This is a genomic window from Mesorhizobium sp. M0854 (genome assembly GCF_040319815.1).
In the GTDB taxonomy this organism is placed as follows: domain Bacteria; phylum Pseudomonadota; class Alphaproteobacteria; order Rhizobiales; family Rhizobiaceae; genus Mesorhizobium.
In genome coordinates, this window is the sequence record NZ_JAMYOL010000004.1 from 1 (window position 1) to 110,663 (window position 110,663).

The 110,663-nt window shown below is 62.8% G+C and carries 111 protein-coding genes, 1 tRNA gene and 3 pseudogenes; 55 read left to right on the forward strand and 60 right to left on the reverse strand.

Features of this window, described 5'->3' with window-relative positions; all coding sequences use genetic code 11:
- Positions 1-294: 294 nt before the first annotated feature.
- From NKH99_RS08465 to NKH99_RS08485, 5 genes are all read right to left on the reverse strand, one after another.
- Entirely contained in the window at positions 295-2,466 is a 2,172-nt protein-coding gene (locus tag NKH99_RS08465) for a malate synthase G (protein ID WP_353013593.1), read from the reverse strand.
- A gap of 129 nt (positions 2,467-2,595) precedes the next feature.
- Entirely contained in the window at positions 2,596-4,623 is a 2,028-nt protein-coding gene (locus NKH99_RS08470; protein WP_353013595.1) for a hydantoinase/oxoprolinase N-terminal domain-containing protein, read from the reverse strand.
- Between the two features lie 484 nt (positions 4,624-5,107).
- Positions 5,108-5,731, reverse strand: a complete 624-nt coding sequence (locus NKH99_RS08475; protein WP_353013597.1) for a CDGSH iron-sulfur domain-containing protein — start codon at positions 5,729-5,731, stop codon at positions 5,108-5,110.
- A gap of 665 nt (positions 5,732-6,396) precedes the next feature.
- Positions 6,397-6,771 (reverse strand): hypothetical protein, encoded by a 375-nt coding sequence (locus NKH99_RS08480; RefSeq protein WP_353013599.1) that lies wholly within the window; start codon positions 6,769-6,771, stop codon positions 6,397-6,399.
- A 522-nt stretch (positions 6,772-7,293) separates the two neighbouring features.
- Entirely contained in the window at positions 7,294-7,476 is a 183-nt protein-coding gene (locus NKH99_RS08485) for a hypothetical protein (protein WP_353013602.1), read from the reverse strand.
- 186 nt (positions 7,477-7,662) lie between these two features.
- On the opposite strand from NKH99_RS08485, the gene NKH99_RS08490 reads away from it, so the two are divergent.
- Positions 7,663-10,599: an NACHT domain-containing protein gene (locus NKH99_RS08490; protein WP_353013604.1), complete on the forward strand. Its 2,937-nt coding sequence runs from the start codon at positions 7,663-7,665 to the stop codon at positions 10,597-10,599.
- Between the two features lie 15 nt (positions 10,600-10,614).
- Here NKH99_RS08490 and lepA read toward each other — a convergent pair whose 3' ends face one another.
- Entirely contained in the window at positions 10,615-12,420 is a 1,806-nt protein-coding gene (lepA, locus tag NKH99_RS08495) for a translation elongation factor 4 (protein ID WP_352457284.1), read from the reverse strand.
- A 191-nt stretch (positions 12,421-12,611) separates the two neighbouring features.
- Between lepA and NKH99_RS08500 the strand changes: the two genes are divergently transcribed.
- The 4 genes from NKH99_RS08500 (at position 12,612) to msrA (ending at position 15,746) form a co-directional block, all read left to right on the forward strand.
- Positions 12,612-13,664, forward strand: coding sequence for a TadE/TadG family type IV pilus assembly protein (locus NKH99_RS08500; protein ID WP_353013606.1), 1,053 nt, complete (start codon positions 12,612-12,614; stop codon positions 13,662-13,664).
- 184 nt (positions 13,665-13,848) lie between these two features.
- Positions 13,849-14,565 (forward strand): DUF1223 domain-containing protein, encoded by a 717-nt coding sequence (locus NKH99_RS08505; RefSeq protein WP_502900012.1) that lies wholly within the window; start codon positions 13,849-13,851, stop codon positions 14,563-14,565.
- A 78-nt stretch (positions 14,566-14,643) separates the two neighbouring features.
- On the forward strand, positions 14,644-14,940 hold the full coding sequence (locus NKH99_RS08510; protein ID WP_353013608.1) for a pentapeptide MXKDX repeat protein: 297 nt from the start codon (positions 14,644-14,646) through the stop codon (positions 14,938-14,940).
- 77 nt (positions 14,941-15,017) lie between these two features.
- On the forward strand, positions 15,018-15,746 hold the full coding sequence (gene msrA / locus NKH99_RS08515; protein ID WP_352771421.1) for a peptide-methionine (S)-S-oxide reductase MsrA: 729 nt from the start codon (positions 15,018-15,020) through the stop codon (positions 15,744-15,746).
- Positions 15,747-16,139: 393 nt separating this feature from the next.
- Here the strand turns inward: msrA and NKH99_RS08520 are convergent, their stop codons facing one another.
- The 3 genes from NKH99_RS08520 to NKH99_RS08530 form a co-directional block, all read right to left on the reverse strand.
- Positions 16,140-18,674, reverse strand: coding sequence for a mechanosensitive ion channel family protein (locus tag NKH99_RS08520; protein ID WP_353013610.1), 2,535 nt, complete (start codon positions 18,672-18,674; stop codon positions 16,140-16,142).
- 102 nt (positions 18,675-18,776) lie between these two features.
- Complete coding sequence (locus NKH99_RS08525; protein ID WP_352457875.1) at positions 18,777-19,781, reverse strand: cytochrome d ubiquinol oxidase subunit II; 1,005 nt, start codon at positions 19,779-19,781, stop codon at positions 18,777-18,779.
- Entirely contained in the window at positions 19,778-21,151 is a 1,374-nt protein-coding gene (locus NKH99_RS08530) for a cytochrome ubiquinol oxidase subunit I (RefSeq protein ID WP_353013612.1), read from the reverse strand. The genes NKH99_RS08525 and NKH99_RS08530 overlap by 4 nt, the downstream gene beginning before the upstream one ends.
- Positions 21,152-21,413: 262 nt before the next feature.
- On the opposite strand from NKH99_RS08530, the gene NKH99_RS08535 reads away from it, so the two are divergent.
- The 4 genes from NKH99_RS08535 (at position 21,414) to NKH99_RS08550 (ending at position 24,451) form a co-directional block, all read left to right on the forward strand.
- On the forward strand, positions 21,414-22,340 hold the full coding sequence (locus tag NKH99_RS08535; protein ID WP_352539812.1) for an ABC transporter ATP-binding protein: 927 nt from the start codon (positions 21,414-21,416) through the stop codon (positions 22,338-22,340).
- Between the two features lie 14 nt (positions 22,341-22,354).
- Positions 22,355-23,116 (forward strand): ABC transporter permease, encoded by a 762-nt coding sequence (locus NKH99_RS08540; RefSeq protein WP_352472853.1) that lies wholly within the window; start codon positions 22,355-22,357, stop codon positions 23,114-23,116.
- 166 nt (positions 23,117-23,282) lie between these two features.
- Positions 23,283-23,774: a MarR family winged helix-turn-helix transcriptional regulator gene (locus NKH99_RS08545; RefSeq protein WP_352903333.1), complete on the forward strand. Its 492-nt coding sequence runs from the start codon at positions 23,283-23,285 to the stop codon at positions 23,772-23,774.
- Positions 23,771-24,451: a GNAT family N-acetyltransferase gene (locus tag NKH99_RS08550; protein ID WP_353013614.1), complete on the forward strand. Its 681-nt coding sequence runs from the start codon at positions 23,771-23,773 to the stop codon at positions 24,449-24,451. The genes NKH99_RS08545 and NKH99_RS08550 overlap by 4 nt, the downstream gene beginning before the upstream one ends.
- Before the next feature lie 100 nt (positions 24,452-24,551).
- Here NKH99_RS08550 and NKH99_RS08555 read toward each other — a convergent pair whose 3' ends face one another.
- Entirely contained in the window at positions 24,552-26,543 is a 1,992-nt protein-coding gene (locus NKH99_RS08555) for a PhoX family protein (RefSeq protein WP_353013616.1), read from the reverse strand.
- A gap of 201 nt (positions 26,544-26,744) precedes the next feature.
- Between NKH99_RS08555 and NKH99_RS08560 the strand changes: the two genes are divergently transcribed.
- Both NKH99_RS08560 and NKH99_RS08565 read left to right on the forward strand, forming a co-directional pair.
- On the forward strand, positions 26,745-27,083 hold the full coding sequence (locus tag NKH99_RS08560) for a hypothetical protein (RefSeq protein ID WP_023679017.1): 339 nt from the start codon (positions 26,745-26,747) through the stop codon (positions 27,081-27,083).
- Between the two features lie 14 nt (positions 27,084-27,097).
- Positions 27,098-27,799 (forward strand): phosphatase PAP2 family protein, encoded by a 702-nt coding sequence (locus tag NKH99_RS08565; protein WP_352451848.1) that lies wholly within the window; start codon positions 27,098-27,100, stop codon positions 27,797-27,799.
- Position 27,800: 1 nt separating this feature from the next.
- On the opposite strand, the gene NKH99_RS08570 is transcribed toward NKH99_RS08565, so the two are convergent.
- Positions 27,801-27,980 carry a hypothetical protein gene (locus NKH99_RS08570; RefSeq protein WP_353013618.1) on the reverse strand — a complete coding sequence of 60 codons (180 nt, stop codon included), beginning with the start codon at positions 27,978-27,980 and terminating at the stop codon, positions 27,801-27,803.
- Between the two features lie 78 nt (positions 27,981-28,058).
- Here NKH99_RS08570 and NKH99_RS08575 point away from each other — a divergent pair.
- Positions 28,059-28,308, forward strand: a pseudogene (locus tag NKH99_RS08575) (sodium-independent anion transporter); the annotation flags it as partial.
- A 15-nt stretch (positions 28,309-28,323) separates the two neighbouring features.
- On the opposite strand, the gene NKH99_RS08580 reads toward NKH99_RS08575, so the two are convergent.
- Positions 28,324-29,184, reverse strand: a complete 861-nt coding sequence (locus NKH99_RS08580) for an SMP-30/gluconolactonase/LRE family protein (protein WP_352770224.1) — start codon at positions 29,182-29,184, stop codon at positions 28,324-28,326.
- A 115-nt stretch (positions 29,185-29,299) separates the two neighbouring features.
- Here NKH99_RS08580 and NKH99_RS08585 point away from each other — a divergent pair, with 115 nt between their 5' ends.
- A complete protein-coding gene (locus NKH99_RS08585; RefSeq protein WP_352451850.1) occupies positions 29,300-30,103 on the forward strand; it encodes a helix-turn-helix domain-containing protein in 804 nt (267 codons plus the stop codon).
- A gap of 126 nt (positions 30,104-30,229) precedes the next feature.
- On the opposite strand, the gene NKH99_RS08590 is transcribed toward NKH99_RS08585, so the two are convergent.
- The 3 genes from NKH99_RS08590 to NKH99_RS08600 are packed head-to-tail and all read right to left on the reverse strand — an operon-like array spanning position 30,230 to position 32,480.
- On the reverse strand, positions 30,230-31,027 hold the full coding sequence (locus NKH99_RS08590) for a C40 family peptidase (RefSeq protein ID WP_353013620.1): 798 nt from the start codon (positions 31,025-31,027) through the stop codon (positions 30,230-30,232).
- Between the two features lie 41 nt (positions 31,028-31,068).
- The gene (locus NKH99_RS08595) at positions 31,069-32,010 is read right to left on the reverse strand and encodes a CHAD domain-containing protein (protein ID WP_353013622.1); all 942 of its coding nucleotides are present in this window, start codon (positions 32,008-32,010) and stop codon (positions 31,069-31,071) included.
- Entirely contained in the window at positions 32,007-32,480 is a 474-nt protein-coding gene (locus tag NKH99_RS08600; protein ID WP_023679010.1) for a CYTH domain-containing protein, read from the reverse strand. The genes NKH99_RS08595 and NKH99_RS08600 overlap by 4 nt, the downstream gene beginning before the upstream one ends.
- Positions 32,481-32,568: 88 nt before the next feature.
- Between NKH99_RS08600 and NKH99_RS08605 the strand changes: the two genes are divergently transcribed.
- The 4 genes from NKH99_RS08605 to NKH99_RS08620 are packed head-to-tail and all read left to right on the forward strand — an operon-like array spanning position 32,569 to position 36,297.
- Complete coding sequence (locus tag NKH99_RS08605; protein WP_352451915.1) at positions 32,569-33,285, forward strand: CerR family C-terminal domain-containing protein; 717 nt, start codon at positions 32,569-32,571, stop codon at positions 33,283-33,285.
- Positions 33,282-34,235, forward strand: coding sequence for an HlyD family secretion protein (locus NKH99_RS08610; RefSeq protein ID WP_352473602.1), 954 nt, complete (start codon positions 33,282-33,284; stop codon positions 34,233-34,235). The genes NKH99_RS08605 and NKH99_RS08610 overlap by 4 nt, the downstream gene beginning before the upstream one ends.
- On the forward strand, positions 34,232-35,152 hold the full coding sequence (locus tag NKH99_RS08615; protein ID WP_023679007.1) for an ABC transporter ATP-binding protein: 921 nt from the start codon (positions 34,232-34,234) through the stop codon (positions 35,150-35,152). Before NKH99_RS08610 ends, NKH99_RS08615 begins: the two co-directional genes overlap by 4 nt.
- A gap of 8 nt (positions 35,153-35,160) precedes the next feature.
- Complete coding sequence (locus tag NKH99_RS08620; RefSeq protein WP_352473617.1) at positions 35,161-36,297, forward strand: ABC transporter permease; 1,137 nt, start codon at positions 35,161-35,163, stop codon at positions 36,295-36,297.
- 36 nt (positions 36,298-36,333) lie between these two features.
- Here the strand turns inward: NKH99_RS08620 and NKH99_RS08625 are convergent, their stop codons facing one another.
- The 3 genes from NKH99_RS08625 to NKH99_RS08635 form a co-directional block, all read right to left on the reverse strand.
- A complete protein-coding gene (locus NKH99_RS08625; protein WP_352473598.1) occupies positions 36,334-36,987 on the reverse strand; it encodes a glutathione S-transferase family protein in 654 nt (217 codons plus the stop codon).
- Between the two features lie 92 nt (positions 36,988-37,079).
- Positions 37,080-38,057: a threonine/serine dehydratase family protein gene (locus NKH99_RS08630; protein ID WP_353013624.1), complete on the reverse strand. Its 978-nt coding sequence runs from the start codon at positions 38,055-38,057 to the stop codon at positions 37,080-37,082.
- A 196-nt stretch (positions 38,058-38,253) separates the two neighbouring features.
- Entirely contained in the window at positions 38,254-38,571 is a 318-nt protein-coding gene (locus NKH99_RS08635; protein ID WP_353013626.1) for a hypothetical protein, read from the reverse strand.
- A 179-nt stretch (positions 38,572-38,750) separates the two neighbouring features.
- Here NKH99_RS08635 and mbfA point away from each other — a divergent pair, with 179 nt between their 5' ends.
- Entirely contained in the window at positions 38,751-39,734 is a 984-nt protein-coding gene (gene mbfA, locus NKH99_RS08640) for an iron exporter MbfA (protein ID WP_352473594.1), read from the forward strand.
- A 6-nt stretch (positions 39,735-39,740) separates the two neighbouring features.
- On the opposite strand, the gene NKH99_RS08645 is transcribed toward mbfA, so the two are convergent.
- From NKH99_RS08645 to NKH99_RS08655, 3 genes are all read right to left on the reverse strand, one after another.
- Positions 39,741-40,085 (reverse strand): antibiotic biosynthesis monooxygenase family protein, encoded by a 345-nt coding sequence (locus tag NKH99_RS08645; RefSeq protein ID WP_352770213.1) that lies wholly within the window; start codon positions 40,083-40,085, stop codon positions 39,741-39,743.
- Positions 40,082-40,414: an NIPSNAP family protein gene (locus tag NKH99_RS08650; protein WP_352684016.1), complete on the reverse strand. Its 333-nt coding sequence runs from the start codon at positions 40,412-40,414 to the stop codon at positions 40,082-40,084. Before NKH99_RS08650 ends, NKH99_RS08645 begins: the two co-directional genes overlap by 4 nt.
- Before the next feature lie 96 nt (positions 40,415-40,510).
- A complete protein-coding gene (locus NKH99_RS08655; protein WP_353013628.1) occupies positions 40,511-40,726 on the reverse strand; it encodes a DUF1127 domain-containing protein in 216 nt (71 codons plus the stop codon).
- 68 nt (positions 40,727-40,794) lie between these two features.
- Between NKH99_RS08655 and NKH99_RS08660 the strand changes: the two genes are divergently transcribed.
- On the forward strand, positions 40,795-41,469 hold the full coding sequence (locus NKH99_RS08660; RefSeq protein ID WP_352539797.1) for an ArsR/SmtB family transcription factor: 675 nt from the start codon (positions 40,795-40,797) through the stop codon (positions 41,467-41,469).
- Between the two features lie 120 nt (positions 41,470-41,589).
- On the opposite strand, the gene ligD is transcribed toward NKH99_RS08660, so the two are convergent.
- The 3 genes from ligD to NKH99_RS08675 form a co-directional block, all read right to left on the reverse strand.
- On the reverse strand, positions 41,590-44,091 hold the full coding sequence (gene ligD, locus NKH99_RS08665; protein WP_353013630.1) for a DNA ligase D: 2,502 nt from the start codon (positions 44,089-44,091) through the stop codon (positions 41,590-41,592).
- A 9-nt stretch (positions 44,092-44,100) separates the two neighbouring features.
- Positions 44,101-44,952, reverse strand: coding sequence for a non-homologous end joining protein Ku (gene ku / locus NKH99_RS08670; RefSeq protein ID WP_352539795.1), 852 nt, complete (start codon positions 44,950-44,952; stop codon positions 44,101-44,103).
- Between the two features lie 119 nt (positions 44,953-45,071).
- Positions 45,072-45,578, reverse strand: a complete 507-nt coding sequence (locus tag NKH99_RS08675) for a YciE/YciF ferroxidase family protein (RefSeq protein WP_352473615.1) — start codon at positions 45,576-45,578, stop codon at positions 45,072-45,074.
- A 406-nt stretch (positions 45,579-45,984) separates the two neighbouring features.
- Here NKH99_RS08675 and NKH99_RS08680 point away from each other — a divergent pair, with 406 nt between their 5' ends.
- The 3 genes from NKH99_RS08680 (at position 45,985) to NKH99_RS08690 (ending at position 48,582) form a co-directional block, all read left to right on the forward strand.
- A complete protein-coding gene (locus NKH99_RS08680; protein ID WP_023718851.1) occupies positions 45,985-46,131 on the forward strand; it encodes a hypothetical protein in 147 nt (48 codons plus the stop codon).
- Positions 46,132-46,388: 257 nt separating this feature from the next.
- Entirely contained in the window at positions 46,389-46,769 is a 381-nt protein-coding gene (locus NKH99_RS08685; RefSeq protein ID WP_353013632.1) for a thiol-disulfide oxidoreductase DCC family protein, read from the forward strand.
- Between the two features lie 61 nt (positions 46,770-46,830).
- Positions 46,831-48,582, forward strand: coding sequence for a saccharopine dehydrogenase family protein (locus NKH99_RS08690; RefSeq protein ID WP_353013634.1), 1,752 nt, complete (start codon positions 46,831-46,833; stop codon positions 48,580-48,582).
- Here NKH99_RS08690 and NKH99_RS08695 read toward each other — a convergent pair.
- From NKH99_RS08695 to NKH99_RS08705, 3 genes are all read right to left on the reverse strand, one after another.
- Positions 48,471-48,854, reverse strand: a complete 384-nt coding sequence (locus NKH99_RS08695) for a DUF1850 domain-containing protein (RefSeq protein WP_353013636.1) — start codon at positions 48,852-48,854, stop codon at positions 48,471-48,473. The two genes, NKH99_RS08690 and NKH99_RS08695, sit on opposite strands and share 112 nt — an antisense overlap.
- Complete coding sequence (locus NKH99_RS08700) at positions 48,851-50,947, reverse strand: TRAP transporter permease (RefSeq protein ID WP_353013638.1); 2,097 nt, start codon at positions 50,945-50,947, stop codon at positions 48,851-48,853. The genes NKH99_RS08695 and NKH99_RS08700 overlap by 4 nt, the downstream gene beginning before the upstream one ends.
- 159 nt (positions 50,948-51,106) lie before the next feature.
- On the reverse strand, positions 51,107-52,066 hold the full coding sequence (locus NKH99_RS08705) for a TAXI family TRAP transporter solute-binding subunit (RefSeq protein WP_352539793.1): 960 nt from the start codon (positions 52,064-52,066) through the stop codon (positions 51,107-51,109).
- A gap of 253 nt (positions 52,067-52,319) precedes the next feature.
- Here NKH99_RS08705 and NKH99_RS08710 point away from each other — a divergent pair, with 253 nt between their 5' ends.
- Positions 52,320-52,673, forward strand: a complete 354-nt coding sequence (locus tag NKH99_RS08710) for a YciI family protein (RefSeq protein WP_023718846.1) — start codon at positions 52,320-52,322, stop codon at positions 52,671-52,673.
- On the forward strand, positions 52,673-53,929 hold the full coding sequence (locus tag NKH99_RS08715; protein WP_352473579.1) for an RNA polymerase sigma factor: 1,257 nt from the start codon (positions 52,673-52,675) through the stop codon (positions 53,927-53,929). Before NKH99_RS08710 ends, NKH99_RS08715 begins: the two co-directional genes overlap by 1 nt.
- A 15-nt stretch (positions 53,930-53,944) precedes the next feature.
- Here NKH99_RS08715 and NKH99_RS08720 read toward each other — a convergent pair whose 3' ends face one another.
- The 6 genes from NKH99_RS08720 to hrcA form a co-directional block, all read right to left on the reverse strand.
- Complete coding sequence (locus tag NKH99_RS08720) at positions 53,945-54,568, reverse strand: glutathione S-transferase family protein (protein ID WP_352921800.1); 624 nt, start codon at positions 54,566-54,568, stop codon at positions 53,945-53,947.
- A gap of 175 nt (positions 54,569-54,743) precedes the next feature.
- A complete protein-coding gene (gene cysK / locus NKH99_RS08725; RefSeq protein WP_023718844.1) occupies positions 54,744-55,724 on the reverse strand; it encodes a cysteine synthase A in 981 nt (326 codons plus the stop codon).
- A 165-nt stretch (positions 55,725-55,889) separates the two neighbouring features.
- Positions 55,890-56,507, reverse strand: coding sequence for a LysE family translocator (locus NKH99_RS08730; protein ID WP_352614746.1), 618 nt, complete (start codon positions 56,505-56,507; stop codon positions 55,890-55,892).
- An 87-nt stretch (positions 56,508-56,594) separates the two neighbouring features.
- Entirely contained in the window at positions 56,595-57,950 is a 1,356-nt protein-coding gene (locus NKH99_RS08735) for a PQQ-dependent sugar dehydrogenase (protein WP_353013641.1), read from the reverse strand.
- Between the two features lie 100 nt (positions 57,951-58,050).
- Positions 58,051-58,248: a hypothetical protein gene (locus tag NKH99_RS08740; RefSeq protein WP_023678983.1), complete on the reverse strand. Its 198-nt coding sequence runs from the start codon at positions 58,246-58,248 to the stop codon at positions 58,051-58,053.
- Between the two features lie 36 nt (positions 58,249-58,284).
- Positions 58,285-59,397: a heat-inducible transcriptional repressor HrcA gene (gene hrcA / locus NKH99_RS08745; protein ID WP_502893799.1), complete on the reverse strand. Its 1,113-nt coding sequence runs from the start codon at positions 59,395-59,397 to the stop codon at positions 58,285-58,287.
- A gap of 145 nt (positions 59,398-59,542) precedes the next feature.
- Here hrcA and rph point away from each other — a divergent pair, with 145 nt between their 5' ends.
- From rph to NKH99_RS08770, 5 genes are read left to right on the forward strand one after another with little or no spacing between them, the layout of a single operon-like run.
- Complete coding sequence (gene rph / locus NKH99_RS08750) at positions 59,543-60,259, forward strand: ribonuclease PH (protein ID WP_352473573.1); 717 nt, start codon at positions 59,543-59,545, stop codon at positions 60,257-60,259.
- A 33-nt stretch (positions 60,260-60,292) separates the two neighbouring features.
- Positions 60,293-60,703 carry a VOC family protein gene (locus NKH99_RS08755; protein ID WP_352473571.1) on the forward strand — a complete coding sequence of 137 codons (411 nt, stop codon included), beginning with the start codon at positions 60,293-60,295 and terminating at the stop codon, positions 60,701-60,703.
- Between the two features lie 14 nt (positions 60,704-60,717).
- Positions 60,718-61,365, forward strand: a complete 648-nt coding sequence (gene rdgB, locus NKH99_RS08760) for an RdgB/HAM1 family non-canonical purine NTP pyrophosphatase (protein WP_352614790.1) — start codon at positions 60,718-60,720, stop codon at positions 61,363-61,365.
- A complete protein-coding gene (gene hemW / locus NKH99_RS08765) occupies positions 61,362-62,525 on the forward strand; it encodes a radical SAM family heme chaperone HemW (RefSeq protein WP_353013643.1) in 1,164 nt (387 codons plus the stop codon). Before rdgB ends, hemW begins: the two co-directional genes overlap by 4 nt.
- Positions 62,526-62,529: 4 nt before the next feature.
- On the forward strand, positions 62,530-62,853 hold the full coding sequence (locus tag NKH99_RS08770; protein ID WP_352473568.1) for a low molecular weight protein tyrosine phosphatase family protein: 324 nt from the start codon (positions 62,530-62,532) through the stop codon (positions 62,851-62,853).
- Positions 62,854-63,118: 265 nt separating this feature from the next.
- On the opposite strand, the gene NKH99_RS08775 is transcribed toward NKH99_RS08770, so the two are convergent.
- Positions 63,119-63,304 carry a hypothetical protein gene (locus tag NKH99_RS08775; RefSeq protein ID WP_352473567.1) on the reverse strand — a complete coding sequence of 62 codons (186 nt, stop codon included), beginning with the start codon at positions 63,302-63,304 and terminating at the stop codon, positions 63,119-63,121.
- 176 nt (positions 63,305-63,480) lie between these two features.
- Here NKH99_RS08775 and rsmI point away from each other — a divergent pair, with 176 nt between their 5' ends.
- The 4 genes from rsmI (at position 63,481) to NKH99_RS08795 (ending at position 66,259) form a co-directional block, all read left to right on the forward strand.
- Entirely contained in the window at positions 63,481-64,407 is a 927-nt protein-coding gene (gene rsmI, locus NKH99_RS08780; protein ID WP_353013646.1) for a 16S rRNA (cytidine(1402)-2'-O)-methyltransferase, read from the forward strand.
- On the forward strand, positions 64,400-64,777 hold the full coding sequence (locus NKH99_RS08785; protein WP_352451879.1) for a YraN family protein: 378 nt from the start codon (positions 64,400-64,402) through the stop codon (positions 64,775-64,777). Before rsmI ends, NKH99_RS08785 begins: the two co-directional genes overlap by 8 nt.
- The gene (locus NKH99_RS08790; protein WP_353013648.1) at positions 64,729-65,940 is read left to right on the forward strand and encodes a complex I NDUFA9 subunit family protein; all 1,212 of its coding nucleotides are present in this window, start codon (positions 64,729-64,731) and stop codon (positions 65,938-65,940) included. The genes NKH99_RS08785 and NKH99_RS08790 overlap by 49 nt, the downstream gene beginning before the upstream one ends.
- 82 nt (positions 65,941-66,022) lie before the next feature.
- Positions 66,023-66,259, forward strand: coding sequence for a metallothionein (locus NKH99_RS08795; RefSeq protein ID WP_352926009.1), 237 nt, complete (start codon positions 66,023-66,025; stop codon positions 66,257-66,259).
- A gap of 322 nt (positions 66,260-66,581) precedes the next feature.
- On the opposite strand, the gene NKH99_RS08800 is transcribed toward NKH99_RS08795, so the two are convergent.
- A complete protein-coding gene (locus NKH99_RS08800) occupies positions 66,582-67,862 on the reverse strand; it encodes a flavin-containing monooxygenase (protein WP_353013650.1) in 1,281 nt (426 codons plus the stop codon).
- A 196-nt stretch (positions 67,863-68,058) separates the two neighbouring features.
- Between NKH99_RS08800 and NKH99_RS08805 the strand changes: the two genes are divergently transcribed.
- The gene (locus tag NKH99_RS08805) at positions 68,059-68,772 is read left to right on the forward strand and encodes a DNA helicase (protein WP_352539782.1); all 714 of its coding nucleotides are present in this window, start codon (positions 68,059-68,061) and stop codon (positions 68,770-68,772) included.
- A gap of 96 nt (positions 68,773-68,868) precedes the next feature.
- Here NKH99_RS08805 and NKH99_RS08810 read toward each other — a convergent pair whose 3' ends face one another.
- A complete protein-coding gene (locus NKH99_RS08810; RefSeq protein ID WP_352473563.1) occupies positions 68,869-69,675 on the reverse strand; it encodes an undecaprenyl-diphosphate phosphatase in 807 nt (268 codons plus the stop codon).
- Positions 69,676-69,837: 162 nt separating this feature from the next.
- Here NKH99_RS08810 and NKH99_RS08815 point away from each other — a divergent pair, with 162 nt between their 5' ends.
- The 9 genes from NKH99_RS08815 (at position 69,838) to NKH99_RS08855 (ending at position 78,523) form a co-directional block, all read left to right on the forward strand.
- Entirely contained in the window at positions 69,838-70,530 is a 693-nt protein-coding gene (locus tag NKH99_RS08815) for a glutathione S-transferase family protein (RefSeq protein WP_352476844.1), read from the forward strand.
- Complete coding sequence (queG, locus tag NKH99_RS08820) at positions 70,511-71,671, forward strand: tRNA epoxyqueuosine(34) reductase QueG (RefSeq protein WP_353013653.1); 1,161 nt, start codon at positions 70,511-70,513, stop codon at positions 71,669-71,671. The genes NKH99_RS08815 and queG overlap by 20 nt, the downstream gene beginning before the upstream one ends.
- Positions 71,668-72,576 (forward strand): SDR family oxidoreductase, encoded by a 909-nt coding sequence (locus NKH99_RS08825; RefSeq protein ID WP_353013655.1) that lies wholly within the window; start codon positions 71,668-71,670, stop codon positions 72,574-72,576. Before queG ends, NKH99_RS08825 begins: the two co-directional genes overlap by 4 nt.
- 56 nt (positions 72,577-72,632) lie before the next feature.
- Positions 72,633-73,730 carry a penicillin-insensitive murein endopeptidase gene (mepA, locus tag NKH99_RS08830; protein ID WP_502900014.1) on the forward strand — a complete coding sequence of 366 codons (1,098 nt, stop codon included), beginning with the start codon at positions 72,633-72,635 and terminating at the stop codon, positions 73,728-73,730.
- 121 nt (positions 73,731-73,851) lie between these two features.
- Positions 73,852-74,877 carry a glucokinase gene (locus NKH99_RS08835; protein WP_352473558.1) on the forward strand — a complete coding sequence of 342 codons (1,026 nt, stop codon included), beginning with the start codon at positions 73,852-73,854 and terminating at the stop codon, positions 74,875-74,877.
- A 118-nt stretch (positions 74,878-74,995) separates the two neighbouring features.
- Complete coding sequence (locus NKH99_RS08840) at positions 74,996-76,855, forward strand: ABC transporter ATP-binding protein (protein WP_353013659.1); 1,860 nt, start codon at positions 74,996-74,998, stop codon at positions 76,853-76,855.
- Positions 76,852-77,685: a 4-hydroxy-tetrahydrodipicolinate reductase gene (gene dapB / locus NKH99_RS08845; protein ID WP_352683980.1), complete on the forward strand. Its 834-nt coding sequence runs from the start codon at positions 76,852-76,854 to the stop codon at positions 77,683-77,685. Before NKH99_RS08840 ends, dapB begins: the two co-directional genes overlap by 4 nt.
- 59 nt (positions 77,686-77,744) lie before the next feature.
- Entirely contained in the window at positions 77,745-78,365 is a 621-nt protein-coding gene (locus NKH99_RS08850) for a 2,3-bisphosphoglycerate-dependent phosphoglycerate mutase (RefSeq protein ID WP_352473555.1), read from the forward strand.
- A gap of 73 nt (positions 78,366-78,438) precedes the next feature.
- Positions 78,439-78,523: transfer RNA gene (locus NKH99_RS08855), tRNA-Leu, on the forward strand.
- Positions 78,524-78,652: 129 nt separating this feature from the next.
- Here NKH99_RS08855 and NKH99_RS08860 read toward each other — a convergent pair.
- The 7 genes and pseudogenes from NKH99_RS08860 to NKH99_RS08890 all read right to left on the reverse strand — a co-directional run bounded on the left by NKH99_RS08860 (position 78,653) and on the right by NKH99_RS08890 (position 84,421).
- Entirely contained in the window at positions 78,653-79,024 is a 372-nt protein-coding gene (locus NKH99_RS08860; protein ID WP_352980342.1) for a DUF4087 domain-containing protein, read from the reverse strand.
- Between the two features lie 78 nt (positions 79,025-79,102).
- Positions 79,103-79,576 (reverse strand): hypothetical protein, encoded by a 474-nt coding sequence (locus tag NKH99_RS08865; protein WP_352980341.1) that lies wholly within the window; start codon positions 79,574-79,576, stop codon positions 79,103-79,105.
- 142 nt (positions 79,577-79,718) lie between these two features.
- Positions 79,719-80,125 (reverse strand): annotated as a pseudogene (locus NKH99_RS08870) (lysozyme inhibitor LprI family protein).
- A gap of 100 nt (positions 80,126-80,225) precedes the next feature.
- Positions 80,226-82,520, reverse strand: coding sequence for a lysozyme inhibitor LprI family protein (locus NKH99_RS08875; RefSeq protein WP_352980340.1), 2,295 nt, complete (start codon positions 82,518-82,520; stop codon positions 80,226-80,228).
- A gap of 39 nt (positions 82,521-82,559) precedes the next feature.
- Positions 82,560-83,414: a PDZ domain-containing protein gene (locus tag NKH99_RS08880; protein WP_353013662.1), complete on the reverse strand. Its 855-nt coding sequence runs from the start codon at positions 83,412-83,414 to the stop codon at positions 82,560-82,562.
- A 178-nt stretch (positions 83,415-83,592) separates the two neighbouring features.
- On the reverse strand, positions 83,593-84,033 hold the full coding sequence (locus NKH99_RS08885; RefSeq protein ID WP_353013664.1) for a hypothetical protein: 441 nt from the start codon (positions 84,031-84,033) through the stop codon (positions 83,593-83,595).
- Between the two features lie 37 nt (positions 84,034-84,070).
- On the reverse strand, positions 84,071-84,421 hold the full coding sequence (locus NKH99_RS08890) for a hypothetical protein (protein WP_502900016.1): 351 nt from the start codon (positions 84,419-84,421) through the stop codon (positions 84,071-84,073).
- Positions 84,422-85,237: 816 nt separating this feature from the next.
- Here NKH99_RS08890 and NKH99_RS08895 point away from each other — a divergent pair.
- Positions 85,238-85,639: a hypothetical protein gene (locus tag NKH99_RS08895; RefSeq protein ID WP_352683973.1), complete on the forward strand. Its 402-nt coding sequence runs from the start codon at positions 85,238-85,240 to the stop codon at positions 85,637-85,639.
- Between the two features lie 139 nt (positions 85,640-85,778).
- Here NKH99_RS08895 and NKH99_RS08900 read toward each other — a convergent pair whose 3' ends face one another.
- The 8 genes from NKH99_RS08900 to NKH99_RS08935 form a co-directional block, all read right to left on the reverse strand.
- On the reverse strand, positions 85,779-87,419 hold the full coding sequence (locus NKH99_RS08900) for an ABC transporter substrate-binding protein (RefSeq protein WP_352770178.1): 1,641 nt from the start codon (positions 87,417-87,419) through the stop codon (positions 85,779-85,781).
- Between the two features lie 273 nt (positions 87,420-87,692).
- Complete coding sequence (locus NKH99_RS08905) at positions 87,693-88,685, reverse strand: alpha/beta hydrolase (protein WP_353013668.1); 993 nt, start codon at positions 88,683-88,685, stop codon at positions 87,693-87,695.
- A 16-nt stretch (positions 88,686-88,701) separates the two neighbouring features.
- Positions 88,702-89,379, reverse strand: a complete 678-nt coding sequence (locus NKH99_RS08910; protein WP_352539770.1) for an isochorismatase family protein — start codon at positions 89,377-89,379, stop codon at positions 88,702-88,704.
- 20 nt (positions 89,380-89,399) lie between these two features.
- Positions 89,400-90,704 carry a M24 family metallopeptidase gene (locus NKH99_RS08915; RefSeq protein WP_353013670.1) on the reverse strand — a complete coding sequence of 435 codons (1,305 nt, stop codon included), beginning with the start codon at positions 90,702-90,704 and terminating at the stop codon, positions 89,400-89,402.
- A 530-nt stretch (positions 90,705-91,234) separates the two neighbouring features.
- Positions 91,235-92,212, reverse strand: coding sequence for a GlxA family transcriptional regulator (locus NKH99_RS08920; protein ID WP_352458590.1), 978 nt, complete (start codon positions 92,210-92,212; stop codon positions 91,235-91,237).
- Between the two features lie 317 nt (positions 92,213-92,529).
- The gene (locus NKH99_RS08925) at positions 92,530-93,711 is read right to left on the reverse strand and encodes a trans-sulfuration enzyme family protein (RefSeq protein ID WP_353013672.1); all 1,182 of its coding nucleotides are present in this window, start codon (positions 93,709-93,711) and stop codon (positions 92,530-92,532) included.
- Entirely contained in the window at positions 93,708-95,132 is a 1,425-nt protein-coding gene (locus tag NKH99_RS08930) for a pyridoxal-phosphate dependent enzyme (protein WP_353013674.1), read from the reverse strand. The genes NKH99_RS08925 and NKH99_RS08930 overlap by 4 nt, the downstream gene beginning before the upstream one ends.
- 187 nt (positions 95,133-95,319) lie before the next feature.
- Positions 95,320-95,718 carry a RidA family protein gene (locus NKH99_RS08935; RefSeq protein ID WP_353013676.1) on the reverse strand — a complete coding sequence of 133 codons (399 nt, stop codon included), beginning with the start codon at positions 95,716-95,718 and terminating at the stop codon, positions 95,320-95,322.
- Between the two features lie 155 nt (positions 95,719-95,873).
- On the opposite strand from NKH99_RS08935, the gene NKH99_RS08940 reads away from it, so the two are divergent.
- Positions 95,874-96,203, forward strand: a complete 330-nt coding sequence (locus NKH99_RS08940) for a hypothetical protein (protein ID WP_352458586.1) — start codon at positions 95,874-95,876, stop codon at positions 96,201-96,203.
- Positions 96,200-96,847 carry a cysteine hydrolase family protein gene (locus NKH99_RS08945; RefSeq protein ID WP_352542813.1) on the forward strand — a complete coding sequence of 216 codons (648 nt, stop codon included), beginning with the start codon at positions 96,200-96,202 and terminating at the stop codon, positions 96,845-96,847. The genes NKH99_RS08940 and NKH99_RS08945 overlap by 4 nt, the downstream gene beginning before the upstream one ends.
- Positions 96,848-97,086: 239 nt before the next feature.
- Here the strand turns inward: NKH99_RS08945 and NKH99_RS08950 are convergent.
- The 4 genes and pseudogenes from NKH99_RS08950 to NKH99_RS08965 all read right to left on the reverse strand — a co-directional run.
- Positions 97,087-97,443: pseudogene (locus tag NKH99_RS08950) on the reverse strand (winged helix-turn-helix transcriptional regulator); the annotation flags it as partial.
- Positions 97,444-97,642: 199 nt separating this feature from the next.
- The gene (locus NKH99_RS08955) at positions 97,643-98,989 is read right to left on the reverse strand and encodes an FAD/NAD(P)-binding protein (protein WP_352473976.1); all 1,347 of its coding nucleotides are present in this window, start codon (positions 98,987-98,989) and stop codon (positions 97,643-97,645) included.
- A 49-nt stretch (positions 98,990-99,038) separates the two neighbouring features.
- Complete coding sequence (locus NKH99_RS08960) at positions 99,039-99,491, reverse strand: RrF2 family transcriptional regulator (RefSeq protein ID WP_023675902.1); 453 nt, start codon at positions 99,489-99,491, stop codon at positions 99,039-99,041.
- Between the two features lie 147 nt (positions 99,492-99,638).
- Positions 99,639-99,830, reverse strand: a complete 192-nt coding sequence (locus tag NKH99_RS08965) for a hypothetical protein (protein WP_352458582.1) — start codon at positions 99,828-99,830, stop codon at positions 99,639-99,641.
- A 338-nt stretch (positions 99,831-100,168) separates the two neighbouring features.
- Here NKH99_RS08965 and tauA point away from each other — a divergent pair, with 338 nt between their 5' ends.
- The 4 genes from tauA (at position 100,169) to NKH99_RS08985 (ending at position 103,132) form a co-directional block, all read left to right on the forward strand.
- Positions 100,169-101,182: a taurine ABC transporter substrate-binding protein gene (gene tauA, locus NKH99_RS08970; RefSeq protein WP_352921755.1), complete on the forward strand. Its 1,014-nt coding sequence runs from the start codon at positions 100,169-100,171 to the stop codon at positions 101,180-101,182.
- 108 nt (positions 101,183-101,290) lie between these two features.
- Complete coding sequence (locus NKH99_RS08975; RefSeq protein WP_352686551.1) at positions 101,291-102,064, forward strand: taurine ABC transporter ATP-binding protein; 774 nt, start codon at positions 101,291-101,293, stop codon at positions 102,062-102,064.
- The gene (locus tag NKH99_RS08980) at positions 102,061-102,924 is read left to right on the forward strand and encodes an ABC transporter permease subunit (protein WP_352473980.1); all 864 of its coding nucleotides are present in this window, start codon (positions 102,061-102,063) and stop codon (positions 102,922-102,924) included. The genes NKH99_RS08975 and NKH99_RS08980 overlap by 4 nt, the downstream gene beginning before the upstream one ends.
- Before the next feature lie 19 nt (positions 102,925-102,943).
- Positions 102,944-103,132 carry a hypothetical protein gene (locus tag NKH99_RS08985; protein ID WP_352473982.1) on the forward strand — a complete coding sequence of 63 codons (189 nt, stop codon included), beginning with the start codon at positions 102,944-102,946 and terminating at the stop codon, positions 103,130-103,132.
- A 44-nt stretch (positions 103,133-103,176) separates the two neighbouring features.
- Here NKH99_RS08985 and NKH99_RS08990 read toward each other — a convergent pair whose 3' ends face one another.
- Positions 103,177-103,362: a hypothetical protein gene (locus tag NKH99_RS08990; RefSeq protein WP_352473983.1), complete on the reverse strand. Its 186-nt coding sequence runs from the start codon at positions 103,360-103,362 to the stop codon at positions 103,177-103,179.
- Between the two features lie 305 nt (positions 103,363-103,667).
- On the opposite strand from NKH99_RS08990, the gene NKH99_RS08995 reads away from it, so the two are divergent.
- From NKH99_RS08995 to NKH99_RS09005, 3 genes are all read left to right on the forward strand, one after another.
- Complete coding sequence (locus tag NKH99_RS08995) at positions 103,668-104,027, forward strand: septal ring lytic transglycosylase RlpA family protein (RefSeq protein WP_353013678.1); 360 nt, start codon at positions 103,668-103,670, stop codon at positions 104,025-104,027.
- A 254-nt stretch (positions 104,028-104,281) separates the two neighbouring features.
- The gene (locus tag NKH99_RS09000; RefSeq protein ID WP_352818057.1) at positions 104,282-105,559 is read left to right on the forward strand and encodes a polyhydroxyalkanoate depolymerase; all 1,278 of its coding nucleotides are present in this window, start codon (positions 104,282-104,284) and stop codon (positions 105,557-105,559) included.
- 212 nt (positions 105,560-105,771) lie between these two features.
- Positions 105,772-106,389 carry a transglutaminase-like cysteine peptidase gene (locus NKH99_RS09005; protein ID WP_353013681.1) on the forward strand — a complete coding sequence of 206 codons (618 nt, stop codon included), beginning with the start codon at positions 105,772-105,774 and terminating at the stop codon, positions 106,387-106,389.
- A 9-nt stretch (positions 106,390-106,398) separates the two neighbouring features.
- Here NKH99_RS09005 and NKH99_RS09010 read toward each other — a convergent pair whose 3' ends face one another.
- From NKH99_RS09010 to NKH99_RS09025, 4 genes are read right to left on the reverse strand one after another with little or no spacing between them, the layout of a single operon-like run.
- Entirely contained in the window at positions 106,399-106,767 is a 369-nt protein-coding gene (locus NKH99_RS09010) for a helix-turn-helix domain-containing protein (RefSeq protein ID WP_352818054.1), read from the reverse strand.
- A gap of 53 nt (positions 106,768-106,820) precedes the next feature.
- Positions 106,821-107,357: a Smr/MutS family protein gene (locus tag NKH99_RS09015; RefSeq protein ID WP_352818052.1), complete on the reverse strand. Its 537-nt coding sequence runs from the start codon at positions 107,355-107,357 to the stop codon at positions 106,821-106,823.
- A complete protein-coding gene (gene mltA, locus NKH99_RS09020) occupies positions 107,354-108,460 on the reverse strand; it encodes a murein transglycosylase A (protein WP_352686545.1) in 1,107 nt (368 codons plus the stop codon). Before mltA ends, NKH99_RS09015 begins: the two co-directional genes overlap by 4 nt.
- Positions 108,461-108,483: 23 nt before the next feature.
- Positions 108,484-109,191 carry a Tim44/TimA family putative adaptor protein gene (locus NKH99_RS09025; protein WP_352906403.1) on the reverse strand — a complete coding sequence of 236 codons (708 nt, stop codon included), beginning with the start codon at positions 109,189-109,191 and terminating at the stop codon, positions 108,484-108,486.
- 199 nt (positions 109,192-109,390) lie between these two features.
- On the opposite strand from NKH99_RS09025, the gene NKH99_RS09030 reads away from it, so the two are divergent.
- Both NKH99_RS09030 and secB read left to right on the forward strand, forming a co-directional pair.
- Positions 109,391-109,882, forward strand: coding sequence for an FxsA family protein (locus NKH99_RS09030; RefSeq protein WP_352491248.1), 492 nt, complete (start codon positions 109,391-109,393; stop codon positions 109,880-109,882).
- A gap of 113 nt (positions 109,883-109,995) precedes the next feature.
- A complete protein-coding gene (gene secB, locus NKH99_RS09035) occupies positions 109,996-110,499 on the forward strand; it encodes a protein-export chaperone SecB (protein WP_352491249.1) in 504 nt (167 codons plus the stop codon).
- The last annotated feature ends 164 nt before the right edge of the window (positions 110,500-110,663 follow it).

Sequence of the window (110,663 nt, forward strand, 5' to 3'; positions counted from 1 at the left end):
AGCAACGCTTTCAACTCGCCTCTGCTCAGTCTAACGTCTCGATTGGTCATGGCACTTCCCCTTCCACGGGAATCGGTGATCGCAACGTCACCACCGTGCCATGGCCGCTCGCCCCTCAGAGCAAGCCCCGTTCTCTCTCCAAAACTTTTTGCAGAACCTTCAGCACACTATCCCGTCAGAATTGGGTTGGCGCACTGCATTGGCGACCCCACCCGGCCCTTCGGCCCACCCTCCCCTCAAGGGGGAGCGGGACGCCGGCGCTTACCCTTGGCCGGCGTGCATCGTGCTTTCGGTTCAGCCGTTATCCCGCGCCTTCAGCTCCAGCCGCCGTGCGTGCAGCACTGGCTCGGTGTAGCCGTTGGGTTGCACGCGCCCCTTGAAGACCAGGTCACAGGCGGCGAGGAAGGCGATGGACTTGTCGAAATCCGGCGCCATCGGCCGGTAGAGCCGATCGCCTTCGTTCTGGCGGTCGACGATCGCCGCCATGCGTTTCATCGTCTCCATGACCTGCTCGGGCGTGCAGACGCCGTGATGCAGCCAGTTGGCGATGTGCTGCGAGGAGATGCGCAGCGTGGCGCGGTCCTCCATCAGACCGACGTCGTTTATGTCTGGCACTTTCGAACAGCCGACGCCCTGGTCGATCCAGCGCACGACATAGCCCAGAATGCCTTGCGCGTTGTTGTCGAGCTCCTTCTGGATGTCTTCTGGCGACCAGTTCGGCCGGACGGCGACGGGCACCGACAGGATGTCGTCGAGTTTTGCCTTGGGCCGGCTCTTCAGCGCAGCTTGCACGGCGTGGACATCGATCTTGTGGTAGTGCGTGGCGTGCAGCGTCGCGGCCGTCGGCGACGGCACCCAGGCGGTGTTGGCGCCGGCCTGGGGATGCACGATTTTCTCGGCCAGCATCGCCGCCATCAGGTCGGGCATCGCCCACATGCCCTTGCCTATCTGGGCGTGGCCGGCCAACCCGCATTCCAGCCCGGTGTCGACGTTCCAGGCTTCGTAGGCGGCAATCCAGGCGGCCTGCTTCATGTCGCCCTTGCGGATCATCGGGCCGGCTTCCATCGAGGTGTGTATCTCGTCGCCGGTGCGATCGAGGAAGCCGGTGTTGATGAAGACGACGCGTTCTTTCGCGGCGCGGATCGCCTCCTTGAGGTTGACGGTGGTGCGCCGCTCCTCGTCCATGATGCCCATCTTGATGGTGTTTTTGGGCACGCCGAGCAGCGCCTCGACGCGGTCGAAAATCTCGACGGCGAAGGCAACTTCGTCGGGCCCGTGCATCTTGGGCTTTACGATGTACATCGAGCCGGCGCGAGAATTGGCGCGGCGCCCGTTCACGCCGATGTCATGCAGCGCGATCAGCGCCGTCAGCGCCGCATCCATGATGCCTTCCGGCACCTCGTTGCCGTCGCGGTCCGATATCGCCGGATTGGTCATAAGGTGGCCGACATTCCTGACCAGCATCAGCGAGCGGCCGGGCAAGGTCAGCGTGCCGCCATCCGGCGCGGTATGGGTGCGGTCGGGGTTGAGCCTGCGGACAAAGCTCTTGCCGGCCTTGGTGATCTCCTCCGCCAAGTCGCCCTTCATCAGGCCGAGCCAGTTGCGGTAGACCAGCACCTTATCCTCGGCATCGACGGCCGCCACCGAATCCTCGCAGTCCTGGATGGTGGTCAGCGCCGATTCCAGCACGACATCGGCAATGCCGGCCGGATCGGTGCGGCCGATCTGGTTGTTGCGGTCGATGACGATTTCAATGTGCAGGCCGTTCTTGGTGAGCAGGACGGCTTCGGGGTCGGCGGCATCGCCGCGATAGCCGGCAAACTGTCTGAGGTCGGCAAGCGTGGTGGCGCCGGCACCCTCGCCGAGCCGCAACATGCCATTGGCGACCGAAAGCCCGTTGACGCCGGCCCATTTGCCTGTGGTGAGCGGCACCGCCTCGTCGAAGAAGCTTTTCACCCAGGCGACGACCTTGGCACCGCGCGCCGGATTGAATTTGTTGCCTCGCTCGGCGCCGGCCGTCTCCGGGATAGCGTCGGTGCCGTAGAGCGCATCGTACAGCGAGCCCCAGCGCGCATTGGCGGCATTCAGCGCATAACGCGCGTTCATCACCGGCACTACCAACTGCGGCCCGGCAACCAAAGCGATTTCCGGGTCGACATTTTCGGTGGTCACGCTGAACGCCGGCCCCTCGGGCTCGAGATAGCCGATCTCGCGCAGGAACGTCTTGTAGGCCTCCATGTCGACGGGCGCGCCATTGTCGCGATACCAGCGGTCAAGCTTGTCCTGCATGGCATCGCGCTTTTCGAGCAGCGCCCGGTTTTTTGGCGAGAGATCATGGACGATCGCCGAAAAACCGCTCCAGAATGCCTCCGCTTCAATGCCGGTGCCCGGCAGCGCCTCGTTCACGACAAAATCATGAAGCTCGCGGGCAATCCGCAATCCGGCGATCTCGACGCGATCGGTCATCAGGGCTTCTCCAGACGAAAGGCTAGGCCGGGCCTTTGGCATGTCACGGTGGCAGGGTCAATTCAGCTCAGGGTGAAGGTAGGGCGTTTTCGCTGCCGATCTCCCCCCTCGAGGTGGGCGATTACGCGCTCACACCGCAATCCTTGGCCGTCCCGACGCCACCGCCACGACATGCGCCTCGATGAACATGCGCTGGCCCTCTACTGTGGAGACGCGGAACTCGCTGGCGATTTCGATCTCGGCGCTGTCGGTGCCGGCGTCCTTAGCCCGCGCGGCGGCAATCGCGCGCACATCTTTCTCCGCTGCGGCGATCGCCGCTGCTTCGTCGTTGAAATCGCGCACGCTTTCACCTGAGGCAACGCGGAACAGCCCTTCCTTGGGCTGGCTGACCCGCGCCTCGGCCGATACCCGGACCTGGCCGACGACGGCGCCGAGCGCGTTGGCGACATCGGTATCCTGCGGCACCACGCATCGATTGCCGACCAGCTCGGCCAGACCGGCATAATGCAGCGGCGCCGAGGCGCCGAGGCCGATCACCGGACGGTCGAGCGCGACGCTCAAGCGGGCGATGCCGGGATGCGCGTCGACGGCGCGCTGGACCAGGGCATGGGCGACGGTCGCAGCGCCATCCAGCCCGTCCTCGGCAAAGGCGGTTTCGAGGATGACTTCGGCCGACAGGCGGGTCAGCGCGGTCAGCACCCGTTCCGAGATCGCCTCCGGCGAGGCGGCGATGAACTGGCCGCGGCCGTCGCGCCTGCGCGCGAACAGCTCGGCACCCAGACGCGCCGCGGCCGCATCCCAATTGGCCTGCCTGCCCAGCACATGCGCGGCGTCCGACGGCGTGAAGCCGGCGACATGCACCAGCCCGCGCGATACCAGCCGGTTCAAGCTGGCGTTCTGGGCGTTCGAGGTCAGCAATCTGTCGAGAGCCTGCGGCACAGCACCGATCAGCTCGTAAAGCTTGGCTTCGGCGCCGGTCAGTCCGGCCGCCAGCCGCTCCGGCACGCCGGTGCGCACCGCCAGCCGACCATCCATGCGGCCGGGATTGGGCGCGCGCAGCTGGCGTTCGAGCTCTGATGTGACGGCCTCGCCATGCATCAAGCCGGCCAGCGCCAGCGGCACCAGGCGGCGCGGGCCGAGCAGGATTCTCGGATTGAGCGCGCCATCCTCCAGCGCCACTTCGGAATCGCCGCCGAGGCCAAAAGTGCGCATGGCGACGGCCTCGACCATGGTGCGGAAACCGCCGACGGTGGCGCCTTCCGGATCGAGCCGCGGCCGGCCCTTGTCGAGCACGGCGACGTCGGTGGTGGTGCCGCCGATATCGGAGACCACCGCATCGTCGAGGCCGGTCATGTGGCGGGCGCCGACAAGGCTGGCGGCCGGGCCGGACAGGATGGTCTCGATCGGCCGCTGGCGGGCAAAGGCAGCCGAGACCAGAGCGCCGTCGCCGCGCACCACCATCAGCGGGGCGGCAATGTTGCGCGCGGCCAAAAAGCCTTCGGTTGCCGCGACCAGCCGGTCGATCATCGAGATCAGCCTGGCGTTGAGCAATGTCGTCAGTGCCCGGCGCGGGCCGCCGAGCTTGGCCGACAGTTCGTGGCTGGCGGTGACCGGCAGGCCGGTCCTGTCGCGGATCAGGTTCCGCGCGCTTAGCTCATGCGCCGGGTTGCGGGTGGCGAAATAGGCGCAGACGGCAAAGCCGGACACCGACTTTTCCAGTTCCGGCAAAGCTGCCTCCAGCCCGGAAAGATCGAGCTTTGCCGCATTGCCATGGACATCGTGGCCGCCGGGGCAGAACACCACCGGGTCGGTGCCGAGCGCCGCCTTCAGCCCGTCGCGGGCAAGGTCGCCCTCGGCAAAGCCGATCATCACCAGCGCCACGCGCCCGCCCTGGCCCTCGACCAGCGCATTGGTGGCTAGCGTCGTCGACATCGACACCAGTTTGATCGCTGCCGGGTCGGTGGCGGCCATTTCGAGCACCGCATCGACCGCGCCGGAGATGCCGACCGCCAGATCATGGCGCGTGGTCAGCGCCTTGGCCTTGGCCAACACCTTCCCGCTTGGCCCGCCGGCCTCCGACCACAGCACGGCGTCGGTATAGGTGCCGCCGGTGTCGATGCCGAGGAACAGGGGTGAGGGTTTGGGCTTGGCGGTCATATTTGGGTCCGGAGAATTCGTCTCCGCCCCTTAGCGGATATGAACGGGCCGATAAAGGCACGAGCGCTGGGCCAAGGCAGCGTAATCTCCCCCTCGAGGGCAGGGCAATCGCATTTGGATTCTTACGAAGATGGACCCCCACCCTAACCCTCCCCACAAGGGGGAGGGAATGCTGCCGCGCGCCCTTACTTCCCCTTTTGGCGCCGAAAGGCAGGCAAATTTGCCGAGGTCAGCGCCAACGGAAGTCTCCCTCCCCCTTGTGGGGAGGGGTTAGGGGTGGGGGTACGTCGTAGAGCGAAAGCCTCGGCGTTCCATCTGCGATAGCCCTGCCCTTGAGGGGGAGATGTCGCTGAAAGCGACAGAGGGGGGTCGCCGCGCGTGGAGCCCCGGCATTCTCTGGCCGCGATGGCGTTGGCGTCAGGACGTACCGACCCCCTCTGTCGCCTTCGGCGAGATCTCCCCCTCGAGGGGGGAGATCGCTAGGCTAGCCGACAAACCCCACGCGCTTGTGCGAGCCATCGCAGAACGGCTTGTTGGCGGAGTGGCCGCAGCGGCAGAGGAAGGTGCGTTGCGTGCGGTCGACCGTGTGGCCGGTGCCGGTGACGATTTCGACATTGCCTTCGAGCTTGAGCGGGCCGTTGGTCGTCGGTGTGACGGTCAGCGGGCCATTCCGCACCTCCAGCGCCGGCGCGTCCTTCAGCGCCGGCTCGCCGGTGGCGGTGAAGCCCGATTTGGTGTGGCTGCCGTCGCAGAACGGCTTGTTTTCCGAGGCGCCGCAGCGGCAGAGCGTGGCGCGGTAAAACGTTTCGCCGCCCAACACGATCTCGGCATGGACGGCAAGCGGACCGTTTTCCCTTATGCGCACAATGTTGACCACCGGCGGCTGTTCCTGCGGCCCGCCATCCTTGCGGACATAGGTGATGGCGCCGGACGGGCAGGCTTCGGCGAGCGCCACGATCTTCTCGACGCTGGCCGCATCCGGATGGATCCACTGACCGGGCGCGTTGGGCACGAAAACATGCGGATCGCCAAGCACGCAGTTGCGCGAATGGATGCAGCGTTTTCCCGAAAAGCCGATGTCGATCTTCTCGCCTTCGACCACTGCCATGGGTGGGTCTCCTGTCGGACTACGCTATGGCGACAGTCAGGACGACGTCAAGGCAGCATTCTCCCCCTCGTGAGGGCCGACCTCGGGCGCGGCGCTAAGGGAATTCCCATTTTTTGCTCGCAGCACCACATTTGTTCTTGCTTTGTGCCGGCAGCTATGCTACTAATTTGTGTATGGTGCCAATTGGCTCCAACGACCCGCCTGCCGAGGCGGGTTTTTTGTTTCAGCTTTGAATTCCGGTGCCGGCCTGCACTCGCGGGACGGCCCTCTCCCCCCTCGAGGGCAGGGCAATCGCATTTGGATTCTTACGAAGATGGACCCCCACCCTAACCCTCCCCACAAGGGGGAGGGAATGCTGCCGCGCGCCCTTACTTCCCCTTTTGGCGCCGAAAGGCAGGCAATTTGCCGAGGTCAGCGCCAACGGAAGTCTCCCTCCCCCTTGTGGGGAGGGGTTAGGGGTGGGGGTACGTCGTAGAGCGAAAGCCTCGGCTTTCCATCTGCAATAGCCCTGCCCATTGTGGGGGGAGATGGCCGCGCAGCGGCCAGAGGGGGTCGGCACGACCGGACTCGGCCTGCTGCTGCAGAACAGGTTGGCGCTCTATGCGCGGCGACCCCCTCTGTCGCCTTTGGCGACATCTCCCCCTCAAGGGGGGAGATCTGCCACGTCACGGAACCAGATCGATTTCCTCGGTCTCGCCGCCACTGCAGGTGTAGCAGCAGTCGTCGCACTTTTCCGTATTGCCGGGGCCGACGCCCCAATAGGTATTCTCGTCGCCATCGACCCAGGCGCCGTAGCAGATCGATTCGCCGTCACTGCAGGACAGCGGGATCGCCTTGGTCTCGCCGTCGTTGAGATAGTAATCCTGATTGTTGCCCGGCCAGACATGATCGCGGTCCTGGCTGTAGAGCTCGACGCGCATGGCGTTCGGATGGCTGTTCTTGATCTCGAAGGTGACATCGCCGGCATGCGCGACGGTCGCAAACAATGCGGCAAGACAGAGCGCGACGGCGATGCGCCGCGCGAAAGCGTAAAATGACATGGATATTCCCCCCGGAATGAGACGGCCTGCCCGGCCGCGGACGAGAGCATGGCATAGAGGGTCGGAGGGGTCAAAGGGGCGTCGGCGATGTTCACTTCGCTAAAGGCATGGCGTTGCTAAGAAAGACCCCTCTCCGGCCGCATCGCGGCCACCTGTCCCCGGTTTCGCCGGGGCGAGGAACCCATGTCTTACGAGGCTTTCGGCGATTGGCGTTTCGTCGCTCCATTCGTGGGGGAGAGGTGGTTTGCGTAGCAAACCGGAGAGGAGGCGGCCAGCAGGTGCGTCGAGGTTGGCAGCAAAGGAGCGCCCTAGATGACTAGGCCGCCCGACACGACGAACAGTACAGCCACCACGGTAAGCCGCCTCCACAGCGCCAAGGATTTCGGCGCGCTGACTATGACCAGCGTCGCCGCCCAGGCGAGATACCGCCGACATAGGAGGGCACGCTGGCTTCAAGCCCGGCCGCATTGCCACCCATCAGCGGGCTCTCGCTGGCGAGAAAGGTCAGAATCCGGCTGCCACCTAGTCATTGCCGTACCGGTGATACTTCATCGTCAACAGCTCGGTCGCCTCCATGAGTGCCACGCCTTCGATCGTCCAGAGCGTTTCGCGAAGGGCGGCGCTCGCCACGAAGGTGCCAGCGAGGCCAAGGGCGCCACCGATCGCGAGGTCGATCTCGGCGACGATATCCAAGGTGGAAAGCATTTGATATCTCTCCGAGCTGAAAGAGGATAGCGCAGGGCCGGCATCGTCCAAATATGACCTACCGACCGCCACCTAGACGAATGAAGTGGCAAATGCGATTGCTTTCTGCTTTCAATGTATTGTAGCTTTAGTGATCGTCTTCTATACTAGGCTTGGCAGCGAGCGCAGCGTGAATGGGGTGGATTGATGACAATTTCTGCTATCGCATCGGTGACCGGTCTAGACGTTTTCACAAAAAAAATAAGTAACTACATCGTATCTCGTCTTTCGCGTCGGTACTTGATACGCCGGTCAGCTGAGCTTAGAACTACTACCGAGACGAGCTTACAAGCAGACTTAATTCAAGCCTTTGGTTCCGCCGGTCTCTTGAATGGTACTACTTATCGTGTATTGACCACCGTTTCTTCCTCACGATTGCTTGACCACCTGCTAGACGCAGCCGCTACTAAAATCGACCCGAAATTCGGGCGCCGATTGATCGATCGCTTGGAGGTGGAATTCTCTACCGACGGAGCCATCTCTAATCCTTCCTTGTCAGATAGGCTGTGGTCAATTTCGTCCAGCTTAGCAGACAGCGAAGGTCTCAATCTTCGCCCTCGACTTCGCTCAATCGAACAGTTGTCCCGAACAGAGGAACGCGTGCGGCGGACCGAAGTATCTATAGCCCAAGCCCTTTCAGACAGAGGGCAGAGTGGCGATCTGCAAGATCTGCCGTTCATTGAGACAGACGATCAACGTCATATTGCCGAGTCACTGGTGAACGAAACAGAGGGCTTTTGCTCTCAAATAGATGTGCATGGTGCCTCCGGCGAAGTGCTCCGCGTCGATCTTGACGAAATGTTCGTTTCAACACCTGTCGAACATCTGGGCAACTATCAAGACGCGATACGATACGGATCGCAGCGACATCAACACTACTATCCGCGACGGGCGGCTACCCAGTGGCACATTCTCCTAGAACAAGTCGATCGAGCTGTGATTCTAGGCGATCCTGGGGGCGGGAAAAGCACACTGTCCAAAAAGCTTTGCCTGGAAGTCGCCCGGGCGTTCCGAAGTGGGGATCCGCAGATTCCATTCTTTTTGCAACTCAGGAGCTATGTCGCAGAATGGGACCAAGATAAAGCGATCACCTTCCTAGGTTATATAGCCGGCCAAATTTCCCAGTCAACACCAGGTATTCCTATCGAACAGATATCAGCGATAGTCCACTACCTGCTTGGAACTGGGCGATTTTTCTTGGTTTTCGACGGTCTTGATGAGGTCCTCAGTCTCGGCAATCGCGAAGAAATCGTCAAGAAGGTTCGCGGCTTTTGCGACCGGTATCCACTGAGTCGTTTTCTGCTAACCTCTAGGATAGTTGGCTATGAGACGACGCCAGTTAGAAATTTTGATCACTACATCGTGCTTGGACTGACACACGATGGTATGGAACAGCTGTTCTATAACGTAAATAAGCATATTGTGGCGAGAGGGCAATCCACATCAGCTGCGCAATTTAATTCATTTATTCAGAACGCGCATAACAAAGCTGTGGAGCTAATTTCTAATCCTCTGCTATTGACGCTGATAGCTATAATACATTCAAAGAAACGGGAAATACCGGACAACCGCTTCGATCTTTACTCATCGTGCGCAGATTTGCTTTTTGACCGGTGGGATAGCTTCCGAAATATCAATCCTAGCTTACCGGAACGCTATCGCCTCTATGATCTACTGATGCATCTTGCTTCGGTCATATTTGAAGACGAGGCCCTCGGCGGTCGACTTAGTAAAGATGCGCTCGAAAACGAAGCCAAACGATTCTTTCGAAATGACTACGTTGATAACAGGGAGGGTCGTGCCTCGGAAGCCGCCGCGAAACTTGTTGAGCATTTGACGGGGCGCGCTTGGATTTTGCACGAGGTCGGTGACGGGGTATTCGAATTCACCCACCGAACATTTCTGGAATTCTTCTACGCTCGATGGCTTGAAGCGAAGTACGAAAAAACCGAGGACCTTGTGCGGTATATCTTACGTCAGACTGAGGGCGGCCAAAGGATCTTATCATCGCACCTGGCCTTGCAGGCGAGAGTTAGAAACAAGCGCAGCGCGGCAACTACAGCTGGACAGCTTCTCGCTAGCGAAGTCGAGAGCAAAGGAAGGGGAAGGCCGGGATTTATAGCTTTTGCGGCCGCCTCAATTGAATACCTACTTCCTGAGGCTGCTACCTTGGCTAAGCTGTCTAAGGTCATCTCTAGCGAAGCTATAGAAAGTACTACCTATGAGCCGCTAGCCACGCTGCTTCGCACGAAGAGTCCTCTGCGATCAGTGATTGTGGCACCAGCTATCCGAAGGCTGAGTGCGGTATCTCGGCTTAAAGATATCAGGGCCACGCAGAAGGTCTACGAGGCACTTTATGGCCATACTAACGATCCCGACATTTGTTCGTTCGTGGACGATGATCTCTTGCCAAGCCTGCGATCCAAGCAAGCTCTGTCGCCCTATATCGTCAAGCTTATTGTAGATCTTGATCGCGAGCCGGATTGGACCTTGGCTCGAAAGTTTGGGCTAAGGCTCTGGCGCCCCAATCGGCATGGCCATAGTGACGTAGATATGCGGGCTACCGACGCCGCGAAGGTGATCGACCTGATTGTAGGCCATCCCACGGATATTTTCTCGGCAAAGGCAACCCCTTTGCTCTACTTGTTTCATCTAGTTTGGGAGACCCTCCAGTCGCAGGTGGGAACATTCAACTTAGAGATTTCAAGTAGATCTATAATTTATTTCGGCAACAGACACCATTTAAGCGACGTTGATATGGGTGCTATTTCGGATGATAATTTTGTTATCTTCGTATTTGCGCACATGATGCTTCATGAGTACTATGAAAGTATAGATGATGACTTCACAACGGCGATTGATCTTGGAGCATTGGAGCGTTCCGCGAGCAACCGGTCAAAATTTCTAAATAGTACTCTGTTTGGAGACTGGATAGACGGAAATGTGAGCCTGTTTTCGCGAGTAGCACCGAAAAAGAATCGGATTGGACAACAAATAGCAATTCGCCAATTTGCTGAAGCTAATACTGTGGTGGCACAGATAGATGACGATGATGATCTCTTAGAATACAGCGTTTCGTCATAATTGGTTCCGCCGTCCTCAATCGCCCATCTTCAGCGCCTGGATAAACGCCTCCTGCGGGATATCCACCTTGCCGAACTGGCGCATCCGCTTCTTGCCCTCTTTCTGCTTGTCGAGCAGCTTGCGCTTGCGCGAGACGTCGCCGCCGTAGCACTTGGCCGTCACATCCTTGCGCAGCGCCGAGATCGTTTCGCGGGCGATGACCTTGCCGCCGATGGCCGCCTGGATCGGGATCTTGAACAGATGGTGCGGGATCAGCTCCTTCAGCTTCTCGCACATCTGGCGGCCGCGCTTTTCCGCCGCCGTGCGGTGGACCAGCATCGACAGCGCATCGACCGGCTCCTCGTTGACCAGGATCGACATCTTGACCAGGTCGCCTTCCTTGTAGTCGGTGAGGTGATAGTCGAAGGAGGCGTAGCCCTTGGAGATCGACTTCAGCCGGTCGTAAAAGTCGAAGACCACCTCGTTGAGCGGCAGATCGTAGATGAGCATGGCGCGCTTGCCGACATAGGAGAGGTCGGCCTGGATGCCGCGCCGGTCCTGGCAGAGTTTCAGGATGCCGCCGAGATAGTCGTCGGGGGTCAAAATGGTGGCGCGGATCCACGGCTCCTCGATGGCCGCGATCTTGACCACGTCGGGCATGTCGGCCGGGTTGTGCAGTTCCTTGACCGTGCCGTCGTTCAACAGCAGGCGGTAGACGACGCTAGGCGCGGTGGCGATAAGGTCGAGATTGAACTCGCGCTCCAGCCGCTCCTGGATGATTTCGAGATGCAGCAGGCCAAGGAAGCCGCAGCGATAGCCGAAGCCGAGTGCTGCACTGGTTTCCATTTCAAAGGAGAAGGAGGCGTCGTTGAGGCGCAGCTTGCCGACGGCGGCGCGCAGATCCTCGAAGTCGGCGGCGTCGACCGGGAACAGGCCGCAGAACACCACCGGCTGCGCCGGCTTGAAGCCGGGCAGCGCTTGTGCCGTCGGGCGCTTGTCCTCGGTGATGGTGTCGCCGACGCGAGTGTCGGCGACTTCTTTGATCGAGCCGGTGAAGAAACCGAACTCGCCGGGGCCGAGCTCGTCGACATTGACGCGGGCGGGCGTGAAGACGCCGGTGCGCTCGACCAGGTACCTGGCGCCGGTGCCCATCATGCGGATGGTCTGGCCCTTCTTCAGCACGCCGTCGATGATGCGGACCAGCACGATGACGCCGAGATAGGCGTCGTACCAGGAGTCGACCAGCATCGCCTTCAGCGGGGCCGTGATGTCGCCCTCGCGCGGCGGCGGCAGATCGTTGACGATGGCTTCCAGCACGTCGGGAATGCCTAGCCCGGTCTTGGCCGAGATCAGCACGGCGTTGGAGGCGTCGATGCCGATCACCTCCTCGACCTGTTCGCGGATGCGCTCGGGCTCGGCGGCGGGCAGGTCGACCTTGTTCAGCACCACGACGATCTCATGGTTGTTGTCGATCGCCTGGTAGACATTGGCCAGCGTCTGCGCCTCGACGCCTTGCGAGGCGTCGACGACCAGCAGCGAACCTTCGCAGGCAGCGAGCGAGCGCGACACTTCATAGGCGAAGTCGACATGGCCGGGCGTGTCGATCAGGTTGAGGATATAATCCTGGCCATTGTTGGCGTGGTACTTCAGCCGCACCGTCTGCGCCTTGATGGTGATGCCGCGCTCGCGCTCGATGTCCATCGAGTCCAGCACCTGCTCCTTCATGTCGCGCAGCTCCAGCCCGCCGGTCGACTGGATCAGCCGGTCGGCAAGCGTGGATTTGCCATGGTCGATATGGGCAACGATGGAGAAGTTGCGGATGTTTTTGATCGGCGTGGTCATGCGGCGCGCTTTAGCAGGGGCACGCTACATCGGCAAGCGGCGGGGCGCGGGTGCGGCGGCGGGGCGGCAAAGTCGTTAAACTTTGATCCATGAGATTAGAGCATAGTTCGCGCCCGGCGTGATAGCCCACCGGTCTATCGCCGTTCGGGGGGATCGGAATGCCGTTGTCAGCACGCAAATTTCTCAAATCGGTGAGCGGCTCGTTCGCGCCATTGCTCGCCATCTTGCTTATCCCGATGGTTGCCGCATTGGGTTTTTCCATCGACTATACCTCTGCGGTTTCAACCAGGGCATCGATGCAGAACGCCCTCGATGCAGCGTCGCTGTCGATCACGACGCTTGCGACGGACACCTCACTGGCGGACCGCCAGGTAAAACTGCAGGAGGCATACCTGGCCAATGGCGGGCAAGGCACGGCCAAGCTCGACAGCTTCGTCGTCGCCACCGACGGCGCCGCCAGCATCAAGGCTTCGGCCGGCTTTGCCATGCCGACGAATTTCATGCAGATCGCCAGGATCAACACGGTGCAGGTCGGCGTTGCGTCGGCAGTGACAAAGCGGCCGGCATTGGTGGAGGCCACGTTCAAGGTCGACAAGATCTCTGGCTGGTGGGACAAGACGGTGACGCTCTACGGCACCAAATTCGGGGACACGGTGGCCAACAAGCTAATGAGGATCTCCTACGCGTACAACAGGTTTGGCGATCCCAAAGGCTACGGGACGTCCTCTGTTTACACGATCAACGGAACGACGGAGACGCTGGTCCAGAAACAAGTATGCACGACCGTCACGGTGACCAGCTTCTATGGCTTGCCCACCGGCACAATCACTCAGATCAGCGGTACCAGGAAATACGCAACCACCTGCGTCAACACGATGTATCCCGCGACCGGCGCCGGTGCGGTGATCGACGTGAAGGACATGGATAACCTGTCTCTGGAGATGAAGATTCCGAATCCCAATCCTGGTCTTGGCGGCGGCTATCTGGCCTCGGGCACGAAAGAAACCCTGAGATCGGACGATCCGGCCACGTCCGACCGATTGTTCATCGACAAGGTCAAGACGCTGGCCAATACGACTGTCGACATCTTTGAGGCCGTGCCGTGCGGCATCACCGGCAGTCAAGCGTGGGAAGATGGCGGATCACTTACCAACAACACCATAGATGATACCGATTTTTCCTATTTTGTGACCGGCAAGTGCGCGTTCAACAAGCGGCCTTCGGAAACCGTGCTCACACAATAGGGGCGACTTGAGTGCCTACCTCCCCCTTGTGGGTCCTCAAGGGGGAGATCGGACATCGCCTCGGCCCTCGCCAATGCTCTAGGAACTCGGACTTCTCCTCAATCACGAAGCGGTGATGCTGTAACGAAGCGTGCGTCGGCGGCGAAGTGTGGACATGACACGATGTCTGCGCAGGAGAAATGCGATGCCCGGATCGACAGCGAAACGCAGCACAGCCCTGATGGGGCTCGCCGCGGCACTGTTTTCCGCGACTGTGCTGTCGGCAACCAGCGCGGCCGCCGGACGGACGCTGACCGTCGTCGAGCTGTTCACCAGCCAGGGCTGCTCGTCCTGCCCGCCGGCCAACGCCAATCTGATCAAGGTCAAGGACCGGCCCGGCGTGCTGGCGCTGTCCTTCAACGTCACCTACTGGGACTATCTCGGCTGGAAGGACACATTCGGCAAAGAAGAATTCACGCAGCGCCAGGTCCGCTATGAACCGTCGCTCGGCCGTTCCGGCCCGTTCACGCCGCAAGTGGTGGTCAACGGCAGGGCCGATGCCGTCGGCGCCAGGCCGGGCGAGATCGAGCAGCTGATTTCGAGCGGCGGCCACGGTGACGGACCTTCGCTGTCGCTCGCCGGCGGAAAGGTCAGCATCGGCGCCGGTCCGGTGCCCGGCGGCAAGGCCGACGTCTGGCTGGTGCGTTACGGCAAGGGCGTCGTCGAGGTGCCGGTGGCGCGCGGCGAAAACACCGGCCGCACGCTGCCGCACGCCAATGTCGTGCATTCGCTGACCAGGCTGGGCAGTTGGACCGGCGACGCCACCGCACTGCCGCTGCCGGCGGTGACGGGCGGCCTCAGCACAGCGGTGCTGGTGCAGGTGCCGGGCGGCGGGCCGATCCTTGCTGCCGCTACGAACTAGAAACCCTGCCGAAATTTTCACAACGCGCAGCGGCGCCGCCGCATGCGATCAACCCTGCCAGAACCCTAGGAGATCATCATGACCAATCGTTTGACCAATCGCCCGACCCTGGCGGCACTCGCCTTCGCACTTTGCTCGACGGCGCTGTTCGCCGGAGGCGCGGCGCGGGCCGAAGATGCGATGAAGCCGGCGATGGCGACAAACGCCATGAAGCCGGCAACGGGCGCCATGGCGGCTGACGCGATGGCCACGACTGCGATGAAGGCGGGCGATCCGATGAAGGCCGACTGCATGAACAAGGCCGCCGCCGAGACGGACGCCATGAAGAAAGCCGAAGCGACCAAGGCCTGCGATGCCATGGCTCCGGCCAAATAGGCGATGCGCACAGCAATGTGAGAGCCCGGCGGACCTATCCGTCGTATAATCCAAACCAGCATCATGGGAGATCAGACATGACCGGAGTCGTGAAACGATCGTCGATTTTCGCAAAAGCAGCACTTGCCACGCTCATCGTCACGGCCGCCGCGGCCGTATTCTGGCAGACGCCGGCAGTTTCGGCCGAAGACGCGGTGGTGATCCCGCCGCCGGCAATGGACGAGAAGGCCACCGCCGGCACCGAAAAGGCGGTCTTCGCCGGCGGCTGCTTCTGGGGTGTGCAAGGCGTGTACCAGCACGTCAAGGGCGTTACCAGCGCCGTTTCCGGCTATGCCGGCGGCGACAAGGACACGGCCGTCTATGAAATGGTCGGCACCAGCCGGACGGGCCATGCCGAATCCGTCGAGATCACCTACGAGCCGTCCAAGGTGACCTACGGCCAGCTGCTGCAGGTGTATTTCTCGGTGGCGCACAACCCGACGCAATTGAACTACCAGGGTCCGGACAGCGGCACCCAGTACCGTTCGACGATCTTTGCCGAAAACGACACGCAGAAAAAGATCGCCGAAAGCTACATCGCCCAGCTCGACAAGGCCAAGGTGTTTCCCAAGCCGATCGTGACGACGCTGGAGACCGGCAAGACCTTCTATCCGGCCGAGGACTATCACCAGGACTTTCTGACGCTCAACCCGACCTACCCCTATATCGTCTACAACGATTTGCCCAAGGTCGAGAACCTGAAGCGGCTGTTCCCCAACCTCTACCGCGAAAAGCCGGTGCTGGTGCTGGCCGCCAACAAGAGCTGAGCTTTTGGGGCCTGCTGATCTCCCCCCTTGAGGGGGAGATAGCCGGCAGGCCAGAGGGGGTCGGTTCGGTTGGCGCGACGCGGTCCGGCATATCGAGGAAGACGAAATTGGCACTCCACGCGCGGCGACCCCCCTCTGTCGCTTTCAGCGACATCTCCCCCTCAAGGGCAGGGCTATCGCAGATGGAACGCCGAGGCTTTCGCTCTACGACGTACCCCCACCCCTAACCCCTCCCCACAAGGGGGAGGGAGACTTCCGTTGGGGAAGTAAGGGCGCGCGGCAGCATTCCCTCCCCCTTGTGGGGAGGGTTAGGGTGGGGGTCCATCTTCGTAAGAATCCAAATGCGATAGCCCTGCCCTCAAGGGGGGAGATCAGCAGGCCCCGCGCTTCGCACTACTCCCCCTTTTTCCAGGGCAGGCTCCAGCGCACCTTCTCCAGCGTCGCCTTTGCCTCGGCCGAGTCCGGGTCGGGTTCTGTCTCGCGATAAAGCGCCGAGCCCTCAGGCGGGTAGGCAAGTGTGTTGTTGAGGGCGAATTTGTCGATCTGGCTGAAGTCGGGGAAAGGCAGGTTTTGCGCCTCGCGCCAAGCGCTGACCCTTTTCTCCGCGGCGATGCGTTTTTCGTCGTCGACCGGAAGGTCGGTGGCTCTGTATTCCAGTGACGAAGGGAAGGCGAACTGCGCGCCGGCATCATCCATGATGTTGATCATGGACAGCAGGATGTCCTCGCGGATGGCTTGGAACTCGGCCACGTCGGCGGTTTTGACGTAGGTGAACACGTCGATGTCGAGCGAATAGGCGCCGAAGCCGGCAAAGCGCACGCGGCACGGCTCATCGATGACGCGCGGATGGGCAATCAGCAGCTTGCGCAGCTCGGCCAGGACGTAACGTAGCTGATCGGGCGTCGTTTCGTAGCGCAGCTGCAGCGTCGTCGCGAACCGGGTGCGGTCGCGATGCGCGTAGTTCTCGATCTGCATGCCGGCGAAATCCGAGTTTGGCACCGAGATGATCGTGCGGTCGAGCGACCGGATGCGCGTCGAGCGCATGCCGATATGCTCGATCGTGCCGGACTGGTCGCCGAACTTGCAGAAGTCGCCGACGCTGACCGGCCGATCGGCATAGAGCGTCAGGCCGGAGAGGAAGTTCTGCAGCGTCGGCTGCGCGGCCAGCGCCACCGCCAGACCGCCGATGCCGAGACCGGCAATGACGCCTTCGTAGGGGATGGCGAGCACTTCGGCCAGCAGCAGGAAGGCGACGACCAGCACGGCGACGCGCGCCACGCCGGTGGACAGCGAAATCAGCGTGTCGTGATAGCCGGGCACCTGCCACAGTCCACGGTAATGGTCGGCGACCTTGCCGATCAGGTGCCAGACCACCGGCACGGCGCCAATCACGACCAGGCTCCAGGCGATTGCCTTGACCGGGGCGGCGACCACTTGCGGCAGACCGAGCGGGCGCAGCGTCAACAGCAGGAAGAAGCCAAGCACGATCGAGCGCACCGCCCATTCGACAATGCGGAAGAAGGCCGGGCTGTCCGTCCTTCGCACAAACAAGGAAATCAGCGCATTGGCGATGAAGCCGAAGACGATGCCGGCCAGTGCGGCAAGGCCGAGCATCGACCATTGCCAGCGCTCCATCGGGCCGGCGCGGGTAAGCAGGCCGGGGCTGATCTCGCGGGCGAGGCCACGGGCGATGAAGAACGGGTCGGTGCTGGCGAAAGCGGCGAATTCCGGCGCCACCGGCACGTCTTCGACATCGGCGTAGAGCGCGCGGATGTGGGCGAGCGTCTCGGGCGTGAACTGCCAGATCTTGCCCTTCTCAGTCTCGACCGGGCCGATGACGATGTTGCCGGCGGGATGCTCGAAATAGACGAAGGGGGTGTTGCTCTTCGGATCGTCGGGGATCTCCTGCCAATAGACGTAGCCGATGCGGTCGATGACCTTTTTGAGATAGCGCTCGAGCAGGAACGCCTCGTCGCCACGCACCGCCTGACTGTAGTTGCGCAGGTCGAGTGCCGCCTGGGCCGGGTCGCCGGCTTCGGTGAGGCCGCTCAACAGTATCTTGAACGTGTCGCGCGGCGAGGCGAGCCTGCTCGGATCGTCGACCATGTCGACGGCTTCGCCACGCGCTTCCTGGAATTCGGCGAGCTTTGCCTGGAGCTGGCCAAGTGGCGGCCCGACGATGAACCAGTCGCCATTCTTGCGGCGAAAAGTGACGGCGAAGGAGACCCTGGTGCCGTATTGCGGCAGCGTCGCCGTCACCTCGTCGCCGGAAATCGCATCATGCGGCAGGCTCCACAGACGGAACGTCGCGTTGTCGATGACGGTGAACAGAAGCTTGGTGTAATCGGGCATGTTGAGGCCGCCGCGGTCGGCCTCGGTGACGTCGACGAGACCCGCTGCCAGACCGGCAAGACCCATGCCGCCGCCGGTGGCGCGCGGCACATTGTCGGCGCCGCTCTCGTTCATCGTCTGCAGGAACGAGCGCATGGTGCTCATCGGGCTCGACTGGTCGACACGGACGTCCTCGACGGCGCTGACGCGCACACCTGTCCACCATTCGGCGGTGGCGGCATCGAAGCGGCCCATGAAGCTGCCGCCGTCAGGCGATTGGACGAAGGTGAAGGCGCCTTGGCGGTCGCCTTCGAACCAGTGGCCGACAAGCTTGTCGCCTTCGGCCTTGGCCTCGATACGGCCGTTATAAAGCGGGTACACGCCCTTTACGTCAGTGCCGGTCTGCTCGAACTTGATCTGGGCGCCGCCGCCGCGCCACTTCGTGTCCCACACGCCCGTCCAGTTGGCCGCGTCCTGGGCATGCGCCTGCGGCATGGCCGGCAGCAGGCCGGCAAGCGCGAGTGCGCCGATCAGCGCGACCGTCCGGATCAGCAAAAGCAGCAGCCGATCCTGTCCTGCCGCAGAAAAGGGGTTCATTCTGTTGCCCTTCTTCTTGCCGGCGATTCTGCTGGGCCGGCCAGAGAAGGTTATTCCGCTTGAAGATGAATATTCTGTTTCAGGCTGCGACGGCGATGCCGGTCAGTCATAGGTCAGATCCGTCGCCTTGCCGGCGAACACCCGGTAGGCAAAGAACGAATAGAAGATGATGATCGGCAGCACGACGACCGTCCCGACCAGGATGACGGCCAGGCTTTCGGGTGCCGAAGCAGCCTGCCAGATGGTCAGCCGGTCGGGCACCACGAAGGGGTAGAACGACCAGGCGAGGCCGGCAAAGCCGAGCGTGAAGATCGCGGCCAATGTCAGGAACGGGAGCAGCGCGTGGCGGTCGCCGGGTTTCGGCAGATGGAAGGTCTGGCGCCACAGCCACAGGAACAGCACTGCCGACAGGATAGGCAGCGGCGACAAATAGAGCATGGCCGGCCAGACGAACCATTTGTCGAAGATGCGCGCGCTGGCAAAAGGCGTGGCCAGCGATACCGCGACCATGCCGAGCGCGGTCAGCACCAGCGCCGTGCGCAGCCACAGCACCGCCTTCTTCTGCAGATCGCCTTCGGTCTTATAGATGACCCAGGCCGCGCCCATCGCCGCGTAGGCCGCGGCAAGGCAGAGCGCCACCAGCGCGCCGAAAGCGACGCCGCCGGGGCCGACGTCGAGGCCGAGCACATAGACGCCGAGCATATAACCTTGCGCCAGCGACGCGATGACCGAGCCGAGGAAAAAGATGCGGTTCCAGCGGTGCTTCCTGCCGGCCGGCACCTTGGCGCGGAAATCGAAGGCGACGCCGCGCAGGATCAAGCCGACCAGCAGCACGAAGACCGGAATGTAGAGCGCCGTCAGAATGGTGCCGTGCGCCAATGGAAAGGCGACCAGCAGCAGGCCGACCGCCAGCACCAGCCAGGTCTCGTTAGCGTCCCAGAACGGGCCGATGGCGGCGATCATCGTATCCTGTTCGGTGTCTTCGGCTGCGGCGAACAGGATGCCGATGCCGAGATCGAAGCCGTCGAGGATGACGTAGATCAGGATAGCGAGGCCCATCAGCCCGGCGAAGATCAGAGGCAGCAGGGTCGGCCAGTCGACGCTCATGATGTTTCTCCTGGTTGCGCAACCGGCTGCGACAGCGGCCTGTTCATGACGCCCGGTAGCGGCGAGGTGTCACCATCCTTCGCCGCCTTCAATGCCAGATGCACCAACACGCCGAGATAGGCGATCAAGAGCAGCACGTAGAGGATGAGATAGACCGCGAGCGACAGCGCGACATGGCTGCCGGCGACCGGCCCGACAGCATCGGCGGTAAGCAGCACGCCGGTGACCAGCCAGGGCTGGCGGCCGATCTCGGTGGTGTACCAGCCGGCCAGCGTCGCCAGCCAGCCGGACAGCGCCATCGGCACCATGACAAGCGCCAGCGGCTTGGGCAGGCCGTGGCGGCGCTTGAGGAAGAAGGCCGCCGACCAGGAGACGGCGAGCATCAGGAGGCCGGTGCCGACCATGATGCGAAAGCCCCAGAACACCGGAAATACGGGCGGATGGTTGCCGGCATAATCGTTCAGACCCGGCACGATGCCGCCGGCGCTGTGCCTGAGGATGAGGCTGGCGCCATCCGGAATGGTGAGCTCGAACTTGTTCTCCTTGGCCGCTTCATCGGGAAGAGCAAACAGCACCAACGGCACGTTGGGACCGGTGTTCCAGTTGGCTTCCATGGCGGCGATCTTCTGCGGCTGGTGTTCCAGCGTGTTGAGGCCGTGCTGGTCGCCGGCAAAGATCTGGATGGGAATCAGGATAGCGGCGGTGAAGACGCCGGTGCGCAAGGCCTTCCACATCGATTCCGAGCGATCGCCGTAGAGATAGCGCAGCGCCGACAGGCCGGCGATCAGGAACGAGACGGTCAGCCCCGAAGCAAGCAGCATATGGACGAGCCGGTAGGGCATGGACGGATTGAAGACAACGGCCCACCAGTCGGTGGCGTGCGCAACACCATTGCGCATCTCGAAACCGGCCGGTGTCTGCATCCACGAATTGAGCGCGATGATCCAGAAGGCGGACAAGGTGGTGCCGCCGGCCACCAGCACCGTCGCCAGCGTATGGACGCGGTTCGAGACGCGGCGGAAGCCGAACAGCATGATGCCGAGGAACGCCGCCTCGAGGAAGAAGGCGGTCAGGATTTCGTAGGCCAGCAGCGGGCCGGCAATGTTGCCGACCGTCTCCATATAGCCCGGCCAGTTGGTGCCGAACTGAAAACTCATGGTGACGCCGGAAACTACGCCCATGGCGAAGGACAGCGCGAATACCTTAACCCAGGTGAAATACGCGCGCATCCAGGCGGAATCGTTTGTCGCGTTGTAGCGGAGCTTGAAGAACAGCAGCACCCAGCCGAGCGCGATGGTGATCGCCGGGAACAGGATGTGGAACGAGATGTTCGCGCCGAACTGTATGCGCGACAGAATGAGCGGGTCCATGGCGGCTCCGGCTGCTGCTTGTTTGTTGAAGGATAGGCTTGATGCACCGGACGGTCAAAGCGGCGTCCCGCCGCGAGGCGGAACGCCGCAGTGCGGTTAATCTGCTGTTGCGTGGAATTTGGCTGGACGACCGGGCAGGTGTTGCCTATTCCGGCGAACCTCGATGTCCAGAACTGTCAGAAGCGCCATTGACATCCGGATTTGCGAACCGACATTCAGCGGATTAAACCAACAACTCTGTTTCAAGCAGTCGTTTTCAGCCATGCAGCCGATCATCTCGATTTCCGGGGTCTCCAAGACCTACGCCACCGGCTTCAAGGCGCTGAAGGAGATCAATCTCGACATCGTGCGCGGCGAGATCTTTGCGCTGCTCGGGCCGAATGGCGCCGGCAAGACAACGCTGATCTCGATCGTCTGCGGCATCGTCAACCGCTCGTCGGGTTCCGTCACCGTCGACGGCCATGACATCAACCGCGACTACCGCGCCGCGCGCAGTCTGATCGGGCTGGTGCCGCAGGAACTGACCATCGACGCCTTCGAGAGCGTGTGGGCGACGGTTAACTACAGCCGCGGCCTGTTCGGCAAGCCGGCGGACAAGGCGTTCGTCGAAAAAGTGCTGCGCGACCTGTCGCTCTGGGACAAGAAGGACGCCAAGGCGATTACGCTGTCCGGCGGCATGAAGCGCCGGCTGATGATTGCCAAGGCGCTGTCGCACGAACCGCGCATCCTGTTCCTCGACGAACCGACGGCAGGCGTCGACGTCGAGCTGCGCCAGGACATGTGGGCGATGGTGCGCCGGCTGCGCGAAGACGGCGTCACCATCATCCTGACCACGCATTACATCGAAGAAGCCGAGGCGATGGCCGACCGCGTCGGCGTCATCAACCGCGGCGAGATCGTGCTGGTGGAGGACAAGGCCGAGCTGATGCGCAAGCTTGGCCGCAAACGGCTTGTGCTGGAACTGCGCAGTCCCCTGGCCACCGTTCCCGATGCTTTTTCGCACTACGCGCTGGAGCTTTCGCCGGATGGCGGACAGCTGACCTATACTTATGACAACCAGAGCGAACGACCGGGGGTCGCCTCGCTGATCCGCGAGCTCGAGGCGGCCGGCATCCAGTTCCGCGACATCGATACGGAAAACAGCTCGCTCGAGGAGATCTTCGTCAACCTGGTGAGGAAACCGGCATGAACCCGCGCGCGGCCATGAATCTTCATGCGGTATGGGCGATCTATCGGGTGGAGATGGCGCGCGCCCTTCGCACTGTGCTGCAGAGCATCGTTTCGCCGGTGATTTCGACGTCGCTCTATTTCGTCGTCTTCGGTTCGGCCATCGGCTCGCGCATCACCGAGATCGACGGCATCAGCTACGGCGCCTTCATCGTACCGGGGCTGATCATGCTGTCGCTGCTGACGCAATCGATCTCCAACGCCTCTTTCGCCATCTATTTTCCGAAATTCGTCGGCTCGATCTACGAATTGCTGTCCGCGCCGGTGTCCTATCTGGAGATCGTCATCGCCTATGTCGGGGGCGCGGCGACAAAGTCGATCGTGCTTGGCCTGATCATCCTGGCGACGGCCTCGCTGTTCGTGCCGCTGACGATCGAGCATCCGTTCTGGATGCTCGCCTTCCTGGTGCTGACGGCGGTGACCTTCAGCCTGTTCGGCTTTATCATCGGCATCTGGGCGAAGAGCTTCGAGCAGCTGCAGCTGGTGCCGCTGCTGATCATCACGCCGCTGACCTTCCTCGGCGGCAGCTTCTATTCGATCAACATGCTGCCCGGCATCTGGCGCACGGTGACGCTGTTCAACCCGGTGGTCTACCTGGTCAGTGGGTTCCGCTGGAGCTTCTACGGCAAGTCCGACGTTTCGGTCGGCGTCAGCCTCGGCATGACGGTGGTCTTCCTGCTCATCTGCATAACGATCGTCGCCTGGATCTTCAGGACCGGCTACCGGCTGCGCAACTGATCGAACGGGCCTCGTCCAGGCGAAGCAGCCTGACCGATCGACCTTTCCTTGCCGAAGGCGATAGGCCTGCGCCCGATGCCTGGAACCCGCGCTTGAATGCCTCGATCTTGCTTTTCATGCATTGTTATATATCATGTTATCGATGTTCATGGGGATGAATTGGCCTATGGAAGACGTCATACGATCGCTTGGCTTTCTGTGCCTGGGCAGCAGGCTGAAGCGTATAGGCGAGCAACTGCAAGCGGAGGCGCAGCGCCTGCTCGACAGGCTGGATGTCCCGGTTCAGGCGAGCCAATACCCGCTGCTGGCCGCGCTCGACAGGCTGGGTCCGCTGTCGGTCGGGGAACTGGCGCAATCCCTTGGCATCGCGCAGCCAGGCGTAACGCGAAGCGTCTCGCTTCTGGCCGAATTGGGACTGCTCGAAGTCAGTCCGTCGACCGATGACCAGCGGCGCAGGATCGTCTCGCTTACTCGGGACGGGCGGCGGCTGGTCGATGTCGCAAAGCGCGACGTCTGGCCTTGCATCGAGAACGTGGTCGCGGATTTGTGCGCGGGTTTTTCGGGGCCGCTTCTTGAGCAGCTGGCTGCCATCGAGGACGGTCTCGCCGCTACCCCTCTCGACCGTCGTGTAAATAAGCCTGAGGGTGCCGCGCAATGAGACATTTGCTCGACCGCCCTATCTGGAGCGCGCTTCAGACGCGACATCGGGCCTTCGCGGAGGGTGACAACCTCGCCATGCGATATCGGCCGTCGATCGTCCCTTTCGCCGCCACTGGCGCGGACGACCCGGAAAGCCTGCTGGCGCTCGAAAAGCTTGTCTCCCCGGGCGAGAGTGTGATCCTGCTTCAAGCGGACGCGATTGCTCTGCCCACGGGGCTTTCCGCGACTTCGACCGCAGCCGGGGTTCAGATGATCGCCGAGCAGCCATTGCAGATCGTCTCCGACCCGCGCGTGCATCGTCTGACCCGAGACGATGCTGCTGAGATGCTCGCCCTGGCATTGCTCACCAAGCCTGGCCCATTCACGCTCGAAGCCTTGAGCCTGGGCGATTTTTGGGGTGTGAAAATCGAGGGCAGGCTTGCGGCAATGGCCGGCGAGCGCATGAAGCAACCTGGCTATTCCGAACTCAGCGGGGTGTGCTCACATCCGGAATTTCGCGGCGGTGGCCTAGGAAAGCTGCTGTCCCTGTTCGTGGCAAACCGGATAGTGGCGCGCGGCGAAGTTCCCTATCTCCACGCCTATGCCAGCAACGCCGCGGCCATAGCGTTATACGAGTCCATCGGCTTCAGGTTGCGAAGCACAATGAATGTGGCCGTGGTTCAGCGCACCGAATGATTAGTCGGCGCATGATGCGCAGCATGGATGCATCCCGTATCGGAAGGAAGGATTTCGTACCGCCGAAATCCTTCCTCGAGATGCAAGAGCTGGCTGCGTGTCAGACCGCGATCTTGCCGCCGCCTTGCCTGGTGATGGCAACGACCGCCGGGCGCACCGGCATGTCCGGCTTGAAGTCGGGCCAGCGCGTCGACAAATCCTCATAGTAGGACGGACGGCCGAAAGCCTCCCAGTCCTCGCCGCCGTCGCCCGGATGCTGGACCGCAACGAAGGCGGTCTGGTCGTCCGGCGCAAACAGGGGACCGCACATTTCGGCGCCGATCGGCACGCGGAAGAACAGCTTTGATGTCGCCCGTGCCGTCCCCTCCGTATCGACAGCCCACAGACCATCGGTGCGGCCGGTGGCTTTCGGGCCTTGGCCGTCGGTGGCGACCCAGAGGCGGCCAGCCGAATCTACCGTGCAATTGTCCGGCATGCCGAACCAGCCATTGGCGGTGGTTGCGGTCGAGAAGGTGGCGCCGACTTCGGCCACAGCGGGATCGCCGCATTTCAGCAGGATTTCCCACCTGCCCTTTGTCGCGGTGAAATCACCGCCGTCCTCGACGATCTCGATGATGTGGCCAAAGGCATTTTCGGCACGCGGGTTGGCGGCGTCGACCTGGTCGGCCTTGCGCTTCGAATTGTTGGTCAGCATGACATAGACCTTGCCGTTGGCGGCATTGGGCTGGATGTCTTCCGGGCGGTCCATCTTGGTGGCGCCGACCAGGTCGGCGGCGCGGCGCGTCTCGATCAGCACATCGGCCTCGCCGGCAAAGCCGTTCTCCGCCGTCAGCGGCCCCTGGCCGAAGGCGATCGGCAGCCATTCGACCGAACCGTCGTCGGCGAACTTGGCTACATGCAAGGTGCCGTCGTCGAGCAAATCCATGTTGACGGCGCGGTTGTCCGGATCGAACTTGCCTGTGGTGACGAACTTATAGACATAGTCGAAGCGCTCGTCGTCGCCGAGATAGAAGACGACACGGCCATCCTTGGCGACGATCGATTCGGCGCCCTCATGCTTGAAGCGCCCCATCGCGGTGCGCTTCCTCGGCGCCGAAGTCGGATCCTGGACGTCGACCTCGACGATCCAGCCGAAGCGGTTCGGCTCGTTCGGCTCCTTGCCGATGTCGAAACGGTCGTAATGCGCTGCCCATTCATAGGCACCTTCGGGAATGCCGAGGCGCTTGTAATTGGCGGCTTCCTTATGCCCCTGCGGCAGCTCGCCCGAGAAATAGCCGTGGATGTTCTCCTCGGCCATGACATAGGTGCCCCACGGCGTGACGCCGCCGGCGCAATTGTTGATGGTGCCGATGACCTTCGTGCCGGTCGGATCGGCGCTGGTCTTGACGCGGTCGTGGCCGGCGACCGGGCCGGAGAGCGCGATCTCGGTGTTGGAGGTGATGCGGCGGTTGAGCTTGCCGTCGCGAACGACCTGCCATTTGCCTGATACCTTGCGTATCTCGACGATAGTGCCGCCATGCGCGGCCATCTCGACATCGACTTGCTCCTTGCTGAGGGGCGCCTGCTTGGCTTTGCCATCGACGATGGTGACGAGACCCGGAAACATCAGGTGCGGATTGGTGTATTCGTGATTGACGACCAGCAGGCCGTGCTCGGCCGAGCCGTCGATCGGGATATAACCGACATAGTCGTTGTTGTAGCCGAATTGTCTGGCCTGGGCTTCCGCCGACTGTTTTGTCGGATCGAATCCCGGCGAATCGGCGAACAGCGGATCGCCCCAGCGCAGCAGCACGTCGGCGTCATAGCCAGGTGCGACGTGATGCTTGTCGTCGATGCCGGCCTCGAGCTCGTCGAAAGCGAAGGCGGAGCCTTTGGCGGCGCGGGCGTTGTCGGCGGTGATCAGCGCCAGCGGGCTGACGGTAGCGGCTATGGCCGAGACGGCAAGCGAACCCTTGAGGAAGCCGCGGCGCGAGAACCGCGCGGCGATGATCTCACCCATGGTGCGGTTGTCGGTGGGATTGGCTCCTGGCCCATCGTTTTCCTCGAGCAGGCTGGTGCGGAAATGGGCGTCAGGGGTGCGATGTTCGGTCATAGGGCCTGCCTCTGGCTGGATGGATTGCTGGAGCGTGTTGCCTTGCCAATCCGGTATTACCGGCAGGTCACAGTTTGATGACATGCCGGCTAAATTGCCACCTGCGATTTCGTATCCAACATCGGCCCCGCTTGACCGCGACCGGCGCTTCGGAAACAAGAGCTGCGGCAGGCGGTAGGGACCGCATCGGGAGGAACAAAAGTGAGTTTCTGGGGACTTGGGCAGCTCTGCGTCTCGACGGTGATCTTCCTGCTGGCGGCGATGGCCGCAAAACAGTGGGGGCTGGCGCCGAGCCTCGGCAAGATCGTGCTGACGTTGGCGCTCTACTCGCTGGGCAATCTGATCATGCTGAGGCTGATCCGTGAATTCGGCATGTCGGTGTCGTTCAGCCTGTCGGCGGTGATCCAGCTGGTGTCGGTGAATGTGGTGGCGCTGGTCTTCTTCGGCGAACGCGTCAATGCCTTGCAGGCAACCGGCATCGTGCTTGCCATCGCAGCTGTGGCGCTGATCACGCTCGGGCCCTATCTGCAAAGGCTGTAACTGCGATCGGGCCGATGAAGAAGATTGCAAGCAGACTGCCCAACTGGCTGGAGTTCCCGGTTCTGCTGGCCGGGCTGGTCATTGCCGGCGGGCTGTGGGGGTTCGAGGAGCTGATGGAGCTGGCGCGGGCGACCACGCCGCATGCCTTCGACACCGAAATCCTGCTTGCCTTCCGCAAAGCCGGCCAGCCCGACAATCCGATCGGACCGGCGTGGCTGGAAGGGGCGATGCGCGACATCACCAGCCTCGGCAGCGCCAGCGTACTGCTGCTGATCACGGCAGCAATGATCGTCTATCTGCTCCTTATCCGCAGGCCAGGCGCGGCGCTTCTCATGTTCGTCGCGGTAGCGGGCGGCCAGCTCCTGTCAAGCGTGCTGAAATTCGACATCGACCGGCCGCGCCCCGATCTGGTCTCGCATCTCGCCGATGTGGCATCGCTTTCGTTTCCGAGCGGCCACGCCATGCTGTCGGCGGTGACGTATTTGACGCTGGGCAGCATGGCGGCGCGGGTTTTGCCCGGGCGCACAACGAAGATCTATGTACTCGGGCTGGCGGTGCTGACGACAGTGGTGGTCGGCATCAGCCGCATCTATCTCGGCGTCCACTGGCCGTCCGACGTATTGGCCGGCTGGTGCGCCGGCTTTGCCTGGGCGATGCTGTGCTGGCTTGCGGCACGGTTCCTGCAGCGATGGCTTGGGCGGGCCGACGGCACCTGACTCAAATCAGCCTGTTGATCAGGCCATGACCGCAGCCTGCCAGCAGGAAAACCATCGACAGCAAGGCTGTCGAGGTTGCCAACGCTTTGAATATCTTCACCCGCTCATCCTTTTGAGGTCGTTCCTGTGAAATCGGGATCGCAGCGGATGTCCCGCCAAACGATGCCGAGGTTTGTAGCATGACAGCGCATCGGCTGGCAAAGAGTGCTGCATGTTTGGAGGCAGATCATCAATCCTTGGTGCAGAAAGACGTCGCCGACCACGCCAGCGCAGGAACTTCATCCTCGATTGTTCGGCGGTGCCGTTCTTCGATTCGACGGCAGCCAATGTCATCGAGGGCGCGGGCCCACAAGGCGAGCCGCGCCGGCGTTCGCTTCATTATATCAGGCGCTTCAGCGCAGGATACGCCGCATGCTGATCAACCACGGCGTCAAGCGGCCGCTGGTGACTTATGCGCCTCGATCACGGATGCGCGGGCGCAGCTGAGGAGAGCCGCGCCCGTCGCCTGAACTGGCAACGCCGGCTCAGTCGAGGCCCAACGCTGAGACCTCGCCCTCGTTCATCAGCGGCACGAAGATTGTCGACCTGCCGTCGGTGCCGATGTCGGCGCTGCCCGGCTTGAACGTCGCAACCGCTTGCGGCGTGCCGCCGGCTTTGTAGCGGTAGAGCGTGCCGGTCATATAGGCAGTGGCGTAGATGCTGCCGCCGATGGCAACGACGCCATCGAGGTTGGCAAACTTTTCCGCGCCAGTCAGTGGCGAAACGGCCTTGGTAGCAAGATCGACCGAGAGCAGGCCGCCCGGCTCCGCGGTGCTGAAGTCGGGCTTGATGCCCTTGCCCCAGGAAGCGACGATCAGCCGGCCGCCATCGGCGAAGATGCCATTCGGCGAAGCAAGCGCCGCATCCCTGACGAACAGTTCGGGCCGGTCGCCGTCTATGCGATAGATCGTATCGGCAAGCATATCCGTGACGTAGATCTTGCCGGACGCGTCGGCGGTCACGTCGTTGAGAAAGACCGCGTTCGGCACGTCGATCGTCGATGTTAGCTTGCCGCTTGCGAGGTCGACGACGCGCACATGGGTGAGGTCGGCGACGTAGAGTTTGCCGCCGACAATCGCCATGCCCTTGGGCGCGTCCATGCCGTCGGTCCAGTGTTGCGTGACTAGCTTGCCGTCCATCGACAGGATCGACAGATAGCCGTTGCCGTCGGCTTCGCCGGGATTGCCGACGATGTTCGAGACGACAACGCGCTGGCCGGCGGCGTCGAACAGCGCCGATTCAGGCTGCTCGAGGCCGCCGGTGCGCCAGAGTTCAGCGGCCTGAACTGCCGGCGCGGCTGCGATGCCGACCAGGGCGAGAAGCATCGAGGTGAAGAGGCTCTTCATGGCTAGTCTCCTGTAATGGACTGGCGGAGAGCTAGGCCTTTCGATACTTTTCGGGAAGAGCTATCAGGACTAGTACCGAAGGCTGATACCAAATCGTGCAAAAGAGGTGCATCCCATGAACGGCCTGATCTTCGAAGCGCTGAAGCGGACGCTTAAGGCAAAGGGCATCACCTATCGCGTCCTTGCTGAGCGGATGGGTGTTTCCGAGCCGACGGTGAAGCGCATCTTCCACGAGCGCAACTGCAAGCTCGACCGGCTGATGGAGATCTGCACTGCCGCCGGCGTAGAGTTGGAGAACGTGCTCGGCTCTATGAACAGAGGACCAGGACCCGCCAACCAGATCGCGCCGGAGATCGAGCGCAAGCTCGCCGGGCGGCCGGCACTGCTGTTCGTCTTTGTCATGCTTTCCGAGAAATTCACGCCCGAAGGCATCATGCGCTCACAAGGGCTGAGCGAGGCTTCGATGTTCCTCTATCTGCGCGAGCTCGAGGAACTCGGCCTGGTCGCGCTCGGTCGCGGCCTGTCGGCAAGGCTGCTGATCGAGGCGCCGATCCAGTGGAATTTCGAGGGGCCATTGCGGCCGCTGTTCGAGACGACCAACAAGAATTTCATCGGCTGGGCCATCACCCATCTTGAGCGCGAGTCGACGTTCGTCAGCTTCTCCAGGCGGATGCGGCCGGAAACGGCGGAAATGGTCAGGCGCGAGGCGGAGGAATTGGCGGAGCGCGCCAAATTGCTTGCTCATCACGACCAGCACACGACGCCTGAAGACCGACTGGTCGGCTACAAATGGACGTTTGCGTTCGGCGCAACGCCGTTCCCGGTGATCATGCCGATCGGGCCGCATCCGCGCGACGCAGGCGCACGGACCGACGATCGAGTTGCGGCTGCCGCAAACGGACGACGTCTGCCGGCCTAGGTCAAAATGCAGAACGACCGAGTCCGGGCTGTTGGCGGCAGCCAGTCTGACTGAGCTTCTTACCCCTGAGTATCGGCCGCAAACCGGTTCTCAGAAGGTCCCCTGCTCAAACACAAGATCGAGCGGCTATTCGGCGGTCTTGTTCGCCACCTTGTCATCCCAGACCATCTGCCGGTAGTCGAAGCCGTATTCCAGCGTCGGCTTGACAATACGGAAATAGGGCGACAGGTCGAAATCGCGCGGCGTGTAGAGCGAGTGATGGCGGATGTGCAGGATTTCCCTGCGCGAAAAGCTCGACTGGGCCGAGGCACGGCCAGGCGCCCGGGTAATCTCCGGCAGGATCGGGTAGCGGATCAGGCCATACGCCTCGGCGATCAGCGACGAGCAGATGGCGCGCGTCGGGTCGCCGGAACCGAAAGCCAGCATGCGGCGGCGCCAGCGCACCGGCACCGGCGGCGTCGGCAAGAAGTAGCGCAGCATGTCGAATATGTTCTTGAGATCGTATCTGAGACCGAGCCTGCCGATCATGAACGCGACGACCGCTTCGCGATCGTCCGGAGCCAGGCCACTCGCCCGGCAGATGCGGGTGTTGTAGCTGCGATAGCGCGACAGCGGCACGGCGATGCAGCCATCGCCGAGCGTGACCTCGATCAGGCGCCGCCGCTCCGATCCGTCCTCCGGCTCCGGCAATGCATCGCCGATATAGAAGGCGGCATGCGACCAGGTCGACTGGGTGAGGTATTTGATCGCCGCCGAGATCTTCTGGTTGCCTTCGATGAGCAGGATGTCGCCGGGCTCGAGCGTGCGGCGCAACGTTTCGGCGTCCGACGGCGTGTAAGGCTCGTAGCCGGACGATTCCTCCTGCAGCCGGCCGGCAAGCCAGCGGCCAAGTCGGTCCAGAAGCGTGTCGCCGGGCTCGGTCATGCCAGACGGCGATTACCACAGGGCGGCAAGTTAGACCATGATCAGCCCACGCCAGGCGTGCCGGCGTCTTCGTGCGCAACTGTGAGATCTTCGCGCGCCTTACGGGCGAGCTTCCTCGTCGAGCGCTTCGGGCTGTCGCCGAAAAGCTCGGCCGCCTCGGCGAGGCAGGTCTTTTTCAGGCTCTTTTCCGAACGCTTCAGCAGCTTGGCAAGCAACCGCGTCTCTTCAGCAGGACCGAGCGGCTGGTCGTCGGCATCGAGAAGCGCGCGCATGACGAGCACATCGTGCAGCTCGCCGAGCCGCTCGCCCAATTCGTCGACGGCCTTGCGCCGGGCCTTGATCGGCGTCGGCCACAGCCGGCCGAGCAGCGACAGGTGCATGCCATGCGTCTTGGCCGCCTTGCGCAGGTCGTGAAAGTCATCGGCTTCGCCGCGCGAAGCCGCCCTGTCCAGCGCTTTCCTGGCGCGGCGCAAAGTGGTGCGCGCGCCTTCGGCGAGCACGTCGGCAGCCTGCTCCGGCTGGTCGGGCAGAGCGAGCTTGTCGATCCGGGCGACACCTTCCTCGCAAGCGGAAATCGCCGCGCCTATCGCAGCATCGAGGCCTGCTCCGCCATGCAGTTCATGCTGGCGCGCGACGAGCCTGTCACGCACGGCACCGAGGCCATCGGCGGCACTTTGCTCGGGAAAGCTTGCCGCCAGCCGGTCGATTGTTTCGACCAGCGCGGTCGCGTCGCGCGGGCCGGCAAGCAGGGCCGCCACCTGGCGGTAGCACCGATTCTCCGTCACGCAGAATGTTTCGTCTCCGGAACGGACAAGGCGCAGCAAGGCGCGGACGTTCTTCAGCCGTTTGCGGCATTTGTGCAGCCCCTGTTCGGGCCTGTCACGCGCGGCGTCCAGATGGACAAGCGCCTTGCCGATCTCCTCGGCGAGGATGCGCCTGACCTCTCCGGTCAGCGACATGCGCGGATCGATACGAAAGCTCATGCGACGATCTCCGGAATCCCCCCAAGGGCGAGCGACGCGTTGTAAAATCTTGGCTCGCCGGTGACTTCACGGCCGAGCCAATGTGGCAGCATTTCGTCCTGTACATCATCCGGCGTCTCGAGCTCGGCGATCACCAACCCCGCAAGCGTCCCGCCGAAGACATCGACTTCGTAGCGATAGCCGCGGTGTCTAACATGGTGGCGTGTCTTCTCGATGACATGTCCGATGGCAAAGGCCTGCATCTCCTGCGCCTCCGCCAAAGGTACCGGATATTCGAATTCATCGCGCTCGCGTGCCTGGCTGCCGAACTTGAGCGTCAGCTTGGCGGCCGCATCGTTGCTGATGCGCACACGCACCGTGCGGCTGGGTTCGGCGACTAGATAGAATTGACGGATATGAATGTCCGCCTCGACCATTGCCCGCCATTCCTCACCTGAGACCAGGAACTTACGCTCGATTTCCTTGCCCATGGCCAGGCACTAAAGCGCGCACGGCCAGAGTTGGCAAGCCGCTTGACCGCACTTGACTTTAATCATTCGATTGATTAAATTGTTGACCATGATCAAATCGCCCAGCGCCAGCGGCCTTCCTCATGAGGCGCCCAAGACCGCCGCGGATGTGACGCGGACGGCACTCGTGCGCGCGGCGCTGAAGCTGTTCGGACGCCAGGGTTTCGACGGCACGTCAACGCGCCAGATCGCGGCCGAGGCCAAGGCCAATATCGGCTCGATCGCCTATCATTTCGGCGGCAAGGAAGGGCTCCGCAACGCGGCGGCCGACTACATCGTCGACACCATCCAGATCGTTGCCGGCCAGGCGATCGGCAATCTGCAGGCGCCGGCCGCGGCATTGGCGGACACCGAGGCCGCGCGGGCGCATTTGGCCGTCGCACTGGAGCGGATGGTCGCCTTCATCGCGGCAAGGCCGGAAGCCGGCGAGATTGTACAGTTCGTCCTGCGTGAGCTGTCGCATCCAACCGCCGCGCTCGACCGTATCTATGATGGCGTGTTCGAACCGGCGCATCACCGGCTCTGCCTGATCTGGGAACAGGCGACGGGCGAGCCGGCCGAGAGCGAGCGCACAAAACTCACTGTGTTCACGCTGATTGGCCAGGTCGTCTATTTCCGCATCGGCCGCGAGGCGGTTATGCGCCGCATGGGCTGGCGCGAGATCGGCAATGACGAGGCCGGAAAGATCGCGGCGGTGGTGACGGATAATCTCAGCGCGATTTTGGCTCGGCGCGATTTGGCTGCCCGAAAGGATCGTGGATCATGAGCCTGCTCTGTTCTTTGCCGCTTGCCGCCCAGCTTTTCAGCGCCTGCGCGCCGGCAGCACCGCTCGCCGTCGGCTACGTCGAGGGCGATTATGTCCTGCTGGCGCCGATCGAGGTGGCGCAGGTCGAGACGATTGCGGTCAAGCGCGGCGACCGCGTCGCGCCCGGCACGCCGGTGGTGACGCTGGAAAACGCCGACGCCAAGATCGCCATCGCACAAGCCGAGGCGGCCCTTGCGCAGGCCCAGGCGCAACTTGCCGACCTGCAGGTCGGCAAGCGGCCGGAAGAGATTGCGGTGCTCAAGGCGCAGCTCGACATGGCCAAGGCGCAAGCCGCCGACGCCAAACGCCGTTACATCCGCGCCAGCGATCTGTTCAAACGCGGCACCGGCACACAGGCCGACTACGACACGGCTTCCGCGACGCTGGAGACGGCCAACGCGCAGGTCGGCCAGGCGGAGGCCAATCTCGCCGTCGGCGGCCTGCCGGCACGGCCGGAGACGATCAAGGCCGCCGACAATCAGGTCAGGCAGGCGCAGTCGGCGCTGGAGCAAGCGCAATGGCGGCTGTCGAAGCGCGTGCTGACGGCGCCCTCGCCCGGCCGCGTCAACGATGTCATCCGCTATCCTGGCGACACGGCCGGGCCGACCGCGCCGGTCATCTCCATGCTGCCGGATGGCGCGGTGAAGCTCAGCGTCTATGTGCCGGAAAGCGCGTTCTCCTCGGTCGACGTCGGCACGCTGCTCAACGTCCGTTGCGACGGCTGCGGATCGGGCGTGAAGGCTCGCGTCAGCTACGTGTCGCCGGATCCGGAATTCACGCCGCCGGTGATCTACTCGCTCGAGACCCGGCAAAAGCTGGTCTATCTGGTCGAAGCGCGGCCGGAGGGCGACGCCAGCGCATTGCAGCCCGGGCAGATCGTCGACGTCGATCTGGCGGACATCGGAAAATGAACGTCATCGACGTGCACGGCCTGGTCAAACGCTTCGGCGACAAGACCGTCGTCGATCATGTGACTATGGCTGTGGCCGAGGGCGAGATCGTCGGCTTCCTCGGGCCGAACGGCTCGGGCAAGACGACGACCATCCGCATCATGTGCGGCTTGCTGACGCCGGATGAGGGCGAAGGCACCGTTCTGGGCTTCGACATCCGCACCGACAGCCTGCGGATCAAACGCGAAGTCGGCTACATGACGCAGAGATTCTCGTTCTACGAAGATCTCACGATCGGCGAGAATCTCGAATTCGTGGCACGGCTCTACCGGCTGAAGCCGCTCGACGAGCACGTTGCTAAGACGCTTGAGGAGCTCGGCCTGACATCGCGCAGGAACCAGTTGGCCGGCACCCTGTCCGGCGGCTGGAAGCAGCGGCTGGCGCTGGCCGCCTGCATCATGCACAAGCCGAAACTGCTGCTGCTCGATGAACCGACGGCGGGCGTCGACCCGAAAGCGCGACGCGAATTCTGGGACGAGATCCACCGGCTGGCGAGCGGCGGCCTGACCGTGCTGGTCTCCACCCACTACATGGACGAAGCCGAGCGCTGCCACCGCATCAGCTACATCTCCTACGGCAAGATGCTGGCCACCGGCACGGTCGAGGACGTGGTGAGGAATGCCGGGCTGACCACCTTCGTCCTGCAAGGGCCGCGGCTCGATCAGGTCGCTGCCGCACTTCATGGCCGCCCCGGCGTCGACCAGGTGGCGCCGTTCGGCGCGACGCTGCATGTCGTCGGCTCCGACAGGACGGCACTTCAGGCAGCGCTCGCCGATGTCGAGAAAGAGCACGAGGGCGTTACGGTGACGCCCGGCGAGACCAGCCTGGAAGATGTGTTCATCCAGTTCATGTCCGGTTCGAAGGACAACATGGGATGAAAAATGGGATAGACAGCATCTTTTCGTTCGCCAGGCTAGGCGCGCTGCTGATCAAGGAGTTCATCCAGATGCGGCGCGACCGCATCACCTTCGCCATGATGCTCGGCGTACCGCTGATGCAGCTGGTGCTGTTCGGCTATGCCATCAACAACGATCCGAAGAGCCTGCCGGCAGCGCTGGTGACGATGAGCAGCGATCCTTACACGCGGGCCATGGTTTCGGCGCTGCAGACCACCGGCTATTACCGCTTCGACCATGTTGCGCAAAGTGCCGCCGAAGCCGAATTCCTGATGGCGCGCGGCGACGTCGCCTTCGTCGTCACCATTCCCGCCGATTTTGCCCGACGGGTCGAGCGCGGCGACAGCCCGCAGATTCTGATCGAGGCGGATGCGACCGACCCGGCCGTCGCCAGCGGCGCCATCTCGACGCTCGGCACCGTCGCCAATCAGGCGCTGCTCAGGGCACGCGGTATGCAGGAGACAGCGGCCGAAGCTGCCCGGGGCCAGCTCCAGGTGGTGGTGCACCGGCGCTACAATCCGGAAGCCGTCTCACAATACAACATCGTGCCCGGCCTGCTCGGCGTCATCCTGCAGATGACGATGGTGATGATGACCTCGATCGCGCTGACGCGCGAGACCGAGCGCGGCACGATGGAGAACCTTCTGGCGATGCCGTCCAGCCCGCTCGAGATAATGCTGGGCAAGGTGCTGCCCTATCTGGCGGTCGGCGCCGTGCAGGTGCTGGTGGTGCTGGCAGCCTCGAAGCTTCTGTTTGCCATCCCCTTCACCGGGTCGATGTCGCTGCTGTTGACGGCGGTCCTTATCTTCGTCTTGGCGCTGGTGCTGCTCGGCTACACGATCTCGACGATCGCCCGCACGCAAATGCAGGCCCTGCAGCTCACTTTCTTCTTCTTCTTGCCGTCGATCATGCTGTCCGGCTTCATGTTTCCCTATCGCGGCATGCCGGACTGGGCGCAGATTTTCGGCGAGGTGCTGCCGCTGACGCATTTCCTGCGCATCATCCGCGCGGTGATGCTGAAGGGCGCCGAGCTACCGGCGGTGGCAACGGAAATCGGCTGGCTGGTGGTGTTCGTGGCGCTGTTCGCCGGTATTGCGCTGGTGCGGTTCCGCCGGACGCTGGATTAGGGTCGAACTCGATCCGCTTGTGCAAATGATCGAGATTTACACGGACTTGGCCTGGCCCGGGACCGGTGTCAATTCAGGCGCATTGAGCCCTTCGAAGGGATCGCGCCAGGCGTCGATTTCTTCGAGTTCAAGATACCAGCGACTGACAGAGGGATAGTCATCGAGCGGCAATCGGGCGACATCGTTGAAGGGCAGAAACGTCGCCATTCGAAAGTCGGCATAGGAAACCGAAGCGCCGACCAGCCATTCTCGCTCAGAAAGCTCGGCATCAAGTATGGCAGCGGCCGTGCGGAAGTCGCTCAGGCCCTCCTCAACCCGCGCCTGATCGATCGGGCCGAGCCCATAGCGCTGTTTGGTCCCGCGTTCGAAATGCACGACATCGCAGGCTCTTGCGAAGTTCTCTTTCCCCCAACTCAGCCATCGGATCATCTCGGGCTCGTCGTCGCCAGCGCGCCAGAAATCCGAATGCATATCGCGCGAAAGCCGACAGGCTATGGCGTCGGCCTCCCACAGGCTTTTTCCCGAACCTATAAGGATAGGCAATGAAAGATTTGGATTGAGCGGCCGAAATCGCTCGGCCTGGCCCGGAGCGAAGGGAGAGGCGAATTCAAACTCGACCTTGGCGTTGAGATACCGTGCCACCGCGACCGCGAGGCGAGGATTGGGATTGCGGCTGAAGAACAGTTTCATTGATCTCAGTCTTTGAAGGGTACCGGTTCGGCTGGGCGCAACGGAGGCTCGAGCGCCTCGAACCGGCACATGACCTGGAATTGGTTGCTATATTAGCTGGCAGCAATGATCTCGGCATAGGTGCTGAGATCGACATTGCCGCCGGAGAGCACCACGGCAATGCATTTCCCGGCAAGGTCGATCTCGCCTGACGACAGCGCGGCCAAGCCGACGCAACCGCCGGGTTCGACCACCAGCTTCAGACAAGCCATCGCATCGCGCATCGCCTGTGCCACCGCCTTGTCGGAAACGGCGATGGCGCCGGCGAGATTCTTGCGGTTAATCTCGAAAGTGATGGCGCCCGGCTCGGCGACGAGAAGGGCATCGCAGATCGAGGTGTGGCCGGGCGCGTTCGACACCCTGGCGCCTTTGATCAGCGAGCGGCGTGTGTCGTCGAAATGCTCGGGTTCCACGGCCCAGACGGCGGTGCCCGGCGGGGCATCCTTGACCGCGATCGAAATGCCGCTGCTCAACCCGCCGCCGCCGCAGGGAACCACAACCGCATCGAGGCTGACGCCAAGCGCTCTTGCTTGGCGCATCAATTCGAGGCCGATCGTGCCCTGGCCGGCGATGATGGCCGGATCGTCGTAGGGCGGCACCAGGACCATGCCCTTTTCCACGTAAGAACGGACGACGGCAGTGCGATCGTCGCGGACCCGGTCGAAGGTGATCACTTCCGCGCCCATCTTCCTGACATTGCTGACTTTCATCGCCGGCGCATCGGCGGGCATGGCGATGACGGCCTTGACGCCGAACATCGCCGCTGCGGCGGCAACGCCTTGCGCGTGATTACCCGACGAGAAGGCGACGACGCCGCGGGCGCGTTCTTCCGCCGAGAGCGAGGAGAGCTTGTTGTATGCACCGCGGAACTTGAACGAGCCGGTGCGCTGCAACGTCTCCGGCTTGAACAGGATCCTGGCGCCGAAGCGATTGTTCAACTCCGGCGATTCGATCAGCGGCGTTTCGACGATCAGTCCGGACAATCGCGCTGCTGCACTGTGAATATCGGCGATGCCGGGAGGGGTGATCATGGCTGGGTCCTGCAAGAGATGAGACGGCCTATGGTGCACGGAAAGGGAGGCCGCGCACCAATGAAAAATGTGACCGTTACAATTCGACTTGGAGGCAGGAGTGGGGCGTGACTGTCACCCACCTCTCCTCCGCCCTCCGCCATGCATTCGTCATTTCGACAAATCGCTGCCGATTTACCGGCATTGCCGGCCGCCCCTACCCCAACAGCGTCTTTTGCCGTTTGGGGCCGCCGATCTTGCGCCAGGTGTTGAAGCGATGGGTGGCAGCGGCGAAGGAGATCTTCATCTGTTGGGCGACCGAATAGCGCGACTTGCCCTCGTCGAACAGCCGATAGCAGCACTCGACGCCCTCCTCGGTCAACTTGCCGTCGCGAGCCTTGTTATGCGGATTGGCGGGATCAAATTTTTCGACCTGCTGCTCGACCAGCCCTTTCAGGCGCTGCAAGTCCGCCTCGATGTTAGCGATCAGGTCGAGAACCGGCTTGGGGTCAAACGGCTGCTGTTTTTCCAGCATCTGCGGGTTCCTTTCTCTTGGTTGAGATCCGGTTATATAGGTGAACGTTTGCCGATAGCAACGGCAATGTGTTCGGGATTTTGAAGCCTGTACCTTTGAGCATGAGTGGAGCGGGCACGATTGACCGGGGATGTGCGAAGCTCTAGTTTAGAACCGTTCTAAACTGGGGTGAATTTCTCATGCTTTCCCGCGTTTTCGGCTTCGGCCGCCGTCCCTTCGAATCGCTCTCGGAACAGGAGATCCTAGCGCTCGCCATCTCCTCCGAGGAGGATGACGGGCGCATCTATCGCGCCTATGCCGACGGGCTGGCGGAGAGCTTTCCGCAATCGGCCAAGGTGTTCGAGGAGATGGCGGAGGAGGAGGACGGCCATCGCGATTCGCTGATCGAGCTTTACCGCAAGCGCTTCGGCGAGCGCATACCGCTGATCCGGCGCGAACATGTGAAGGGCTATTACGAGCGCAAGCCGGACTGGCTGGTGAGGCCGCTCGGCATCGACCATGTGCGCAGCCAGGCCGAGGCCATGGAGCGCCAGGCCTATCTGTTCTATATTGAGGCGGCCAAACGCACAGGCGATGCGTCGACGCGAAAGCTGCTCGACGACCTGGCGATCGCAGAACAGGGCCACGAGACACTGGCGCAGCGGCTGGAGCAAAAGCATGTGCCGGGCGCGGTCAAGGACGAAGAGGCGGCGGCCGAGCAGCGCCAGTTCATCCTGACCTATGTCCAACCGGGGCTGGCCGGGCTGATGGATGGCTCGGTGTCGACGCTGGCGCCGATCTTTGCCGCCGCCTTTGCCACGCATGATACGTTCCAGACCTTTCTGGTCGGGCTTGCTGCCTCGATCGGCGCTGGCATCTCGATGGGTTTCACCGAGGTGGCTTCCGACGACGGCAAATTATCTGGCCGCGGCTCGCCGGCAAAACGCGGGCTGACCGTCGGCGTCATGACGACGCTGGGCGGGCTCGGCCATGCGCTGCCCTATCTCATCCCGCTTTTTTGGACGGCTACCATTGTCGCCGCCGTGGTGGTTTTCTTCGAGCTGTGGGCGATCGCCTTCGTGCAGAACCGCTACATGCAGACCCCATTCTGGCGCGCCGCCTTCCAGGTGGTGCTAGGTGGCGCGCTGGTGTTTGCGGCAGGGGTGCTGATCGGGAATGCTTAACAGTCCTTAACCATTCATCGCCTGGCTGTCCTGAGGCGCCTCGGCGCGTTCGGTCAGGCCGTAATCGCGCACGACATGAGCGATGCGCAAACGATAGTCCGCAAAGATACCGCCGCGCCCGGCCTTCTGCGCCTGCCGATGTTCCTGCGTGTTGCGCCAGGCCTTCACCGCATCCTCGTCGCGCCAGAAGGACAGCGACAGGATGCGGTTCGGATCGGCAAGGCTCTGGAAGCGCTCGATCGACAGGAAACCGTCGATGCCGTCGAGCAGTGGGCGCAGATCGGCGGCGATGCCGAGATAGGCATCGCGCATGCCCGCCGCCGGCTCGACCTCGAAGATGACGGTGATCATGGTTTTACCAAAGGAGCATGTGGCCCGGAGGCGAGCTTGAGGAAGGTGCGGTCCTCCTTCAGGATGAATTTTTCCCGCCGGGCGAACTCGTAATTCGCCTTACCGGCGGGATCGGCGGCGAGCCGGGCGCGGTAGGCTTCGTAGGCCGCAAGACTGTCGATGTTGTAGGCGGCATAAGCCGTGGTGGCCGAGCCTTCGTGCGGCGCGAAATAGCCGATCAGATCGGCGCCGCAGCGCGGGATCGCCTGCCCCCAATTGCGTGCATATTCCTCGAACGCCGCCTTGCCGAACGGATCGATCTCGTAGCGGATGAAGCAGGTGATGGTCATTTTCGCCTCCTTGGCGGTGGATGTTTTCTTGCGGTCACAGTTCGAGCCGGATCGAAACGTTCCGAAGATCGATATGCTAGGCAAATCCTTCGCTGATCATGCCTGCCAGAACGATTTCGCGCATTCGCGGCGGACGTCTTCAGGTGTCAGGCCAAGGTCCCGCAGCAGATGATCGTCGATCTCGGCGAGGTCGAGACGCTGCAGATGACGGTCGTACCACCGCTTCAGGGGCCGCAGCCGCAAGCGCCGCAAGACAATGAACGGGAACGGCCGGCGAGCAGGCGCGGCGCCGAGAATGGTCCTTGCAGGCATCGTTGTCTCCTTGATTTGCATCGAGACTAATGCTTTTCTGACGAGGATGCTTCGATGAGGAACGAACCATGCGCGAAGGACCTGACATAGCCCGCATTGCCAGCCTGGTGGGCGATCCAGCGCGGGCAAACATGCTGTCCGCACTGATGGGCGGCACGGCACTGACGGCGAGTGAACTGGCACTCGAGGCCGGGGTGTCGCTTCCGACAGCGAGCTCCCATCTGTCGAAGCTGATGGAAGGCGGGCTGCTGACGCTGGCAAGCCAGGGACGGCATCGCTACTACGGCCTCGCCGGCCCGCAGGTAGCAGGCATGATCGAGGCGATCACAGGTGTTGCCGCTGCGGCCGGGCCGCAACGAGTGCGGCCTGGCCCACGCGACGCGGCCATGCGCGTGGCGCGGGTCTGCTACGACCACCTCGCCGGCGAGCAGGCGGTGGCGATGCTGGACCGTCTCGTCGCTCGACAAGTGCTCCTGCGAGATGATGAGGAGATTCAGCTTGGGCCGTCGGCCGCCTCGCATTTCGCCGCGATCGGCATCGATGTCGAGGGCAAGGCGCGGCGACCGGTGTGCCGGGCCTGCCTCGACTGGAGCGTGCGGCGTTCGCACCTCGCCGGCACGCTGGGCGCCGCCATTCTCGACAAGATCCTCGCCGAGAAATGGGCGCGGCGCGAGAAGGACAGCCGTGCGGTGATTTTCTCGCCGACAGGCAAGCAGGCGTTCGAGAAGACGTTTCTCGCCTGACGGCTCGCTTCGACGCACTAGAACGGCTCGTCGTTTCACGGAAACACCGAACCGCTCCATCTTTTTTGTTTTGACGCAATCCCAGACGGAAAACCGTTCCACACTTTTCCTGGAATTGCTCTAGCCGCGCTTGAGCGGCTTGGCCTGCTTGAAAAAATCCTCCCAGGGATCGGCTTGCCCAAGCCGCTTCAGCGTCGTCTTGTCGCCGATCGGAAAGGCGTTCGGCGGCAATCCGGCCTCGATTTCCGCCCAGGTCACCGGCATTGATACCGTGGCGCCTTTTTTGGCGCGCGACGAATAGGGCGCGACCGTGGTCGCGCCACGGCCATTGCGCAGATAATCGACGAATATCCTGCCGGTGCGCGCCTTCTTAGACAGCGTCGCCGTGTAGCGGTCGGGTGCGGCTTGCTCGAGCGCTCGGGCGAACTCATGGGCGAAGCCTTTGACCTCGTCCCAGTCCGCCGACGGCTTCAGCGGGACGAGGACATGATAGCCCTTGCCGCCCGAGGTCTTGACGAAATTAGGCAGGGACAGTTCGTCGAGCCGGCTGCGGATATCGAGCGCCGCGGCACGCACCGCCTTCACGTCGACACCCTCGTCGGGATCGAGATCGAAGATGATCTGGTCTGGTTTTTCCAGCTCGTCCGTGGTCGAGCCCCAGATGTGGATCTCGACGACGCCGAGTTGAACGAGGGCCACGACACCGTCGAAATCGCGGATGAACAATATCTCCTCGCCGTCAGTGGGGTCCTTCATCACGGCGATCTTGTCGTGCATGCCGGCCGAGGCATGCTTCTGGAAGAACCGTTGGCCGCCAACACCGTCCGGCGCCCGCACGAGGCTGAGCGGCCGGTTGATGACGAATTGCTTCATGCGCGGCCAGACCAGCGCGTAGTGATCGACCAGATCCTGCTTCGATACGTTCTCCCGCGGCCACAGAAGCTTGTCGGGGCGGGACAGCGTAACCGAGGTTTTCGCCGTGGCCGCGGGTTTGGCGGGCTTTGGCTTCGACTCTGCCGGAGCTGAGCGTGCTTTCGGTTTCTCCTGCACGACTTCCTCCGCCGGCTTGTCCTCGCGCAATCCCTGGAACGACGCGTGGCGTATTATACGGTCCGACGTCCAACTGCGAAACTCCACTTCGCCAACAAGTTCGGGCTTGACCCAGACCAGCCCCTTGCCCCTTGGCACCGCCCTGTCGAAGGGCGAGGTTGTCGTCTTCAGCGCATCAAGCCTCCTCTTCAGCTCGTTGGTGCTTTTGGCCGTGAAGCCGGTGCCGACGCGGCCGGCATAGCGCAGCTTGCCGCCCTCGTGATAGCCGACCAGCAGCGAGCGCAGGCCCCGCCCGGTCTTGTCCGACGGCATGTAGCCGCCGATGACGAATTCCTGGCGCGCCGTACATTTCGACTTCACCCAGGACGGGACACGGCCGCTGCGGTAGGGCGCATCGGCGCGCTTGGAGACGACGCCTTCGAGCCCCAGCCGGCAAGCATGCTCCAGCATGATCTTGCCGGGCTCGGCAAAGTGGTCGCTGAAGCGCACGGCCTGATCCTCGGCCTGTCCGGCGAGCAAAGTGCGCAGCCTTTCCTTGCGCTCGACCAGCGGCTCGGAACGGATATCCTCACCGTTGAGACGCAACAGGTCGAAAACGTAGTAGATGAAACGATCCGTACGGCCCGCCGACAGATCTTGCTGCAGCAGCGAGAATGACGACACGCCATTATCCGCCAGCACGACGATTTCGCCGTCGATGATAGCATCGGTGCATTTCAGGCCGCCAAGTGCCGCGACAATTGCGCCACCGAATTTGTCGGTCCAGTCGAGGCCGGCGCGTGTCAAAAGCCGCACCTCGGTGCCGGCAAGCTGCGCCTGCATGCGATAGCCGTCGAACTTCACCTCATGTAGCCAGTCCTTGCCGGGCGGGGCGTCCCGCTCCAGCGTTGCGAGCGCCGGTTCGATGAATTCCAGCCGCCTTGCCGCGACGGCCTTCGCTTTGCTGGCGGCCGGCCTGTCGGACTGCCAGACGCTTGGCTTCTTGCCGTCGGCGGTCTTGCCTTCGCCGACCTCTTCGATGGTCAGGCCGGATTTCACCGATTGCGGCGCCTCCTGCAAAATGTCCTCGCCCGGACGCGCGGCGGCATCGTCGGATTTGATCAGCAACCAGTTGTCACGCTTTTCGCCCGGACGCGGCTTCAGCCGCACCAGATGCCAGGCGCCATGCAATTTGTGGCCATACAGTTCGAAACTGATATGGCCTTTCTTCATCGCCCTTGCCGGGTCGCCATCGGGGACCCAAGTTCCCTCGTCCCAGACAATGACCGAGCCGCCGCCATATTGGTCCTTCGGGATAGTGCCTTCAAACGGCGCATAGTCGATCGGGTGGTCCTCGACGTGCACGGCGAGCCGCTTTTCGTGCGGGTCGAGGCTCGGGCCTCGCGTCACGGCCCAGCTCCACAGCACGCCACCATGCTCGAGACGAAGGTCGTAGTGGAGCCTGGTGGCGGCATGCTTGTGGATGACGAAGATGCCGCCCGCCACGGCTTTCTTGCCGCGCGAAACCTTGCCGGCTGGTTCGGCCGTCTTCTTGAAATTGCGCTTGGCGTGATACTGCTCGAGGCTGGCCATGGGCGGATCCTAAGCAGATTTGCGCCGGGCGGCTTTGGACTTGGCGCCTTTTCCCGGGCGTCCGGTCTTTGCCGGCGCACCGGCTTCCGACGAAAGGCTCTTCTTCAGCGCATCGAAGAGGTTGACGACGTTGGAGGGCCGTGGTTCCGCCTTGGCCTTCGGTGCCTTCTTGCCGGCCTTCTTGGCGCGGACCAGCTCGATCAGGGCATTTTCGTATTTGTCCTCGAATTCGGAAGGATCGAACGCCGCCTGTTTCTCATCGACGATGTGTTCGGCCAGCCTGATCATCTCGGCGTCGGTCTTCACCGTCTTGATGTCGCCGAACACTATCTCGGGCCTGCGAACCGTATCGCCATAGCGCAAGGTCGTCAGCAGCAGACCCTTGCCCAACGGCTCGATGACCACCGGACGTTCGCGGCGATAGAGCACAATGCGGGCTAGCCCCGCCGTCTTCTTGGCGGCCATGGCGTCGCGGATGACGGCGAAGGCCTCTTCCGAGACCTCGTCCGCAGGCGTCACATAATAGGGCGCGTCGAGATAGATCTGTTGGATCGAGGATTTTTCGATGAAACCATCGAGGCTCATCGTGTGCGAGGATTCGATCTGCACGGCTTCGATCTCCTCCTCCTCGATTTGGACGAAGTCGCCGTCGCCGATTTCGTAGCCCTTGATCTCGTCGCCTTCATCGAGCGGCTTGCCGCTTGCCGAATCGACATAGACGCGCTTGACGGTATTGCCGGTCTTGCGGTTGAGCACGCGGAATGAGACTTTCTCCGCCTGGGTGACGACATTGGTCAGTTCGACGGCGCAAGTGACCAGCGAAAGCTTGAGATACCCTCTCCAGGCCGGGCGCGGCGCCATGACAAACTCCCTGCACGACAATGTTCAACCGAGAACGGGCAAAGTCCGTTCCGGTTCCGGCGGCGCAAAAGGCAAGTCCGGGCTTTCAACCCAGCCTTGCCTTGTTCTCGCTCACTGGGCTACTCGGCGGCTTGCAGGTTGACCTTGCTTTCCGCTATCTCGGTAAGCTTGCGGTCGGTTGCCTGCTCCTCCTTGAGGTTGTTGGCCAACACATTGGCGCAGTCGCTGCGGCCCAGTTGCTTGGCCCAGGCAATCAGGGTGCCGTAACGGGTCATCTCATAATGCTCGACCGCCTGTGCGGAGGCGATCAGCGCAGCGTCGAGGACCTCCTTGTCGGCGATGTCGCCGCTGACGTCGTCGGCTTCTTCGAGAATGCCGTCGATGGCTGGGCAGTCGACCTGCTTGGCCTTCACGCCGTGCAGTTCGAACACCTGCTCGACACGCTGGATATGACCCTTGGTCTGAGCGAGATGTTTCTCAAAGCCGGCTTTCAGCTGCGGATCACTCGCCTTGTCGATCATCTTCGGCAGCGATTTCTCGATCTGTTTTTCAGCGTAATAGATGTCGCGCAGCGTGTGCACGAAGAGGTCGTCGAGGGTTTTGATATCCTTCGAAAAGAAACCCATGGCCTTTGCCTTTCCATTGCTCTTGCGGTTTCGGATTTTTGGCTGCGGCCCACCCGAGCACCACAGCCTGTGGAGCCGGTTCGTCCCGGCATTGGGAAATCAACGTGCGGCTGACGGGCCGGTTCCTGGTTTTCCGGCCGCGTGCACGGAAATTTCGCGGTCCGGCAAAACCTGAAACAAAACCGCGCCTCTGCGACATTCAGGCGAAACATATGTGATGCAAAAGTCACACTGGACGAAATGCCGACGGACTGCATGGAAACACCGCGAATCAGCCGCATTCCAGCCATGAACAAAGGCATTTTCGACCAGAGATTAACATCGCGTTCACCGACTATTCACGCCTGGACGCTATGATCCCCGCAATTCGGAAGGGACATCCGAAACGGGACAGGGACCGAGTAAAATGAGCTTCTGGAATCAAATCGCCGGCTATGCCGCCGCCATCCGCGAATTCGTCGCTCCGACCTATCGGCCTGAGCGCTATTATATGCGCGGCCCAGGCCCCGCCTGCGCGCGCCGTGGCAACACGCTTGGGATCAGCGTGCACTAATGATGACCACGGAAAGCCGTCACGACAGCCGGATCTGCCGGCCCGACGCCGACAACCGGTCAACGACCTATCGCGCCGAGCGCCCTGCGCTGACCGACAGACGGCGTGCGACAACGCCAGGCCTCTAGCATTCCGGGCTTTGATCCAGCCGCCGGCAGGCCTAGTGTCGCCTGACACCAACTGCCGGGCGTCACGTGATCGTCGAGCCGAACCATTCTCCTGAGCCGCCACAATTCGGTGCAAGTCGCCCGTTGATCGTGTTCGACGGTATTTGCGTGTTGTGCTCGGGCTTTGTGCGCATGGTGGTGAAGCTCGACCGCAAGGGCCACTTCCATTTCGTAACGGCGCAGTCACCGTTCGGCGAGGTGCTGTTCAAGAAATACGGGCTGCGGACGGATCGCTACGAGACCAATCTCGTCATCGTCGATGGCGCCGCTTTCACCCGCCTGGACAGTTTCGTTGCCGTCATGGCCGAACTCGGCTGGCCGTGTCGGTCGGCGCGGATCCTGCTGCTGTTGCCGCGCCCGCTTCGCGACTGGCTCTACGGCCGCATCGCAAAGAACCGCTACGCCCTGTTCGGCAAGAAAGACAATTGCGAAATCCCTTCCGCCGAGGTGAGGGCAAGATTGATCGGCTAGATTCGTTGCCGTGGCCGGGAGCGGGCGGGGCATTTTGGGGGAACTGTTGGGGGAACTGCGGATGAAGGTTCTTGTCGTCGGCGGCTATGGCACCTTTGGCGGTCGCACTGTCGAGCTTTTGGAGGGCGAGCCGCATCTGATCCTCTTTGTCGCCGGGCGCTCGCTCGCCAAGGCTGACGCGTATTGCAAGAAGCGCGCCCCGACAGCAGCCCAGCTGGTGCCGGCACTGTTCGACCGTGACGGCGATCTCACCGCGCAACTCGCTGCATTAGAGCCTGATATTGTAGTCGACGCGAGCGGTCCGTTCCAGGCCTATGGCGAGGGACGCTATCGCCTGATCGAGGCCTGCATCGCCCGGCGCATCAACTATCTCGATCTAGCCGACGGCTCGGATTTCGTCGCCGGTGTCTCTGCGTTCGACGAGGCGGCACGAAACGCCGGGATTTTTGTGCTGTCCGGAGTGTCGAGCTTTCCGGTGCTGACGGCGGCGGTGATGCGTCACCTGTCGTCAGATCTGGCGTCGGTAGACAGCATTCGCGGCGGCATCGCGCCGTCGCCCTTTGCCGGAGTCGGCGAGAACGTCATTCGCGCCATTGCCGGTTACGCCGGTCAGCCGGTGCGGCTTGTTCGTAATGGCCGTCCCGAACAAGGCCATCCGTTCACAGAGCAATTGCGCTACTCCGTCGCGCCGCCGGGCCGGCTGCCGCTTCGAAACACGCTGTTCTCGCTGGTCGACGTTCCGGACCTGCGCGCTCTGGCCAAGCTTTGGCCGGAGGCGAAGACCATCTGGATGGGCGCCGGGCCGGTTCCCGAGACGCTGCACCGCGCCCTGATCGGCCTCGCCTGGCTTGTACGCGCCGGATTGATCGGTTCGCTTTCGCCACTGGCGCCGCTGATGCATCAGGCAACGAACCGGCTGCGCTGGGGCGAGCATCGCGGCGGCATGTTCGTCGAGGTGGAGGGATCGGACCGGGCGGGCGCCATCGTCAAGCGCTCGTGGCATCTCGTGGCCGAGGGCAATGATGGGCCGCTGATCCCGTCGATGGCGGTCGAAGCGCTGGTCCGCAAAGCGCTGGCCGGACATCAGCCCGCGCCGGGCGCACGGGCGGCGATGCGCGATTTGGAGCTCCGGGATTATGAAGCCCTGTTCGCCGGGCGGACAATCTACACCGGCTTCAGGAACGGGGCGGCGGACGAGGACAAGCCGCTTTATGCCGAGCTGCTCGGTGCCGCCTGGCAAGGCCTTCCCGAGGCAATTCGGTCAATGCATGACCGTACGATCACGGCCGCAGGCCGCGCGCGCGTCGAACGCGGGCGCAATGTTCTTGGCCGGCTAATGGCCTGGACGGTCGGCTTCCCCGGGGCAAGCGAGGACATCCCGGTTCATGTCCGCTTCGACACCGACAAGGACGGCGAGACCTGGACCCGGACATTCGGCAAGCACAGTTTTTCGAGCCTACAGTCCGCGGGCCGGGGTCGATCGCAGCGCTTGCTGTGCGAACGCTTCGGCCCGCTGACCTTCGCGATGGCGCTGGTTGCAGCAGACGGCCGGCTGGCGCTGGTCTTGCGCCGCTGGAGTTTTTTTGGCCTGCCGCTTCCGATGTGGCTCGGTCCACGCTCGACTTCCTACGAAACGGTGAAGGATGGCCGCTTCCGCTTCCATGTCGAGATCTCGCATCCGCTTGCCGGCATGATCGTCCGCTACCGCGGCTGGCTGGAGCCCTCCGGCCCGCACGGCTCCAGCGAGATCGTGCCGTCTGCCAGCTTGGCCAATTCGCGACAGTCCTGCGCCGTGCACAGCGTCCAGCCCTGACCCGTTGCGCCCGAGGCGGCGAGCGCGAGGCGCCGCTGTGGCCCGACCTTGGGCGCATAGACCCACCAGCCGTTTCTCAGCACCGAGCCTTGCGGCGGCTCCATCCCGGCGCCCGATCCCTTGATGCGGGCCTCGACCAATTGCAGGCCGGACGGCAGCACCTTCCAGTCTTCCTGCCACTGGGTCTTCTCCACCGAATGCACCCAGGAGAGCGTGAAGGCAGCGACCGCGAGCGTCACCGTCTTGCCGGCCGCGACGATGCAGAGGCTCATGCTGAATTAGCCAGCGAAGCCTGCCGCGCGCGCCAGCAGTGCCAGCCGATCCAGGCAAGGGACAGCGCCCAGCCCGCCTCGTCGGTGAGCGGCAGCGCCGCAACCAGCAGCACGCCGGCGGCGAAGGCGACGAGGCGTTCCCACCAGGCCATGCGCCGGGCGAGAAATCCGACGGCCGCGGCGCCCCACAGGACGATACCCATGCAGGCTTTGATGACGATATAGGCGACCTCGACGGGATAGCCGAACTGGGCGGCGATCGGGCCGGGGTCCTGCAGCATCAGCGCCGGGGTATAGACCGCCATGAACGGCACAACGAAGCCGGCAATGGCAAGCTTGGTGGCCTGGACGCCGATCTTGAGGCCGCTTTCCTTGGCCATGGGTGCGGCGGCGAAGGCGGCCAGCGCCACAGGCGGGGTGAGATCGGCCATGATGCCGAAATAGAAGACGAACATATGGCTGACCACCAACGGCACGCCGAGCGACAGCAGCGCTGGCCCGGCCAGCGACGAAGTGATGATGTAGTTGGGAATGGTCGGTATGCCCATGCCGAGCACCAGGCAGGTGAGCATGGTCAAAAGCAGCGACAGGAACAGATTGTTCTCGCCGATCGAGATGATCCAGCCGATGAAGGTCGAGGCGATGCCGGTAAGCGTCAACGTACCGATGACAATGCCGACAATGGCGCAGGCAATGCCGACCGGTAGCGCGTTCTTTGCTCCTTCGGCAAGGGAATCCACGCATATGCGCAGCGTCTCGCGCCCGCCCTTGAAGGTGAGGCAGGCGGCGACCAGCACGGCGATGACCAGGCTGAGGATGTTGACGCCGAATTTCATGAAGGAAGCCGCGGCAAGCCCGAGCGCCAACCAGAAGACGATGCGGAAGGCGAGCGGCCCGATCGATGCTGCCAGCGGCGTGCCGAGGATAAGCACAATGGTCAACGCCAGGCCCATGGTGCCGGCGAACACCGGTGTGTAGCCGGCAAACAGCAGGTAGATCAGTGCTGCGAGAGGCAGTACCAGCGGCCAATGTTGTCTCACCGCATCCCACGGGTTGGGCAGGTCGGCCTTGGCCATGCCGTGCAGGCCGGCCTTGCCGGCTTCCAGGTGCACCTGCCAGAAACAGGCGCCGAAATAGAGCAGCGCCGGAATGATCGCCGCCTTGACCACAGCGGCATAGGGGATGTTCAGGGTCTCGGCCATGATAAAGGCAACCGCTCCCATCACCGGCGGCATGATCTGACCGCCCATCGACGAGGTCGCCTCGACGGCGCCGGCGAAAGCCGAGCGGAAACCGAAGCGCTTCATCAGCGGGATGGTGAACTGGCCGCTGGCCACCACATTGGCGACGCCGGAGCCGGAAATGGTGCCCATCAGCGCCGAGGACAGCACGCAGACTTGCGCCGGGCCGCCGCGCCATGAGCCGACCAGGCCAAGCGCAAAATCGTTGAACAGCGCGATCATGCCGGCGCGCTCAAGAAAGGCGGCGAAAACGACGAAGATGAAGATGTAGGCGGCCGAGACATAGATCGGCGTGCCGTAGATGCCTTCGGTGCCATAGGCGAAGGTGTCGATGAGCTGGGCGAAATCATAACCGCGATGGATGAACGGCGGTGGCAGATGATTGCCGGCGAATGCGTAGGCGAGAAAGACGAAGGCAATGACGGCAAGCGGCAGCCCCATTAACCGCCGCGCCGCCTCGAAGACCAGCACGACCAGCACCGCGCCGACGATCAGGTCAGGCGTGGTGAGAAAGCCGGAGCGGCGGATGAGGTCGGCATAGAACACCCAATTGTACAGACCGGTGGCGAAACCAAGCAGGCCGAGCGTCCAGAACACTGCTTTCGCCGGGACGCTTTTGGCGCGCAGATTGGCGATTAGGGCAAAGCCGAGCAGCAGCAGGAAGCCGACATGCATGGCGCGTATGACCTGGCTCGGCAGGCTGCCGTAGGCGGCGATGTAGATTTGGAAGATGGAGAAGGCGATGGCGATAAAAAAAGCCGCCTTGCCAGCGATGCCTTCGCCGAAGCCAGGCGGCAATCCTTCGACAGGAGCTTCCGCTGTGGGGGAAAGAACGGTCGGGGTTGCGGTCATTAGCGGGGTTCCTGGCGGGGCGCTCCCCTCCCCGAGGGAGCGTGCGAGCGAAGCTAGGCGGGTGGGGTCGGTGCGGCAGTGTACGGCCTCAACCGACCCTACCCGTCCATTCGCCTTCGGCAGCAGTTCACCTTCTCCTCAAGGGGGAGGGATGGCTCCTTACTTCACCAATCCCTTTTCCTTGTAATACCTCTCGGCGCCTGGATGCAGCGGCACCGGCATGCCGTCGAGCGCCTTGGCCGGGTCGATCGCCTTGGCGGCGGCGTGGGCAGCAGTGAGCTGGTCGAGATGCTCGAATAGCAGTTTTGTCATCTGGTAGGCGGTCTCGTCGGAGACATCGGCGCTGGTGATCAGGAAATTGCCGACGGCGGCGGTCGCAACATCCTCGGTCTGGCCCTCGTAGGTGCCCTTGGGGATGACCACGGAAAGATAGGGCGAGCCGATCTTGGCGACGTCCTCCGCCGGCACGGCAACGATGTTTACCGGCAATGAGGTGGCGAGGTCACGGATCGAGGCGACCCCAAGGCCAGCCGACTGAAGCGTGGCGTCGAGCTGTCGGTTCTTGATCAGCTCCACCGATTCGGCGAAGGGCAGATATTCGATCCGCCCGAGGTCTTCGTATTTCAGCCCGGCAGCGGCAAATATCGTGCGGGCGTTGAGCTCGGTGCCTGAGGCCGGCGCGCCGACCGAAAGGCTCTTGCCCTTGAGATCGGCGAGCGTCTTGATGCCGGATTCCTTGCTGGCGACGATCTGGATGTAGTTGGGATAGATGGCGGCAATGCCGCGCAGCTTGTCGAGCTTGCCTGGGAAGCCTGCTTCAGTATTGCCTTCGGCGGCCAGCTTGACGGAATCGCCGAGCGCAAAGGCGATCTCGCCCTTGCCCTGCTGAAGCAGGTTGAGGTTTTCGACCGACGCTTTCGTCGCCTGCACCTGAGTACGCGCGCCTTCGATGCCCTTGCCGTAGATTTCCGACAGCGCGACGCCGAGCGGATAGTAGACGCCGGACGTGCCGCCGGTCAGCACGTTGATGAATTCCTGTGCCTTGACCGATACCGCGCCAAGGCCAAGCGACAGCGCCAGCACGCCGGCTGCAACAAATTTCGTTCTGAAATTGAGCATGCGATTTCCTCCCTGAAAATTCGCCGCCGTGCCCTCCTCGGCGGCACGAAGCGAGTTTAGACAGCGGGCGGGAAATGCCAACCCGCAATAGCAGCGATTAGACGAACGGCTAAGCAGTGCCGCAACACGTTGGCGCTTGCGCGAGGTCGCATCGCGGCAGAAAGATTTTTCCAGCGCTTGTCGAAATCCGGCAGGGCCGCGCGACATAAGTCCGGCTCGCAACGATGCGGCCTTCGAGAAACGGGAGAAGACCATGCGATACATGCTTTTGATCTATGGAAACGAAGCCGGGATGGCAGCCGCGCCAGCAGATGCGGTGACACAGATGTCGAGCGCGTACGTCGCCTACACCGAAGCGCTGAAGAAATCCGGCGCCTGGCTCGCCGGCGACCGGCTGAAGCCGACGCAATCCGCTACCTCGGTGCGGATGGCCAATGGCAAGACCAACGTGCTCGACGGCCCCTATGCCGACACCAAGGAGCAGCTTGCCGGCTTCTATATGATCGAAGCGGAGGACGTCGACGCCGCCATCGCCTGGGCGGCGCGCTGCCCGGGCGCCAGCACCGGCACGGTAGAGGTGCGGCCGATCTGGGAACTCACCATGTGATGCCGGAATTGCCCGATACTGCGCGGGCGGCGGCGGAAGCGGCCGCCCGGCAAAGCTACGGCAAGCTGGTCGCTTATCTCGCCGCACGCACGCGCGACGTGGCCGCTGCCGAGGACGCATTGGCCGATGCCTTTGCAGCGGCGCTCGAGCGTTGGCCACAGGCGGGCGTGCCCGACAAGCCGGAAGCCTGGCTGCTGGCGGTGGCACGCAAGCGCCGCGTCGACGCGGTCAGACGGCGGCTGACACGCGAGGCGGGCCGCGACCACCTCAGACTGATCGCCGAGGAGATGGAGGCGCGCATGGCCGAGGAAGACCTGCCGGACGAGCGGCTCAGGCTCATGTTTGCCTGCGCCCATCCCGCGATTGAGGCCGGCGTGCGAGCACCGCTGATCCTGCAGACGGTCCTGGGCTTCGACGCAGCGACCATCGCCTCGGCTTTTCTTGTCTCGCCAGCCACGATGAGCCAGCGCCTGGTGCGCGCCAAGACGCGAATTCGCGAGACAGGCATTCCGTTCCGCGTGCCGGAGCGGGCCGAACTCGGCGAGCGGCTGGGCACCGTTCTGGAAGCGATCTACGCGGCGTTTGCCGAAGGTTGGTCCGACCCGGCCGGCACCGAAACGCGGCGCCGCAATCTCGCGACCGAAGGCATCTGGCTCGGCCGTTTGATCGCCTCGCTGATGCCGGATGAGCCGGAAGCACTCGGCCTGCTGGCGCTGATGCTGTTCGCCGAGGCGCGGCGTGCAGCCCGGCGCAATGCGGCGGGTGACTATGTGCCGCTGGCCGAGCAGGATCTTGCATTGTGGGACGATACCCTGATCGATGAAGCGGAGGCGCTGCTCGGGCGCGCGGCCGCCGAGGGTGTTGTCGGCCGCTACCAGCTCGAGGCCGCCGTGCAATCCGCCCATACGACACGGCGGCTGACCGGTTGTACCGACTGGGTCGCGATCAAGGAGCTCTACGACGCGCTGTCGGTGATTGCCGGCTCGCCGGTGGTGTCGATCAACCGTGCGGTGGCGATTGCCGAGGCCGAAGGTGCTTCAGAAGGATTGGGCGCGCTTGATCAACTCAGCGGCGACAAGCGGCTGTATGACTATCAACCTTACTGGGCCGCCCGCGCGGGCCTGCTGGCCAGACTCGGCAAAGTTCCACAAGCGAGCGAGGCCTATGACCGGGCTATCGGCCTCGAACGAGATCCGGCCGTGCGCCGGTTCCTGCAGGAACGACGGGCAGGGCTCGGCCGCGCGGAAAGACACTGAGACAAGGCGGAGTGCTTAGGCCGGCCACATGTCGTGGGAAGCATTCAGCCTCTTCATCACCCGATGTTCCCGCAAATTGGCCCACAGGCGTTCGATGTTCGGCCAAGCGGTCGGAACCTTCGCGACCTCCGGATGCCAGGCCACCAGCATGACGAGATAGATGTCGGCCAGCGAGAGTTGGTCGCCGGCCAGCCAGCCGCGGCCGTCGAGGGCGGCATCGAGAATGGCGAGGCTGCGATCCATTTCCGAGACCGCCGCCTGTTTGACAGCGTCCACGCCCCGGGGATCGGTCGTGTAGCGATGAGCGTAGAAGAACCGCAGGTCAGCCGAATAGATGACGGAGGACATGAAAAACATCCAGCGCAGGAAGTCGGCGCGGTCAGCCGAACTTGCTGCGGGCGCCAGTCCTGCTTCGGGGTGGCGCTCGGCCAGCAGGATGCAGATCGCCGCCGATTCGGTCATCGAGCGTCCGTCCGGCAAGATCAGGACCGGCACCTGGTTCAAGGGGCTGATATCTAAAAAGGCCTGGTCGGGTCGGCCCTTCGGAACGTCGATCTGGTCGAAAGGCACGCCCGCCAAAGCGAGCGCCGCCTCGACGACAAAGCCGCCGGTATTGGCACGCGTATAGAGCTTGTACATAAAGTCCTCCACCTGCCGGGCAGCGACGATTGATACGGAAGTGACCCGCCGCTCAAGCGAACGACGCCCGCCACAGGTGGTTTTTCAGCGGTCCACGCCGACGCGTGATACTGAGTATTTGATGTCGGAGGGGCATCGCGAAGGATCGCTACTGATCGGTCAAAAACGCTCGTGTCTAAGCGCCCAATCCCTCGAACAGGATCGTCGAGAGATAGCGCTCGGCGAAGGAGGGGATGACGACGACGAGGTTCTTGCCCTTGTTCTCGGGCCGCGAGCCGACGACGATCGCCGCTTGCAGGGCGGCCCCCGACGAGATGCCGACCGGCACACCTTCGAGCCGAGCGACGAGCCGTGCATTGGCAACCGAATCCTCGTTCGAGACCTTGACGATCTCGTCATAGATCGTCGTGTCGAGGATTTTTGGCGCGAAGCCGGCGCCAATGCCCTGGATCTTGTGCGGGCCTGGCTGGCCGCCCGACAGCACCGGCGAGGCTTCCGGTTCGACGGCGACGACATGCACCGAGGGCTTACGCTTCTTCAGCACCTGGCCGACGCCGGTGATGGTGCCGCCGGTCCCGATGCCGGCAACGAAGATATCGACTTCGCCATGGGTGTCGTTCCAGATTTCCTCGGCCGTGGTGCGGCGATGGATTTCCGGATTGGCCGGGTTTTCGAATTGCTGCGGAATGACAGCGTCGGGCAGCGTTGCCGCCAGCTCGTCCGCCTTGGCGATGGCGCCCTTCATGCCTTTCGGGCCTTCGGTCAGCACCAGTTCGGCACCGAGCAGAGCCAGCATCTTGCGGCGTTCGACGGACATGGTTTCCGGCATGGTCAGGATCAGCTTGTAGCCCTTGGCAGCGGCGGCAAAGGCGAGTGCGATGCCGGTATTGCCCGAGGTCGGCTCGATGAGGGTGGTCTTGCCGGGCGTAATCCTGCCCGAAGCCTCCAATGCCTCGATCATCGACACGCCGATGCGGTCCTTGACCGAGGCGATCGGGTTGAAGAATTCGAGCTTGGCCAGCAGATTGGCGACGACACCCTTCTCCCTGGCGAATTTATCAAGCCGCACCAGCGGCGTGTCGCCGATCGTCTCGGTGATCGAATTGTAGATGCGGCCGCGGCCGGGCACGTGTGTGGGGGTGGCGGGCTTGTTCATTGATTTCCTCCCAGAGGTAAAGCGGCAAGAGTCGCGCGGGCATAGGATAGAGCCATCCACCGCGCAAGATAGGCTGTCGATCGAAAAATATCCGAGTGAAGTTCGTGCTGAGTACCCCCGCCTTTGCAAGGCGTGGCAATCCTTGGGCGGATTGGCGAAAGAGATCTATTGACGGGCGGCAATTGCCGCCGCCGCGCCGACCATAAAGCCGGCGGCGGTGCGGTTGAGTGCCCTCAGCGCCCGCGGCGACTTCAGGAACCAGCGCGCCTTGGCCGCCAGCGCCAGATAGGGCACCAGCACGACGAGCAGGACGACGATGGTGAGCGCGACGAGGATACCGTAATCGGCCAGCGTGATCGTCTTCAGATCGACGATGGTCGGGGTGATGGCAAGATAGAAGATCATCGTCTTCGGATTGCCGAGCGTGACGGCAAGGCCGGCTACAAAGCTGGATGCCAAGCCGCCCTTGCCTTTCTTCGCCTCCACCGTTTCGGGCGTGATGCCGCTCGTCCAGAAACGCCAGCCAAGAAAGGCGAGGTAGGCGACGCCCAGCCATTTGATGGCCAGGAAGACCATGCCGAAAGTCTGTGCGACGAAAGCCAGGCCGAGCACCACGGCAGTGAGATAGGTCAGGTCGCCGAGCATCAGCCCGAACGACATGGCCAGCGACGAGTGGAAGCCGGAACCCAGAGCACGCGCAACAAGCGCGGTGACGCCTGGGCCGGGGATGGCCGCGGCGATGCCGAGGGCAGCACTATAGGCGAGGAACCCGGTGAGTGTCATGATTGGCGCTTGTCGCACAATGTTGAAGTTGGGTGAATTCCCTCGGGCCGGATTCGATTGCGCCAGCGCAGCAGGCGACACCGCCGTTCAGGAGCGGCCGTCTTCGTAGGTAACGCGCCAGATGGTGCCGTTACCGTCCTCTGTGACGATCAGGGAGCCATCCTTGGCCATCGCGACACCGACCGGGCGGCCCCAGACGGCGTCGTTCGAGATGACGAAGCCGGTCATGAAGTCCTCATATTCGCCTGTCGGCTTGCCATCCCTGAATTTGAGCCTCACCACCTTGTAACCGGTCCTGGCGCCACGGTTCCACGAACCATGCATGGCGACGAAGGCGTCACCCTGATAATCCGCCGGGAAGTTCTTGCCGTCGTAGAAGGCTATATTCATCGGCGCCGAATGCGCCTGCATCAATACATCGGGGACAGTGGCCTTGCCGGCGAGGTCTGGCCGCTCGCCCTGATGGCGCGGATCCTCGTTATTGCCGATGTAGTACCAAGGCCAACCATAGAATCCGCCGTCCTTGACCGCCGTTGCAAATTCGAACGGCACATTGTCGCCGAGTTCGTCGCGCTCATTGACGACGCACCACAATGCGCCGGTGGCGGGCTGCACGGTCATGCCCGTACAGTTGCGCAGGCCAGTGGCGACAGTTCGGGGATTTTTCCCATCCGGGTCAAAGGCGAGCACATCGGCACGGCCGTCCTCGGAGCCCCAGGCCGCCCCGAGCGGCTTTGATTTGGCCCAGGCGTCGAGGCCGCTATCCGGCTCCTTGCCTATATCCTCGGCTACATTCGAGGCGGAGCCAACCGACAAATAAAGCGTTTTGCCGTCCTGCGAGAAGGCGATGTCGCGGGTCGTGTGACCACCCGACGGGATTTGGGCGACAATGGTTTCTGGTTTACCGGATGTCTTCAGGTCGCCATCGCGATAGGGGAAGCGGACGATGCTGTCGCTGTTCGCGACATAAACCCATTGCGGTTTGTCTCCTGGCGGATAGAAGGCGATGCCGTAGGGATAATTGAGCCCCTTGGCGAAGATCGCTTTCTCGATGGGCCTGGCGCTGCCCTCGGCGAGACGATAGACGCGTATTTGGTCGGCATGGCTGTTGGCAACAAACAGGTCGCCATTCGGAGCGACGCGCACGACACGTGGATTGACGATGCCGGATGCGATCATTTCAGCCGAAAAGCCCGACGGCAATTCTGGCTTGGCGCTTTCGGGCCGTTCCGCCACGCCGGCGCCGTTCGAAGCGGATTGGGCGGGGTCGGCTGCCGGCATGTCTCGCGGCCCAATCAGGCGTCGGACGCCAGGCCTGTCGGCGTGCCAATCGCCAAACGCGGCTTCGCCGTTGAGCACATTCTGGTCCGCCTGCTGGGCGGCTGCCGGTGTCGCAACAAGGAGGGCAGCGGCCAAGGCCGCAAAGCCGCCAGGTCGGATCATCAACGTCCTCCGGGATTCGCCTCGAACAGAGGCAAACGGCATCAGGCATTGATCGTTCCAAGCGGCCGCCCAGCACACGAGGATTTGAAGCCGAACCCGTTCAGTTGCCAGAGGCGTAAAAGTCGTCGTCGAGGCGCTTTTCCAGCGCGACCAGATCGGCCGGCAGCGGTAAACCCATCGCCCGCATCTCTTGCAGCTTCTCGCGCAACTGCTCTTGTACCTCGTGCTGATCCTCTGGCTGGTTGATCATTTCTTCGAGCAGCAGACTGATCTGGGCCTTGAACGATTCCAGCGCCATTCTTTTCTCCTCCTTGCGGCAGGCCCGCGGCGGCTCCTAGCTCAGCATGCGCGAAATCAGCTGCGCCGTATAGTCGACCATCGGTACTATGCGCGCATAATTCAGCCGCGTCGGCCCGATGACGCCGAGCGCACCGACGACACGCGCGTCCTTGTCGCGATAGGGTGCCACCACCAGCGAGGAGCCAGACAGCGAAAACAGCTTGTTTTCCGAACCGATGAATATGCGCACGCCTGGGCCTGCCTCGGCGAGGTCGAGAAGCTGGATCAGCCCATCCTGCGTCTCCAGATCCTCAAACAGATGCCGCAGCAATTCTATGTCGGCCTGGGCAGTGACGTTTTCCAGGAGATTGGCGCGACCGCGCACGATAAGCCGCCCAGGCACGCCGCTTTCAGCGCCTGCCCAGACCGCCAGGCCCTTCTCGACCAGATCCTGCGACAGCGTGTCGAGGGCCGCCCTGGTCTCTTCCTTGATGCGGGCGATCTCGACCCGCGCCTCGGCCAGGGTGCGACCGCGGATATGGGCGTTGAGGAAGTTAGAGGCTTCGTGCAATTGCGAGATGGTGATGCCGGCGGGCAGATCGATGACGCGATTTTCGACGTCGCCGTTCTGCGAGACCAGCACGGCCAGCGCCTTGGTCGGCTCGAGCTGGATGAATTCGATGTGCTTAAGCGCCGCCTCATTCTTGGCGGCGAGCACGAGGCCGGCGCCGCGCGACATGCCGGACAGCATCTGGCTGGCCTCGGTCAGCATATGCTCCAGAGTTGCGCCCGAGCCGGAGGCGCGCACCTGGGCCTCGATGGTGCGGCGCTCCTCGTCGGAGAGGTCACCAAGTTCCATGAAAGCATCGACGAAGAAGCGCAGGCCTGCCTGGGTCGGCAGCCGGCCAGCCGAAATGTGCGGCGCATAGATCAGGCCGAGATGCTCAAGGTCGCTCATCACGTTGCGGATGGTGGCCGGCGACAGCGACGACGGCAGGATGCGCGACAGGCTGCGCGAACCGACCGGCTCGCCATCCCTCAAATAGGAATCGACGATGCGCCGGAAGATGTCGCGCGAACGCATGTCGAGCGATTGAAGCGCGGGCGATTGCAGCGCGTGCGACGGGAGCACGTGCGACTGCAAACCGGGATCGACTGCCTTTGTCATTTCGAGCCAAAACCTCCGCCCCGAAGATATAGACTTCCGCGGTGTCGGCGCAACCGGTCCATTTTCCTTTGCGCGTCACGCCCCGTGCGGCTACAAGCCGGCCAAGATTCCCCGGCCAAGATTCCGAAGAAAGAAAGAAGCCTGAATGCGCCCTTCCAAACGCCAATTCGACGAAATGCGCCCCATCTCCTTCGAGCGCGGCGTCTCCAAGCATGCGGAAGGCTCGTGCCTGGTGAAGTTCGGCGACACGCATGTGCTGTGTACGGCCAGCCTGGAGGAAAAGGTGCCGGGCTGGATGCGCAACTCCGGCAAGGGCTGGGTGACGGCGGAATACGGCATGCTGCCGCGTTCGACCGGCGAGCGCATGCGCCGCGAGGCTTCGTCCGGCAAACAAGGCGGCCGCACGCTGGAAATCCAGCGGCTGATCGGCCGCTCCCTGCGCGCCGTGGTCAATCTGCAGGCGCTCGGCGAGCAGCAGATCACCGTCGACTGCGACGTGATCCAGGCCGACGGCGGCACGCGCACCGCTTCGATCACCGGCGGCTGGGTGGCGCTCTACGACTGCCTGCGCTGGATGGAAGCCCGCCAGATGGCGAGCCTGAGCAAGGTGCTGAAGGATCACGTTGCGGCAATCTCCTGCGGAATCCATGATGGCCAGCCGGTCATCGACCTCGACTACATCGAGGATTCCTCGGCCGGCACCGACGCCAATTTCGTCATGACCGGCAAGGGCGGCATCGTCGAGATCCAAGGCACGGCCGAGGGCGAGCCGTTCTCGGAAGAGCAGTTCGCGGCGCTGATGGGGCTCGCCAAGAAAGGCATTCAGCGCCTGGTCAGCTTGCAGCAAATGGCGGTGGCTTAGCTGCGGTCCAATATTGATGAGATTGGCGATCCTGTGACTCCTTCCGCAATCCTGGAATCAGCACTCTACGTGACCGACCTTGCTGCCGCGGAACGGTTCTATTCGGGCGTGCTCGGGCTCGATCTGCTCGGTAAGGTCGATGGCAGGCATCTCTTCTTCCGCTGCGGCGACGGCGTGCTGCTTATCTTCAATGCCGAGGCCACCAAAGTGCCGCCGCGGGCCGACGCCAAGCTGCCCGTGCCGCCGCATGGCGCGGTCGGCCAGGGCCATCTTTGCTTCGCCGCAAGCGCGGATGAAATCCCACGCTGGAAAGCGCATCTTGAGGCGAAGAAAATCGCCATCGAAAGCGAGTTCGAGTGGCCGCAAGGCGGCCGCTCGATCTATATTCGCGATCCCTCCGGCAATTCGATCGAATTCGCCGAGCCACGAATTTGGGGCATCTGATGCATTCGCCAACTATTCATTCGCTTGATGGGCATAAGATCATCGTCGCAAGCCACAACGCCGGCAAATTGCGAGAATTCGCCGATCTGATGGCGCCATTCGGCATTGAAGCGAAGTCCGCAAAGGAATACGGCCTGCCGGAACCGGACGAGACCGGCACCACTTTCGAGGAGAACGCCCTCATAAAAGCCTTGGCCGCCGCCAAGGCCACTGGATTGCCGGCGCTGTCGGACGATTCCGGCCTGTGTGTCGATGCGCTCGACGGCGCACCGGGCGTCTACACCGCCAACTGGGCTGAGACGCCGGACGGCTCCCGCGACTTCGGCATGGCCATGCAGCGCACGGAAGTGGCCTTGCAAGAAGTTGGCGCGATCACGCCTGCCCAGCGCAAGGGCCGCTTTGTCGCGGTCATCTGCCTGGCCTTCCCCGATGGCCAGGCGGAATATTTTCGCGGTGAGGTCGAGGGCACGCTGGTATGGCCGCCGCGCGGCGAGCTCGGCTTCGGCTACGATCCGGTGTTCTTGCCCGATGGGTTCGAGAAGACCTTCGGCGAGATGAGCGCGAAGGACAAGCATGGCTGGAAGCCCGGCCAGCCAACCGCATTGTCGCACCGTGCCCGCGCCTTCCAGAAATTCGCGCAAGCCCGATTGGCCGCCGTATGACCATGCTGCTCGACCGCAGGCCTGGTTTCGGCGTCTACGTCCACTGGCCGTTCTGCGCGGCCAAATGCCCGTATTGCGACTTCAACAGCCATGTCCGCCACCAGCCGGTCGACCAGGAGCGTTTTGCCCGCGCCTTCGAGACCGAGCTGGCGACGATGCGCGGCCGCACCGGGCCGCGCGAGGTGACCAGTATCTTTCTTGGCGGCGGCACGCCATCGCTGATGAAACCGCAGACCGTGGCGGCGGTGCTGGATGCAGTGGCGAAGAACTGGACGGTGTCTGATGGCATCGAGGTGACACTGGAGGCCAATCCCTCCTCCGTCGAGGCCGAGCGCTTTCGCGGCTATCGCGCGGCCGGCGTCAACCGGGTGTCGCTTGGCGTGCAGGCGCTGCACGACAAGGATCTGCGCTTCCTCGGCCGTTTGCACAATGTCAATGAGGCCCTGCATGCGATCGGCCTGGCGCGCGAGATATTCCCACGGCTGTCGTTCGACCTGATCTACGCGCGGCCCGGTCAGACGCCGGAAGCGTGGCAGGCGGAGCTCGAGCAGGCGATCGGCCACGCCGCAGACCATCTGTCGCTCTATCAGCTGACCATCGAGGAAGGCACGCCGTTCCATGCGCTGCATGCGGCAAGGAAGTTCATCATTCCAGACAATGAGCTTGCCGCCGATCTCTATGCGTTGACACAGGAGATCACCGCCGCGCGCGGACTGCCGGCCTACGAGATTTCCAATCATGCCAGGCCCGGCGCCGAAAGCCGGCACAATCTCACCTACTGGCGTTATGGCGAATATGTCGGCGTCGGTCCCGGCGCGCATGGCCGGTTCGTCGAAAATGGCCGGCGCGTGGTGACGATCGCCGAGAAAATGCCGGAGACCTGGGCCAATCTGGTCGAGGCCAAGGGCCATGGCGTTACCGGCGGCGAGATCCTGACGCGGTCGGAAGAGGCCGACGAGTTCCTGCTGATGGGGCTGAGGCTGGCGGAAGGCATCGACCTTTCCCGCTACGAGGCATTTTCAGGGCGCGGCCTGTCGACGGCACGGCTGTCGGTGCTGCAGGACGAAGGCCTGGTGACGCCGATCGGCAATGCCCGCCTGCGTGCCACGCCGGCCGGCATGATCGTGCTCGATGCGGTCGTGGCGGATTTGGCCAGATAGCGCGTTGAAGAACGTTCTCTTCATCTGCAGCCAGAATCGCTTGCGCAGCCCGACGGCGGAGCAGGTGTTTTCCAAGCGGCGGGACATCGAGGTCGCTTCGGCCGGCACTAATCACGATGCCGACATTCCGTTGACGCATGAACTCGTCGCCTGGGCCGACATCATCTTCGTGATGGAAAAAATGCACCGCGCCAAACTGCAGCAGAAATTCAAGACAAGCCTGAAAAAGGCTCGAGTAATCTGCCTCGATATTCCCGACGACTATGCATTCATGGACCCGGCTCTGGTGGGCCTGCTGGAGGCGCGTGTCTCGAAGTATCTGGGTTGAATGATACATCGCGGAGCATGCGCAACCGCGCTTTCGAGAGCTGTCTCGACCAATCGCGAAGGTCTGCGGTGGTCAAGCCTCGTGCTTGTGGCGGTGTTTGGCGCGATCTTTTTCGCTGGTCTCTCCGGAACGGGCCGGCTTGATCTCGCTTTTGTCGCGTGAGGCATGGTGCTGGTCGTCTGTGGAATGTGACGCTGCGCCATCGCGGGCGCTTTTTGTTTCGAGGCGGGTGATGAAAATGTCGAAGCGATTGGGCATCGTCCGGTCAGTGCTCCATCGTGCGGGCGGTTTCGTTTGCGGGCTTGCTCTCTGCCGATCGCTGGCGTGCAAGCGGCTTCTTGGCTCTGCCATCTGCGGCTTCGGCAGGCAGGTTCTTGTCGCATGGCGCGGCGAAGCGTTTGCGGCCGGCATAGTAGGGTTCGAAAACGTCCTGTATCGTCAGGCTGTTCATCCTGCTCCTCCCGAGATCAGGTGTAAAATTCGCCGGCAACGGTTTCGTTCCCTACTATGGCGAAGGCATGGCGGCTGGTTCACGTCGGCATCCCTTTTGGAACCAGGGCCTTTGCAACCCAGGCTTTTGCAACCAAGCGTGAGCCGTGCCAAACAGGGTCGAACGGAGTTGTGCAGGTGACCGGCGAATCGACCAAACGCAGTTACGTGGTCGGGCAGACCGAAATCGCCGCCCGGCCGCTCGAGCCGGCGCTCTACCTGGTGGCGACGCCTATCGGCAATCTCGCCGACATCACGCTGCGCGCGCTGGAAACGCTCGCCGCCGCCGATATCGTCGCTTGCGAGGACACACGTGTCAGCCGCGTGCTGCTCGACCGCTACGGCATCCGCCGCCGCACCACCGCCTACCACGAGCACAATGCCGGCGAGGCCGGACCGAAGCTGATCGCGGCGCTCGAGGCCGGCCAAAGCGTAGCGCTGAGCTCGGATGCCGGCACGCCGCTCATCTCCGACCCCGGCTACCGGCTGGTCGGTGAGGCGCTGGAACGTGGCATTCGTGTCGTGCCGATCCCCGGCCCATCAGCAGCACTTGCCGCCTTGACGGCATCCGGCCTGCCCTCGGACGCGTTTCTGTTTGCCGGCTTCCTGCCGGTGAAGTCCGGGCAGCGGCTGACGCGGCTGGAAGCGCTGAAGGCGGCGCCAGCAACGTTGATCTTATTCGAATCGCCGCGCCGGCTGGCCGAGACGCTCAGTGCCATGGTCGAGGTGCTGGGCGGTGCCCGCAAGGCGGCGATCGGCCGCGAGCTGACCAAGACTTTCGAGGAGATGCGGACCGGCACCCTGCAATCGCTCGCCAGCCATTATGCGGGAGCCGATACGCCCAAGGGTGAAATCGTCATCTGCGTCGGCCCGGCCGATGCGGTCGCTGATGAGCCAGAAGACATCGACCGGCTGCTGCTTTCGCTCGCCGCCGAGATGCCGGCCTCCAAGGCAGCGGCGGAAGCCGCCAAGATGACGGGTGGCCAGAAGCAGGCGCTCTATCGTCGGCTGCTCGACCTCAAGAATGCCGGAAGAGACGGGACCGGCGGAGACGGCGATGGCTGAACGGCCGAGCGCCAGCCGGCAAAAGGCCTACCGGCGCGGCCATCACGGCGAATGGCTGGCGGCGGCGGCGCTGATGCTGAAAGGCTACCGAATTCTGGCCCGCCGCCACCGCACCAGGTTCGGCGAGATCGACCTGATCGCGCGGCGCGGCGATCTGGTGCTGATCGTCGAGGTCAAGGCGCGCCGCACGCTGATGGAGGCAATGGAAGCAGTCGGCCGTGAATCGGAGCGCCGCATCGAAGGCGCCGCCGATTTCTGGCTGTCGCGCCAATCCGACTACGGAAAATTATCGGTGCGCTTCGACATGGTGGCGGTGCTGCCGTGGCGCTGGCCGGTGCATGTCGAGAACGTTTTCTACGGGCGGAACTAGGCTATTCCCGAAGTGGGGCCGTTTTGCTGCGCCTGCGGTTCAGATCATGGTTTGCCGATCTGTCAAGCATCCGCCCAGCGCTGACTGGAACAAAAGCGTTCCTGCGTTGTTCCCCAATCGTCCTGATGTTCGACGGGCTGGTTCAAATGCCGGCCAGGGCAATCCTCGTGGCAGCTATGCGAGGACAAGGGATGGCGAGGCAAATGGATCCCGACGATCTCAACCCGGTACGGATCGTCACCGTGTTCGGCGGAACCGGCTTTCTCGGGCGCAGGATCGTGAAGCGGCTCCTGGAAAGAGGTTTCACGGTGCGCGCTGCATCTCGCCATCCAGCTCGCGTGGCCCTGGTCTTTTCCTCGATTACAAGGATGCCCGAGGCAGTCGAGGCGGATATATTGGATGCGTCCTCGATCGGGTCGGCCATTACCGGATCACAGGCGGTCGTGAATGCTGTCAGTCTTTACGTCGAGCACGGCGTCCAGACCTTTGAACGCGTGCATGTGAAAGCCGCGGCCGATCTCGCTGCCGCGTCGCGCGACCGCGCGATCGACCAGTTCGTCCTGATTTCAGGGATCGGCTCCGATCCTCAATCGGATTCGAATTACATAAGGGCGCGTGGGCGCGGAGAAGGTGCCGTGGAAAGCGCATTTCCCGGCGCTTTCATTGTGCGTCCCGCCGTCATGACAGGACCTGACGACGCTTTCCTCACGACCATTGTGAGGATGATACGCCTCCTGCCGGTCTATCCGCTGTTCGGCGATGGTGGCACACGGCTTCAGCCGGTCCATGTGGCGGACGTCGCCGAAGCAGTGAGCCGGCTGATCGACGGGCGAACCCACACGGGTTCATCCATATTCGAATTCGGTGGCCCGCGCATCTATACCTATAAGGAACTGCTTCGGGAGATCGCCCGACAGCTCGATACGCACGTCAAGCTGATGCCGGTGCCGTTTGCGGTATGGAACGCCTTGGCTGGCGTCGCGGAACTCCTCCCGGCTGCCCCCATAACGCGCAACCAGATCGATCTTATGCGTCAGGACAATGTGGCAGCAATCGACGCGCCTGGCCTGAAGGAACTCGACATCGAGCCGCGGGATATCGACGAGGTGATCCGTGCGATCGAACAGCGCCGTGGCGTAGGCTCGCGCTCGTCTCCGCCTTAGGACGGCCCCCTGATCCTGGCGGGAACCTATCGCCGCGCGACAGGTTGGTCGAGCTTGAAGCCGTGAAAGAAGGAAACGAACTATGGCCAGATGCGATCAATGCGGGAATGACTACGACAAGGCTTTCAAAGTGACGATGGCCGAGGAGACCTACACGTTCGACAGCTTCGAATGCGCGGTCCAGAAACTTGCTCCGATATGTCCGCATTGCGGATGCCGGATCATCGGACATGGCGTCGAACAGGATGACATCATCTACTGCTGCGCACATTGCGCCGCGGAGGAAGGTGCGAACGCGCTGACCGATCGCGCGCCTTGATGCACCTCCTTTGGCGTCTCCGGGTCGACCATTCCGAACGACTGCGCCGGCTCACCCCATATTGCCAGTGCTGTCAGCACGACGACGACCAGCCGAGGTCAAGACGCCGAGGTCAAGGCCGCCGCACGTTGATGGAGGCAATGGATGCAGTCGGCCACGAATCGGAGCGCCGTATCGAAGGTGCCGGCGATTTCTGGCTGTCGCACCAATCGGACTACGGAAAATTGTCGGTGCGCTTCGACAAAAGGCAGCGTGCGTCGTCTTGATCGCGCCAGAGCTGTCATGTTCTTGCACGTTCAAGAACCCGCGTTCGACGGCTCGTTTAGACGTCGTTCCGTGGCAAGTCGGCTCCCGCTTGGACGAGTCGCTCCACGACGGCGGCCGCCTCCTCTGGAATGGCCGGTATGGTCCCCGACTTCCGCGTCGATCCGAAATCGAGGCCGGCGAAAAAGAGACCTGGAACAACGCCGACGCCATCCTCGTGGACGGGCTGGCCGGCGGCATCGAGCGCGCCGGGAAGCCGAACCCATGAGAAATCGCCAGTGAAGCCCGTGCACCAGATCACTGATCTGATGCCGCTCGCCGTCCAGTCGAGGGAGCGGATCGGAGGATCGGGCAAGCGCGGTTCAATCGTCTCGGCTGGATCATCCTCGGCCAGTGGCGCATCGAGGCCGGCGCGCTCGATGTACTCGTCAACCAGGCGCTTGGCATTCGCGGAGACCTCGTCGGCAAATCGCATATGGTCGTCGAGCTCGTCGCCGAAGACGAGGTTGGCGTTCTCCACACCCCTAAAGCGGCCGAGCAGCACCACGCCCTGTGCACTCAGCGATTGCAGGCTGATCGTATGGGTCGCGCCGACCAGCGCGCGGGCCTGCAGCTTGCCGGAGGGGAGGACGAGTTCCTTGCGCGGAACGTCGAGAAAACCGGACAGCGTCAGCCATTTAAGTATGTTGCCCCCGCGGTAGCGCCGCACCCAACGGCCGTTGCGGCTGGTCGCCAAAAAGACCGCACGTCCGGACAGCGCCAGATCCTCGGCGATCTGGCCGCCCGACTGACCGCTGCCGACCACCAGCACCGCGCCACTCTCGAACTCGGCCGGGTTGCGATAAGCCGAGGAATCGACTTGGCGAATTGCGGTTGGCAAATCCGCCGACCCTGCTGGCCGGACCTGCCGATTCTGGTCGCCGGTGGCGATCACCACATTGCGCGCCAGAAATGCCCCGTCCGTCGTGGTGATGCGAAAGATCCCGTCGTCTCTCGTCAGCTCTTGCGCCGGAGTTTGGGTGCTTACCGGCAGGCGGTGCCGCTCGGCATAGCCTTCGAGATACGCGACAAATTCGTGGTGGGTTATCGCGCCCCACGGCTCGGACCCCTCGTAGGAATCACCGGGTAAGATGGAGCGAATGGTCGGCGAATTCAGTCGAAACGAGTTCCACCGCTGCGTTCGCCACGTTTCGCCAATCCGGCCTCGATCGAGTACACGGTGGTCGCGGCCCTGCCGTTTCAAGAAGTAGCTGACGCCGAGTCCCGCCGGACCGGCGCCAATAACGAGGGCGTCAAGAACTTCGCTCACGCATTCCCCCTGCCAACCATACGTCCACAAGATCGTATGGCTCGGCTTCGGGCAAGAATAGAGTTCCGGCTGGGATTGCGCTATCTTCCGATTCGGGTGCGGCCCACGCCTCCTCCCTCCGCTCGGGAAAGTATAATTCATACGGGGCTACCTAGTCATCAAACCGACTGTTCGAGCACCAAGCATAAGGAGGGATTGCCAAAACTGCTCGCAATAGGAGGTTGGAATGAAGCTGTCGGCGCCAATTTACCATCTGAAGCGCAAGGCCAGGCTCTTATCCCGCGAAGAAAAAATCCCACTTCATGAAGCGCTTAACCGCATAGCCCTTCAGGAAGGCTACAATGATTGGAGCCTCCTTGCCGCGAAACTGTCCGCTGCAAGGCCGGCCGGCAAGCTGATTGCGCGATTGAAGCCCGGTGACCTGGTGCTACTCGGCGCGCGGCCGGGGCAAGGCAAAACCCTAATGAGCCTCGAACTCGCCGTGGAGGCCATGAAATCCGGCAATCGAGCCATGTTCTTCACGCTGGAATACACCAAAAAAGACGTTGTTGAGCGCTTCGAAGCAATCGGGGCGGAGTACGCGCAGTTCGATAGGCTGTTCGAATTCGACTGCTCCGACGCCATAAGTGCCGATTACATCGTCAACACGTCCGCGTCAGCGCCTCGCGGCACCCTGATGGTCGTAGACTATCTGCAATTGCTCGACCAGAAGCGCAAAAATCCCGAATTGGCCGTGCAGGTCCGCGCGCTGAGGGTATTTGCGCGGGATCGAGGGCTGATCATCGTCTTTATTTCTCAGATCGATCGATCATATGATCCATTGAAGAAGCCGTGCCCGGATATTCGAGATGTCCGGTTACCGAACCCTCTGGATTTGCAGCTGTTTGACAAGACTTGCTTCTTGAACAAGGGGGAAATCCAGTTCCAGCCAGCGAACTAGGCAGGCCCCAATCCGGGGCTCCTGTCGTGCCGCATCGATTGCGTTCCGACAGGGGCTTAGAATCACCGCCAATCTCAGTCTTATAGCTGCGCCGGCTCATCCCCAGATGGCCAGCCCCGCCAGGCCAACGATGCCGACGACCAGACGCCACCAGCCGAACAGCGCATAGCCGTGGCGCGAGACGTAGTCGAGCAGGAAGCGCACGACGATTAGCGCGGTGACGAAGGCGGCGACGAAACCGACGGCGATGATGGGCAGGTCGGCGCTGCTCAGCACATTGCGGTTCTTGAACAGGTCGAAGGCGAAGGCGCCGACCATCGTCGGGATGGCAAGGAAGAAGGAGAATTCCGCCGCCGCCCGTTTGTCGACGCCGAGCAGCAGCGCGCCGACGATGGTCGAACCCGAGCGCGACGTGCCGGGGATCAGCGACAGGCACTGAAACAGCCCGATCTGCAGATAAAGCCTGGTCGGAAACCGCTCGACATCGTGGTAATAGGGCTTCGGCTTCATGCGATCGACCAGCAGCAGGATGACACCGCCGATGATCAGCATGATGCAGATCAGCCGCGGCGATTCGAACAGCACCGTCTTGATGAAATCGTGCGCCAGCGCGCCGATAATGGCCGCCGGCAGGAATGCGATGAGGATGCCAAGGACGAAATGCCGCGTCAGCCGATCGTAGGGCAGCTCGAGCAGCATCTTCCAGAGACGGCGGAAATAGACGCTGAGAATCGCCAATATGGCGCCGAGCTGGATCAGGATCTCGAAGGCCTTGCCGGTCGAATGAAAGCCGAGGAAATGGCCGGCAAGCAGGATATGACCGGTTGAAGACACCGGAATAAACTCGGTCAGGCCCTCGAGCATGCCGAGCAGCAGCGCTTCGACGACGGTCTGGCTTTCCATGGCAACCTCGGCGTTGGAGTGAGGGCGTGAGAAAAGGGCTTGCTTGTCACGGCGCGGAACTCCCCCTATAGGACGCAGCACCCTGACAGCCCGCTGAATCGGGCGGCCAAGACTTACCGGCGCAGCCGGCGATTTGCCAGTGCGCTCTATTATCGCGGGACCATGCTGACGCTTTTCCACCATCCGATGTTCGCCAGCTGCCGCTTCGTCCGCCTTGCCTTTGGCGAGTATGGCGAGGAACTGGCGCTGATCGAAGAGAAGCCGTGGACGCGGCGCAAGGAGTTCCTGGCACTGAACCCGGCCGGCACGCTGCCGATCCTGCTTGCCGAGGGCGACGTGCCGATCGTCGGCGCGATGGTCATCGCCGAATATCTCGACGAGACGCGCGGCGTACTCAAGCGCGACAAGCGGCTGTTCGCGGAGGATCCAATGGAGCGCGCCGAAATCCGCCGGCTGACCGACTGGTACCTCAACAAGGCGGAAAGCGAGGTTACCCGGCATCTGGTGCGCGAGCGCGTCCTGAAGCCGGTCATGCCGGAAACGGCAGGCGGCGGCTCGCCCGATTCGGCGGCGATCCGCGCCGCCCGCGCCAATATCCGCCAGCACATGAAATACACCAACTGGCTGGCCGGCACCCGTCATTGGCTGGCCGGCAACAAGGTCACCTATGCCGATCTCGCGGCGGCGGCAGCACTGTCGGTGCTCGATTATCTCGGCGAGATCGACTGGCGCGAACACAGCGCCGCGCGCGAATGGTATACAAGGGTGAAATCACGGCCTTCGTTCCGGCCGCTTCTGTCCGACCGGGTGCGCGGCCTGTCGCCGGTGTCACATTATGCGGACCTCGATTTCTGATACGGCAAAGCTGCGCGCGCTGATCGACCGCGAGGCGCGGAATGCCGGCTTCGACGCCGTTGCCGTCACCACGCCCGATGCGATTCCGCAGGCGCCGGAACGGCTGGCCGAATTCGTTGCCGACGGCTTTCACGGCTCGATGGGCTGGATTGCCGAAACGCTCGAGCGGCGAGGCAAACCGACGACGCTTTGGCCAGAGGTCCGCTCGATCATCGTGCTGGCGATGAATTACGGCCCCGACCACGACCCACGCGACATCCTGGCAAAGCGCGACCGCGGCGCGATCTCGGCCTATGCGCAGAACCGCGACTATCATGACGTGATGAAAGGCCGGCTGAAGGAGATCGCCGGCAAGATCGTGGCGCGCGCCGGCGGGGACGTGAAAGTGTTTGTCGACACCGCGCCGGTGATGGAAAAGCCGCTGGCCGAGGCGGCCGGCCTCGGCTGGCAAGGCAAGCACACCAACCTAGTCAGCCGCGCGCATGGCTCCTGGCTGTTCCTCGGCACCATCTTCACGACGGCCGAGCTGGTGCCGGACGCGCCTGAGAACGATCATTGCGGCTCCTGCCGGGCCTGCCTCGACGCCTGCCCGACGGACGCCTTTCCGGCGCCTTACCGGCTCGATGCGCGGCGCTGCATTTCATACCTCACCATCGAGAACAAAGGACCGATCCCGCATGAGTTCCGGGAAAAGATCGGCAATCGCATCTATGGCTGCGACGACTGCCTGGCCGCGTGCCCGTGGAACAAGTTCGCCCAAGCCGCTTCGGAGGCAAAGCTTGCCGCCCGCGCGGACTTGCGCGAACCGCCGCTCGCCGAGCTGCTGCGCCTCGACGACACTGCCTTCCGCGTGCTTTTTTCGGGCTCGCCGATCAAGCGCATCGGCCGCGCCCGTTTTATCCGCAACGTGCTGATAGCGGCCGGCAATTCCCAGGACTTGTCGCTGGCCGGCGCCGTTCGCGCGCTGCTCGACGACGCCTCGCCCCTGGTTCGCGGAGCTGCGGTATGGGCGCTGTCGCGGCTGGTGCCGGGTCGGGAGTTCGCCGAACGTGCCGCAGCCGCTTTGCAAGCAGAACATGACGAGGCGGTGAGAGGCGAATGGCTTCTGGCCCTGCCAAAGCCGATCGAGGCGCATACATGACAAAAAAGCAGATTTTCATCTTCGGCGCCGGTTATTCGGGCAGGGCCTTCGCCCGCGCCAACAGGGATGCCGACACAACGATCTTCGGTACAACACGGTCGCTGGAAAAATTCCCGGCGCTGCGGCAAGCCGGTATCGTGCCGCTGCGTTTCGATGGCACGCTGACCTCCGAAATCGGCGATGCCGTTGGGAAGACAACCCATCTCGTCGTCTCGGTCGCGCCGGACGAGGCCGGCGACCCGATGCTGGGCGCGGCACGCGAGGAGATCGCGGCCAACATGCCGGAGCTCGAATGGATCGCCTATCTCTCCACCGTCGGCGTCTATGGCGACCGTGGCGGCAATTGGGTGGACGAGGCCGCCGAATGCCGGCCGTTGTCGAAGCGGTCGGTGATGCGTGTCGCAGCCGAGCAGGATTGGCTGCAATTGGGCCATGACATCCACCGGCCGGTGGCGATCCTGCGGCTTTCCGGCATTTACGGGCCGGGCCGCAACGCCCTGGTCAACCTGGAAAACGGCACTGCGCGGCGGCTGGTCAAGCCGGGCCAGGTGTTCAACCGCATCCATTGCGACGATATTGCCGGTGCGCTCTGGCATCTCGCCGAGGGCAATCGCGGCGGCATCTTCAACGTCACCGACGACCTGCCGGCGCCGCCGCAGGACGTCGTCGCCTATGCCGCCCAATTGATGGGCATCGAGCCGCCGCCCGAAATTCCGTTCGAGACCGCCCAACTTTCGCCCATGGCGCGGTCTTTCTACAGCGAGAACAAGCGTGTCGCCAACGCGGCAATCAAGGCGGCCGGTTATGGCTTTCGCTTTCCCGACTATCGCTCGGCGCTCGATGCCATGTGGGCGAGCGGCGACTGGCGCGACGGCGAGGCGCGCAGCCCGATGAAACGGTCATGATCGATACGTTGCGCGGGCTATGGTATGATGCGGTTCAAATCGCGGAGGGGTCCAGCTTGGGGAAGACGTTAGCGCGAGCCTTGCCGGGCAAAACGCTGCTGCTGACGGCAGTACTGGCCATCGCCGGCTTGGCGGTGCTTGCAACGCAGCCAGGGAGCGCCGAGCAACGGGCAAAGGACCTGTTCGGCGCCAAAAAGCTGCCGGCACTCGCAGCAGCGCAATCGATCGGCTTTTATTCCAAAGGCTGTTTTTCCGGCGGCGTCGCCCTACCCATGGACGGCCGGCACTGGGAGGTGATGCGACCGTCGCGCAATCGCCGCTGGGGCCATCCGGCAATGATCGCGCTGATCGAGAAACTGTCGCGCGATGCCGCTGCCGACGGCTGGCCGGGCTTGCTGATCGGCGACATCTCGCAACCGCGCGGCGGTCCGATGCTGACCGGCCATGCCTCGCACCAGATCGGCCTCGACGCCGACATCTGGCTGACGCCGATGCCCGACCGTAAGCTCTCGGCCGAAGAGCGCGAAAACATCAGCGCTACCTTGATGGTCGATGAAAAGACCCATTTGGTGAAGGACGGGCTGTGGACGCCGATGCACACGCGGTTGTTGAAGCGCGCCGCGAGCTATCCCGAAGTCGAGCGCATCCTGGTCAATCCCGGGATCAAGAAGAAGCTCTGCGACACGGTCAAAGGCGACCGTAGCTGGTTGCGCAAGGTCAGGCCGTTCTGGGGCCACGACTACCACTTCCACATTCGCATCGGCTGCCAGGCTGGATCACCCGACTGCAAGGCACAGGAAGCGACGGCGCCAGGCGATGGCTGCGACCAGGCGCTGGCCTGGTGGTTCACCGAGGAGCCGTGGCGCCCCAACAAGAACCCGGACAAGCCGAAGGCACGCGACCTGATGACGATGGCGAACCTGCCCAGGCAATGCCAGTTCGTGCTCGACGCGCCAGCTCCGCCGTCGGCGGAAGCAGTCACCTACTATGGCGACGGCGTGCCGATCGCGGCCACAGCACCCGCTCTCGCAGCCGAGCCTGCGCCGCAGCCAACGGTCGCAGCCGGCGCGGCAGCGCTTCCGGCCTCGGCGAACGCCTTTGTGGCGACGCCCGAGATCGGCATTCCGCTGCCGCGGCCACGACCGGGGCACTGATGCGGGCAGCGTGTTCGCTGTCTGCATCCGTGCATCTCCACTTCGAAAACCGATTTCCCTTTTTGCGGTCATGCGCTAGTCAACGAGAGAACGGCGATACGCGTCGGGAACGGACGAGAGCATGCCAGGCGTAAGCGACGACGACACTCTGTTGCGATTTCCGATCCTGATCGGCGATATAGGCGGCACCAATGCGCGCTTCTCGATCGTACTAGACGCGAATTCCGAGGCCGGCGAGCCGACCATCGTCCAGACCGCCAACTTCAATACGATTGACGAGGCGATCCAGTCGGCCGTGCTCGACCGCTCGTCGGTCCGGCCGAATTCAGCTGTGCTGGCGGTAGCCGGTCCTGTCGAAAGCGACGAGATCCCGCTTACCAATTGCCCATGGATCGTCAAGCCGAGACAGATGTTCGCCAGTCTCGGTCTCAGCGACGTCGTGGTGCTCAACGATTTCGAGGCACAGGCGCTGGCTGTCGTCGCGCTCGGCGAAGAGCATATGGAAAAGATCGGCGGCGACGAGCCGGAACCGAATTCCGGGCGGGTGGTGCTCGGCCCGGGAACCGGGCTCGGTGTCGCCGGGCTGGTTTATGCGCTGCATCACTGGATACCGGTGCCCGGCGAGGGCGGCCATATGGATATCGGCCCGCGCTCACCGCGCGATTTCCAGGTGTTTCCGCATATCGAGAAGCTCGAGGGCCGCATCTCCGGCGAACAGATCCTGTCCGGACGCGGCCTGGTCAATGCCTACCGGGCGGTGGCCAAGGCGGACGGCAAGCCGTCGCCCTTTACAACGCCTGCCGAGGTCACCGCCGCGGCGCTGGCAAAGAACGATCCGGTGGCCGAAGAGGCGCTGTCGATCTTCGTCACTTGCCTAGGGCGCACCGCCGGCGATCTCGCTCTGGTGTTCATGAGCCGCGGCGGCGTGTTTCTCACCGGCGGCATCGCGCAAAAAATCCTGCCGGCGCTGCGCACCGGCAATTTCCGCGCCGCCTTCGAGGACAAGGCGCCGCACAGCGCCCTGATGCGCGGCATGCCGGTCTACGTCATCACCCATCCGCTTGCGGCGCTTTTAGGGCTGGCCGCCTATGCCAGAAATCCGTCGCTGTTCGGCGTGCAGACGGCGGGGCGGCGCTGGCGGGTTTAGGACACAAGCTGCGCCGCGACGAAGTTTCCCGTCCCCGGCCATAGGCAAGCCGCCATCGGGGCGTTAAGAGGTTGCCGAATTGCAGTCCGGCCAAACCGAAACCACAAAGCGCTCCAACGTGACAATTCCAGCACCAACCAAAGGGAAAGTCCGTCCCAGCGAGATCGTGGCGGTGATCCGCCGCATCATCGCCGAGAACAGCCGCGATTATCGCTGGTACTATGCTCTTGCCGTGCTGTGCCTGGTGACGATCGCGGCGACGACCGCCTTCACAGCCTGGATCATGAAGGATGTCATCGATCAGATCTTCTACCAACGGCGCGGCGATCTTATCGCGCTGATCAGCGTGTCGATCCTGGCCGCCTTTATGCTGCGCGGCCTGGCCAGCTACGGCCAGGCAGTGACGCTGGCCAAAATCGGCAACAATCTGGTGGCGCGCTATCAACGCCGCATCTTCGACCATCTGATGAAGCTCGGCGTCGGCTTCTTCAATGACACCCGCTCGGGCCGGCTCGCCGCGCAGATCAACGAGAACGTCAACGGCATCCGCGATCTCCTGTCGATGACGCTGACATCGCTGGCGCGCGATGCGGTATCGCTTGTCGCGCTAGTCGGCGTCATGATCTGGCAGGACCCGATGCTCTCGGCGATGTCGCTGCTGATCGGCCCGCCCTTGATCTACAGTGTCACCTATCTGATGCGCCGGGTGCGTCGCATCACCCGTGAATCGGTGCAGATCAACTCGCGGCTGATCGGCGCCATGCAGGAAGCGACGCAAGGCATCGCTATCGTCAAGGCCTTCACCCTGGAAGACGAGCTGTCGCGCCGCATCGGCGGCCTCGTCGCGGGCGCCGAGCAGCGGGCAAACAAGATCGCCCGCGTCTCGGAACGGCTGACGCCTATCTCCGAAATGCTGGCCGGCTTCGCCGTCGCCGGCGTCATCGCCTATTCCGGCTACCGGGCGACCGTCGGCGGCCAGCCGCCGGGCGCGGTGTTTGCCTTCATCACCGCCCTGCTGCTTGCCTATGATCCGGCCAGGCGGCTGGCGCGTATGCAGGTTGGCATGGAAAAGTCGCTGGTCAATGCGCGCATGATCTACGAGCTTCTCGACCTCGAGCCGCAGCAAGGTGACGTGCCGGCAGCCGCCGAGGCGAAATTCACCTCTGGCGAAGTGCGCTTCAACAACGTGTCCTTCCGCTATGTCGAAGAGGCGCCGGTCCTGCACGATCTGACCTTTGTCGCCGCCGCCGGCAAGGTGACCGCCATCGTCGGAGCCTCGGGCGCCGGCAAGACGACGCTGGTTGCGCTGCTGCAGCGCTTCTACGATGTCGAGTCGGGCAGGATCGAAATCGACGGCCAGGACATTTCAAAGGTCACCAAGCATTCGCTGCGCGGCTCGATCGCCTATGTATCGCAGCAGCCCTATCTGTTAGAAGGCACCATCCGCGACAACATCCGCTACGGCAGGCTGAGCGCCACCGACGCAGAGATTGAACGCGCCGCCCAACAGGCCGCGGCACACGATTTCATTCGCCAGCAGCCGCAAGGCTACGACACGCCGGTCGGCGAGAATGGCGTGACGCTGTCGGGCGGCCAGCGCCAGCGCGTATCGATTGCACGCGCCATCGTTCGGCAGGCGCCGATCCTGCTGCTCGACGAAGCGACCTCGGCGCTCGACAACGAGGCCGAGGCCCGCGTCCAGGAAGCGCTGACCCATGTCATGGAAGGGCGCACCACCATTGTCATCGCGCACCGGCTGTCGACGGTGGTCAATGCCGACCATATCATCGTGCTGGAGCAGGGCCGGCTGGTCGAACAGGGCACGCATGCCTCGCTGATGGCCGACCCGCACAGCGTCTATGCCCGGTTCCATCGGGTGCAAGGCAGGAAAGGGCTGGGGCTTGTCGATGACGCCAAGCCAATCCAGACTGCGGCGCAAAATGATCACGCGAAAAAGGCGGTCGGGAGACATTCATGAGCGACACGCCGACCGTGAGTGAAATGGGCCTGGTGGTGGTGGGCGCGGCTGGCCGCATGGGCCAGGCGCTGATCCGCGCCATCCACACGATACCGGGCGCGCGTGTCGCCGGCGCCATCGCGCCGGCCGGTTCGCCACATCTCGGCAAGGATGCCGGCGAGCTGGCCGGCGTCGGCAGGCTCGGCGTGGCGATCGGCGACGATCCGCTGCCGGCCTTCGCCAAGGCCGACGGCGTGCTCGATTTCACCACGCCGGCAGCGACCGTCGAATTCGCCGGCTATGCGGCGCAGGCGCGCATCGTCCATATCATCGGCACCACCGGCTGCTCGGCTGAAGACAATGCCAGGATCGCGGCGGCGGCGCGGCACGCGACGGTGGTCAAGTCAGGCAATATGAGCCTCGGCGTCAATCTGCTGGCGGTGCTGGTTGAGCAGGCGGCGCGCGCGCTCGATGCCGACGATTTCGACATCGAGATCCTGGAAATGCACCACCGGCACAAGGTCGATGCTCCGTCGGGCACGGCGCTGCTGCTCGGCGAGGCCGCCGCTGCCGGGCGCGGCGTAGCACTTGCCGGCAACGATGTTCGCGTGCGCGACGGCCATACCGGCGTGCGCAAGGCAGGCTCGATCGGTTTCGCCAGCTTGCGCGGCGGCTCGGTGGTCGGCGACCACAGTGTGGTGCTGGCCGGTACCGGCGAGCGCATCACGCTTGCCCATCATGCCGAGGACCGGGCGATCTTTGCCCGCGGCGCGGTCAAGGCAGCCCTGTGGGCGCGCGGCCGCAAGCCGGGCCTCTATTCGATGCGGGACGTGCTCGGCCTGACAAGCTGATCCACAGATTTGGCTGATCCACAAGATTTGGCTGATCCACAAGATTTGAAGGAGCAAATATGTCGAGAACTCTCGTGCTCGTGCGCCACGGCCAGAGCGAATGGAACCTGAAGAACCTATTTACCGGCTGGCGCGACGTCGACCTGACCGAACTGGGCCATGCCGAGGCCAAGTCGGCCGGCGCCAAGCTCAGGGCGCGCGGCATGAAGTTCGACATCGCCTTCACGTCGTCGCTGATCCGGGCGCAGAAGACCTGCCAGCATATTCTCGACGCCGTTGGCCAGAGCGACCTCGAGACCATTCGCGACCAGGCGCTGAACGAGCGCGACTATGGCGATCTCTCCGGCCTCAACAAGGATGATGCGCGCAAGAAATGGGGCGAGGAGCAGGTGCATGTCTGGCGCCGCTCCTATGACGTGCCGCCGCCCGGCGGTGAAAGCCTGAAGGACACCGGCGCGCGCGTCTGGCCCTATTACCTGCACGATCTGCAACCGCATGTGCTGCGCGGCGGCACCGTGCTGGTGGCGGCGCACGGCAATTCGCTGCGCGCGCTGATCATGGCGCTGGACGGCAAATCGGGCGAGGAGATCGTCAAGCTCGAGCTCGGCACCGGTGTGCCGATCATCTACACGCTCAACGCCGATTCCACGGTGGCGTCGAAGGAAGTGCTGGAGCATTGAGCCGGAGAAGGAACGCGGCTTTCAAAAAAGCGCGTTGACACTCATCCCTCGCCCGCTTAATGAGCGCGCACCAGCCCAGATGGCGGAATTGGTAGACGCGCACGGTTCAGGTCCGTGTTCCGCAAGGAGTGGAGGTTCGAGTCCTCTTCTGGGCACCAAATTCCCGTTTCGAACCGATTGATGCGGTTTCAGAGACCCAAGAAAAAGCCCGGTTTGCCGGGCTTTTTCTTGATCCAATGCTCTAAGCTGCCTACCGTCAGCCATGGTATCCACAAGATATCCAACAATTATCCGTCCGGGTTAGGCAGCGATCTGTCGTTGCGACAGCGCAGCAGCGGAAGGATTTGGCCCGAGATCACTCTGGTGATCTTCTGTTGCTTGGCGTTGGTTACGACGTTCACGCACGCACATCCGTAGCCGTGACCCGAACCAGGCACATTGGTCTCGACGAATTGCCGCTCGTCAAAGGCCGGCACATTGTCGATGCCCTTGGGATCCGGGCGTCCCTGCATCTGGATCCACCAATCCCCGTCACTGTCGGTCAGGACGAGGTTGCCGGGGGTCGGGCTGGAGTACCAGCCACAACGGCGCTCGGCATGGGCGGCTGCAGACAAGGACATGATAGCCAGGCAGACACAGATAGCGAACAGTGGGCGCATGAATATCTCCTCCCTGAAGTAGGTCAGGTCGTGCCGCCGATCCGTTGGCGCCGGGGACGCGCATGACTTTTGCGAGCCTTATGGCTTCAACTTCGTGTCCACATGTTCTTCGATCAATCCGCAATGAAGCGTCACGGGCGCCCTTTGGACGTTGCTGAGTGGACCGTCGATGAAATCGCAGCCGAGCAGATTGACCGAGCTGCTCTTGCGCGCCGACGCAACGTTGACGTTGACATCGGGAGGGCCGGCAAGCCAGTCGAGACGCTTTGCGTCGACCTTGGCGCCGCTGATGCGGGCGTGGCCGCCTGTGCCCGGTATCTCCACCTCTTCGTCGTGCGGTGTGAGATCGATCAGGCCGACTTCGTTGGCGTGCTTCGCGGCGCTCGGCTTGGGGTCGCCGTAATAGGAGGCGAAGACGACGATTCCCTCCTTTTCAGCCGCGAGCTTGGCGGCTGCTTTCTTGGACAGCGTGACGTTGACGTCGAAGCCCATGTCATCCTGGGCTGTTGCCGGCACGGCAGATGCCAGCAGCACAGATGCCGCAATCGCCATTGCGAGCGATGATCCGCAGCGTTTCACAATCCACCTCCTTCAAGTCCCCACGCAGTGATGATGCCCCTCGCATTGTTCATATCTGGCAGCGACGTCATGCTCGCCGCCGGCTTCATCATGATCAAATAAGTTGCAGCACGTGTCAGTTCGCGGCCGGAACGGGGCAACTCAGATCGCCTTCCTTGCAATTCAGGTAACCCTCGAAGGCTTTGACACGGGATTGCGTCAGGCCGTCCATGCATTGCGCGATGAGCATCGGTATTACGCTTCCTCCGGCCGATCCAGCAGTCTGAAAACTGCACTCCGCGTCGCGAAACTTGCCCCAATCCCGCTGTGCCTGAACAAGAAGCTTCTTGGTATCCGCATCGTCCTTCAGGCGGGCTTCGATCTGCTTGTAAAGCTCATTGAGCTTCTTGTCGGATTCTGGAACTCGGCACCGAAGCACTGATTCATGGTGGCCTGATCCTTGGCATCGGCGCACTTGTCCTTGGCAAGGGCGAATGTCGGCGCAGCCAGAACCACGGCAGCAGTCAATATCGCTATTTTCATCGATTTCCCTTTCCGATTGCAGTCAAGCTCTTAAGTTGCTCAGCCCCGCCCTATGTTCTCGTCAGCTGTCCGTTATTGCCACGATCGGCCCATGGCCCGATTATCTGGTTTTCATTGGATCAGCTTTGCCACCTTCGGCGACCGTGACGTTGCCGACCTTTCCTGAGCCGGTCAGCGTGCCGCCCTCCTTGACCATGACTTCGCCGGAGACCTCTCCGTCAACGACAAGCAGTCCCGAGACGGAAACGTCACCGGTCAAAGAGCCGGTCACGTGCAACTCCGCTCCCGCCACCACTTCCGTCATGCCCGAATATTTGTTCTTGCCGCTCAGCGTCAGCTTGCCACCGGCAACAACGAGGCCGCCGCTGTCGCCGGCGTCATCAAAGTCCGCGATGGTTCCGTCAAATTGCCCGTCGGCTGCTGTCAGGATCAGTCTGCCCGCGCCCAGATAGACCTCGCCTTTACCGCCAAGGTTGCGAATGGCCGTATCGTTCAGGGAGTGCGCCACTCCCCAGGGCTTCAGGTGGTTTCCTTTCTGATCGATGTTGAGCACACCGTCGACTATGACGCGCGAGGAATGCTCGATGCTGCCCGGCCCGGCCAGAGTAAGATAGCCATCGGCCGCGATGTGGGTTGTGCCCGTGTAGGTATTGGCCCCGGTCATGCGCACGTCCGCGTCCTTCTCGATCGTGAAGTCGCCGGCGCCGAAGATGTTCCCGGCCAATCCGAGCCATCCGTCGCTGCCCATTTCGCCGTTCACTCGGTTGAGCTGCACTTGATCCTTGACAGCCGCGTCTGTCGTAAAGTCGGCAGCGCTGACAAAATAGGGTGAATAGGCGGTTGTTTTGTTCTCCAGATCATACATCACGGAATTGGACTGAAAGAAGGGTAGGCCGACCCAAATTCCATGGCCTCTCTCCTCATCGCTTTGGCGATCGATAACGACATCGCTGTATTCCCTGTTGTTGAAACTATCGTCAAATCCAAAAAACTTGAAGTTTATTATGCCAGAACTGTATTTATCAATTTTAAAACCTTTCGACTTTAGCTTATTTAAAGTATCTTCATTCGTAATATGAACAAATGTCGCTGTTCCTGTATCCAATAAGACGGGTCCGCTGAAATCAACCGATTGCTTCTTTCCCTTATGGTCAAAAGAAATCGTATAACGGTAAGACCCTTCGTACTCATTGGATGCATTCGCGCCTGATCGCGGGAATCGTCTCTGGTAAGCCTGAAAATCCCCTTCGCCCCACGGCGTCAGGGCCGTAAACTGGGATCTCAGACTGGGGGACAAATTCAGCGTCAGGCACGGACCGCAGCCCGGTGTCGTCTTCCTTTTTCCAAGATTTGCATTGGCAGAGACCACATAGCCGCTTCGGGTTTGACCGCCGGGGGCACTGGTCTGGTCTCCTGGAAAGATAAAATCGGCGGCTCCAAAGATGCCGTAAAACGTCGTCGAACCACCGGGTTCGCCTTTCTGCATTCTCTCGCGCGCATTAAGATCCGCATAGACTGGCGTATCGCCGTATTGACCAACGGGCTTCTGCATCAATTTCACATCCTCGAGGTCGCCGAAACCCTTGGTGTAGACGTAATCCACCACCCGAGCAGCGCTAAAGCCGCCGTCGAAGGTTACGACAGGCTCCCACGCATCATCCGGATCGTAAAAAGACAGGCTGTCGAACCGTACCTGTTGTACCCAATCGCCATAGGTGCCGTCACCATAGGCGTACATTGCGGGCTTGCTGCCGGGCACCGGCTTTACGCCAGGGACGCTCGAATCGATCTCCGCGTTGAACTCATCCGACCCGGTGTCGAATTCGAACAGACGAGGCTTGGCACTATTGATGCCCACCATGATCCCGAGTTTGTGATAACCACCGTCGGTTCCGTATTCCCTGACGTGTTGCAATGGAATAAGTATCGGGCCGGCAGCCTGGACAGGGACGGTCTCTTCGGCCACCGCAGGTGCGGCATGTGATGTGTTCGCTGCCGGAACGGGGCAGCTCGGATCGCGTTCCTGGCATTTCAGGTAATCCTCGAAGTCTTTGACACGGGATTGCGTCAGGCTGTCCATGCACTGCGCGACGAGCATTGGCATTACACTTCCTCCGGCCGCTCCCACGGTCTGGAAACTGCACTCCGCGTCGCGAAATTTGACCCAATCGCGCTGTGCTTGAACAAAAAGCGTCTTGGTATCCACATCATCCTTCACGCGGGTTTCAATCTGCTTGTAAAGCTCGTTGAGCTTGTTGTCGGATTTCTTGGACGCGGCATCGGCGCACTCGTTCGCGGCGGCCTGATCCTTGGCGGCGTCGTAGCACTTGTCCTGGGCAAAAACGAAAGCCGGCATGGCCAGGACCATGGCAATGGTCAGCGTCGCGGTTTTCATCGGCTGACCTCTGTTTAGAACTGCCGGCCCGGTCGGCTGCTAGTTGGCATCGTCGTCGTTCGATCCGGCAGCGTCGTCGGTACTGTCATCCGTCGCATCGTCATCCGAGCTGTTGTCGTCAGTGTCGGTGTTGTTGTCGCCATCACCACCGTCCGTTGGGTCTGCATCGTCATTCTGATCGCTCGAATCGTCCTGATCGTCGGAACTATTGTTGTCAGTGCTGTCATCCGACGCATCGTTATCCGTACTATCGTCGTCAGTGTCGTCGTTCTGATCGCTCGGATCGTCCTGATCATCGGAACTTTTGTCATCGGCATCGGGAGGAGACGTTTCTGCGTCCTGACTGGCGTCCCCAGGCTGCGAGTCGTCCCCGCGATAGCTTGTGTCATTGAGGCCCGTCTCCATCTCCTCGTCATACTCATCGACGATCTGCGTCCATTCCTCTCGATTGTCGACGCTCGTCCATTGGGAGATATTGTTGACGGAGATGTTGGTGTTGAAGTTGTTGACGGTGATGTTGGTGTTGACCTCGACGACATCTGCGACTTCTGTCCCGCGATTCACGCCAAACAGGAAACTGGTGGCACTCGCGGCAAGGGCGGCCCAAACGAACCTATCGACATCGCGCGGCGTCGAAATCGGTTGATGCCGCACTGTGGCAAGCACGTCACCCGGTCGGATGCCTTGCCGCGCGGCAACACCGTGGGGTGCAACGGCCAGGACATACACGCCGCGAAGCTTGGGCGGGATCTGGTAGCGGTGCCGAGAGGCGTGATTGATCGGTATCAGAACCGCATCAAGAGACCGGGAAACATAGGGTTTAGGCAGATCATACTTGCTGGCATGCGCAATATTGATCGTTTGCGGGACGGTTACGCTTACGACGGCCGTCATTTTCACTGACGTTGCCAATGCACGGGCGAACTGCACGATCAGTCTGGATTTTCGAAGACTTCGCATTTTCCACATCCTGCAGCTGATGATTGGAGTCGATCTCAGAGCCCAGCGCCCCGGAGCGCTCACCAATCATTCTCCCCCTGCACCAACGGTCAGCGGCAATCTCAAGCGATCATCACCGTCGTTCCGTAACTGTCTCGGCAAAACACTTTGCCAGGTCTTGTGGCGCTCCGAGCTTCTTCGCCCAGGATACCAGTTCAGGTTTTTCCGACGGCTCGGCATAGCCGCCCCACACGTCGCGAAACTGCTTCTTTCCGTCGACTGTCTGGAAGAACATCACGCCGTCTTCGGCCACCGGCGTCGACACGTATGCGGCGCTCCAACTGCCGCTCTCCATGATCGTGAAGAACTCCACCTGGGCGGACTTGACCGTGTTGTTCAACGCCGAGGCGACGAGAGGGGCATATTGCTGCTTGCGCGCCTTCGTCACGTCGACCTTTACGCCGTCGCAGGCGTTATTCGCAGCGAAAGCGGACGTCAGCGCCACTCCCAACCCCGCAAGGCCGACCATGACGATTTTGACACGTCGACGGATGAGACCGTTCAATTCAGACATGAGTGGCTATCCTCTTCGTTGTTCGCTGCAGGGGCCATTAATCGGAATCGTCGTCGTCTGATGAACTGTCGTCGTCCGGTGTATCGACCTCGCAGCCGATGCCGCGGCAGCCTTGGTAGTTGCCTTGCGTGTCGAAGTTCGGATTGCCTTCTCTGTCGTACTGCGGCCTGTCGTCGATGCTTTGATCGCCGTCATCAGGATCGTCGACTTTACATCCGAGCCCATGGCAGCCGATGTAACGGCCCCTGGTATCGAAGTTGGGATTGCCGTTCCTGTCGAACTGCGGCCGGTCGTCTATCTTCCGGCTCCCTTTATGGGACCGATCAACCAGGCAGCCCTTTCCGCGACAACCATCGTAGTCGTCGGTGGTACAACCGACGATCGCCATCAAAGCAGTGGCCAAGGCCGCACAGATTACGAATTTCATGATTCATTCCTCCGACTGGCTGGTGGCGGACATCGTCCATATCGGAAGCCCATTGCAGGTGGCGATCCCCGCTTTTGCCGCGAAGGCTGGCGCCAATCGGAGGAGGGCAAAGTTTCGCCGGCCATCAAACGAGAGCCAGGCTGTGGGCGATGCATTCGACGACTTCGCCGACGGTTGCCGTAGTCTCTTGCGTCGGGGCGAACGCTCCCGGCCGGGGCCGCCGCATTAGCGAGTGTCAATATTCCTCTCCATGCTTAGTGCCCCGTCCGCCCAAGCATGTTTCAACGATCCGCTGACGCGGCTGTGCTTCCAAGAAATGCATCCGTGTCAGCCTATGACAAGGACAAATCCCAATATCGCAGGATTGAATTTTGCAAATGCTTAATAATTCGGAATCAGCACGGGCTATCTTAGCAGATACTGAAATGTGACCAGCAGCAAGATTCCGGAATGCTTCCTTAGGTTTGTTCTCATTAAGCCGAGTTAGTACAAGCAATATTCTATGTTGTTGTGAATTTTGCGCCAGCTCTACAAAAAGGGCGCGACGAACCCACATCTTATACGATCGCCCCAATCGCGATCTATTGTGGTATTTTTTCGAACCCAGCCAACCCTTGCGAGGGCCGAAAGAAACGTGCCCCTTTGCCCGACTTTTCAACGCTGCGGAGTGCCAAATAGAGGCACAGTGGGGGCGGCACATCCCACAAAAGCTCGCAGAGGCGGCTGCGGCCGACCGGATGCGGCGCCAGCGCCAGATAGGCGAGCAGCGCACACAGCTTGCGCGATTTTGGGAGCCGGCTGATCGACCAGAACATCGCGCAAGGGCATTATCTCGGCGCGCTGATCGCGGCCGAACCGGCACTCGAACTGGTAGCGCCGGTGAGCATCAACATCGTGTGCTTTCGCTACCGCGCGGACGGACTGGGCGGGGAGCGCCTGAAAGCGCTCAATACCGAGATCATGCTGAGGCTGCAGGAAGAAGGCATCGCCGCCATTTCCGACACGACGGTGCATGGCCAGCATAGCCTCAGGGTGGCGATCAACAACCACCGCACCCGGCGCGACGATCTGGACCTGCTGGTGCGGGAGACCGTGCGGCTTGGACTGGAGATTTCAAGGCCTGGCGTGGCTCTTCCTTCTCCCCTTGTGGGAGAAGGTGGACGCGAAGCGGCCGGATGAGGGGTGTTCCAGCTTGATACTGACGGCACTCCGTCCGCACCCCTCAACCGTCTTGGCGCTGCGCGCCAATCCACCTTCTCCCACAAGGGGAGCAGGAAGAAAGAGCGGCGCTGGCCCCGACAATTGGTCGTCTGCAAGGCTACGCCTCGAGCCAGACCTTCTCGAAATGCTGCTCGAGCGATTGGTGCTGCTCGCAGCCATGCACGCCCTTGCGGTAGGTGCGGTAGACCGAGCGCCAGTAGGGCTGGATGATGACGCCGGAATCGCGCAGATTCTGTTCGATCTTGGCCATGAGCTCCTTGCGGGCGCCGGGATCGGGCATCGCCAGCGCCTTGTCGAGCAGACTGTCGAATTCCGGATCGGCGTAGGCGGTCTCGTTCCACGCGGCGCCAGACTTATAAGCGAGTGCCAGCACCTGGACGCCGAGCGGCCGGCCGAGCCATTCCGTGCAGGAGAAAGGATATTTGCTCCAGTCGTTCCAGAAGGTCGCGGCCGGCAGCACGGTGCGCTTGATCTTCAGCCCGGCCTCGCGCATCTGCGCAGCGATGGCGTCGCCGGAGCTCTTCTGCCAGTCGACGTCGACCGAGATGAGTTCGTATTCGTGGTCGGCCTTGCCGGCCTCGGCGAGCAGGGCCTTGGCTTGATCAATGTTGCGGACGGCCGGGCCGATATCGGCATATTCGGGATGCATCGGCCCGACATGATGGTTCTCGGCAGGCTTGCCGCGGTTGTCCATGCCGATCTTCAGCACGGCGGCGTTGTCGACGGCGAGCTGGGCGGCGCGGCGCACCTTGATGTCGTCATAGGGCGGATTGCCGATATTGAACCGCGCGACGATGGTCGAGCCGGTGGCGATTTCCGAATTGCTCAGGCCCATGGAGTCGGTCTGCGCAACCGTGTCGGAGGCGGTTTCGTGGTCGGTATCGATCTCGCCCGATTCGAAGGCCGACAGCATCGCATTGGGGTCGGAGCCGTAGTCCACCCATTTGATGCCGTCGAGGTAGAACTCGCCCTTCCACCATGGCTTATCTTTGCGGCGGACTTCGGCGCCGACCTCGGCATCCCATGCCACGAGTTCGCAAGGCCCGGTGGTGATCGCCAATGCCTTCAGCGGATCGCCGTCGCCTTCATAGCTGCGGTGCATGATCAGCGCCGGATAGTCGGCCATGCCGGCAATCAGTGAAATGTCGGGCTTGGGCAAATTGAGCCGCACGGTGACGTCGTCGACGCGTTCGATGCCGCCGTCGACGGCCTTCTTGGTGTCGGCGTTGACCAGTGCGCCCATGCGCGCGGCGACCGAATTGCCGGCGACGGACGCATCGCACCAGCGCGTCAGATTGTGGATCACGTCGTCGGCGTTGAAGGTGTCGCCATTCGACCAGGTGATGCCCTTGCGGACATGCAGCGTCAGCACGCGGGCGTCGTCGCTGGTTTCCCAGCTCTCGAGCAGCCATGGCTCGAAGGTGAAGTCGCGCTTCCAGCGCACCAAATATTCGTTGCACTGGCGGGCGACGTTGGACATCTCGACGCCGTCGAAGGTGCGCGGATCCTTCCAGCCCTTGACGTTCATGGCGACACGCAAGATGCCGCCGCGCTTCGGCTCGTCGGCCCTGGCCGGTGACGGCGCAAGCCCGCCGAGCGCCAGCGCGCCGGTAGCGCTGACGCCGAGCGCAGCCATGGTGGCGAGATATTCGCGCCGGTTCATCTGGCCTTTCTTGAAGCCATCGGCGACGGGCTCGGCCTGCGGATGCAGTTTTCGATCGGTCAGCATGAACTTCATTGTCGTCATTCCCCTGTTGTTGGGCACCTCTGCCGATCGCCAAACGCGGGGGACGGATGCGATCGCCGGAGCGCCATTGCCTCGGGGATGATAGGGCGAGCTCCCGTGGGGGAGTGTTCGGACTTCCGCAGTTCTTGTGCGCTGTTCCGCAAACGGAAGGTCCCCCCTCACCCGGATTGCCAACCGAATTGCGAAGGGCAATTCGGGGCAATCCGACCTCTCCCCGAGGGGAAGGTGGACGCGAAGCGGCAGGATGAGGGGGCCTTCGCAACTTCAGTAAGGCCAGTCGCCTTTGCCGAGCGCGGCGATGGCCGCAATGACGCGGGCGAAGGCTTCACCGGCGCGCGGAACGGTTTTGCGGGCGCGCAGGAAACTGTGCACCAGACGCGGCTCCTCGCGCCACCAGGCGCGGCCGCCGGCGGCGAGGATGCAGTCGCGATAGGCCTCGCCGTCGGAGGACAGCGGATCGCACTCGGCCGTGATGATGAAGGTCGGCGGCAGGCCGGAGAAATTGCTGCCTCGGAGCGGCGAAAAGGTCGGATCGTCGGGCGACTGTGCCTTTGCGGAGCGCACGTTGCGATAGAATTCGATATCGCGCAACGTCAGCAGCGGCGCTTCGGCGTGCTCGACACAGGAGCCGGCGCTCTCTTTGCCAACTGGTTCCGGGCCGCCGAGCTCGGGATAGATCAGCACCTGGCCGATCGCATGGCGAGGATGACGGTGTGTCGCCTGTGCCACCGCAGCGGCCAGATTGCCGCCGGCGCTTTCGCCGCAGAGCACTATCGGCAGGCCGGCCGTTGCCGTCGCCCATTCGAATACGGCCAGCGCATCGTCGAAGGCGGCCGGATGCAGATGCTCGGGCGCCAGCCGGTAATCGGCGGACAGCACGGCAAAGCCGGTGCCGGCGCATATCTCGGCGCAGATGTCGTCATGGCTGTCGAGCCCGCCAAGGACGAAGCCGCCGCCGTGATAATAGACAACCATCGCCTGCGGCGCCGTGCCCGCCATCTGGTAACGTCGGACCGGGATCGCACGGTCGCCGGCAGGAACCGCGCTGTCGCTGGCCTTGACACCAGGTGGATAGGGCTCGCGAAACGTCCGGCACATGGCATTATAGACCGCCCGCTGCCTGTCGATCGGCATGTAGACGATTTCGGGCGGATACCACTCGTTGACCCGATCGATATAGGCCCACAGCTCCGGATCGAGCAGCGTCTGGTATTTTCCGCGCCCTCTCGTTCCGGGTCGCTCGGCCTCGGTGATCATCGCTGCGCGATCCCGCTCAGAGCTCGGCGTAGAGCCGGGCAGCATTTTCATAGCTGAAGCGCAGCGGCACCGAGCCCTCGACCTGCCAGGCTTCGACCGTCTCGCCTGCCAGCAGCCGGCAGGCGCCGTCGGTGGTGGTGACGGCACCGCCATAGAGCCGGTTGGCAAGGTTGAGGATGGCCGTCTGGTGCATCGCCGTGCTGCCACTGCCGCAGGCATCCTTGACCAGCAGCACTCGAAACCCGAGCGCCACCGCATCCTTGACGGTGGCATCGATGCAGGCCTCGGTCCAGACGCCGGCAACGACCAGCCACTCGATGCCATCGGCCTTCAGCCGCTCGGCGGCAGGCCCCGCGCGGAAGGCGCTGGCATCGGTCTTGACCAACATCATCTCGCCTGTCGCCGGGCCCACTTCCGCGCAGATCGCAGTCAGCGGATCGTCCTTGTCGGAAAATGCCGACTTGCCGCTGGCCTCGACCGGGTGGAACGGCCGCGCCGTGGCGAGATCGACGATATAGGCCCAGTGATACAAAGGCACATGATTGGCCCGTGCTGCTGTCTGCAGGCGCTGGACGTTGGCGAGGATATCGCCATAGCCTTCGACCAGATAGCGCTTGTCCCGCCGATGCTCCTCCTGGAGATCGATAAACACCGCCGCCGCCTTGCCGCGCTTGATCGAGATCGGGCTTTTCATGCAAAACTGCCTGTCAGCACTCAAACGTGTCTGTCAAGGAAATCATCCTCATAGGGGAAGCGCGACAGGAGCTCGGTGCCGGTCTCGGTGATCAGGATCTCGTCCTCCAGCTTGACGCCCTCACGGCCGCCCTTCTCGCCGATATAGCTTTCGACGCTGACCACCATGCCGGGCACGATGACACCGTCGCGGCCATAGGTCTCGTAGTCCATGGCATGCGCGATGAACGGCGTCTCGCCATGCATGCCGACGCCGTGCATGACCGAGGTATAGCGCTGGTCGACGAAGCGGTCCGGTATCTTCCAGGCCTTTTCGGCAATCTCGCGAAATGCCATGCCCGGCTTGACGACCCCGATATTGTGCTGAACCTGGTCGTGCGCCATCTTGTAGAGCGACTTCTGGTAATCCGTCGGCCTGCCCGGGCCGCAGCGGAAGGTACGCGAGAAATCCGAATAATAGCCATAGCAGCCGATCGTGTCGGTATCGAGCGCCAAGAGTTCGCCCGGCCTGATCTTGCGGCCGCTCGCCTCGTTGAACCACGGATTGGTGCGCTGGCCCGAGGTCAGCAGCCGGGTTTCGATGAACTCGCCGCCTTGCCGGATCACCTCGCCATACATGATGGCGAACAGGTCGTTTTCGGAAACGCCGGGCTTGATCGCCTCGCGCACGGCATAGACGGCGGCCTCGGCGCCAGCCATCGACACCTGCAGGCATTTTACTTCCTCGGGCGTCTTGACCGCACGCACCGCCAAAATCTCGCCCTGGCAATCCCGCACCTCGCAGCCGCGCTTTTCCAGCGCCAGTGCCTGCAGATGGCTGCAGCGGTCAAGGCCGAGCTTCATCGAGCCGCCGCCATGCGCCTTGAGCAATTCGGCGATCTCATCGGCGAACGGGCCGGCGGTCTCGTCGTCGCGGCCTGACACCGATGACCAGACCAGCTTGGACGGACGCGCCTCGTCGATCGTGTCGAGCACCATCGAGACATGGTAGCTCTGCGGATATTCGAACAACACGATCGGCCCTTCGGTGGGGATGAAGAAGTAGCGCGTCGAGTTGCGCAGGAAATAGCCGAACATGTTGCGCGAGCCGGTGGCGTAGCGCTGGTTGTAGGGGTCGAACAAAACGACGCCGCCATAGCCGGCCTCGCGCATCCAGGCGCGCAGCCTGGCCAGCCGGCCCTTGCGCAGCGCGTCGGCGTCGATGAAGGACGGCTCGGTGTCCGACAGCCACATGCCGCCGGCCGGATCCGCCGCCGCCGGATGGCGCACGCGATCCCTAAAGTCGACATCCTCGGTGCTGTCGGGGTCAAAAACGACGATGCTCATGGGTGCCTCCTGGAAGCGGCGAGGATGGGCCATGCGCCGCGTAGAGGCTGTGCGAGATACCGCAGATGTTGTGCGAAATACCGCTTGAAGTCGTTCCGTAGCGTTCTACGGCGCCCCCTCTGTCCTGCCGGACATCCCCCCTCAAGGGGCAGGGCAATCGCATTTGGATTCTTACGAAGATGGACCCCCACCCTAACCCTCCCCACAAGGGGGAGGGAACGCTGCCGCCCGCCCTTACTTCCCCTTTTGGCGCCGAAAGGCAGGCAATTTGCCGAGGTCAGCGCCAACGGAAGTCTCCCTCCCCCTTGTGGGGAGGGGTTAGGGGTGGGGGTACGTCGTAGAGCGAAAGCCTCGGCGTTCCATCTGCGATAGCCCTGCCCTTGAGGGGGGAGATCGGCTCGTCATCGCCGCTTTCGTGAATTTCCACCGTCGCAGGAGGAGCGGAGCATCGAAGCTGCCAATCTCCCCCCTTGAGGGGGAGATGCCCGGTAGGGCAGAGGGGGGCGCTGTCCCGCCAACATCCGAAATACCTAATGCCTCCGCATCACCTTCGGCGCATGGCCATGCTCCTCCCGAAACGCCCGCGCAAAACTCGACATCGAGGCGAAGCCGCAGGCCAGCGCCACGTCGCGCACCATCAGCGTCGAATGCGCCAGGAGGTCGGCGGCACGCTTCAGCCGCAGGCGGCGGTAATAGCCGTTGGGCGAGATACTGAGTTCGGAGCGGAAATTGCGTTCGAGCTTATCGGAGGAGATACCAAGTCGCCCCGCCAGTTCCGCCATGCCGAGCCGCTCCTCCACCGCATCCTCCATGATGGCGATGGCCGACAGCACCAGTTCGTTCTGCACGCCGGTCCGCAGCCTGAGCGGCATCAGCTTGCGGTCGACGCTGGAGCGTAGCGGGCTGTGCACAAACCATTCGGCGACGCCGGCGGCCAGTTCGGCGCCATAATCGCCGGTGATGATCTCCAGCATCATGTCGAGGCTGCCGACGCCACCGGCCGAAGTGAAGCGCTTGCGGTCGATGACATAGAGATCGCGCCTCAGCTCGATGTCCGGAAACGCTTCGGTGAAGGCAGCCTGGCTGGTCCAGTGCAAGGTGCAGGCATGACCGTCGAGCAGGCCGGCCCGAGCCAGGAAGAAGGCGGCATCCGCCACCGCGCCGATATGGGCACCGCCGCGCAGGCTTTTGCGGATCCAGCTCACGGCATCCTCGGCGACGAGATGATCGGCGTCACCGCCTGAGCAGACGACGATGCGATCGACCTTCGGCGCGTCGTGGGCGGAAAAGCCGGGCTGAATGACGACGCCATTCGAGGCCTCGACGGGGCCTTCGGCGGCGCCGACGATGATCCAGCGGTACCAGTCCCGCTTGGCCAGCACGTTCGCCGCGCGCAGCGGCTCGATCACCGAGCTGAACGCCATCATCGGAAAGCCTGGGAAGACCAGGATGGCGAAGGTGAGCGGGGTATCGCTTGCCGTCGGTTGGTTGCGTTGTCGGTTGTTCATAGCTTCCGGAGCCAGGCAGCAAGGTGGATCAGGAAGCTACAATTCTGCCAGATGGCGCCAAGGTCAACGGAATAGAATGTAAGACACATGGGATATGGATGCAGAATAAGCGCCGCTCGTTCGTGATCCTTCACGCCCCCTCTGTCCTGCCGGACATCTCCCCCACAAGCGGGGAGACGGCAGCTTCGCCGTCCCGTCCGTGTTTCAGCGTTGGAGGTTGGCGAAAGCGCAAGATGACGGCCAAATTCCCCCCTCGTGGCCGAGATGCCCGGTAGGGCGGAGGGGGGCGCTGTCCCGCCGACGTCTCGCTATCCGGCTCAACTGGCCAGCGCCTGATCCAGATCCGCGATCAGATCGTCGCCATCCTCGATCCCGGCCGACAGCCTTACCAGCGAATCCGAAATCCCGATCTCGGCGCGTTTTTTCGCCGGGATCGAGCCGTGCGTCATCAGCGCCGGGTGCTCGATCAGGCTTTCGACGCCGCCGAGGCTTTCGGCCAGCGTGAACAGTTGCGTATGTTCGAGGAAGCGTTTGGTGCCGGCGAGGTCGCGGTCGAGCTCGACCGTGATCATGCCGCCGAAGGCGTGCATCTGCCGCCTGGCGATGGCGTGCTGCAGGTGGCTGGGCAGGCCGGGATAGATGACACGGCGGATGTCGGGACGGCTTTCCAGCCAGTGCGCGATCTTCTGGCCGTTCGACGAATGACGCTCCATCCTCAGCGCCAGCGTCTTCAGTCCGCGCAGCGCCAGGAAACTGTCGAACGGCCCGGAAATGGCGCCGATGGCGTTCTGCAGAAATTTCAGCCGGTCGGCGAGATCCTTGTTGTCGCCGACCACGGCGACGCCGCCGACCATGTCGGAATGGCCGTTGAGGTATTTTGTCGTCGAATGGACCACGATGTCGATGCCGAGCTCCAGCGGCCGCTGCAGATAGGGGCTGCAGAAAGTGTTGTCGGCGACTGAGAGCACGCCTTTGCGCCTGGCAAGTGCTGCGACGCCTTCGAGGTCGACGACACGCAGCAGCGGGTTGGTCGGCGTCTCGACCCAGAGCATTTTGGTTTCCGGGCGGATCGCCGCCTCGACCGCGGCAAGATCGGTGAAGTCAACGAAGTCGACCTGGAGGTTGGCGGAGCGCTTGCGCACCCGCTCGAGCAGCCGAAACGTGCCGCCATAGATGTCGTCGGTGGCGACGATGTGGGTGCCGGAATCGAGCAGTTCGAAAATAGTGGCGATCGCCGCCAGCCCCGAAGCGAAGGCGAAGGCGGCTGTGCCGCTTTCGAGATCGGCCACAGCGCGTTCGAAGGCGAAGCGGGTCGGGTTCTGGCTGCGGGCATATTCAAAGCCCTTGTGCACGCCCGGGCTCTGCTGACCGTAGGTCGAAGTGGCATAGATCGGTACCATCACCGCGCCCGTCGTCGGGTCGTGGCTCTGGCCGCCATGGATGGTGCGCGTCGAAAAGGCGAGGCGGTTTTTGCCCGATACGGTGGCTTTGACGGTCATCGGGCGCGCCTCAGATGGTTGATCAGGTCGATGCGTGTTATCAGCCCGATGAATTCGTCGCCGTCGAAGACGATGGCGACCTCGTTGCGATCAAACACCGGCAGCAACGCGTCCAGCGTCTGGCTGGCTTGCAGCGTGTGCAGGGTAGAGGTCATGGCCGTACTGACCGGAGCCTTGAAGCGGTCCCAGCGGCTGTCATAGGGGCCTTCGACCTTGGCGAGGATATCGCTTTCGTCGATGATGCCGACGAGCTTGCCCTCGTCCAGCACCGGCAGCTGCGAGACGTCCGAGCGGCGCATACGGCCATAGGCGTTGAGCAGGCTTTCGTCCGGACCGACATACACGGTGTCGCCGGTGCGGTGCGAACGCATCACCAGATCGCGCAAATCACCATGCTGCTCCTGCTCGGCAAGGCCCTGCTCGGCCAGCCAGAAGTCGTCGAACACTTTCGACAGGTACTTGTTGCCGCTGTCGCAGACGAAGGTGACGACGCGCTTCGGCACGGTCTGCTCGCGGCAATAGCGGAGCGCTGCCGAAAGCAACGTGCCGGACGACGAGCCGGCGAGGATGCCTTCCTTCGAAAGCAGGTCGCGCACCGCCAGCATGCTCTGCTTGTCGGGGATGGAATAGGCCTTCCCGACCAGCGACAGATCGGCATTGGGCGGGACGAAATCCTCGCCGATGCCTTCGACGGTCCAGCTCCCGGCCTCTATCATCTTGCCGGTCTTGATCAACGGCGCCAGCACCGAGCCGACCGGATCGGCCAAAATCATCTCGGTCTTTGGCGAGACTTTCGCAAAGTAGCGGCCGAGCCCGGTCAGCGTGCCGCCGGAGCCGACGCCGACGACAACCGCATCGACGTCGCCTTCGAGCTGTTGGAAGATTTCCGGTCCGGTCGTGGTTTCATGAGCCAGCGGATTGGCCGGGTTGGCAAACTGGTTGGCATAGAAGGCGCCGGGCAGCTCGGCGGCGATCTTTTCGGCCATGTCCTGATAATATTCGGCATGACCCTTGCCGACATCGGAACGCGTCATCCGCACCTCCGCGCCGAGCGCCCGCAAATGCTGGATCTTTTCGCGCGACATCTTGTCGGGGACGACCAGGATGATGCGGTAGCCCTTGGGGATGCCGACCTGGGCGAGACCAAGACCGGTGTTGCCGGCGGTCGCCTCCACAATCGTCCCGCCGCGCTTCAGTTTGCCCTGTTTTTCGGCGGCGGCAATCATCGACAGCGCGATGCGGTCCTTGATCGAGCCGCCGGGATTCTGGCTTTCGAGCTTGATGAACAGCCGGCACTTGCCGATGTCGAATTTGGTCAGCTCGACGACCGGCGTCTGGCCGATCAGGTCGAGAACCGAGGCATAAGGCGGGCGCAGGCGGGACGATGCATCGTCCGGTGCCACGATCTTGTGCTTGCTCATGTCAGATGCTCCGTTGCCAGAATGAGCAACCGCCCTGGAAGACGGCAACCTACCGTCTTTTCCAGCCGTTTGCAGTTGGAAAGAAGATAGATCGTGCCAATCCGGCCGCCAGCAGGGGAATGGAATTTCGCGAAAGCTTCGCCGGCCTGCAGGCAGGGGCAAAAGATTTGCAGAACCCGCTTAGGGTTCAGGCGATCGCGGCCTGAGCTTCGATCTCGATCAGAAAATCCGGATTGCCGAGGCCGGCGACGCGCAGCACCTTGATGATCGGCGGCGCGCCACGGTTTGCCCAGAAGGCCATCCAGGCGCCGAAGGCCGGCCCTATGTCCAGGTCGCCGGCGATATAGACCGAGAGGCTGACGAGGTCTTCAGGCTTTGCCCCACCGGCTTCGAGCACCTTTGCCAGGTTGGAGAGCGCCTGAGCGGTCTGTGCAGCGAGATCGTCCCTGGCGACGGTCCGGCCTTGCGCGTCGACGCCATTCTGGCCGCCGACCGGCACGATGCGCGCGGATGCCGGCAGCGACACGCCGTGCGAATAGGCCGGATTGCTGTGCATGCCCTCGGGGTTCAGCCTTTCGATGGTCACCGCGCTTTTCTCCTCTTCAGCAAAAATTATCCCGCGGCCGCCCATAGGATCAACGGCAATCGTGCGGGCGTTTCAACGCACCATCTCGTTCGTTGCGGCCGCCGATTCCGCCATGCTACCCGGCGCTGGGCGAACAGCAATGCAAGGAACGGCCGATGAAGATTCTTGCCTATGACAATTTCAAGCCTGGCGTCACGCTCGACGATTTGCGGCCTTATCTGCGCGACGAAGTGTCGAATGTCTGGCGGCTCTGGAAGGCGGGGATCGTGCGCGAGAATTATGCGCGCGCCGATATTGGCGGCGTCATCATCGTCTTCGAGCTCGACAGCGTCGCGGAAGCGCGGCGCTACACCGAGGACTTCCCGCTGTCCAAGGCCGGGCTGCTAGAATGGCACTTCATCGCCTTCGACGCGCCATTGCCGCTGGAATTCCTGTTCGATCCGACGGTCGATATCGCCAAGCCATGGGACCGGACTGCGGCATGATCCGGTCGAGCGACGGGATCGAAATCCCGGCCAGCCTGGCTGAGTGGTGCGATCCGCGCCGCACGGCGCTGGTGGTCTACGACATGCAGGTCGGCATCTGTCGGCAGGTGGCCGGCGCCGCCACCCTCGTCGAGCGCACCGGCACGGTGCTGGAAGCGGCGCGCGGGGCCGGAATGCGGGTGGCGTTCACGCGCCACCTGTCGCTGCCGCGCAAATGGATGGGCGCGACGCAGCTGCGCACCGCCATGGCCTGGCAGCGGCGCGACAGCCCCGACACGGTCGAGCCGTGGTTCCTGCGCGACGCCGAAGCGACGCGGATCGTGCCCGAGCTGGACCCCCGCGCGGACGAGGCGGTATTCGACAAGCTCACGATGTCGGCGTTCGATTCCACCGCGCTCGGCTTTGCCTTGCGCGACTGCGGCGTGCGCACGATAGCGCTCGCTGGCATCGCCATGGAGATCGGCATCGAGCCGACCGTTCGCCAGGCGACCGACAATGGCTTTGTCGCCGTGGTAATCGAGGATGCCTGTGGCTTCGGCAACCGCGAAGCGCGCGACCGCTCGATGGCAACGCTACGCTTCCTCGGCGAAGCCGTCGTCACCGACGTCGCAAGCTTCTGCAGCGCGCTTGCCGGCGCGGGTTGAGGGCAATCGGCTTGCCGCGCGACCCACCGTTTCACGGCAACGCCGAACCGCTCCATCGCTTTGTCTTCACACATTACGGACGGAAAACCGCTCCGCGCTTTTCCCGGAATTGATCTAGGTGGTGGCTGCGCTGTCGGTGCGAAAGCGCACGCCTTCGGCGCGACCGTGCACGCTGCCCCAGCGTAGAGCGCCTGGAGCGCGGCGGCGAGATCTTCACCGCGCCCGGTCAAGGCGTAGCGCCCCTTGCCGTCGGGCGACGTCTGGAGCGTGACGAAGCCGATCTCGACAAGCTCGGCCAGGCGCTGCGTCAGCATCTTGTCCGAGAGTGAGGGAATCAGCCGGCGCAGGTCGGAATAGCGCATCGGCTGTTCCTTGATGCGCGCCAGGATCACCGTCTTCCATTTGCCCCCGAGCGCGTCGAGCGCGAACTCGACCGGACAGCCGTAGAGTCTTCCGCGTTGGGTCATGCGCCATGGTAGGCAAGGCACGGTGACGACGAAAGCAGAATTTGCCCGGCCATCTGGCCAGGGTCGCGGCTCACGGCCTCGCCGACTACAAAATCCATGGAGGAGAACGAAGACGAGCGTGCGCGACATCAATCCGGTCGATGCGAGACGGCCGAAACGTGTGGCGTCATTGCCTGGCTGTCTCGACCACCACAGGCTGCTGGTCGGCTCTGGTGGAGCGAGCTCCCGCACCCTGGTTCGCCTTCACCGAACGCGGCTATGCGGTCGAGATCTTTTCACCCGGCGACAGCGGTCTTGCATCCGAGATCGCGTCAAGACAGAGGCGGCCTCATCCGAGCAAGCGCTTGCTCAGCCGCGCGCACTGCACGCGAATATCGGGAATGGCGTCGATTTCGAAGAAGGTGCCGCGCGTCAGTGGACCGACGGCGAGGATATTGGCGAATACCGTGCCGTCGCCGGCGATGACCTCGCAGTTCGCGGTCACGTCGAGGCCGAGGCGCAGCGGATCCGGCCGTGCCAGCCCACGCTCGACCAGCGACCGCACCACGCTGTTCGAGGTGGTCGAGATGTCCCTGGCGATGCCTGTGCAATCATAGATGCGGGTGACGTCGAACCTTTCGAGCTGCTGCGTGTGGCGCGACTGGACCTGTAGGCTGAAGCCGTCGCCGGCGGCGATCTCGACGACGCGGCCGGCGACAAGGCGGATGCGGCCCGCTTGCACCGCCTCGGCAACGCGGGCGTAGACTTCCGGCGCCATGCGATGGCGGTGGATGTCCCACCAGGCCTTGGTGTGCTCGACGAAGCGGCGCTTGGCCGAGGACGGCCAGTTCTGCCAGATCTTCTGGTTGAAGGGTCTCAGACCGTCGACGACGTCGCGCCAGTCGATGCCGGCCTTCTGGTTTTCCCGGATCAGGTCGCGGAACCAGCCGACGAAATAGGAAAGCTGGGTGCCGAGCGGAATGTCGGCAACGTCGAGCTTGATCGGATTGCCCTTGCGATGCGGCGAAGGCAGCAGGCCGCGCCGCGACACCGCGACGATCGCGCCGCGGTGGCCGCGCTGCTCGAGCGACAGGAAGGCATCGACCATGCTCAAGCCGGTGCCCAGCACCAGGACTCGGGCTTCGGGGTCGAGCGCAGTGTCCGCCTCGGATCCCATCCTGATCGCATGCCCCTGCCCCGCCCCCGGCTCTTCGTCGTGGCCGGTGGCGAGCACGGCAAGATGCGCAACCACGCTGGTGCCGTTGGCCAGCGCCACTTCGACGCCTGACGCGGTCGGCGAGATCGACAGGCTCTCCTCGCGGATCAGGCGCAGCCGGCCCGTCTGCTGCTCACGCGCCTCGAGCTCGTCGAGCAACTCCTTGAGATAGCGGGCGTAGACGCTGCGCGGCGCATAGACCGGCGCCTGTTCCGGCGTTGCCAGGCCGCGTTCAAGCAGCCAGCGCGAGAAATTGCCGGGATCGTCGGCATAGGCGCTCATGCCCGACGCGCTGACATTCAGCACATGCGCCGACAGCAGCGTTGAATAGGCCATGCCTTGCCCAAAATGCGGGCGTTTTTCGATCAGGCTGACACGTAGATCGGGATTGGGCGACTTCAGCAGATGAGCGGCAAGCACGACGCCGCTGGCGCCGCCGCCGACAATGATGATCGAACTTGGCGTAGCGCGCCCGGTCATGCGCACACCAGCTGTCTTGGCGATCGTCGCCGGCTCAGGAGAGATTGGTTCAGGCCTGGATTTTCAACGCCGCCGAAAAATCCTCGTCGCCGGCGATGTCGCGCATTTCCGCGAGGCTGCGCTGATCCAGCACCTCGGCGATGGCCTGCCGGACCTCCAGCATCAGGTGTCGGACTTGGCATGTCGCCTCGTTGCAGTCTTCGCAGCGCTGATACTGGGTGCGGCTGGCGCAAGGAATGGGGGCAAGCGGCCCGTCGAGCACGCGCACGACGTGGCCGACCTTGATCTCGTCCGCCGGGCGTGCCAGCCGGTAGCCGCCTTCCTTGCCCTTGCGGCTCTGAACGAAACCGGCATTGCGCAATTCGCCAAGGATGGCATCGAGGAACTTCTTCGGAATATTGTTTCCTGTGGCGATGTCGTTGACGAAGGCGAGCTGTCCAACCGGCAGGCGCGCCAGATGGACGAGCGCCTTGAGGCCGTATTTACCTTTTTTCGTGAGCATAACCCGCACGTTTCTCTGTCATGCGATGGCGCAAGGCCACCGGTTGCGAAACGCCTGGCGTGCCTCCCCGCCGCGTCCAAGCTGTCACTACAGATAAATTCTAGTGACATGATATACAAGCCGAGAAACGTTGATTTTGCTTGGTTTTCACGCCGCAATGGCCATTTTGGCCGGGGCTTGTGCTCTTGCGAGCACAGGAGCCACCGCGAATGACACACCGGCAAACTGGCCGGCGGCAGGAATGTCCCGATCGGCGAGAATACCAACAGCAGCTTCTGCCCCTGAATTTGAAGGCCAAAGCATGCCGCGCGCGGCAACAAGGAGGGTGGCGTCGCTCATCGTCCTCTCCAATCCTTCAATGTCGATAAGGATACTAGACTTAACCGCGAACACAGGGAACTTGATTCCAATTTCTTGGCCATCCACAGCATGGATTTACCGATGCAGGGGCGAAAACGGGAAAATCGTTGTTGCGCGCATGGACGACGTGGAAGAGGTTCCCGGGCAAGGACGATGGTTCTCACCCGGGCCGTCACCCAGAAGCGCGGGAACTGCCATAGCCAGATGACTTTTTCTAACAAGACCGCACCGATTGGAAGGATTTAACTCTACAAGAACGATAGAGTTAGATGACTATGAAACGCAATCCGGGTTTTTCTCGTTTCCAGGAGCCTTTCATGTCCACCATTTCGCGACGTATCGTTCTCTTGTCCTCGGCGGCTCTGGCGGGCGCCGCCTTCCTCGGCCCGGCCGATGCGCGGGACCTCAAGATCACTATCGGCTACCAGACGGTGGTCGAACCCTCGAAGGTGCCGCAGGCCGACGGCGCCTATGAGAGCGCGACCAAGGCGACAATCGACTGGCGGAAATTCGATTCCGGCGCCGACGTGATCGCGGCGATCGCTTCCGGTTCGGTCGACATCGGTTATGTCGGCTCGAGCCCGCTGGCGGCGGCGGCGAGCCGCGAGCTTCCAATCCAGACAATCTTCGTTGTCGGGCTGATCGGCGAATCCGAGGCCCTTGTCGCCCGCAACGGCGCCGGCATCGAGAAGGCCGCCGACCTTGCCGGCAAGAAGGTGGCGGTGCCCTTCGTTTCGACGACGCATTACAGCCTGCTTGCCGCGCTGAAGCATGAGGGTGTCGACCCGAAGTCGGTCGATATTCTCAATCTGCGGCCACCGGAGATCGCGGCGGCATGGGCGCGCGGCGACATCGACGCCGCCTATGTATGGGATCCGGCACTCGGCCAGATCAAGACGACGGGCAAGGTCGTGCTGGATTCCTCCCAGGTCGCCGCCTGGGGCGCGCCGACCTTCGACGCCTGGATCGTGCGCACCGACTTCGCCGAAAGGAACCCGGAAGCGGTGCGCGACTTCGTCAAAGTAACGGGCGCAGCCTATGCCGAGTTCCTGGCCAAGCCGGACGCCTGGTCGGTGACGTCGCCGCAAGCGGCCAAGATCGCCACGATCACCGGCGCCAAGCTGGAGGACGTGCCGCAACTATTGAGGGGCTATGTCTTCCCGACGCTCGAGGAGCAAGCCTCGGACAAGTTCCTCCGTGGCGGCACGGTCAAGGCGGTCGAGGCGACATCGGCCTTCCTCAAGGAGCAGGGCAAGATCGACGCCGTGCTGCCGGATTATTCGAAATACGTGTCGTCGAAATATGTCAGCGAAGCGCTTGCCTCGAACTGACGCCAACGCGCGCGGTTCTCCTTCCCTGACGCCGCGTGCTCCCTGCCCCGAACCGCTTGCGAGGAGCGGCTTCGGGGCAGACAGATTCGGAATATCGGCGAGGTTCCCATGACGCATCTCGTGCTCGACAAGGTCTCGGTCCACTATGACGGTCAGCCGGCGCCGGCGGTCGAAAATGTGTCGATTGAGATCGCCAAGGATGACTTCGTTGTCCTGGTCGGCCGCTCCGGCTGCGGCAAGACCTCGTTGCTCAACGTCGCTGCGGGCCTGGTCGAGCCTGTGCGCGGACGCGCCACGATTGGCGGCCGGCCGATCACGGCGCCAGGCTCTGACCGCGCCGTCGTGTTCCAGAACGACGCGCTGTTTCCGTGGCTGACCGCGCGGGAAAATGTCGCCTTTGCGCTCAGGCTGCGCGGTGTCAGGGCCGCGGAACGGGCGCGGACTGCCGACGACCTTCTGGCGCTGGTGAAACTCGACGGCGCCGGCGACAAGCGCATCTGGGAGCTTTCCGGCGGCATGCGCCAGCGGGTCGGCCTGGCCCGGGCGCTGGCGGCCGAGCCGCAATTCCTGCTGCTCGACGAGCCGCTGGGCGCGCTCGATGCGCTGACACGCGAACGCATGCAGACAACGCTGCTCGATCTGTGGACGGCAAGCCAGGTCGGCGTGCTGATGGTCACGCACGGCATCGAGGAAGCCCTGGTGCTGGCAACCCGTATCATTGTGCTCGCTCCCGGCCCTGGCCGGGTGGTGTGGAGCTTCGAGACCGGCTTCAGCCGGCGCTATGCAGCCGGCGAGGCCATTCGCAGCATCAAGGCCGATCCCGCCTTCGCCGCAGCGCGCGGCGAGCTGACCGACGCGATCTTCGAAGGGGAGGCAGCATGACCGTTACCTCCTATACCGAGCGGCCGCAGCGCAAGGTCGACGACGGAGCCGACGCGCTGTCGGTGCCATGGTCGCGGCCGCGGCCGAGACGCAGCCGCGTTTCGGCCCGCGTGGTTAGCGCGATCACCATTCTGATGATGCTGGCGGCGTGGACGGCATCGGCCCGCCTGCAATTGGTGTCGCCGGTTTTCCTGCCGTCGCCTGTGGCAGTCTGGAACAAATTTGTCGTCGTCGCCCGTGACGGCTTTGTCGACGCAACGCTGCTCCAGCATATCGCCGCCAGCCTGTGGCGGGTGTTTGCGGCGCTGGTCGCGGCCGTTTTCGTCGGCGTTCCCATCGGGCTGGCTATCGGCATCAGCACGATCGGGCGCGGCATCTTCGATCCGCTGCTCGAATTCCTGCGGCCGATCCCGCCGCTCGCCTATCTGCCGCTGATCATTATCTGGTTCGGCATTGGCGAGCCGTCCAAGATCCTGGTGATTGCCATTGCCATGCTGGCGCCGGTTGCGCTGTCGACGGCATCGGGTGTTCGCGGCGTCTCGCAGGAGCGCATCAATGCAGCGCGCTCGCTTGGCGCCACGCAGCGCCAGGTGATCAGGCACGTCATCCTGCCCAGCGCGCTGCCCTCGATCCTGACCGGGCTGCGCATCGCGCTCGGCGCCGGCTGGTCGACGCTGGTCGCCGCCGAGCTGGTGGCCGCGACGCGCGGGCTTGGATTCATGATCCAGTCCGCTGCCCAGTTCCTCGTCACCGACGTGGTGGTGATGGGCATACTGGTAATCGCGGCCATTGCCTTCGTGCTCGAATTCATCATCCGCAGGATCGAGCGGGTTCTCGTCCCGTGGGCGGGGCGGGAGTAACCGGACCGGAGACGTGACGATGCCCCATTCCACCGCTGTACTGTTTGCGCATTTCGGCCATTGGCTCCGCCTGATCAAGGCCGGAGACAAACAGCCGCCTGAAGACGAACGCAAAACGCCGACGCCGGTGCATCTGGACGCCGAGCGCAACCGCCTGCCGCCGCGCGACGAAAGTTTCTACTGGGGCTGGCAGTACTGGTCGCGGTGAGCGGCCGCCACGGGTCCGCTGTGTGCTGCTCCGGCGGGCGCTGTTCAACCGCGCGAACGGTTTGCCCAGGCCAGACCGACCAGGCCGACCAGCGCGGTCACGATGCCGGCATAGAGCCATTGCGACTGGCCGGTCATGAAGCTGCCCTGGACCCAACCGATGCCTTGCAATGACCACAGCACGCCGATGGCGAGCACAATCAAGGCCAGCAGATTTTTGATCAATCTCATCGCTAGAACTCCCTTCCAAGTCGATCATCAGCCGCATTCCGGCCGAAATGGAACAGCTAAAAGAAGCAGCCCAATCACGCCAACTTCTACTTGGATGCTAACCTCTGATCCTGCGCAAGACATGCGGAGATCGGTGAAAAGATCATCAAGGAAGCTGTGCCGCGCTGCGGGAAATCTCTGACAAATTGTTTCGCGTCGACTCCAAACGTGTAACATTGCCATGGAACCGACAGATCATTGCCGCATTTGCTGCCTCATTCGTCCCTAACCGCTGCGGGTCTGTCAACGGAGCCAGTCCCCAACACATGAACAAAAGCAACCAGACCGCGCTTGTCGCGGCCACGATCGCGGCTGGCCTGATGGTCGGCGCATCCACTGCCAGCGCCGCCGCTCAGTGCGGCCGTGTGTCCTGGTACTCACTGCATTCCAGAACCGCTTCCGGCGAACGCATGAACCCGTCGGCGCTGACCGCCGCGCATCGCAGCCTGCCGTTCGGCACCAAGCTGAAGGTGACCAATCGCAACAATGGCCGCAGTGTCGTCGTGCGCATCAACGACCGCGGCCCGTTCATCAAGGGGCGGATGCTCGATCTGTCGAAGGGCGCCGCCAGTCAGCTTGGCTTCATCAGCTCGGGTCACACCGCTGTCTGCATGGCACGGGTCTAACGGCCGCCACGGCCGGACACCGCCTCCGACGCTCGTCCCAATAGCCGTGCTGCCTGCCTGGCCTTCGCAGGTGCACATTGAGCCGGCTGTTGCCGTTCCAGGCGGATTCTCAACGCCTTGGACGAAAGAACGAGCCTAAATCACGCAAGTTGACGTATTGCATCGCAGCAGATTGTTGCTAACTTCCCCGCAAGGCATTCAAGGCTCGGCGCTGCTCGTCGGCCCTTCGATCGCAGTCGGCAGCGGGGTTCTCGATGTTCTACCAGCTCTACGAACTGAACCACGCCGCCTTGCAGCCGGCGCGCCTCTATGCCGATGCGGTGCGCCTGTTCTACTCCAATCCGCTCAACCCGGTCTCACACACGTCCTGGGGTCGCTCGGTTGCGGCAACGGCCGAACTGTTCGAGCGCACGACGCGCCGCTACGGCAAGCCGCAATTCGGCCTGACCAAGACCGTGGTCGACTGGAAAACCGTCGAGGTCAGCGAACATACCGTCTGGTCGCGGCCGTTCTGCAACCTGGTCCGTTTCGAGCGGGCGGTTCCTGCTGGGCGCCGACCGGATCCGAAACTGTTGATCGTCGCGCCGATGTCTGGCCACTACGCGACGCTGCTGCGCGGCACGGTTGAGGCGATGCTGCCCTATGCCGACGTGCATATCACCGACTGGGTCGACGCCCGCATGGTGCCGCTGGCCGACGGCAGCTTCGATCTTGACGACTATATCGACTACATCGTCGACATGCTGCATGCGCTGGGTCCCGACACCCATGTGATGGCGGTGTGCCAGCCTTCGGTGCCGGTGCTGGCGGCGGCGGCGCTGATGGAAGCCAAGGGTGATCCGTTCGTGCCCTCGACGATGACGCTGATGGGCGGGCCGATCGACACGCGCCGCAATCCGACGGCGGTCAATCTGCTGGCGCAAGAAAAGGGCATCGACTGGTTCCGCGACAACGTCATCATGCGCGCGCCCTGGCCGGTGCCGGGCTTCGGCCGCGAGGTCTATCCTGGCTTCCTGCAGCTTTCGGGGTTCATGAGCATGAACCTCGACCGCCACATCATCGCCCACAAGGACTTTTTCATGCATCTGGTGAAGCATGACGGCGACAATGCCGAGAAGCACCGCGAGTTCTACGATGAATATCTGGCGGTGATGGATCTGACGGCGGAATTCTACCTGCAGACCGTCGACACCGTGTTTGTCCGCCAGGCCTTGCCCAAGGGCACGATGACGCATCGCGGCGTGGCGGTCGACCCTTCGGTGATCCGCAATGTCGCCCTGTTCACGGTCGAGGGCGAGAACGACGACATCTCCGGCCTCGGCCAGACCAAGGCTGCGCACGACCTGTGCATCAACATCCCGGCCGACAGGCACGCCCATTACATGCAGCCGGCGGTCGGCCATTATGGTGTGTTCAACGGCTCGCGCTTCCGCTCCGAAATCGTGCCGCGCATCGTCGACTTCATTACCAGCTACGGCCGTCAGAACCGTGTTGCGGTCAAGCCCAAGCTGGTCAGGGCCGGCAAGAAATAGGCGACCAGTGATGATGCCCGTCAATCCGCATCAGGTCGGTCAATGCCAAAATCATCGGTTGGCGGGGCCGTGCGGCCGGTCGACCTGTTGCACAATAGTCGCGTTGGCGCCACGCGGGTAACCATGCCGCAAAAATCAATCCATCCTCATAATTGACACGGACTGTAAATACCCCTTAACGTTTCGTTAACAACAAGGGACAAGCGGGGACAATGATTTCCTCACCAATGGCGAGAACGCTGCGCCTGTGTGCGCTGGCCGGACTTACTGTGGCGGCAGGTTGGGTCGGTTCGGCCTCGGCAGCCAGCCCGATGATAACAGGTGGCCCGACCTCGCAGCCGATCGGCCATTATGATTTCTGCAAGAGCTACGCGTCCGAATGTTCGATCCGCCCGAAGGATCTGTCGCCCGCCAGCCTGACCGGCTCGCTGTGGCGCAAGCTGCTCAGCGTCACGACAAGGGTCAACGCCGCCGTCAAGCCGGAGAGCGACTTCGACATCTACGGCAAGGACGAGGTCTGGGCCTATCCCGACAAGGGCGTCGGCGATTGCGAGGACTATGTCCTGGAAAAGCGCCGTGAGCTGAACCGGCTGGGCGTCTCGTTTTCCGATCTGCTGATGACCGTCGTGCGCAAGCCGGATGGCGAAGGCCACGCCGTGCTGACGGTGCGCACCGACAAGGGCGACTACATCCTCGACAATCTGACCGACCAGGTCCGTTCCTGGGACCAGACCGGCTATCGTTTCCTCAAGCGGCAGGCGATCGACAATACCGGCCGCTGGGTCTCGATCCGCGGCGGCCAGCAGGTGCTGGTCGGCTCTGTCCAGTAACAAGGCAGCTCATTTCGGTCGTGCCAGTGCGGCGCGGAGCGACGCAATGATGCGGCGAAGCTCGGCTTCGTCAAGCTTTTCGATGTTGTCGGCCAGGAGATTGGCAAGCTCGGTCGCCGCAGGGCTAAGACCCGACGTGTCGAGCTTGACGCGCGGATGCGAGGTTTCGGCCAACCGCGCCAGTTCCTCGGCCTCGTCCCAGATGATGTTGAAATAGCCGATGATCTTCTGGATCAGCGTCCAGCTCGGCGCACCGCGGCGGCCGTGTTCCAGCGCCGAGAGATAGGCTGCGCTGACGCCGATCGCCTTGGCCATGTCCTTCTGGCTGACGCCGCGCTCGTTTCGCAGCACGCGAAGCTTTTCGCCGAACGGGGTCACAAGCGCACCTTCATGGGTGCATCCTCATAGGTGCGTCCCTCATCGGCGTTTCCTCATGAGCGCGCCCGCCGCAAGCGGATATAGAGCGCACCCGAGCCGCCATGTTTGCGGGCGGCATGGTCGTGGCTGGAGACGAGGGGCCGGAAGGCGGGTGTCGACAGCCATGACGGCACGGCGCGCCGCAAGACGCCATCGCCGCCCGACGAAGAGCCCTTGCCGGTGATCACGAGGACGTAGCGGATGCCGCCGGCATGCGCCCGGTGCAGAAAGGAAAACAGCAGCGAATAGGCTTCGTCCTGCGTCAGGCCATGCAGGTCGACGCGGCCCTCGATCGGCAGCCGGCCCTTCGACAGCTTGTCCAGCGTCGGTTCGTCGAGTGCGTGGGAGACATGCTGCGCCTTCGGCTTTGCGGCCGTGGCAGCATTGCCCGCGACCTGTGCCCGCGGCGGCGCCTGCCTGGTCTCGTCGGTCTCCGGCCCGACGTGCGGAATTTCGACGGCGGTTCTGCCCTTCAGCGGTTTTGCCGTGTGCGCCACCAGGTTCCACAGCACCCGGTCGTCCTCGCTCAGCCTGTCGATGCGCCGGGTCATCGGCCTGCTCCTGAAACCAGCGGCCGGGGGATCAGCGCATAAAAATCTGCGGCGTTGCGGATAACGCCGGCGATCTCGCCGGCAGCATCGCCCGACCCGGCAAACAGATCGCCGCGGGCCGGCCCGGTGATCGCCGAGCCGGTGTCCTGCGCGATCATCAGCCGCCGGAACGGTTTTCCGTCGAAAGCGGTCAGCGACGGCGCATCGATATGGAAGGGCGTGCCGAACGTGTGCAGCAGTCGGTCGACGGCGATCGAGCGGCCGGGGGTCAGCGCCACCTTGGCGGCAGCGATCGGGCCGAGCTCTGGGTCGTCGACGCCCATCTCGCGGAAGAAGATGTAGGAGCGGTTGCGCCAAAGGATCTCGTCGACGCGTTCCGGATGCGCCTTGAACCAGGCACGGATCGACTGCATCGTCACTTTCTCCAGCGGGATCTCGCCTTCCTCGCTCAAGATCTTGCCCGGTCCGGTAAAGCGCTGGCCGGATTTGGCGGCATAGGTGATGCGGCGAAGCCTGCCGTCGGTCATCTTGAGGCGTGCCGCGCCCTGCACGTGAATGAAGAAGGCGTCGACCTTGTCGGCGAGCCAGGCGATTTCCAGCCTTTTTCCGGCAAGCGCGCCGCGTTCGATCTCGCCGCGGTCGAAATATTCGACCGGGCCGTTCGGCGCCGCACGAGCAAAGGCGAGATAAGGATCCAAGGCTGAAGGACGATTGCCGTCGTCGATGTCGACTAGGTCGGCCGGGCGCGCCAGCAACGGCACCGAAAACCGTTGCGTGCGTACCGGCGAGGCTTCGACCTCCGGCTCATAAAAGCCGGTGACCAGGCCGGGACCACCATCTTCGGCATCGATACGGGCCGGAACGAAATGGCGCTCGAAAAAGCTTCGAGCCTGCGACCGATTCGCCGGCGAAACGGTGCGCGCTTCGGCATAGGCGTCGGCAAAGCCATTGTAGTCGACGCCGAGCGCGCCGGAGCGGTAGGGTTTGCTCAGGATATGAAAGGCTGAGCGGCGAAAGGCGTCAAAGGCAGGGAGATGGTCGTCCTCACCCCAGCCCGGCAATTCGCCAAAGGATTTTTCGCTGAAGGCTCGAGAAAGCGACACGACAGCCTCCGCCGCCGTCCAGTTCAGTCTTCTTCTTCGGTGGCGACGAGCTTCCAGTTCGGATCGCGCGAGCGCGCGTCACGAGCGAAGGTCCAGACATCCTTGACCTCGGCGACGGTTTCGGGATCGCCGTCGATGACGGCGCCGGCCTTGTCGCGGGTCGCCGAAATCAGTTCGCTGACAATGCGCAGCGTGATGTGGGCCTCGCTGCCCTTCATCTCGGCCGAAACGATGTCGGCCTTGTCGATGCCGACGAAGGAGGACTGGATCTTTTCGGCTTTCGCCTCACGGTCGCCGATGGCCGCGACGAAGCCGTCATAGACCTCGCGCGACAAAAGGTTCTTCAGCGTTTTGCGGTCGCCATCGGCGTAGGCCATGACGATCATCTCGTAGGCCATATTGGCGCCGTCGACGAAGGTCTTCGGGTCGAAGGTCGGATCATTGTCCTTGATCGCCCGCAGGCCCCGGTTGAGATCGGTGTCCGGCTTGGCAAAGGCATCGATCGCCACATAGGCATCGGCCGCCGGCTCTCCCGCCAGGCGCTTGCGCGGCAGCGAGACCACGTTCTCGGGTTTCTGGGCGGCATCCTTGTCGTTTTTGCGCGCTGCCGTATATGGATCGAAGGGTGGGCGCTCGTTGCCCGTGCGTCGGCCAAGCACGTTGCGCAGCTGGAAGAAGATCACCACCGCCGCAATCAGAAAGAAAATCGTGCCGAAGTCGAAGAAGCCCATATCTTGCGCCAATCAATCCCTGCTTTGGCCGGACCAGCGGCCAAGCAAGGGCCGCGATCACATAGCGTTCAGTATCCAAAGCATATAGAACGCATGGCGCAATCATTCAAATCAAAGGCAGCCATACCTATCTAACAGCTCTGGTGCCAGCGGCGATTGCTCGCCGGCCGGCAAAACATCGAAAACGATCGGTCAAGATTTGCGTATCTCGCTGCTTCCCCTGTTCATTCTCGCGCTTCCGCTGCTGGAGATAGCCGGTTTCGTTATTGTCGGCCGCCAGGTCGGCGCGCTGGCGACAGTCGGCTTGGTGATGGCCTCGAGTGTCGCCGGCGCCCTGCTGCTGCGGCACCAGGGTTTTGGCGTCATGGCCAGGGTCCGTGCCGAAATGGATGCCGGGCGTGATCCGAGCGGCCAGCTTGCGCATGGCGCCATGATCGTGCTGGCAGCGATCCTTTTGATCATCCCCGGCTTCATCTCGGATATTTTCGGCCTTCTGCTGTTCCTGCCGCCGGTGCGCGATCTTGCCTGGCGGATGCTGAAAGGCCGCATCGTGCTGGCAACCGATTTCAGCAGTGGTTTGCGGGCAAGGCAACGCGGCAAGACCATCGATCTCGACGACGGCGACTATTCGCGGGCCGACGACCATACGCGCGGACCGGGTTCTCCCTGGCGCCGCCTCAAGGACGAGTAGCTGCAAGGCAACCGGTGTCTTTTGCAAACTTGTCTTGTCGGGCCGGCCATGATAGCGAACGCCCGAATTTCAATCCGGTCAGCAACGCTGCCCAGGCAAAAGGACCACAGCTTATGGCCAGCAACGACGACGCGCCGACCGGCGCAGCCAACGGTAATGGAAATGCGGCGCAGCCTTCGCTCAACGTGCTTGCGCAATATGTGAAGGACCTGTCCTTCGAAAGCCCCGGCGCACCGAACTCGTTGCGCGGCCGCGACAAGGCTCCGGGCATCGCCATCAATGTCAACGTCAACGCCAACCCGCTTTCGGACAAGCAGTTCGACGTCAATTTGACGCTGAACGCAAAAGCGTCGTTCGACCAGGAAGTGCTGTTCAACGTCGAGCTGGTCTATGGCGGCGTCTTCTCCATCAGCGGCTTCCCGCAGGAGCACATGCTGCCGATCCTGTTCATCGAATGCCCGCGGCTGCTGTTCCCGTTCGCCCGGCAGATCATCGCCGAGGCAACACGCAACGGCGGCTTCCCGCCGCTGATGCTAGACCCGATCGATTTCGCGCAGATGTTCCAGCAGAAGCTGACCGAGGACCAGGCTGCCGCCGCCAAGGTCAAGGTGAGCTGAGGCTGGTTGGCTCGCAGCGTTTGAAAAACCCGGCGCGAAGCCGGGTTTTTTGTTTGAGACGCCGGCGGGGCAGTACCCCCCTCTGGCCTGCCGGCCATCTCCCCCTCAAGGGGGGGAGATCGGACTTCACGTCAGCCTTCGCCAATCCTTCATCGCCGCAGGAA

Excerpts from the sequence above, each read along its gene's own strand:
- NKH99_RS08465 (WP_353013593.1), bottom strand. The coding sequence starts at position 2,466 with ATGACCGATCGCGTCGAGATCGCCGGATTGCGGATTGCCCGCGAGCTT.
- NKH99_RS08470 (WP_353013595.1), bottom strand. The coding sequence starts at position 4,623 with ATGACCGCCAAGCCCAAACCCTCACCCCTGTTCCTCGGCATCGACACC.
- NKH99_RS08475 (WP_353013597.1), bottom strand. The coding sequence starts at position 5,731 with ATGGCAGTGGTCGAAGGCGAGAAGATCGACATCGGCTTTTCGGGAAAA.
- NKH99_RS08480 (WP_353013599.1), bottom strand. The coding sequence starts at position 6,771 with ATGTCATTTTACGCTTTCGCGCGGCGCATCGCCGTCGCGCTCTGTCTT.
- NKH99_RS08485 (WP_353013602.1), bottom strand. The coding sequence starts at position 7,476 with ATGCTTTCCACCTTGGATATCGTCGCCGAGATCGACCTCGCGATCGGT.
- NKH99_RS08490 (WP_353013604.1), top strand. The coding sequence starts at position 7,663 with ATGACAATTTCTGCTATCGCATCGGTGACCGGTCTAGACGTTTTCACA.
- lepA (WP_352457284.1), bottom strand. The coding sequence starts at position 12,420 with ATGACCACGCCGATCAAAAACATCCGCAACTTCTCCATCGTTGCCCAT.
- NKH99_RS08505 (WP_502900012.1), top strand. The coding sequence starts at position 13,849 with ATGCCCGGATCGACAGCGAAACGCAGCACAGCCCTGATGGGGCTCGCC.
- NKH99_RS08510 (WP_353013608.1), top strand. The coding sequence starts at position 14,644 with ATGACCAATCGTTTGACCAATCGCCCGACCCTGGCGGCACTCGCCTTC.
- msrA (WP_352771421.1), top strand. The coding sequence starts at position 15,018 with ATGACCGGAGTCGTGAAACGATCGTCGATTTTCGCAAAAGCAGCACTT.
- NKH99_RS08520 (WP_353013610.1), bottom strand. The coding sequence starts at position 18,674 with ATGAACCCCTTTTCTGCGGCAGGACAGGATCGGCTGCTGCTTTTGCTG.
- NKH99_RS08525 (WP_352457875.1), bottom strand. The coding sequence starts at position 19,781 with ATGAGCGTCGACTGGCCGACCCTGCTGCCTCTGATCTTCGCCGGGCTG.
- NKH99_RS08530 (WP_353013612.1), bottom strand. The coding sequence starts at position 21,151 with ATGGACCCGCTCATTCTGTCGCGCATACAGTTCGGCGCGAACATCTCG.
- NKH99_RS08535 (WP_352539812.1), top strand. The coding sequence starts at position 21,414 with ATGCAGCCGATCATCTCGATTTCCGGGGTCTCCAAGACCTACGCCACC.
- NKH99_RS08540 (WP_352472853.1), top strand. The coding sequence starts at position 22,355 with ATGAATCTTCATGCGGTATGGGCGATCTATCGGGTGGAGATGGCGCGC.
- NKH99_RS08545 (WP_352903333.1), top strand. The coding sequence starts at position 23,283 with ATGGAAGACGTCATACGATCGCTTGGCTTTCTGTGCCTGGGCAGCAGG.
- NKH99_RS08550 (WP_353013614.1), top strand. The coding sequence starts at position 23,771 with ATGAGACATTTGCTCGACCGCCCTATCTGGAGCGCGCTTCAGACGCGA.
- NKH99_RS08555 (WP_353013616.1), bottom strand. The coding sequence starts at position 26,543 with ATGACCGAACATCGCACCCCTGACGCCCATTTCCGCACCAGCCTGCTC.
- NKH99_RS08565 (WP_352451848.1), top strand. The coding sequence starts at position 27,098 with ATGAAGAAGATTGCAAGCAGACTGCCCAACTGGCTGGAGTTCCCGGTT.
- NKH99_RS08570 (WP_353013618.1), bottom strand. The coding sequence starts at position 27,980 with ATGCTACAAACCTCGGCATCGTTTGGCGGGACATCCGCTGCGATCCCG.
- NKH99_RS08580 (WP_352770224.1), bottom strand. The coding sequence starts at position 29,184 with ATGAAGAGCCTCTTCACCTCGATGCTTCTCGCCCTGGTCGGCATCGCA.
- NKH99_RS08585 (WP_352451850.1), top strand. The coding sequence starts at position 29,300 with ATGAACGGCCTGATCTTCGAAGCGCTGAAGCGGACGCTTAAGGCAAAG.
- NKH99_RS08590 (WP_353013620.1), bottom strand. The coding sequence starts at position 31,027 with ATGACCGAGCCCGGCGACACGCTTCTGGACCGACTTGGCCGCTGGCTT.
- NKH99_RS08595 (WP_353013622.1), bottom strand. The coding sequence starts at position 32,010 with ATGAGCTTTCGTATCGATCCGCGCATGTCGCTGACCGGAGAGGTCAGG.
- NKH99_RS08600 (WP_023679010.1), bottom strand. The coding sequence starts at position 32,480 with ATGGGCAAGGAAATCGAGCGTAAGTTCCTGGTCTCAGGTGAGGAATGG.
- NKH99_RS08605 (WP_352451915.1), top strand. The coding sequence starts at position 32,569 with ATGATCAAATCGCCCAGCGCCAGCGGCCTTCCTCATGAGGCGCCCAAG.
- NKH99_RS08610 (WP_352473602.1), top strand. The coding sequence starts at position 33,282 with ATGAGCCTGCTCTGTTCTTTGCCGCTTGCCGCCCAGCTTTTCAGCGCC.
- NKH99_RS08615 (WP_023679007.1), top strand. The coding sequence starts at position 34,232 with ATGAACGTCATCGACGTGCACGGCCTGGTCAAACGCTTCGGCGACAAG.
- NKH99_RS08625 (WP_352473598.1), bottom strand. The coding sequence starts at position 36,987 with ATGAAACTGTTCTTCAGCCGCAATCCCAATCCTCGCCTCGCGGTCGCG.
- NKH99_RS08630 (WP_353013624.1), bottom strand. The coding sequence starts at position 38,057 with ATGATCACCCCTCCCGGCATCGCCGATATTCACAGTGCAGCAGCGCGA.
- NKH99_RS08635 (WP_353013626.1), bottom strand. The coding sequence starts at position 38,571 with ATGCTGGAAAAACAGCAGCCGTTTGACCCCAAGCCGGTTCTCGACCTG.
- mbfA (WP_352473594.1), top strand. The coding sequence starts at position 38,751 with ATGCTTTCCCGCGTTTTCGGCTTCGGCCGCCGTCCCTTCGAATCGCTC.
- NKH99_RS08645 (WP_352770213.1), bottom strand. The coding sequence starts at position 40,085 with ATGATCACCGTCATCTTCGAGGTCGAGCCGGCGGCGGGCATGCGCGAT.
- NKH99_RS08650 (WP_352684016.1), bottom strand. The coding sequence starts at position 40,414 with ATGACCATCACCTGCTTCATCCGCTACGAGATCGATCCGTTCGGCAAG.
- NKH99_RS08655 (WP_353013628.1), bottom strand. The coding sequence starts at position 40,726 with ATGCCTGCAAGGACCATTCTCGGCGCCGCGCCTGCTCGCCGGCCGTTC.
- NKH99_RS08660 (WP_352539797.1), top strand. The coding sequence starts at position 40,795 with ATGCGCGAAGGACCTGACATAGCCCGCATTGCCAGCCTGGTGGGCGAT.
- ligD (WP_353013630.1), bottom strand. The coding sequence starts at position 44,091 with ATGGCCAGCCTCGAGCAGTATCACGCCAAGCGCAATTTCAAGAAGACG.
- ku (WP_352539795.1), bottom strand. The coding sequence starts at position 44,952 with ATGGCGCCGCGCCCGGCCTGGAGAGGGTATCTCAAGCTTTCGCTGGTC.
- NKH99_RS08675 (WP_352473615.1), bottom strand. The coding sequence starts at position 45,578 with ATGGGTTTCTTTTCGAAGGATATCAAAACCCTCGACGACCTCTTCGTG.
- NKH99_RS08680 (WP_023718851.1), top strand. The coding sequence starts at position 45,985 with ATGAGCTTCTGGAATCAAATCGCCGGCTATGCCGCCGCCATCCGCGAA.
- NKH99_RS08690 (WP_353013634.1), top strand. The coding sequence starts at position 46,831 with ATGAAGGTTCTTGTCGTCGGCGGCTATGGCACCTTTGGCGGTCGCACT.
- NKH99_RS08695 (WP_353013636.1), bottom strand. The coding sequence starts at position 48,854 with ATGAGCCTCTGCATCGTCGCGGCCGGCAAGACGGTGACGCTCGCGGTC.
- NKH99_RS08700 (WP_353013638.1), bottom strand. The coding sequence starts at position 50,947 with ATGACCGCAACCCCGACCGTTCTTTCCCCCACAGCGGAAGCTCCTGTC.
- NKH99_RS08705 (WP_352539793.1), bottom strand. The coding sequence starts at position 52,066 with ATGCTCAATTTCAGAACGAAATTTGTTGCAGCCGGCGTGCTGGCGCTG.
- NKH99_RS08710 (WP_023718846.1), top strand. The coding sequence starts at position 52,320 with ATGCGATACATGCTTTTGATCTATGGAAACGAAGCCGGGATGGCAGCC.
- NKH99_RS08715 (WP_352473579.1), top strand. The coding sequence starts at position 52,673 with ATGCCGGAATTGCCCGATACTGCGCGGGCGGCGGCGGAAGCGGCCGCC.
- NKH99_RS08720 (WP_352921800.1), bottom strand. The coding sequence starts at position 54,568 with ATGTACAAGCTCTATACGCGTGCCAATACCGGCGGCTTTGTCGTCGAG.
- cysK (WP_023718844.1), bottom strand. The coding sequence starts at position 55,724 with ATGAACAAGCCCGCCACCCCCACACACGTGCCCGGCCGCGGCCGCATC.
- NKH99_RS08730 (WP_352614746.1), bottom strand. The coding sequence starts at position 56,507 with ATGACACTCACCGGGTTCCTCGCCTATAGTGCTGCCCTCGGCATCGCC.
- NKH99_RS08735 (WP_353013641.1), bottom strand. The coding sequence starts at position 57,950 with ATGATCCGACCTGGCGGCTTTGCGGCCTTGGCCGCTGCCCTCCTTGTT.
- NKH99_RS08740 (WP_023678983.1), bottom strand. The coding sequence starts at position 58,248 with ATGGCGCTGGAATCGTTCAAGGCCCAGATCAGTCTGCTGCTCGAAGAA.
- hrcA (WP_502893799.1), bottom strand. The coding sequence starts at position 59,397 with ATGACAAAGGCAGTCGATCCCGGTTTGCAGTCGCACGTGCTCCCGTCG.
- rph (WP_352473573.1), top strand. The coding sequence starts at position 59,543 with ATGCGCCCTTCCAAACGCCAATTCGACGAAATGCGCCCCATCTCCTTC.
- hemW (WP_353013643.1), top strand. The coding sequence starts at position 61,362 with ATGACCATGCTGCTCGACCGCAGGCCTGGTTTCGGCGTCTACGTCCAC.
- NKH99_RS08775 (WP_352473567.1), bottom strand. The coding sequence starts at position 63,304 with ATGAACAGCCTGACGATACAGGACGTTTTCGAACCCTACTATGCCGGC.
- NKH99_RS08785 (WP_352451879.1), top strand. The coding sequence starts at position 64,400 with ATGGCTGAACGGCCGAGCGCCAGCCGGCAAAAGGCCTACCGGCGCGGC.
- NKH99_RS08795 (WP_352926009.1), top strand. The coding sequence starts at position 66,023 with ATGGCCAGATGCGATCAATGCGGGAATGACTACGACAAGGCTTTCAAA.
- NKH99_RS08805 (WP_352539782.1), top strand. The coding sequence starts at position 68,059 with ATGAAGCTGTCGGCGCCAATTTACCATCTGAAGCGCAAGGCCAGGCTC.
- NKH99_RS08810 (WP_352473563.1), bottom strand. The coding sequence starts at position 69,675 with ATGGAAAGCCAGACCGTCGTCGAAGCGCTGCTGCTCGGCATGCTCGAG.
- NKH99_RS08815 (WP_352476844.1), top strand. The coding sequence starts at position 69,838 with ATGCTGACGCTTTTCCACCATCCGATGTTCGCCAGCTGCCGCTTCGTC.
- queG (WP_353013653.1), top strand. The coding sequence starts at position 70,511 with ATGCGGACCTCGATTTCTGATACGGCAAAGCTGCGCGCGCTGATCGAC.
- NKH99_RS08825 (WP_353013655.1), top strand. The coding sequence starts at position 71,668 with ATGACAAAAAAGCAGATTTTCATCTTCGGCGCCGGTTATTCGGGCAGG.
- NKH99_RS08835 (WP_352473558.1), top strand. The coding sequence starts at position 73,852 with ATGCCAGGCGTAAGCGACGACGACACTCTGTTGCGATTTCCGATCCTG.
- dapB (WP_352683980.1), top strand. The coding sequence starts at position 76,852 with ATGAGCGACACGCCGACCGTGAGTGAAATGGGCCTGGTGGTGGTGGGC.
- NKH99_RS08850 (WP_352473555.1), top strand. The coding sequence starts at position 77,745 with ATGTCGAGAACTCTCGTGCTCGTGCGCCACGGCCAGAGCGAATGGAAC.
- NKH99_RS08860 (WP_352980342.1), bottom strand. The coding sequence starts at position 79,024 with ATGCGCCCACTGTTCGCTATCTGTGTCTGCCTGGCTATCATGTCCTTG.
- NKH99_RS08865 (WP_352980341.1), bottom strand. The coding sequence starts at position 79,576 with ATGGCGATTGCGGCATCTGTGCTGCTGGCATCTGCCGTGCCGGCAACA.
- NKH99_RS08875 (WP_352980340.1), bottom strand. The coding sequence starts at position 82,520 with ATGAAAACCGCGACGCTGACCATTGCCATGGTCCTGGCCATGCCGGCT.
- NKH99_RS08880 (WP_353013662.1), bottom strand. The coding sequence starts at position 83,414 with ATGACGGCCGTCGTAAGCGTAACCGTCCCGCAAACGATCAATATTGCG.
- NKH99_RS08885 (WP_353013664.1), bottom strand. The coding sequence starts at position 84,033 with ATGTCTGAATTGAACGGTCTCATCCGTCGACGTGTCAAAATCGTCATG.
- NKH99_RS08890 (WP_502900016.1), bottom strand. The coding sequence starts at position 84,421 with ATGGCGATCGTCGGTTGTACCACCGACGACTACGATGGTTGTCGCGGA.
- NKH99_RS08900 (WP_352770178.1), bottom strand. The coding sequence starts at position 87,419 with ATGAAGTTCATGCTGACCGATCGAAAACTGCATCCGCAGGCCGAGCCC.
- NKH99_RS08905 (WP_353013668.1), bottom strand. The coding sequence starts at position 88,685 with ATGATCACCGAGGCCGAGCGACCCGGAACGAGAGGGCGCGGAAAATAC.
- NKH99_RS08910 (WP_352539770.1), bottom strand. The coding sequence starts at position 89,379 with ATGAAAAGCCCGATCTCGATCAAGCGCGGCAAGGCGGCGGCGGTGTTT.
- NKH99_RS08915 (WP_353013670.1), bottom strand. The coding sequence starts at position 90,704 with ATGAGCATCGTCGTTTTTGACCCCGACAGCACCGAGGATGTCGACTTT.
- NKH99_RS08920 (WP_352458590.1), bottom strand. The coding sequence starts at position 92,212 with ATGAACAACCGACAACGCAACCAACCGACGGCAAGCGATACCCCGCTC.
- NKH99_RS08925 (WP_353013672.1), bottom strand. The coding sequence starts at position 93,711 with ATGACCGTCAAAGCCACCGTATCGGGCAAAAACCGCCTCGCCTTTTCG.
- NKH99_RS08930 (WP_353013674.1), bottom strand. The coding sequence starts at position 95,132 with ATGAGCAAGCACAAGATCGTGGCACCGGACGATGCATCGTCCCGCCTG.
- NKH99_RS08940 (WP_352458586.1), top strand. The coding sequence starts at position 95,874 with ATGAAGATTCTTGCCTATGACAATTTCAAGCCTGGCGTCACGCTCGAC.
- NKH99_RS08945 (WP_352542813.1), top strand. The coding sequence starts at position 96,200 with ATGATCCGGTCGAGCGACGGGATCGAAATCCCGGCCAGCCTGGCTGAG.
- NKH99_RS08955 (WP_352473976.1), bottom strand. The coding sequence starts at position 98,989 with ATGACCGGGCGCGCTACGCCAAGTTCGATCATCATTGTCGGCGGCGGC.
- NKH99_RS08960 (WP_023675902.1), bottom strand. The coding sequence starts at position 99,491 with ATGCTCACGAAAAAAGGTAAATACGGCCTCAAGGCGCTCGTCCATCTG.
- NKH99_RS08965 (WP_352458582.1), bottom strand. The coding sequence starts at position 99,830 with ATGAGCGACGCCACCCTCCTTGTTGCCGCGCGCGGCATGCTTTGGCCT.
- tauA (WP_352921755.1), top strand. The coding sequence starts at position 100,169 with ATGTCCACCATTTCGCGACGTATCGTTCTCTTGTCCTCGGCGGCTCTG.
- NKH99_RS08975 (WP_352686551.1), top strand. The coding sequence starts at position 101,291 with ATGACGCATCTCGTGCTCGACAAGGTCTCGGTCCACTATGACGGTCAG.
- NKH99_RS08980 (WP_352473980.1), top strand. The coding sequence starts at position 102,061 with ATGACCGTTACCTCCTATACCGAGCGGCCGCAGCGCAAGGTCGACGAC.
- NKH99_RS08985 (WP_352473982.1), top strand. The coding sequence starts at position 102,944 with ATGCCCCATTCCACCGCTGTACTGTTTGCGCATTTCGGCCATTGGCTC.
- NKH99_RS08990 (WP_352473983.1), bottom strand. The coding sequence starts at position 103,362 with ATGAGATTGATCAAAAATCTGCTGGCCTTGATTGTGCTCGCCATCGGC.
- NKH99_RS08995 (WP_353013678.1), top strand. The coding sequence starts at position 103,668 with ATGAACAAAAGCAACCAGACCGCGCTTGTCGCGGCCACGATCGCGGCT.
- NKH99_RS09000 (WP_352818057.1), top strand. The coding sequence starts at position 104,282 with ATGTTCTACCAGCTCTACGAACTGAACCACGCCGCCTTGCAGCCGGCG.
- NKH99_RS09005 (WP_353013681.1), top strand. The coding sequence starts at position 105,772 with ATGATTTCCTCACCAATGGCGAGAACGCTGCGCCTGTGTGCGCTGGCC.
- NKH99_RS09015 (WP_352818052.1), bottom strand. The coding sequence starts at position 107,357 with ATGACCCGGCGCATCGACAGGCTGAGCGAGGACGACCGGGTGCTGTGG.
- NKH99_RS09025 (WP_352906403.1), bottom strand. The coding sequence starts at position 109,191 with ATGGGCTTCTTCGACTTCGGCACGATTTTCTTTCTGATTGCGGCGGTG.
- secB (WP_352491249.1), top strand. The coding sequence starts at position 109,996 with ATGGCCAGCAACGACGACGCGCCGACCGGCGCAGCCAACGGTAATGGA.